General features: G+C 67.8%; 113 protein-coding genes and 1 riboswitch (1 of these 114 cut by a window edge). Of the genes, 58 read left to right on the top strand and 55 right to left on the bottom strand.

Going from position 1 to position 109,002, the window contains the following annotated elements:
• The first annotated feature begins 96 nt into the window (after positions 1–96).
• The 4 genes from rsmB to VF651_08250 are packed head-to-tail and all read left to right on the top strand — an operon-like array spanning position 97 to position 5,611.
• The gene (gene rsmB, locus VF651_08265) at positions 97–1,416 is read left to right on the top strand and encodes a 16S rRNA (cytosine(967)-C(5))-methyltransferase RsmB (protein HEX7965695.1); all 1,320 of its coding nucleotides are present in this window, start codon (positions 97–99) and stop codon (positions 1,414–1,416) included.
• A 9-nt stretch (positions 1,417–1,425) separates the two neighbouring features.
• On the top strand, positions 1,426–2,019 hold the full coding sequence (locus tag VF651_08260) for a DUF4390 domain-containing protein (GenBank protein ID HEX7965694.1): 594 nt from the start codon (positions 1,426–1,428) through the stop codon (positions 2,017–2,019).
• Entirely contained in the window at positions 2,016–4,241 is a 2,226-nt protein-coding gene (locus VF651_08255) for an ATP-binding protein (GenBank protein HEX7965693.1), read from the top strand. The genes VF651_08260 and VF651_08255 overlap by 4 nt, the downstream gene beginning before the upstream one ends.
• Entirely contained in the window at positions 4,238–5,611 is a 1,374-nt protein-coding gene (locus VF651_08250; protein ID HEX7965692.1) for a sigma-54 dependent transcriptional regulator, read from the top strand. Before VF651_08255 ends, VF651_08250 begins: the two co-directional genes overlap by 4 nt.
• A 547-nt stretch (positions 5,612–6,158) precedes the next feature.
• Here the strand turns inward: VF651_08250 and VF651_08245 are convergent.
• From VF651_08245 to VF651_08235, 3 genes are all read right to left on the bottom strand, one after another.
• A complete protein-coding gene (locus VF651_08245; protein HEX7965691.1) occupies positions 6,159–6,713 on the bottom strand; it encodes an SPOR domain-containing protein in 555 nt (184 codons plus the stop codon).
• A 3-nt stretch (positions 6,714–6,716) separates the two neighbouring features.
• Complete coding sequence (gene argS / locus VF651_08240) at positions 6,717–8,384, bottom strand: arginine--tRNA ligase (GenBank protein ID HEX7965690.1); 1,668 nt, start codon at positions 8,382–8,384, stop codon at positions 6,717–6,719.
• A 61-nt stretch (positions 8,385–8,445) separates the two neighbouring features.
• Entirely contained in the window at positions 8,446–10,659 is a 2,214-nt protein-coding gene (locus VF651_08235) for a primosomal protein N' (protein HEX7965689.1), read from the bottom strand.
• Between the two features lie 159 nt (positions 10,660–10,818).
• Between VF651_08235 and VF651_08230 the strand changes: the two genes are divergently transcribed.
• From VF651_08230 to VF651_08215, 4 genes are read left to right on the top strand one after another with little or no spacing between them, the layout of a single operon-like run.
• Entirely contained in the window at positions 10,819–11,418 is a 600-nt protein-coding gene (locus VF651_08230; protein HEX7965688.1) for an RNA polymerase sigma factor, read from the top strand.
• Positions 11,415–11,843 carry a hypothetical protein gene (locus VF651_08225; GenBank protein ID HEX7965687.1) on the top strand — a complete coding sequence of 143 codons (429 nt, stop codon included), beginning with the start codon at positions 11,415–11,417 and terminating at the stop codon, positions 11,841–11,843. The genes VF651_08230 and VF651_08225 overlap by 4 nt, the downstream gene beginning before the upstream one ends.
• Complete coding sequence (locus tag VF651_08220; protein HEX7965686.1) at positions 11,840–12,121, top strand: hypothetical protein; 282 nt, start codon at positions 11,840–11,842, stop codon at positions 12,119–12,121. The genes VF651_08225 and VF651_08220 overlap by 4 nt, the downstream gene beginning before the upstream one ends.
• On the top strand, positions 12,118–12,624 hold the full coding sequence (locus VF651_08215; GenBank protein ID HEX7965685.1) for a DUF3106 domain-containing protein: 507 nt from the start codon (positions 12,118–12,120) through the stop codon (positions 12,622–12,624). Before VF651_08220 ends, VF651_08215 begins: the two co-directional genes overlap by 4 nt.
• A 44-nt stretch (positions 12,625–12,668) precedes the next feature.
• On the opposite strand, the gene VF651_08210 is transcribed toward VF651_08215, so the two are convergent.
• The 3 genes from VF651_08210 to VF651_08200 are packed head-to-tail and all read right to left on the bottom strand — an operon-like array spanning position 12,669 to position 15,483.
• On the bottom strand, positions 12,669–14,063 hold the full coding sequence (locus VF651_08210) for an NAD(P)(+) transhydrogenase (Re/Si-specific) subunit beta (GenBank protein ID HEX7965684.1): 1,395 nt from the start codon (positions 14,061–14,063) through the stop codon (positions 12,669–12,671).
• Positions 14,060–14,356 carry an NAD(P) transhydrogenase subunit alpha gene (locus VF651_08205; protein ID HEX7965683.1) on the bottom strand — a complete coding sequence of 99 codons (297 nt, stop codon included), beginning with the start codon at positions 14,354–14,356 and terminating at the stop codon, positions 14,060–14,062. Before VF651_08205 ends, VF651_08210 begins: the two co-directional genes overlap by 4 nt.
• A gap of 2 nt (positions 14,357–14,358) precedes the next feature.
• On the bottom strand, positions 14,359–15,483 hold the full coding sequence (locus VF651_08200) for an NAD(P) transhydrogenase subunit alpha (GenBank protein HEX7965682.1): 1,125 nt from the start codon (positions 15,481–15,483) through the stop codon (positions 14,359–14,361).
• 162 nt (positions 15,484–15,645) lie between these two features.
• On the opposite strand from VF651_08200, the gene VF651_08195 reads away from it, so the two are divergent.
• The gene (locus VF651_08195; GenBank protein ID HEX7965681.1) at positions 15,646–16,248 is read left to right on the top strand and encodes an HNH endonuclease; all 603 of its coding nucleotides are present in this window, start codon (positions 15,646–15,648) and stop codon (positions 16,246–16,248) included.
• Between the two features lie 116 nt (positions 16,249–16,364).
• Here the strand turns inward: VF651_08195 and VF651_08190 are convergent, their stop codons facing one another.
• Entirely contained in the window at positions 16,365–17,249 is an 885-nt protein-coding gene (locus VF651_08190; protein HEX7965680.1) for a DUF4412 domain-containing protein, read from the bottom strand.
• Positions 17,250–17,385: 136 nt separating this feature from the next.
• Here VF651_08190 and VF651_08185 point away from each other — a divergent pair, with 136 nt between their 5' ends.
• On the top strand, positions 17,386–18,258 hold the full coding sequence (locus tag VF651_08185; GenBank protein ID HEX7965679.1) for a fructosamine kinase family protein: 873 nt from the start codon (positions 17,386–17,388) through the stop codon (positions 18,256–18,258).
• A gap of 6 nt (positions 18,259–18,264) precedes the next feature.
• Here VF651_08185 and VF651_08180 read toward each other — a convergent pair whose 3' ends face one another.
• From VF651_08180 to VF651_08145, 8 genes are all read right to left on the bottom strand, one after another.
• Positions 18,265–19,575, bottom strand: coding sequence for an ATP-binding protein (locus VF651_08180; protein HEX7965678.1), 1,311 nt, complete (start codon positions 19,573–19,575; stop codon positions 18,265–18,267).
• 141 nt (positions 19,576–19,716) lie between these two features.
• The gene (locus VF651_08175) at positions 19,717–21,060 is read right to left on the bottom strand and encodes a sigma-54 dependent transcriptional regulator (GenBank protein HEX7965677.1); all 1,344 of its coding nucleotides are present in this window, start codon (positions 21,058–21,060) and stop codon (positions 19,717–19,719) included.
• Positions 21,061–21,140: 80 nt separating this feature from the next.
• Positions 21,141–22,346 (bottom strand): FtsX-like permease family protein, encoded by a 1,206-nt coding sequence (locus VF651_08170; GenBank protein ID HEX7965676.1) that lies wholly within the window; start codon positions 22,344–22,346, stop codon positions 21,141–21,143.
• Positions 22,347–22,357: 11 nt separating this feature from the next.
• Entirely contained in the window at positions 22,358–23,668 is a 1,311-nt protein-coding gene (locus VF651_08165) for an ABC transporter permease (GenBank protein ID HEX7965675.1), read from the bottom strand.
• A gap of 10 nt (positions 23,669–23,678) precedes the next feature.
• Complete coding sequence (locus VF651_08160; GenBank protein HEX7965674.1) at positions 23,679–24,392, bottom strand: ABC transporter ATP-binding protein; 714 nt, start codon at positions 24,390–24,392, stop codon at positions 23,679–23,681.
• 15 nt (positions 24,393–24,407) lie between these two features.
• Positions 24,408–25,709: an efflux RND transporter periplasmic adaptor subunit gene (locus tag VF651_08155; protein ID HEX7965673.1), complete on the bottom strand. Its 1,302-nt coding sequence runs from the start codon at positions 25,707–25,709 to the stop codon at positions 24,408–24,410.
• Positions 25,710–25,959: 250 nt separating this feature from the next.
• Positions 25,960–27,168 (bottom strand): FtsX-like permease family protein, encoded by a 1,209-nt coding sequence (locus VF651_08150; protein HEX7965672.1) that lies wholly within the window; start codon positions 27,166–27,168, stop codon positions 25,960–25,962.
• 222 nt (positions 27,169–27,390) lie between these two features.
• Positions 27,391–30,705 (bottom strand): S41 family peptidase, encoded by a 3,315-nt coding sequence (locus VF651_08145; protein HEX7965671.1) that lies wholly within the window; start codon positions 30,703–30,705, stop codon positions 27,391–27,393.
• 270 nt (positions 30,706–30,975) lie between these two features.
• Between VF651_08145 and VF651_08140 the strand changes: the two genes are divergently transcribed.
• Both VF651_08140 and ltaE read left to right on the top strand, forming a co-directional pair.
• Entirely contained in the window at positions 30,976–31,542 is a 567-nt protein-coding gene (locus tag VF651_08140) for an OmpH family outer membrane protein (protein HEX7965670.1), read from the top strand.
• Between the two features lie 21 nt (positions 31,543–31,563).
• Positions 31,564–32,574 carry a low-specificity L-threonine aldolase gene (gene ltaE / locus VF651_08135; GenBank protein ID HEX7965669.1) on the top strand — a complete coding sequence of 337 codons (1,011 nt, stop codon included), beginning with the start codon at positions 31,564–31,566 and terminating at the stop codon, positions 32,572–32,574.
• On the opposite strand, the gene VF651_08130 is transcribed toward ltaE, so the two are convergent.
• Positions 32,571–33,389: a DUF817 domain-containing protein gene (locus tag VF651_08130; GenBank protein ID HEX7965668.1), complete on the bottom strand. Its 819-nt coding sequence runs from the start codon at positions 33,387–33,389 to the stop codon at positions 32,571–32,573. The genes ltaE and VF651_08130 overlap by 4 nt on opposite strands.
• A 51-nt stretch (positions 33,390–33,440) precedes the next feature.
• On the opposite strand from VF651_08130, the gene VF651_08125 reads away from it, so the two are divergent.
• From VF651_08125 to VF651_08095, 7 genes are all read left to right on the top strand, one after another.
• Positions 33,441–34,088, top strand: a complete 648-nt coding sequence (locus tag VF651_08125) for a fumarylacetoacetate hydrolase family protein (protein ID HEX7965667.1) — start codon at positions 33,441–33,443, stop codon at positions 34,086–34,088.
• Positions 34,073–34,276: an acetyltransferase gene (locus VF651_08120; protein HEX7965666.1), complete on the top strand. Its 204-nt coding sequence runs from the start codon at positions 34,073–34,075 to the stop codon at positions 34,274–34,276. Before VF651_08125 ends, VF651_08120 begins: the two co-directional genes overlap by 16 nt.
• A 72-nt stretch (positions 34,277–34,348) precedes the next feature.
• Positions 34,349–35,326 carry a deoxyhypusine synthase family protein gene (locus VF651_08115; protein HEX7965665.1) on the top strand — a complete coding sequence of 326 codons (978 nt, stop codon included), beginning with the start codon at positions 34,349–34,351 and terminating at the stop codon, positions 35,324–35,326.
• Between the two features lie 16 nt (positions 35,327–35,342).
• Positions 35,343–35,909, top strand: coding sequence for a cysteine hydrolase family protein (locus VF651_08110; GenBank protein ID HEX7965664.1), 567 nt, complete (start codon positions 35,343–35,345; stop codon positions 35,907–35,909).
• A 5-nt stretch (positions 35,910–35,914) separates the two neighbouring features.
• Positions 35,915–36,625, top strand: a complete 711-nt coding sequence (locus VF651_08105; protein ID HEX7965663.1) for an SIMPL domain-containing protein — start codon at positions 35,915–35,917, stop codon at positions 36,623–36,625.
• 43 nt (positions 36,626–36,668) lie between these two features.
• A complete protein-coding gene (locus tag VF651_08100) occupies positions 36,669–37,151 on the top strand; it encodes a protease complex subunit PrcB family protein (GenBank protein HEX7965662.1) in 483 nt (160 codons plus the stop codon).
• Positions 37,152–37,266: 115 nt separating this feature from the next.
• Positions 37,267–37,659 carry a hypothetical protein gene (locus VF651_08095; protein HEX7965661.1) on the top strand — a complete coding sequence of 131 codons (393 nt, stop codon included), beginning with the start codon at positions 37,267–37,269 and terminating at the stop codon, positions 37,657–37,659.
• 15 nt (positions 37,660–37,674) lie between these two features.
• Here VF651_08095 and VF651_08090 read toward each other — a convergent pair whose 3' ends face one another.
• Positions 37,675–38,112, bottom strand: a complete 438-nt coding sequence (locus VF651_08090) for a hypothetical protein (protein HEX7965660.1) — start codon at positions 38,110–38,112, stop codon at positions 37,675–37,677.
• 212 nt (positions 38,113–38,324) lie between these two features.
• Positions 38,325–38,885 carry a hypothetical protein gene (locus VF651_08085; protein ID HEX7965659.1) on the bottom strand — a complete coding sequence of 187 codons (561 nt, stop codon included), beginning with the start codon at positions 38,883–38,885 and terminating at the stop codon, positions 38,325–38,327.
• 114 nt (positions 38,886–38,999) lie between these two features.
• Between VF651_08085 and VF651_08080 the strand changes: the two genes are divergently transcribed.
• The 4 genes from VF651_08080 (at position 39,000) to VF651_08065 (ending at position 42,269) form a co-directional block, all read left to right on the top strand.
• Positions 39,000–40,460 (top strand): AlkA N-terminal domain-containing protein, encoded by a 1,461-nt coding sequence (locus VF651_08080; protein ID HEX7965658.1) that lies wholly within the window; start codon positions 39,000–39,002, stop codon positions 40,458–40,460.
• Positions 40,461–40,576: 116 nt separating this feature from the next.
• Positions 40,577–41,104 carry a methylated-DNA--[protein]-cysteine S-methyltransferase gene (locus VF651_08075; protein ID HEX7965657.1) on the top strand — a complete coding sequence of 176 codons (528 nt, stop codon included), beginning with the start codon at positions 40,577–40,579 and terminating at the stop codon, positions 41,102–41,104.
• Between the two features lie 72 nt (positions 41,105–41,176).
• Positions 41,177–42,037, top strand: a complete 861-nt coding sequence (locus VF651_08070) for a type II CAAX endopeptidase family protein (GenBank protein HEX7965656.1) — start codon at positions 41,177–41,179, stop codon at positions 42,035–42,037.
• Between the two features lie 79 nt (positions 42,038–42,116).
• On the top strand, positions 42,117–42,269 hold the full coding sequence (locus VF651_08065; GenBank protein HEX7965655.1) for a hypothetical protein: 153 nt from the start codon (positions 42,117–42,119) through the stop codon (positions 42,267–42,269).
• Here the strand turns inward: VF651_08065 and VF651_08060 are convergent.
• Positions 42,242–42,883, bottom strand: a complete 642-nt coding sequence (locus VF651_08060) for an FMN-binding negative transcriptional regulator (GenBank protein ID HEX7965654.1) — start codon at positions 42,881–42,883, stop codon at positions 42,242–42,244. The genes VF651_08065 and VF651_08060 overlap by 28 nt on opposite strands.
• 116 nt (positions 42,884–42,999) lie before the next feature.
• Between VF651_08060 and VF651_08055 the strand changes: the two genes are divergently transcribed.
• The 7 genes from VF651_08055 to VF651_08025 all read left to right on the top strand — a co-directional run bounded on the left by VF651_08055 (position 43,000) and on the right by VF651_08025 (position 47,050).
• A complete protein-coding gene (locus VF651_08055; protein ID HEX7965653.1) occupies positions 43,000–43,956 on the top strand; it encodes a D-2-hydroxyacid dehydrogenase in 957 nt (318 codons plus the stop codon).
• 61 nt (positions 43,957–44,017) lie between these two features.
• A complete protein-coding gene (locus tag VF651_08050; protein ID HEX7965652.1) occupies positions 44,018–44,389 on the top strand; it encodes a hypothetical protein in 372 nt (123 codons plus the stop codon).
• Between the two features lie 31 nt (positions 44,390–44,420).
• Positions 44,421–44,810, top strand: coding sequence for an MAPEG family protein (locus VF651_08045; protein ID HEX7965651.1), 390 nt, complete (start codon positions 44,421–44,423; stop codon positions 44,808–44,810).
• A gap of 91 nt (positions 44,811–44,901) precedes the next feature.
• Positions 44,902–45,429 (top strand): hypothetical protein, encoded by a 528-nt coding sequence (locus tag VF651_08040; GenBank protein ID HEX7965650.1) that lies wholly within the window; start codon positions 44,902–44,904, stop codon positions 45,427–45,429.
• 19 nt (positions 45,430–45,448) lie between these two features.
• Positions 45,449–46,288, top strand: coding sequence for a DMT family transporter (locus VF651_08035; GenBank protein ID HEX7965649.1), 840 nt, complete (start codon positions 45,449–45,451; stop codon positions 46,286–46,288).
• 16 nt (positions 46,289–46,304) lie between these two features.
• Positions 46,305–46,691 (top strand): DUF2784 domain-containing protein, encoded by a 387-nt coding sequence (locus VF651_08030; protein ID HEX7965648.1) that lies wholly within the window; start codon positions 46,305–46,307, stop codon positions 46,689–46,691.
• A complete protein-coding gene (locus VF651_08025; GenBank protein HEX7965647.1) occupies positions 46,688–47,050 on the top strand; it encodes a hypothetical protein in 363 nt (120 codons plus the stop codon). The genes VF651_08030 and VF651_08025 overlap by 4 nt, the downstream gene beginning before the upstream one ends.
• Before the next feature lies 1 nt (position 47,051).
• Here VF651_08025 and VF651_08020 read toward each other — a convergent pair whose 3' ends face one another.
• From VF651_08020 to VF651_08010, 3 genes are all read right to left on the bottom strand, one after another.
• A complete protein-coding gene (locus VF651_08020; GenBank protein ID HEX7965646.1) occupies positions 47,052–48,029 on the bottom strand; it encodes a hypothetical protein in 978 nt (325 codons plus the stop codon).
• A gap of 86 nt (positions 48,030–48,115) precedes the next feature.
• A complete protein-coding gene (locus VF651_08015; GenBank protein ID HEX7965645.1) occupies positions 48,116–50,605 on the bottom strand; it encodes an FtsX-like permease family protein in 2,490 nt (829 codons plus the stop codon).
• Positions 50,602–51,306 carry an ABC transporter ATP-binding protein gene (locus VF651_08010; GenBank protein ID HEX7965644.1) on the bottom strand — a complete coding sequence of 235 codons (705 nt, stop codon included), beginning with the start codon at positions 51,304–51,306 and terminating at the stop codon, positions 50,602–50,604. The genes VF651_08015 and VF651_08010 overlap by 4 nt, the downstream gene beginning before the upstream one ends.
• Between VF651_08010 and VF651_08005 the strand changes: the two genes are divergently transcribed.
• The 3 genes from VF651_08005 to VF651_07995 are packed head-to-tail and all read left to right on the top strand — an operon-like array spanning position 51,293 to position 54,174.
• On the top strand, positions 51,293–51,928 hold the full coding sequence (locus VF651_08005; protein HEX7965643.1) for an arylesterase: 636 nt from the start codon (positions 51,293–51,295) through the stop codon (positions 51,926–51,928). The two genes, VF651_08010 and VF651_08005, sit on opposite strands and share 14 nt — an antisense overlap.
• Before the next feature lie 54 nt (positions 51,929–51,982).
• Complete coding sequence (locus tag VF651_08000; protein HEX7965642.1) at positions 51,983–53,233, top strand: isoprenylcysteine carboxyl methyltransferase; 1,251 nt, start codon at positions 51,983–51,985, stop codon at positions 53,231–53,233.
• Positions 53,230–54,174, top strand: a complete 945-nt coding sequence (locus tag VF651_07995; GenBank protein HEX7965641.1) for a putative sulfate exporter family transporter — start codon at positions 53,230–53,232, stop codon at positions 54,172–54,174. The genes VF651_08000 and VF651_07995 overlap by 4 nt, the downstream gene beginning before the upstream one ends.
• Here the strand turns inward: VF651_07995 and VF651_07990 are convergent.
• Together VF651_07990 and VF651_07985 are read right to left on the bottom strand one after the other, a co-directional pair.
• Positions 54,163–54,594 carry an NUDIX domain-containing protein gene (locus VF651_07990; protein HEX7965640.1) on the bottom strand — a complete coding sequence of 144 codons (432 nt, stop codon included), beginning with the start codon at positions 54,592–54,594 and terminating at the stop codon, positions 54,163–54,165. The genes VF651_07995 and VF651_07990 overlap by 12 nt on opposite strands.
• Before the next feature lie 18 nt (positions 54,595–54,612).
• Positions 54,613–55,443 carry a diiron oxygenase gene (locus VF651_07985; protein ID HEX7965639.1) on the bottom strand — a complete coding sequence of 277 codons (831 nt, stop codon included), beginning with the start codon at positions 55,441–55,443 and terminating at the stop codon, positions 54,613–54,615.
• Between the two features lie 416 nt (positions 55,444–55,859).
• On the opposite strand from VF651_07985, the gene VF651_07980 reads away from it, so the two are divergent.
• Positions 55,860–56,561: a glutamine amidotransferase gene (locus tag VF651_07980; protein HEX7965638.1), complete on the top strand. Its 702-nt coding sequence runs from the start codon at positions 55,860–55,862 to the stop codon at positions 56,559–56,561.
• A 148-nt stretch (positions 56,562–56,709) separates the two neighbouring features.
• Here the strand turns inward: VF651_07980 and VF651_07975 are convergent, their stop codons facing one another.
• Positions 56,710–57,183 carry an OsmC family protein gene (locus VF651_07975; protein HEX7965637.1) on the bottom strand — a complete coding sequence of 158 codons (474 nt, stop codon included), beginning with the start codon at positions 57,181–57,183 and terminating at the stop codon, positions 56,710–56,712.
• Between the two features lie 8 nt (positions 57,184–57,191).
• Entirely contained in the window at positions 57,192–57,944 is a 753-nt protein-coding gene (locus tag VF651_07970) for an SDR family NAD(P)-dependent oxidoreductase (GenBank protein HEX7965636.1), read from the bottom strand.
• A gap of 73 nt (positions 57,945–58,017) precedes the next feature.
• On the opposite strand from VF651_07970, the gene VF651_07965 reads away from it, so the two are divergent.
• Complete coding sequence (locus VF651_07965) at positions 58,018–59,688, top strand: AMP-binding protein (protein ID HEX7965635.1); 1,671 nt, start codon at positions 58,018–58,020, stop codon at positions 59,686–59,688.
• Entirely contained in the window at positions 59,685–60,506 is an 822-nt protein-coding gene (gene murI, locus VF651_07960) for a glutamate racemase (protein HEX7965634.1), read from the top strand. The genes VF651_07965 and murI overlap by 4 nt, the downstream gene beginning before the upstream one ends.
• 47 nt (positions 60,507–60,553) lie before the next feature.
• On the opposite strand, the gene VF651_07955 is transcribed toward murI, so the two are convergent.
• Positions 60,554–62,152: an APC family permease gene (locus VF651_07955; protein HEX7965633.1), complete on the bottom strand. Its 1,599-nt coding sequence runs from the start codon at positions 62,150–62,152 to the stop codon at positions 60,554–60,556.
• Between the two features lie 119 nt (positions 62,153–62,271).
• On the opposite strand from VF651_07955, the gene VF651_07950 reads away from it, so the two are divergent.
• On the top strand, positions 62,272–63,300 hold the full coding sequence (locus VF651_07950; protein ID HEX7965632.1) for a DUF2891 domain-containing protein: 1,029 nt from the start codon (positions 62,272–62,274) through the stop codon (positions 63,298–63,300).
• Positions 63,297–63,998 (top strand): monofunctional biosynthetic peptidoglycan transglycosylase, encoded by a 702-nt coding sequence (mtgA, locus tag VF651_07945; GenBank protein ID HEX7965631.1) that lies wholly within the window; start codon positions 63,297–63,299, stop codon positions 63,996–63,998. The genes VF651_07950 and mtgA overlap by 4 nt, the downstream gene beginning before the upstream one ends.
• Here the strand turns inward: mtgA and VF651_07940 are convergent.
• From VF651_07940 to VF651_07925, 4 genes are all read right to left on the bottom strand, one after another.
• Complete coding sequence (locus tag VF651_07940; GenBank protein HEX7965630.1) at positions 63,995–64,867, bottom strand: SAM-dependent methyltransferase; 873 nt, start codon at positions 64,865–64,867, stop codon at positions 63,995–63,997. The two genes, mtgA and VF651_07940, sit on opposite strands and share 4 nt — an antisense overlap.
• A 148-nt stretch (positions 64,868–65,015) precedes the next feature.
• Positions 65,016–65,103: riboswitch (cyclic di-GMP riboswitch) on the bottom strand.
• Between the two features lie 30 nt (positions 65,104–65,133).
• Complete coding sequence (locus VF651_07935) at positions 65,134–65,961, bottom strand: SDR family oxidoreductase (protein ID HEX7965629.1); 828 nt, start codon at positions 65,959–65,961, stop codon at positions 65,134–65,136.
• A gap of 69 nt (positions 65,962–66,030) precedes the next feature.
• Positions 66,031–66,387, bottom strand: coding sequence for a cytochrome c (locus tag VF651_07930; protein HEX7965628.1), 357 nt, complete (start codon positions 66,385–66,387; stop codon positions 66,031–66,033).
• 11 nt (positions 66,388–66,398) lie between these two features.
• A complete protein-coding gene (locus VF651_07925; GenBank protein ID HEX7965627.1) occupies positions 66,399–66,734 on the bottom strand; it encodes a cytochrome c in 336 nt (111 codons plus the stop codon).
• Between the two features lie 185 nt (positions 66,735–66,919).
• Here VF651_07925 and msrB point away from each other — a divergent pair, with 185 nt between their 5' ends.
• From msrB to VF651_07910, 3 genes are read left to right on the top strand one after another with little or no spacing between them, the layout of a single operon-like run.
• Complete coding sequence (msrB, locus tag VF651_07920) at positions 66,920–67,318, top strand: peptide-methionine (R)-S-oxide reductase MsrB (GenBank protein ID HEX7965626.1); 399 nt, start codon at positions 66,920–66,922, stop codon at positions 67,316–67,318.
• Complete coding sequence (locus tag VF651_07915) at positions 67,315–68,031, top strand: alanyl-tRNA editing protein (GenBank protein ID HEX7965625.1); 717 nt, start codon at positions 67,315–67,317, stop codon at positions 68,029–68,031. The genes msrB and VF651_07915 overlap by 4 nt, the downstream gene beginning before the upstream one ends.
• 25 nt (positions 68,032–68,056) lie before the next feature.
• Entirely contained in the window at positions 68,057–68,398 is a 342-nt protein-coding gene (locus VF651_07910) for a DUF4870 domain-containing protein (GenBank protein HEX7965624.1), read from the top strand.
• 65 nt (positions 68,399–68,463) lie between these two features.
• Here the strand turns inward: VF651_07910 and rocD are convergent, their stop codons facing one another.
• On the bottom strand, positions 68,464–69,690 hold the full coding sequence (gene rocD / locus VF651_07905) for an ornithine--oxo-acid transaminase (protein HEX7965623.1): 1,227 nt from the start codon (positions 69,688–69,690) through the stop codon (positions 68,464–68,466).
• A gap of 86 nt (positions 69,691–69,776) precedes the next feature.
• Between rocD and VF651_07900 the strand changes: the two genes are divergently transcribed.
• The 3 genes from VF651_07900 to VF651_07890 all read left to right on the top strand — a co-directional run bounded on the left by VF651_07900 (position 69,777) and on the right by VF651_07890 (position 71,717).
• A complete protein-coding gene (locus VF651_07900) occupies positions 69,777–70,400 on the top strand; it encodes an alpha/beta fold hydrolase (GenBank protein ID HEX7965622.1) in 624 nt (207 codons plus the stop codon).
• A gap of 81 nt (positions 70,401–70,481) precedes the next feature.
• The gene (locus VF651_07895; GenBank protein ID HEX7965621.1) at positions 70,482–71,189 is read left to right on the top strand and encodes a hypothetical protein; all 708 of its coding nucleotides are present in this window, start codon (positions 70,482–70,484) and stop codon (positions 71,187–71,189) included.
• A gap of 63 nt (positions 71,190–71,252) precedes the next feature.
• The gene (locus VF651_07890; GenBank protein HEX7965620.1) at positions 71,253–71,717 is read left to right on the top strand and encodes a TerB family tellurite resistance protein; all 465 of its coding nucleotides are present in this window, start codon (positions 71,253–71,255) and stop codon (positions 71,715–71,717) included.
• A 90-nt stretch (positions 71,718–71,807) separates the two neighbouring features.
• Here VF651_07890 and VF651_07885 read toward each other — a convergent pair whose 3' ends face one another.
• The 5 genes from VF651_07885 to VF651_07865 all read right to left on the bottom strand — a co-directional run bounded on the left by VF651_07885 (position 71,808) and on the right by VF651_07865 (position 74,752).
• Positions 71,808–72,182: an HU family DNA-binding protein gene (locus VF651_07885; GenBank protein HEX7965619.1), complete on the bottom strand. Its 375-nt coding sequence runs from the start codon at positions 72,180–72,182 to the stop codon at positions 71,808–71,810.
• 114 nt (positions 72,183–72,296) lie between these two features.
• Positions 72,297–72,584 (bottom strand): DUF167 domain-containing protein, encoded by a 288-nt coding sequence (locus VF651_07880; GenBank protein HEX7965618.1) that lies wholly within the window; start codon positions 72,582–72,584, stop codon positions 72,297–72,299.
• Positions 72,581–73,153 carry a YggT family protein gene (locus VF651_07875; GenBank protein HEX7965617.1) on the bottom strand — a complete coding sequence of 191 codons (573 nt, stop codon included), beginning with the start codon at positions 73,151–73,153 and terminating at the stop codon, positions 72,581–72,583. Before VF651_07875 ends, VF651_07880 begins: the two co-directional genes overlap by 4 nt.
• Positions 73,150–73,986: a pyrroline-5-carboxylate reductase gene (gene proC, locus VF651_07870; GenBank protein ID HEX7965616.1), complete on the bottom strand. Its 837-nt coding sequence runs from the start codon at positions 73,984–73,986 to the stop codon at positions 73,150–73,152. The genes VF651_07875 and proC overlap by 4 nt, the downstream gene beginning before the upstream one ends.
• Positions 73,987–74,020: 34 nt before the next feature.
• A complete protein-coding gene (locus VF651_07865) occupies positions 74,021–74,752 on the bottom strand; it encodes a YggS family pyridoxal phosphate-dependent enzyme (protein ID HEX7965615.1) in 732 nt (243 codons plus the stop codon).
• A gap of 110 nt (positions 74,753–74,862) precedes the next feature.
• On the opposite strand from VF651_07865, the gene VF651_07860 reads away from it, so the two are divergent.
• The 4 genes from VF651_07860 (at position 74,863) to VF651_07845 (ending at position 80,562) form a co-directional block, all read left to right on the top strand.
• Entirely contained in the window at positions 74,863–75,906 is a 1,044-nt protein-coding gene (locus VF651_07860; GenBank protein ID HEX7965614.1) for a type IV pilus twitching motility protein PilT, read from the top strand.
• A 34-nt stretch (positions 75,907–75,940) separates the two neighbouring features.
• Positions 75,941–77,098: a PilT/PilU family type 4a pilus ATPase gene (locus VF651_07855; protein HEX7965613.1), complete on the top strand. Its 1,158-nt coding sequence runs from the start codon at positions 75,941–75,943 to the stop codon at positions 77,096–77,098.
• Positions 77,099–77,274: 176 nt separating this feature from the next.
• Positions 77,275–78,330, top strand: a complete 1,056-nt coding sequence (locus VF651_07850) for a PilT/PilU family type 4a pilus ATPase (protein ID HEX7965612.1) — start codon at positions 77,275–77,277, stop codon at positions 78,328–78,330.
• Between the two features lie 177 nt (positions 78,331–78,507).
• Positions 78,508–80,562, top strand: coding sequence for a S9 family peptidase (locus VF651_07845; GenBank protein ID HEX7965611.1), 2,055 nt, complete (start codon positions 78,508–78,510; stop codon positions 80,560–80,562).
• 66 nt (positions 80,563–80,628) lie between these two features.
• Here VF651_07845 and VF651_07840 read toward each other — a convergent pair whose 3' ends face one another.
• From VF651_07840 to gshB, 6 genes are all read right to left on the bottom strand, one after another.
• Positions 80,629–81,513, bottom strand: coding sequence for a dihydroorotate dehydrogenase electron transfer subunit (locus tag VF651_07840; GenBank protein HEX7965610.1), 885 nt, complete (start codon positions 81,511–81,513; stop codon positions 80,629–80,631).
• Between the two features lie 8 nt (positions 81,514–81,521).
• A complete protein-coding gene (locus VF651_07835) occupies positions 81,522–82,463 on the bottom strand; it encodes an aspartate carbamoyltransferase catalytic subunit (protein ID HEX7965609.1) in 942 nt (313 codons plus the stop codon).
• Positions 82,460–82,906 carry a Holliday junction resolvase RuvX gene (gene ruvX, locus VF651_07830; GenBank protein HEX7965608.1) on the bottom strand — a complete coding sequence of 149 codons (447 nt, stop codon included), beginning with the start codon at positions 82,904–82,906 and terminating at the stop codon, positions 82,460–82,462. Before ruvX ends, VF651_07835 begins: the two co-directional genes overlap by 4 nt.
• 65 nt (positions 82,907–82,971) lie before the next feature.
• Positions 82,972–83,532 (bottom strand): YqgE/AlgH family protein, encoded by a 561-nt coding sequence (locus tag VF651_07825; protein ID HEX7965607.1) that lies wholly within the window; start codon positions 83,530–83,532, stop codon positions 82,972–82,974.
• Between the two features lie 46 nt (positions 83,533–83,578).
• Complete coding sequence (locus VF651_07820) at positions 83,579–84,535, bottom strand: TonB family protein (GenBank protein HEX7965606.1); 957 nt, start codon at positions 84,533–84,535, stop codon at positions 83,579–83,581.
• Positions 84,535–85,506, bottom strand: coding sequence for a glutathione synthase (gene gshB / locus VF651_07815; protein HEX7965605.1), 972 nt, complete (start codon positions 85,504–85,506; stop codon positions 84,535–84,537). Before gshB ends, VF651_07820 begins: the two co-directional genes overlap by 1 nt.
• A gap of 245 nt (positions 85,507–85,751) precedes the next feature.
• Here gshB and pilG point away from each other — a divergent pair, with 245 nt between their 5' ends.
• From pilG to VF651_07785, 6 genes are all read left to right on the top strand, one after another.
• The gene (gene pilG / locus VF651_07810) at positions 85,752–86,156 is read left to right on the top strand and encodes a twitching motility response regulator PilG (GenBank protein ID HEX7965604.1); all 405 of its coding nucleotides are present in this window, start codon (positions 85,752–85,754) and stop codon (positions 86,154–86,156) included.
• Positions 86,157–86,210: 54 nt separating this feature from the next.
• The gene (locus tag VF651_07805) at positions 86,211–86,576 is read left to right on the top strand and encodes a response regulator (GenBank protein ID HEX7965603.1); all 366 of its coding nucleotides are present in this window, start codon (positions 86,211–86,213) and stop codon (positions 86,574–86,576) included.
• A 3-nt stretch (positions 86,577–86,579) separates the two neighbouring features.
• Complete coding sequence (locus VF651_07800) at positions 86,580–87,134, top strand: chemotaxis protein CheW (GenBank protein HEX7965602.1); 555 nt, start codon at positions 86,580–86,582, stop codon at positions 87,132–87,134.
• A gap of 86 nt (positions 87,135–87,220) precedes the next feature.
• Positions 87,221–89,290 carry a methyl-accepting chemotaxis protein gene (locus VF651_07795; protein HEX7965601.1) on the top strand — a complete coding sequence of 690 codons (2,070 nt, stop codon included), beginning with the start codon at positions 87,221–87,223 and terminating at the stop codon, positions 89,288–89,290.
• A 26-nt stretch (positions 89,291–89,316) separates the two neighbouring features.
• Positions 89,317–94,863, top strand: coding sequence for an Hpt domain-containing protein (locus tag VF651_07790; protein HEX7965600.1), 5,547 nt, complete (start codon positions 89,317–89,319; stop codon positions 94,861–94,863).
• Between the two features lie 3 nt (positions 94,864–94,866).
• The gene (locus tag VF651_07785; GenBank protein HEX7965599.1) at positions 94,867–95,403 is read left to right on the top strand and encodes a chemotaxis protein CheW; all 537 of its coding nucleotides are present in this window, start codon (positions 94,867–94,869) and stop codon (positions 95,401–95,403) included.
• On the opposite strand, the gene VF651_07780 is transcribed toward VF651_07785, so the two are convergent.
• Genes VF651_07780 through argE form a run of 3 tightly spaced genes read right to left on the bottom strand, consistent with a single transcriptional unit; the run spans position 95,400 to position 98,653 of the window.
• A complete protein-coding gene (locus VF651_07780) occupies positions 95,400–96,137 on the bottom strand; it encodes a 16S rRNA (uracil(1498)-N(3))-methyltransferase (protein HEX7965598.1) in 738 nt (245 codons plus the stop codon). The two genes, VF651_07785 and VF651_07780, sit on opposite strands and share 4 nt — an antisense overlap.
• Positions 96,138–97,490 (bottom strand): adenosylmethionine--8-amino-7-oxononanoate transaminase, encoded by a 1,353-nt coding sequence (locus tag VF651_07775; protein HEX7965597.1) that lies wholly within the window; start codon positions 97,488–97,490, stop codon positions 96,138–96,140. It abuts the gene before it with no gap.
• A complete protein-coding gene (argE, locus tag VF651_07770) occupies positions 97,487–98,653 on the bottom strand; it encodes an acetylornithine deacetylase (GenBank protein HEX7965596.1) in 1,167 nt (388 codons plus the stop codon). The genes VF651_07775 and argE overlap by 4 nt, the downstream gene beginning before the upstream one ends.
• Positions 98,654–98,741: 88 nt before the next feature.
• Here argE and ampD point away from each other — a divergent pair, with 88 nt between their 5' ends.
• From ampD to VF651_07755, 3 genes are all read left to right on the top strand, one after another.
• On the top strand, positions 98,742–99,329 hold the full coding sequence (gene ampD, locus VF651_07765) for a 1,6-anhydro-N-acetylmuramyl-L-alanine amidase AmpD (protein HEX7965595.1): 588 nt from the start codon (positions 98,742–98,744) through the stop codon (positions 99,327–99,329).
• A complete protein-coding gene (gene ampE / locus VF651_07760; GenBank protein HEX7965594.1) occupies positions 99,326–100,192 on the top strand; it encodes a regulatory signaling modulator protein AmpE in 867 nt (288 codons plus the stop codon). The genes ampD and ampE overlap by 4 nt, the downstream gene beginning before the upstream one ends.
• A gap of 121 nt (positions 100,193–100,313) precedes the next feature.
• A complete protein-coding gene (locus tag VF651_07755; GenBank protein ID HEX7965593.1) occupies positions 100,314–101,219 on the top strand; it encodes a cobalamin-binding protein in 906 nt (301 codons plus the stop codon).
• Between the two features lie 4 nt (positions 101,220–101,223).
• Here the strand turns inward: VF651_07755 and VF651_07750 are convergent, their stop codons facing one another.
• The 6 genes from VF651_07750 to VF651_07725 all read right to left on the bottom strand — a co-directional run bounded on the left by VF651_07750 (position 101,224) and on the right by VF651_07725 (position 106,750).
• Complete coding sequence (locus VF651_07750) at positions 101,224–101,778, bottom strand: cob(I)yrinic acid a,c-diamide adenosyltransferase (protein ID HEX7965592.1); 555 nt, start codon at positions 101,776–101,778, stop codon at positions 101,224–101,226.
• A 284-nt stretch (positions 101,779–102,062) separates the two neighbouring features.
• The gene (gene mutM, locus VF651_07745) at positions 102,063–102,878 is read right to left on the bottom strand and encodes a bifunctional DNA-formamidopyrimidine glycosylase/DNA-(apurinic or apyrimidinic site) lyase (GenBank protein ID HEX7965591.1); all 816 of its coding nucleotides are present in this window, start codon (positions 102,876–102,878) and stop codon (positions 102,063–102,065) included.
• A gap of 6 nt (positions 102,879–102,884) precedes the next feature.
• A complete protein-coding gene (locus VF651_07740; protein HEX7965590.1) occupies positions 102,885–103,736 on the bottom strand; it encodes a DUF4340 domain-containing protein in 852 nt (283 codons plus the stop codon).
• Positions 103,736–105,082, bottom strand: coding sequence for a GldG family protein (locus VF651_07735; GenBank protein HEX7965589.1), 1,347 nt, complete (start codon positions 105,080–105,082; stop codon positions 103,736–103,738). The genes VF651_07740 and VF651_07735 overlap by 1 nt, the downstream gene beginning before the upstream one ends.
• 7 nt (positions 105,083–105,089) lie before the next feature.
• Positions 105,090–105,827 (bottom strand): ABC transporter permease subunit, encoded by a 738-nt coding sequence (locus VF651_07730; protein ID HEX7965588.1) that lies wholly within the window; start codon positions 105,825–105,827, stop codon positions 105,090–105,092.
• Positions 105,824–106,750, bottom strand: coding sequence for an ATP-binding cassette domain-containing protein (locus tag VF651_07725; GenBank protein HEX7965587.1), 927 nt, complete (start codon positions 106,748–106,750; stop codon positions 105,824–105,826). The genes VF651_07730 and VF651_07725 overlap by 4 nt, the downstream gene beginning before the upstream one ends.
• Before the next feature lie 236 nt (positions 106,751–106,986).
• Here VF651_07725 and VF651_07720 point away from each other — a divergent pair, with 236 nt between their 5' ends.
• Positions 106,987–108,171 (top strand): fatty acid desaturase, encoded by a 1,185-nt coding sequence (locus VF651_07720; protein HEX7965586.1) that lies wholly within the window; start codon positions 106,987–106,989, stop codon positions 108,169–108,171.
• Between the two features lie 70 nt (positions 108,172–108,241).
• Here the strand turns inward: VF651_07720 and rpmG are convergent, their stop codons facing one another.
• The 3 genes from rpmG to radC form a co-directional block, all read right to left on the bottom strand.
• Positions 108,242–108,397: a 50S ribosomal protein L33 gene (rpmG, locus tag VF651_07715; protein ID HEX7965585.1), complete on the bottom strand. Its 156-nt coding sequence runs from the start codon at positions 108,395–108,397 to the stop codon at positions 108,242–108,244.
• Between the two features lie 11 nt (positions 108,398–108,408).
• Complete coding sequence (rpmB, locus tag VF651_07710; protein HEX7965584.1) at positions 108,409–108,645, bottom strand: 50S ribosomal protein L28; 237 nt, start codon at positions 108,643–108,645, stop codon at positions 108,409–108,411.
• 128 nt (positions 108,646–108,773) lie between these two features.
• Positions 108,774–109,002 carry the end of a DNA repair protein RadC gene (radC, locus tag VF651_07705; GenBank protein HEX7965583.1) on the bottom strand. Its footprint extends 446 nt past the window's final position, so 229 of the gene's 675 nt are visible here — the last part of the coding sequence; the start codon falls outside the window, past its right edge; its stop codon occupies positions 108,774–108,776.

Raw genomic sequence — 109,002 nt, 5'->3', positions numbered from 1 at the left:
GCTGCGCATCCTGGAACTGCAGCCCGCCGGCGGGCGCGTGCTCTCGGCGGCGGACTTCGCCAATGGCCGCGACCTCGCCGGCGCGCGGTTCGAGTGATGGCCGCGCCGCGCCGCGCCGCCGCCCCCCGCGTGCTCGCGGTGCAGACGCTGCTCGCGGTGCTCAAGGAGGGGCAGACCCTGACCCAGGCCGCCGACCGGGCTGCCGCGGACTGCGCGGATCCTCGCGATGCGGCGCTGGTGAAGGAGCTCTGCTACGGCACGCTGCGCTGGCAGCCGCGCCTCGAAGCCTGGCTCGCGCGGCTGGTGGAGCGCCCGCTCAAGCCCGCCGACCTGGATGTGAAGCTGCTCTTGCTGCTCGGCCTCTACCAGCTCGCCTACCTCCGTGTCCCGCCGCATGCCGCGGTGCAGCAGACGGTGGAAGCCTGCCGCGCGCTGGACAAACCCTGGGCCGTGGGGCTGCTCAACGCGGTGCTGCGCCGCTTCCAGCGCGAGAAGGATGCGCTGGAAACCGCGGTGGCTGACGATCCGGTGGCGCGCTTCGCGCATCCGGGATGGTTCATCGAGGAACTCAAGAAGGACTGGCCGGATCACTGGCAGGCGATGCTGGAGGCGGGCAACACGCGGCCGCCCTTCACGTTGCGGGTGAACCGCCGCCAGGGCAGCCGCGACGATTACCTGGAGGCCCTGGCCGCCGCCGGCATGGCCGCGCGGCCCTGCGCCCATTCCGCCGACGGCGTGGTCCTCGAGAACGCGGTAGACGTGGAGGCGCTGCCGGGTTTCACGGAAGGGAAGGTCTCGGTGCAGGACGAGGGTGCGCAGCTCGCGGTCGGACTATTGGATGTGACTGACGGTATGCGGGTGCTGGACGCCTGCGCCGCTCCCGGCGGCAAGACCTGCCACCTCCTGGAACGGCACACGCCCGCCGCGCTCACGGCGGTGGAGCTCGAGGCGCGCCGCGCTCAGCGCATCCGTGCGAACCTCACGCGCCTCGGGCTCGCGGCGGACCTCAAGGTGGCGGATGCCGCCGAGGTACAGACCTGGTGGGACGGGGCGCCCTACCAACGCATCCTGCTGGACGCGCCCTGCACCGCCAGCGGCGTGGTGCGCCGCCACCCGGACGTGAAGGCACGCCGTACCCCGGCGGAGGTGAGCACCGCCACCGCGCTGCAGGCGCGGCTCCTGGCCGCGCTATGGCCGCTGCTCGCGCCAGGCGGTAAGCTGCTGTACGTCACCTGTTCGGTGTTCCGGCGGGAGAACGCCGCCCAAGTCGCGGCTTTCCTCGCCGCTCACCCGGATGCCGCCGCCCTGCCACTGGACGCGGACTGGGGCGTCGCGAGCGGCGCGGGCCGGCAGGTGCTCACCGGTGAAGGCGGGATGGATGGCTTCTACTATGCCTGTCTCGAGAAGCGCGGCTGAGGCGGCGGCATGACGCACCCCACGGCCCTCAGGCGCTTCGCCGGTCTCGGCCTCGGGGCGCTGCTCGCGTTGGGCCTCGCCGGCGCCGCGCACGCTGAAGCCGGTGAGGAGCCGGGCTTCGTGATCCGCACCGCCTACACCGAGCTCGTGAACGGCGTGTACTACCTCAACGCCGACGTGGGCATGAACCTCTCCGACGATGCCGTGAACGCGCTCGAGAACGGCCTGCCGCTCACGGTGGAGCTGCAGATAGAGGTGATCAAGCACCGCACCTGGTGGACCAACCAGCAGGCCGCTTACCTCGAGCAGCGCTACCAGATCAGCTACCACGAACTCAGCCGCCGCTTCATCGTCACCAACCTCAACAGCGGCGGGCAGCAGAGCTACCCAACCTACCGGGAAGCCATCACCGACCTGGGGCAGGTGAGCGACCTGCCGGTGATCGACGCGAACCTGCTGGACCCGGAGGGCCGCTACAACATCCGCATGCGCGCGGTGCTGGACGTGAAGAGCTTCCCCGGTCCGCTGCAGCTCATCGCGTCCCTGTTCAAGGGCTGGGACCTGTCGAGCGACTGGTACCAGTGGGTGCTGGTGTCGCCATGAAGCGTTACGGCGTCTTCTTCCTGATGGGCTTCGGCATGATCGTCATGCTGGCCTCGCTCATCACGCTGGCCCGGAGCACCTCGAACTCCGCGAGCTTCGAGAGCATGCACGTGTGGCTGGTGTTCCTGAACGCGGGCGCCGCGGTCGCGCTCTTCATCGTCATCGGCTACAACCTCACGCGCCTCCTGCTGCAGCGCGCCCGCAACGTGGCAGGGTCGCGCCTCACGCTGCGCCTGGTCGGCACCTTCAGCCTGCTCGCGATCATGCCGGTGGTGCTGGTGTACTACTTCTCCTACCAGTTCATCAGCCGTGGCATCGACAGCTGGTTCGACGTGCGCATCGAGAGCGCGCTGGGCGATGCCATGGAGCTGTCGCGCACCGCGCTCGACATGCGCGTGCGCGACCTCTTGGTGCGCACCGAGCGCATGGCCCGCACCCTGGCGGTGACCGACACGCGCCAGGCCTCGTACCAACTCGACCAGCTGCGCCGCTTGAATGGCGCCAGCGAGCTCACGCTCCTCGGCGGCTTCAACAACCGCATCATCGCCACCAGTTCCTCGACTCCCGGCAGCCTGCTGCCGGACATGCCCGGCCCCGAGGTGCTGGTGCAGGTGCGCTCCGGCAACGAGTACGTGGGCCTGGACCCGGTGGGCGAGGGCGGGCTGCACATCCGCGCGGTGGTACCCGTGCCCGTGCCGGGCGGCGCATGGTGGAACCGCCAGAGCCTGCAGGCGCTCTACCCCGTGGGCGGCGAGCAGAGCGGGCTCGCGAACCGCGTGCAGCAGGCCTACTCGCACTATCGCGAGCTCACGGTGCTGCGCGGGCCGCTGAAGCTCATGTTCAACCTCACGCTGCTCCTGGTGCTGCTCTTGTCGGTGCTGATGGCGGTGTGGGGCGCGTTCGTGGCCGCCCGCACCCTGGTGGCGCCGATCCAGGATCTCGTCGAAGGCACCCGCGCCGTGGCGCGGGGCGACTTCACCACGCGCCTGCCGCTGCCCTCGCGCGACGAGGTGGGCTACCTGGTGTCGTCCTTCAACGAGATGACCCAGCGCCTGGCGGAAGCCCGCGAGGCCGCCCGCAAGAGCCGCGAGCAGGTGGAGAACGAGCGCAGCTACCTGGGCGCCGTGCTCACGCGGCTGTCCTCCGGCGTGATCTCGTTCAACGCCGCGCTGGTGCTCAAGACCGCGAACCCCGCCGCCAGCGCGATCCTGGAGACCGACCTGCACCAGCACATGGGCCGCTCGCTGGTGGGCCTGGGCCAGGAGGACACGCTGCTCGGCCAGTTCGTGGCCGCCTGCCGCCGTCACCTCGACGCAGACGACAAGGAGTGGCGCGAGGAGATGGTGCTGAACAGCCCGGGCGGCAGGCGCATCTTCATGGTGAGCTGCGCCATGCTGCCCTCCACAGGCGAGGTGCCGGCAGGCCGGGTGGTGGTGTTCGACGACCTGACGCTGCTCCTGGAGGCCCAGCGCGACGCCGCCTGGGGCGAGGTGGCACGCCGCCTGGCTCATGAGATCAAGAACCCGCTCACCCCCATCCAGCTCGCCGCCGAGCGCATGCGCCGGCGCTACCTGGCTGAGCTCAAGGGCGAGGACGCGGACGTGCTGGACCGCTCCACCAACACCATCGTGCAGCAGGTGGAGGCCATGAAGTCCATGGTCAACGCCTTCAGCGAGTACGCGCGCGCGCCGCTGCTGGAGATGTCCGCCTTCGACCTCAACGCGCTGGTGCGCGAGGTCACCGACCTCTACCGCACCCGTGACTGGCACATGCAGGTGGAACTGGAACTGGACCCGGCGCTGCCCCCGTTGCGCGCGGACCTCGGCAGGGTGCGCCAGATCCTGCACAACCTGCTCAAGAACGCGCACGAGGCGCTGGAGGGCCGCAAGGACGGCCGCGCGCGCATCGCCACCCACTACTTCCGGCGCGGTGCCGAGGAGATGGCCGAGATGACCGTGGAAGACAACGGGCCGGGCTTCGACCCCGGCATCCTGGGCAAGGCCTTCGAGCCCTACGTCACCAGCAAGCCCAAGGGCACGGGCCTGGGGCTCGCGATCGTGAAGAAGCTGGCCGAGGAGCACGGCGGGAGCATCCGCGTGCAGAACCGCGCCGAGGGCGGAGCGCAGATCGTGATCCGCCTGCCCATCAACGAACACACCCGCGGCCACGCGCTGCTGGGCAACGGAGAACGCCGCAGCGGCGGCAGGAGGGAGGCGAAATGAGAGCCTCGCAGATACTCGTGGTGGACGACGAGGCGGACATCCGCGGAATGGTCCAGGAGATCCTCACCGAGGAAGGCTACGAGGTGCGCACCGCCGGCAACGCCGCCGAGGCGCGCGCCGCGCGGGCCCATGCCGAGCCGGACCTGATGCTGCTCGACATCTGGATGCCGGACATGGACGGCATCAGCCTGCTGCGCGAATGGACCCGCGACGGGGCGCTCGCCTTCCCGGTGGTGATGATGTCCGGCCACGGCACAGTGGAGACCGCGGTGGAGGCCACCCGCCTCGGTGCCGTCGACTTCGTGGAGAAGCCGCTGTCGCTGGCGAAGCTCCTGCGCACCGTGGAACAGGCGGTGGAGAGCGGCAAGCAGAAGCGCAGCCGTCATGGCGGAGGCAGCCGGCCGGCGCTGGAGCCCGTCGGCAAGAGCCGCGCCATGCAGACCCTGCGCGACCAGCTGCGGCGGCTCGCACCGCACGAGGCCTCGGTGATGCTGGTGGGCGAGCCCGGCTCCGGCCGCGAGACCCTGGCGCGCTACCTGCACGCCATGGGACCGCGCGCCGCGGGGCCGTTCGTCTCCGTCTCGCTCGCCGGCCTGCAGCTGCGCGACGTGCTGGAGTCCCTGTGCGGGCGCGAGGGCGCCGAGTCGCCCGGCTGCTTCGAGCAGGCCCGCGGCGGCACCCTGTTCCTGGGCGACCTCTCGGACCTGCACGACGAGGCCCAGGCCGCGCTCACCGGGGTGCTGGAGCAGGGCGCGTTCACCCGCGTCGGCAGCCAGACCGCCCGCACCCTCGACGTGCGGCTCATCTCCGCCGCCGAGCCGCGCATCGAGTCGCAGCTCGACCAGGGGTTGTTCCGCCGCGACCTGCACAACCGCCTGGCGGCGGTGATAGTGCGGGTGCCGCCGGTGCGCGAGTACCGGGAGGACGTGCCGGACCTCCTGCGCTACTTCACGGACCACCTGGTGGACAGCCTGGACCTCAAGTACCGGCGCTTCAGCGTCGCGGCCCAGAACCGCCTGCGCAACTACCCCTGGCCCGGCAACCTCGGCGAGCTCTCGAACCTGGTGCAGCGGGTGCTGATGCTCGGAGGCGACGGCGAGGTGACGCTGGAGGAGGTGGAGCAGGCCATCGCGCCGCTCTCCACCGGCGACCACGAGGCGCTCATCAAGCAGGACATCCTGGCCATGCCGCTGCGCGAGGCGCGCGAGCACTTCGAGCGCGCTTACCTCGAGCAGCAGCTGCAGCTCTGCGGCGGCAAGGTGGGCAAGCTCGCGGAGCGCGTCGGAATGGAGCGCACGCACCTCTACCGCAAGCTCAACTCGCTGGGGATCGATTTCCGTCAGTTGGGCGGGGAAGACGGCGAAGGGTGATTCGCGGAATCGACATCCCTGTCCAAACCGTTCCGGCCCCTCCTGGGGCCGGGTTACTTTTGGCGCGCCAAAAGTAACCAAAAGCGCCCACCCGGAGCGCGGGCCGTGGAAGCCACGGCTTCCCTGCGCTTCTCGCTCGCTGCGCAGCTTCACACACGAGGCGTCCCTGCCTCGCGTGTGAAGGCGCCGCCGTCCTGGCGGCGCCCTTCGGCTTGGCTTGCTCGCTGCGATGCTCGGCGCGCGCTACGGGGCAAGAGGAAGAGACGCGAGTTCTTCCCACCCCCTTAGGTGCCGCCGAGCACCGCAGCGAACAAGGTCGGCCCGCAGGGACGAAGCCAGGGAGGGCGAGTCCGCGCGAAGGGCCAGGGAAGGCCCGTGAGCGCGGCCCCGCAGTGAGCAAGGAGCACAGGGTACCGCGAAGCGGCGGCACCTCGGGGGCGCCCTTTCTTTTCGCCCCTTTTCTTTGGGCGAGCAAAGAAAAGGGGCCCGTGTGCGCGGCGGAACGCGCCCTCTTGATCAAATCGCTGCCGAAGGCAGCACAATGGATTTATTGCTTGATGACGAGAGGCTCGATGTGGTCATCGGCCAATTTGGCGCGGATGGAGTTGAGCTCTTTCAGGTCCTTGATGGGCCCGATGCGCACCCGGTTCCAGGTGGACCCGTTGTTGACCTGCACTTGCTGGATGCTGGACTCGATGCCCTGCAGCGCCAGCGTCGCTTTCATCTTGTCCGCGTCGGCGTAGTTCGGGAACGAGCCCACCTGCAGGACGTAGCTGCCGGGCTGGCTCACGGGCGTCGCCGGGCTGCCTGACTTCACTTCCTTGTCCTGCCCCGGTATCACCACCTGGAAGGACGGCAGCATCTTGTAGAAGTCATAGTGGGGCGCGGTGGAGGCGGCAGGGGCCTTCACCACCGTCGCCGCGGCCGGCGGCTTGGCGCGCTTGCCGGCTTCCATCTCCGCCTTCCACAGCACCGGGCCGCCCTTGATGATCAGGATGGTGGCGACGATGCCCAGGAGGAACCAGCCCCAGCCCGGGAAGCCGCCGGACTTCTTCTTCGGCTTGTCCTTCGGCTTGGGCGAGTTTTTGTAGTCCTTGGCCATGGGCTACATGCTATCCGGAGCCGACACGCCCAACAACGCGAGGCCGTTGCGCAGCACCTGCCGGGTGGCGTGGGCGAGTGTCAGGCGCGCGTCCTTGAGGTCCGCATCGTCCACCAGGAACGGGCAGTTGTCATAGAAGCCGTGGAAGGCGGCGGCCAGCTCGCGCAGGTATTGGGCCATGAGGTGCGGCTCCAGGCTGCGGGCGGCGGTCTCCAGGAGCTCCGGGTAGCGCGAGAGCTCGGTCATGAGCGCCTGCTCGTGCACGCCGTCCAGGCGTGCGGCCTTGGCGAGGCCGTTCGACTGGTCGAACCCGATCTTCTTCTCCGCGCGCTGGCGTTCCACGCTCATGATCCGGGCGTGGGCGTACTGGATGTAGAAAACGGGGTTGTCGTTGCTCTTGGAGGTCGCCAGGTCCACGTCGAAGGTGAGCTGGGAGTCGGACTTGCGCGCGATCAGGAAGTAGCGCGTGGCGTCCTTGCTGGCCATGTCGATGAGGTCGCGCAGCGTCACGTAGCTGCCGGCGCGCTTGGAGAGCTTCACTTCCTCGCCGCCCTTCATCACCGTCACCATCTGGTGCAGCACGTACTCGGGCCAGCCCTTCGGGATGCCCATGTCCAGCGCCTGCAGGCCGATCTTCACGCGGGTGGTGGTGGAGTGGTGGTCGGCGCCGTGCTCGTCGATGACGCGGTGGAAGCCGCGCTGCCACTTCTGCACGTGGTATGCCACGTCCGGCAGGAAGTAGGTGTAGCTGCCGTCGGACTTGCGCATGACCCGATCCTTGTCGTCGCCGAAGTCCGTGGTCTTCAGCCAGAGCGCGCCGTCCTTCTCATAGGTGTGGCCGTGCTTGACCAGCTCCTGCGCCGTCTCCTCCACCTTGCCTCCGCTATAGAGGGAGGACTCGAGGAAGTACACGTCGAACTTCACGCCGAAGGCCTTCAGGTCCAGATCCTGCTCGCGGCGCAGGTAAGCCACCGCGAACTCGCGGATGGCGGCGAGGTCCTTCGGGTCCCCCTTCGCCACCACGTCCCGGTCGTCCGCGTGGGCCGTCTCTTTCGCCAGATATGCCTTCGCCACGTCCTTGATGTATTCGCCCCGGTAGCCGTCCTCCGGCCAGCCGGGCTGGTCGGGGTCCGTGCCCTGGCAGCGCGCCTGCACTGACTTCGCCAGGTTATCGATCTGGGCGCCAGCGTCGTTGTAGTAGAACTCGCGGCACACGGACCAGCCGGTGGCCTCCAGGAGACGCGCCACGCTGTCGCCCACGGCGCCGCCGCGGCCGTGGCCCACGTGCAGGGGGCCGGTCGGGTTCGCCGAGACGAACTCGATCATCACCTTGGCACCGCCGCCGGAATCGTTGGTGCCGTACTTCTCGCCTTGACCAAGGATCGTCTTCAGTTCCGCATGGTAGGCGGTGGGTGCCAGGAAGAAGTTGATGAAGCCGGGACCGGCGATCTCGGTCTTCGCCACGAGGTCGTTCTTCGGCAGTGCCTTGATGACCTCCTCGGCGAAGTCGCGGGGCTTCTTGCCGGCGGTCTTGGACAGCGCCAGCGCCACGTTGGTGGCGAAGTCGCCGTGCTTGCGGTCGCGGGTGCGCTCCACCAGCGGACCATTAGGCGCGGTCTGGCCCAGGGACTTCAGGGTGTCGCGGAGGAGGGCTTCGAGCGCGTGTTTCAAGGAGCTGCACCTATGAGTGAGGCGCAGATTTTACCGGACTGTCTAGCGTAGCTATACAGCTTCAATCGAGACTGATGGGATCCACGTCTACGGACCAGCGCACGCGCCGGGCGGGCTTGAGCTGGTCCAGTTCCGGCAACGCGGCCGCCAGGAGCTTCTGCAACGGTCCGCGCTGGCCGGCCTGCAGGAGCAGGTGGGCCCGGTAGCGGCCTGCCCGCCGTTCCATGGGCGCGGGAGCCGGTCCCAGCAACTGCACGCCGGGAGCGCGCCGCGCGGCAAACAGCTCCCGGGCGGCCTCCAGGAAGGCCGTGGGGGCGGCCTGGGCCGGGGCCTCGGCCCTGAGCAGTACGAAGGCGGCATAGGGCGGCAAGGCCGCCAGGCGCCGCTCGTCCAGCGCCGCCGCAGCGAAGCTGCCGTAGCCCTCCCGCACCAGGTGCTGCAGCAGGGGATGGTCCGGCTGGTGGGTCTGGATCAGCACTTCGCCTGTGCGTTCGGCGCGGCCCGCGCGGCCCGCCACCTGGATGATGAGCTGGGCCATGCGCTCGCTGGCGCGGAAGTCCGCGCTGAAGAGTCCCTGGTCTGCGTCCAGCACGCCCACCAGCGTCACGTTCGGGAAGTCGTGGCCCTTGGCCAGCATCTGCGTGCCTACCAGCAGCCGCCGTTCGCCGCGCTGCACTTCGTCCAGGATCTTCTCCATGCTGCCCTTGCGGCGGGTGCTGTCGCGGTCCACGCGTGTCACGCCCGCCTCCGGGAAGAGTTCCGTGAGCGCCTGCTCGATGCGCTCGGTGCCCTGGCCGAAGGCGCCGAAGGACTCGCTGCCGCAATGGCTGCATCGCCTGGGGACGGGCCGTTCTGCGCCGCAGTGGTGGCAGACGAGACGCCGGTCGCCGTGCAGCGTCATGCGCGCGTCGCAGCGCTTGCAGGCTTCCGGCGTGCCGCAGTCGTGGCACATGAGGGTGGGCGCGTAGCCGCGGCGGTTCAGGAACAGCAGCACCTGGCCGCCGGCGCCGAGATGGCGCTTCACCGCGTCCAGCAGGATGTCGGAGAGGCCTTCCACCAGGGGCCGGCTGCGGATGTCCAGCAGCCTCAGGCTGGGGTGGCGTGCGCTGCCGGCGCGCTCGGGAAGCTCGAGGCGCGTGTAGCGACCCTGGGCGGCGTTGTGCAGCGACTCCAGGGAAGGCGTGGCGGTGCCCAGGATCACGGGGATGGATGCGCGCTGCGCGCGCACCACCGCGAGGTCCCGGGCCGAGTAGCGGAAGCCCTCCTGCTGCTTGAAGGAGGCGTCGTGCTCCTCGTCCACCACGATGAGGCCGGGGGATCTCAGCGGCAGCCAGGCGGCGGAGCGGGTGCCTACGATCACCCGCGCGCGCCCGTCCCGGGCAGCAAGCCAGGTGGCCAGGCGCTCGCTGTCATTGAGGCCCGAGTGATAGGCCGCCACCTCACCGAAGCGGGCGCGGAAGCGCGCGAGGGTCTGGGGCGTGAGGTTGATCTCCGGCAAGAGCACCAGCGCCTGGCGTCCACCCGCCACCGCGGCGGCGATGGCCGCGAGATATACCTCGGTCTTGCCGCTGCCGGTGACACCGTCCAGCAGGAAGGCCTGATAGCCGCCGAGCGCGGCGATGACGGCGTCCGCCGCCGCCTGCTGGGCGGGGTTCAGCGGCGCGCCCTCCATCACCGGCAGCGGGATGTCCGCCTCCAGTGCCGCGGCATGGCGGGACGCATCCTCGATCCACCCGCGCTTGAGCATGGCCTTCACCGCGGCGGCGGCCTGGGGCAGCTCCTCCGTGAGGCGGGGCCCTTCGAGGCCATCCGGATGGCGCTGCAGCAGGGCATGGAGCGCGCGCTGCTTGGGCGCGCGCCTGAGTTCCGCGACATCGCCGGCGAGGCCCGCCTGGGTGAGCCGCCAGCGGGGTGCGGCGGGAAGCTCTGCCGGCTTGCCTTGGCGCAAGGCCACCGGCATGAGCGCCTGCATCACCTCGCCGATGGGGTGGCGGTAATAGTCTGCGGCCCAGCGGGCCAGCGCCAGCATCTCCGGCGGCAGCACCGCCGCCGCGTCCAGGAGCTTGCGTGCCGCCTTGAGCTTGCCCGCGGGCACCGCGCTGCTGGCGGTGGTCTCCAGGAGCACGCCCACCACCTCGCGCCGGCCGAACGGAAGCTTCAGGCGCACGCCTGGCTGGAGCTGGACGGCATCCGCGTCCGGCGGCGGCAGGTAGTCGAAGTCACGGTACAGCGGCGAGGGCACCGCTACCTTGAGATAGAGCGGCGCGCGCTTCATGGCGGCAGGTTATCCACAGAATTTGTGGATAAGTGTGTGGATGAAGGACGGGCGCATGCTATTCGCGCGCGCACGTCGAGCACATGTGTCGGTTTGACGAAAATTTGTCCGTCCGGCTGGGGCATAGGAGGGTCGCGCGGCCTGCGGCGAGGCCTCCGCATGATAACCTTTCGCCGAGGGCGCCAGGGCGCCCGGCACGCGAGACCCCACCTGGATACCGCCCAAGAACTCAACCGCTTCCTCGCCGACGTGGAGCGCCGCGCCTTCCGTATCGCCCAGCTCGGGCTGCGCAGCGTGGAGGATGCCCAGGACGCGGTACAGGACGCCATGTACCAGCTCGCCCGGCGTTACGCAGACCGCCCGGCGGCGGAGTGGACGCCCCTCTTCTATAAGATCCTGCAGAGCCGCATCCGTGACATCCAGCGCCGCCGCGCCGTGCGCAACCGGGTGCTGTCCTTCTTCGGCGGCCAGAAGGAGGACGGGGAAGACGAGATGCCGGATCCGATCGCCTCGGCGCCCGATCCGGCGGGGAGGGACCCCTCCGAGCAGGTGGCCCAAGGGGCGGCCATGACGGCGCTCGAAGAGGCCCTGGGAGAGCTCCCCACGCGTCAACGGGAAGCCTTCATGCTGCGTATATTGGAAGGCCTGGACGTCGAGCAGACGGCGAAGGCCATGGGCTGCTCCGAGGGCAGCGTCAAGACCCATCTGTCGCGGGCGGTACACAGCCTGCGGAAGACGCTGGGGGAACACTGGTCATGAACAAGCAGGATATGGACGACATCTTCACGCAGCGGGCCCGGGAGCGGTTCCTGGCGAGCACCGCCGGACTGGACCCGAAGGTGTTGGCGCGCCTGTCCGAGTCGCGCCGCCGGGCCGTGGACGCCGTCGGTGCGCACCGCAGCCCCGCCTGGGGCTGGCGCATCCCGGCGGGAGCCGTGGCGCTGGCCTTCGTGGCGGTGGTGGGTGGCGCCCTCTGGATGAGCGGCAGCGGGCCGGGCCCTTCGGCCCCGTTCAGCGCCGCCAACACCGACGCCCCCCTGATCGAGACCCAGGACAACCTGGACATGTACGCAGACCTGGATTTCTACCAGTGGATGGAGACCCAGGACCAGCCGGTGGCGGCGCCGGACTCCGACACCGTGGACGACGTGGATGATGAAGATGACGACGGGGTGGGCGGATGAAGCGCCTGCGTCTCGCGTCGCTGCTGTTGCCGCTGGCCCTCGGTGCCGGTGCCCTCCAGGCCAAGGATGAACCGCCGCTGCCGACGGACCCGCTGGTGCTGGACTTCATGGCCGACTGGCAGGACGACTCCGGCCAGTGGGTGGATCCCATGACCTTCGCCCGCATCGACCCCGCCAAGGTGCGCACCGAGGCGGAGCGCCGCCGCGACAAGCCCCGTCCGCCCGCCGCGGGCAGCGAGACGCCGCCCTCCGGCGCCGGACGCGCCGCCGTCCGATGAAGCACGCACCCGCCATCCTTCTGCTCGCCGGCCTGTGGGCCGGTGGCGCCGCCGCCGGCCCGGCGCCGGTCGCGGCCACGCATGCGGCGCCGGTCCCGTGGGAGGCGCTTACGCCCGCCGAGCAGCAGGTGCTGGGCTACGACAAGGACAAGTGGTCGAGCCTGCCGGCGGCGCGCCAGCACAAGCTCAAGACCGCCGCCGACCGCTGGGAGAAGATGAGCCCCCAGGAGCGGGAGCGCTTCCGCCAGCGCCTGCAGCGCTGGCAACAGCTCACGCCGGACGAGCGCGCGCGCCTGCGCCAGCGTTATGAGAACTTCCAGAAGCTGCCGCCGGACGAGCAGCAGCACATCCGCGCCATGTTCGACAAGTACCAGCGCATGACGCCCGAGCAGCGCCAGAAGCTGCGCGAACGCTGGAAGAACATGACGCCGGAGCAGCGCCAGCAGCTCAAGGACAAGATGCGATCGCACCCGCAGGCGCCCCAGAACCCGCCACCGAAATAAAAAACCCGCCTCTCAGCGGGTTTTTTCATCTACTCGCTTTCAGCTCAATCCAATGTCTTGATGCCGTGGATCAGCTTAGCGACGGCCTCCTGGCCGTCGCCGTAGAGCATGCGCGTGTTGTCCATGTAGAACAGCGCGTTCTCGATGCCCGAGAAGCCGCGGCCCTGGCCGCGCTTGATCACGATCACGTTCTTGGCCTTGTCCGCGTCCAGGATCGGCATGCCGTAGATGGGGCTGTCCTTGCGGTTGCGCGCGTCCGGGTTCACCACGTCGTTGGCGCCGATGATGAGCGCCACGTCCGCGGTGGGGAACTCGGCGTTGATCTCGTCCAGGTCCGCGATGATGTCGTAGGGCACGCCGGCCTCGGCCAGCAGCACGTTCATGTGCCCCGGCATGCGGCCCGCCACCGGGTGGATCGCGAACTTCACGGTCACGCCGCGGGACTGCAGCAGCTGTGTCAGCTCCCACACCTTGTGCTGGGCCTGGGCCACCGCCATGCCATAGCCGGGCACGATGATGACCTTGGCGCCGTAGGCCATCATCACGCCCGCGTCGGCGGCGTCGATGGGCTTGAGGCTGCCCGTCACCTCGCCGCCCGCGGCGGCAGTCTCGCCGAAGTTCGAGAACAGCACGTTGCCGATGGAGCGGTTCATGGCCTTGGCCATGAGCTGGGTGAGCAGGGTGCCGGCCGAGCCCACCACCGTGCCGGCGATGATCATGGCGGCGTTCTGCAGCACGAAACCCTCGAAACCCACCGCGAGGCCCGTGAAGGCGTTGTAGAGGGAGATCACCACCGGCATGTCGGCGCCGCCGATGGGCACCGTCATGAGCACGCCGAACAGCAGCGCCAGCACGAAGAACGCCACCACCGTGCCGGGGCCGTCGCTGTAGCCGAGCGCCAGCGCCGCGCCGTGGCCGAGCGCCAGCAGGAACACCAGGCCGTTCACGAGCTGCTGGCCCTTGAAGCGCAGCGAGCGGTTGATGAGGCCCTGCAGCTTGGCGAAGGCGATGAGGCTGCCGCTGAAGGACACCGCGCCGATGAGCGCGCCGGCCACCGCCAGCACCACCGCCGCGCGGGACAGGCCCGCCGGGTGCAGCAGCTCCGCGGCGGCGATGGCGGCGGCCGCGCCGCCACCCATGCCGTTGTAGAGCGCCACCATCTGCGGCATGGCGGTCATGGCCACGCGCTTGCCGCTCCACCAGGCGGCGATGCCGCCCACCAGGATGCCGGCCAGCATCAGCCCGAAGTTGTGCAGGCCCGGATACAGGAAGGTGATGAGCGTGGCGACGAGCATGCCCACGCCCGCCCACACGATGCCGCCCCGCGCGCCCTTGGGGGAGCTCATGCGCTTGAGGCCCAGGATGAACAGGAGCGCCGCCAGGAAGTAGGCGGCCTGGATCAGGTCGTCGGTGACCTGGGCGGAGAAGGGCAGCGTCATGGCTTGGCCTTCTTGCCGCTGTCCTTGAACATCTCCAGCATGCGCTCGGTGACGACGTAGCCGCCCACCGCGTTGCCGGCGGCGAGCGCCACGCCGAGGAAGCCGATCACCTGCTCCACCGGGCCCTCGGCGGCGCCCAAGGCCACCATGGCGCCCACCAGCACGATGCCGTGCACGAAGTTTGAACCGGACATGAGCGGCGTGTGCAGGATCACCGGCACCCGCGAGATGACCTCGTAGCCGGTGAAGCCGGCGAGCATGAAGATGTATAGGGCGATGAAGCCGTCGATCATGGTCAGGCTCCCTCGACTAACTTTCTGGTGGGTTCGTGCATGATCTTCCCGTCGTGAGTGACCACGCTCTTGGCGTAGACCTCGTCGTTCCAGTCGATGGCGAGCCTGCTGTCCTTGACGAGTGGCGTGAAGAAGTTGAGCAGGTTGCGGGCGTACATGTCGCTGGCGTGCTCCGCCAGGAGGCTCGGCAGATTCAAGGGACCCGAGACCAGCACGTGGCCATGCTTGAAGTCCTCGCCGGGGCGGGTCAGCTCGCAGTTGCCGCCAGTCTCGGCGGCGAGGTCGATGATCACCGCGCCGGGCTTCATGGCTTCCACCATGGCGCGGGTGACGATCTTCGGGGCGGGCCGGCCTGGGATCGCGGCGGTGGTGATCACCGCATCGGCCAAAGCCACGTGCTTGGCCAGCGCGTCCTGCTGCTTCTGCTTCTCCTCGGCGGTGAGCTCGCGGGCATAGCCGCCCGTGCCTTCCGCCGAGACGCCGGTGTCCACGAACTTCGCGCCGAGCGACTCCACCTGCTCGCGCGCGGCGGCGCGCACGTCGTAGCCCTCCACCATGGCGCCGAGGCGGCGCGCGGTGGCGATGGCCTGCAGGCCCGCGACGCCCGCGCCCACCACCAGCACCTTGGCGGGACGGATGGTGCCGGCGGCGGTGGTGAGCATGGGGAAGAAGCGGCCGAGCTTCTCCGCGGCCAGCAGCGCCGCCTTGTAGCCGGCAGCGGCGGCCTGGGAGGAGAGCGCGTCCATGGCTTGGGCGCGGGAGATGCGCGGCACCAGCTCCATGGCGAACGAAGTCACACGCGCATCACGCAGCGCCTTGATGCGGTCGGGGTCCTTGTGCGGGCTGAGGAACGACACCAGCACCGCGCCCGCGCGCAGGCGCGCAGCCTCGGCGGCGGAGGGCGGCGTCACACGGAACACGGCATCGGCCTGCGGGATCGCGTCCTGGGCCTTCGCGGTGCGGACGTCCGGGAACAGGCTGTCCGGGAACCCGGCGGCCTCGCCGGCGCCCGGTTCCAGCGTCACCTCCACTCCCAGGCCCTTGAGCTTGGCCGCCACCGGCGGACACAGGGCCACGCGGCGTTCCAGGCCAGCGTGTTCCAAGGGCACGAAAAGCTTGATGGCCATGGCTTATCCCGTCATTTGGGCCGGGGCCAGTGTAGCGTGCCCCGGTGCGTTTGCCACCCCGCGCGGCGGGCAGTTCCCAGGCTCGTCCTGGGCTTGGCGTTGCTTTTTAAGCCTATTACTGCAATATTTTGCCCAGCCTATTCAGGGCCTTGAGGATATAGGGTGTACGACCTTTCCCAAGAAGTGCTCCGCACCGATGCGGCAGGCCAGCCGCTGGAGTGGATCGACTATCAGGATGCCGTGAAGCTGTATCACCTGGACCAGGTGGCCTACAGCTACGGCAGCCCGCTGTATCGCCTGCACGGCGGCATCTGCGCCAAGAGCGGCCGGCGCAGCGTCATCGAAGTGAACTCCATCATCGCCACCTACGGCAACAGCGTCGCCTCGGCCAAGGCGCGCAAGCACTATGTGCCGCCGCTCAACAACCATACCCTGTTCAAGCGCGACGCCCACGTCTGCATGTACTGCGGCAAGCGCTTCGCCTCCGGCGAGCTCTCCCGCGAGCACGTCACGCCCCTGAGCCGCGGCGGGCGCGACACATGGACCAATGTGGTGGCGGCCTGCAAGCGCTGCAACAACCACAAGGCCGGGCGCACCCCGGAGGAGGCGCGCATGCAGCTGCTCGCCATCCCGTTCACCCCGAACCACGCCGAGTACATCTTCCTGAAGGGCCGGCGCATCCTCGCCGACCAGATGGAGTTCCTGCTGGCGCATTTCCCGCGGAGTAGCCCGCTGCATCGGCGCGTGAAGCAGCTGCTCGCATAAAGTAGAAACCCCGCCGAAGCGGGGTTTCTTTTTCCTTGGTCTTCGTTGCCGTCCCTGGCGCTGTTTCCAGCCCCGCCATCCCTGGCGGGGTTTCTGTTTTCATGGCACGGGGCGGGTCAATGGCCGCCGTGCTGCATCATCTCGTCCATGCTGGTGGCGGTGTAGCCCGCCGGCACCTCGAACTTCGCACTGTCCAGCTTCTCGGTGGTCACCGACTTGAAGGTGGTGGTCACGGTGCTGGACTTCATGGTGCGGGGGTCGAAGGCCTGGCGCGTGGTCTTGAGGGCGAAGCCCTTGCCCATCACCGCCGACATGGACTGGGCCATGGGGCCCATCTTGGCGGTGAGCTTCTGCATGCCGTCGCGCATCGCCTCCAGCGTCTTGTAGTCCGCCGCCGGGACGCCGAACGCGGTGGGCGGCTCGTCGCTCATGCACATGGTGGAGGTGGCGCGGCCGCCCACGCTCATCTGCATGTCCTTGCAGCGGTGGCCGGCGACGGTCTCGGTGGTGCCGAGGTCCTTCATCTCCACGTGCATGCCGCCCTGCATCGCGGCCATGGGGTTGCCCGCGGGGGCGCCGCCGCGTGCCGCCATCATCTTCTCCATCATGGCGCGCTGCTCCGGCGTCATGTTCGCCATGGCGGCCTGCATCTTCTGGTTGGCGTCGTCCATCTCGCCCTGGTGCGCCGCCATCTGCGCCTGGGCGGCCTGCATCTGCTGCTGGCTCTGGGCCTGCTGGGCGCCGATCTGGCCCGCCGCCTTGTCATCGAACACCAGGTACTGCTTCTTCTCCGGCATGAACACGCTCATGGTGTTGGCGGCGGAGTCGTACAGTGCGAAGCCCTGGTGGGCGCCGTCGGAGAACTCCATGCGCACCTTGCCGTCCTTCACGAACAGCTGGCTCACCGCCTGGCCGGCGTCGTTGACCGAGGTGATGTGCGTGTCGGCGAGCGCGGGGACCGCGGCGGCCAGGAGCGCGAGCAGGATGGATGTCCTCAACATACGATGCCTCCCAAATGGCTGTTTTGGATGACCGGCCCCCGGCCGGGCGTTCCATACTACTCCGCCCGGAGGCCGGCAGCCGGTACAGTATCCGACGCAGCGCCGCAGCCGGCGTTGACGCGAGGGCGCCAGACCCATGCAGGACATGACGTTGCAGGCCGCGGTGGAACGGCAGTTGGAGGTCTCTGGGCCGTGGCGCTGGCAGGCCTTGGGGGAGGGCGTGGGCGGTACCCGTTGGCGGGTGGAATCCTCCGCGGGCGCCTGGTTCGTGAAGGGCGGCGATGCGGACGTCCTCGCTGCGGAGGCGGACGGGCTCAAGGCTCTCGCCGCCTGCGGCGCCATGCGCGTACCGCGGTTGCACGCCGAGGGCAGCGTCGGGAAAGGCGAGGGCTACCTCGTCATGGAGTGGCTGGAGCTTTCCCGCGGCGCATCCGCCTCCGGTACGCGCCTGGGTGAGGCGCTGGCGCGCCAGCATCTCGCGCCGGCGCCGCGCTTCGGCTGGCCGCGCGCGAACTTCATCGGCGCCACGCCGCAGTTCAACCGCGAGGGCACGGATTGGGCCGCGTTCTTCCGGGAGCAGCGCCTGGGGTTCCAGCTCAGGCTCGCAGGCGAGGACGGCCACCGGGGCGCGCTGCAGGAAGAGGGCATGCGTCTCATGGAGGGATTGCCGCGGTTCTTCGCCGGCTATGCGCCGGCACCCGCGCTGCTGCACGGCGACCTCTGGAGCGGCAACTCGGGCGTGGTGCGCGAAGAAGGCCCCGTGGTGTTCGACCCGGCGGTGTACCGCGGCGACCGGGAGGCGGACCTCGCCATGACCGAGTTGTTCGGCGGCTTTCCGGAGAGTTTCTACGCCGCCTACCGGGCCCACGCCCCGCTGGACGCGGGCTACAAGGTGCGCCGCGACCTCTACAACCTCTACCACGTGCTGAACCACCTCAACCTGTTCGGCGGCGGCTATCTCGATCAGGCTTTGGGATTGGTGCGCAGGCTCAACGCGGAATTGCGCTGAGCCTGGTCAAGCTGGCAGCCATACGCTGACCAGCAGACCTCCCTCGCTGCGGTTCGTGAGGCTGAGCCTCCCGCCATGCGCTTCCACGATCTCGCGGCAGAGCGGCAGGCCAAGGCCGGTGCCCGACTGCTTGGTGGAATAGAAGGGCAACAGGGCCTGCTCCAGCACGTCCTCGCTCATGCCGGGGCCCGCATCCGCCACCTCCAGGCGCAGCCCCTGCGGGGCTTGGCGCACCGTGAGCGTCACCGCCTCCGGCGGCGAGCCGGACTCGTGGGCGTTCTTGAGCAGGTTGATGAGCACTTGCTGCATCTGGGTCGGGTCGAAGCGTGCGCCATCCTCCGGCAGGGATCCGGTGAGGGTGAAGGGCGCCAGGCCCTCCAGCGAGGCCACGAACGTCCGCCATGACACGGTCTCGGGCTTGGGCGCCGGCAGCTTGGCGAAGCGCCCGTAACCGTCGATGAAGTTCTTGAGGTGCAGGGCCCGCTCCTCGATGGTGGCGAACACGCTCTCGAGCTTCGCCGGGTCCGGCTGGCGTGCCAGGATGCGGCCGGAATGAGCCAGCGAGGTGATCGGCGCGAGCGAGTTGTTGAGCTCATGGCTCAAGACCCGTATCACTTTCTTCCAGATCGCCACCTCCTGCCGGTTCAGCTCGCGGGTGAGCTGCTTGAACAGGTACAGGCTGTGGCGCTGGGCATTGAGGGTGAAGCGCTCGCGGGAGAGATAGTAGATCTCGTCGTCCTCGCCCTCGCGGCGCACGCCGAACATGCCGTCGCGCCCGCTCTGCACCGCCTCGCGCAGAGCCTCGGGCGCGCCCTCCAGAACCTCGGCGAAGGCGCGCCCCTCGAAGCGGCGGCCTGCCTGGAACAGCTGGCGCGCGGACACGTTGCTGTACACCACCCGGTCGTTCGCGTTGGTGAGCACCAGCGCCCAGGGCGTGCTCTGGATCACGGTGTCCAGCAGGAGCTCCCGCTGGTACAGGTCGTGTCGCTCCGCCCGCAGCACGTCGCCGGCGGCGTTGTAGTGGCGCACCAGCGTGCCCAGCTCGTCGTCGCGTCCGGGGTTGAGGCTGATGCTGAAGTCGCCATCCTGGAAGCTCGCGACGCCGTCGTCCAGCGCAGTGAGGAGACGGTTCACGGGGCGCATGAAGCGGCGCACCGCGTACACCGCGAACGGCACAGCCAGTACCAGCGCGGCGCAGGCGCCACCCAGCGTCGAGCCGAGCAGGTCCACCGCCACGCCCGCCGCTAGCGCGGCGAACACCACCAGCAGCACCGCCAGGGACGCGAACTTGCCTTCCAGGGATCTGCGGAATCTCATCCGGCCAGTTTAACCGGATGGAACAGATTCGGAGGATGGATTTTCGCGGGCAGTAGAAAGGCAGCGCGATTTCTCGCTCCGCTATCTTGCTACGCGAGAAATACCGGCCTGCACATCCCTGTGCAGGCGTTCATAGCTTAGCTATGAACCCTTCTCTATCCCGAACTTCTCCATCCGCCGGTACAGGGCCTGGCGCGAGAGTCCCAGCTCCTGGGCGGCGGCAGCGATCACCCCGCCGTGACGCGCCAGCACTGCCTCGATGTCCGCGCGGGTGGGTTCCTGCGCCGGTTCCGCCGCAGCGGCGGCACGCGGGGCCGCGAGGCCGAGGGCGGCCACGCCAACCACCGCGCCCTCCGCCAGCAGTGCCGCGCGGCGCATGCAGTTCTGCAATTCCCGCACGTTGCCGGACCATGGGTGCTCCAGCAGCACCCGTTCAGCTTCCGGCGCGAGCGTGTGGGCCTCGCCCAGGAACGCGCGCGCCAGTGGCAGCACGTCTTCGCGCCGTTCCGCGAGCGGTGGTACATGCAGTTCGATGACGTTGAGCCGGTAGAACAGGTCTTCCCGGAAACGGCCCTCGGCGATGGCGTGGCGCAGGTCCGAGTTGGTGGCCGTGACGATACGCACCTTCGCCTTGCGCGTCTGGGTAGAGCCCAGGCGCTCGAACTCGCCGGTCTGCAGCACACGCAGGAGCTTCACCTGGCCTGCCAGCGGCAGGTTGCCGATCTCGTCCAGGAACAGGGTGCCGCCGTCGGCGGCCTCGAAGCGCCCGGCACGGGCCTTCTGCGCGCCGGTGTAGGCGCCGGCTTCGGCGCCGAACAGCTCGCTCTCGATGAGCTCAGCCGGCAGCGCGCCCATGTTCACCTTCACGTAGGGGCCGCCCTTGACCGAGGAATTGGCGTGGATGATGTCCGCCACCTTCTCCTTGCCGGCGCCGTTGGGGCCGGTGATGACCACCGGCACGTCGGCGTGGGCAACCTGGGTGGCGATGCCGACCAGCTGTTGCATGGCGGGGCTCTCGTACACGATGCGGCAGAGGTCGAACTTCGCCGCGAGCTTGTCCCGTGCCGCGCGCCGCTCCTCCGCCTGCAGGCGCTGGCTGCGCCTCAGTTCGCCGAGCTGGATCAGGTTGCGCACCGTGGTCACGAGCTTGGCATCGTCCCAGGGCTTCGCCAGGTAGTCCGCGGCGCCGGCCTTCACCAGTTCCACTGCGTCCTCGAGATGGGTCCAGCCGGTGAGCAGGATGATGGGCAGGTCCGGGTGGCGGCGGCGGATCTCGGCGAACAGCGCCGCGCCCTCGCGGCCCGAGGTGGTGTCGCCGCTGAAGTTCATGTCCTGCACCACGAGGTTGACGGACTCGCGCGCCAGCAGCGCGAGACCCGCCTCAGGCGTGAGCGCGCTCAGGGTGTCCAGGCCATGCAGCCCGAACAGCACCGACAGTGCCTCGCCGATGGCCTTGTTGTCGTCGATGACGAGGATCTTCCCCAAGTCCCACCTCTGCATAAAAAACCCGGCGAGCGTGGGCTCGCCGGGTTCCAGTTTAGACGCTCCGGAGTCTCAAGGCAGCGTCAAACATTCCGCGTGGCGATGGCCGGCGGGATCGCCGCGGCCTTCAGCGCCGGCCCCAGCACCGCCAGCAGGCCCAGCGCCCACAGCGACAGGATGCCCACCGGGATGTAGTACCAGGAGATCGGCGGCAGGTCATACAGGTTCACCAGCCAGTAGTTGAGCGCCACCGCGAACACGCTGCCCAGGGTCACGCCGATGCTGGTGATGAGCCAGTTCTCGGTCATGAAGTAGCGCACGATGTCCACGCGGCGGGCGCCCAGCGCGCGGCGCGTGCCGATCTGGCGGGTACGCTGGCGCACGCTGAAGCTGGCCAAGCCGACGATGCCGAGCGCGGTGATGCTGAGGATCAGCGCCGTCACCAGCGACAGCATCACGGTCATGGCGTGGTCGCCGGAGTTGGTGTTGTCGCGGTAGAAAGCGAGCGGCCGCACGCGGCGCAGGAAGTTGCCCACGTGCTGCTCGCCGAGCTTCTGCTCCGCGGCCTTCATCACCTCGTCCTGCTGGCCGGGCAGCGTGCGCACCAGGTAGCGCGTGTACTCGCTCTCCAGCACCGTCGGGAAGATGATCTGGCGCTCGAAACCCTCCCAATGGGGCCAGGTGCCCTCCAGGGTGTCCACGATGCCGACGATGGTGACGCCGGAGGTGCCCTCGTAGAAGTTCTTGCCCACGGCGTCCTGGCCGGGGAACACCTTCTCGGCGAAGGCACGGCTCACGATCGCGAGCTTGGGCGTGGTGTACTTGTCGCCGTCGACGTACTCCACCTCCTCATGGGTGAAGTTGCGGCCTTCCACCAGCTTCACGCCCAGCGCGTTCAGTGCGTGTTCGTCCATGTGGTACACGCCCATGCTGACCGAGGACTTGGGGTGCTCCTCGGCCACCGGCGTCGCGCTGTCGCTCCAGCCGCCGCCGCTGAGCGGGATGGACTGGGTATAGGTGGCGTCCACGACCCCCGGCAGGCTGCGCAACAGGTCGAGGTTGGCGCGGATCGCGTTGCCGGCGTTGTAGTCCGGCTTGTAGGCAGCCATGTTGACGATGAGGATGTTGTCGACGTCCATGCCGGGGTCGCGGGCCATCTTGGCCGTGCGGTCCTGGATGATGAACACCGCGTTGCACACGATGGCCAGCGTGAGCGCGATCTGCAGCGCGATCAGTATCGCGCCGGTCTTGTTGCGCAGCATGGCGCTGAGGATGGGACGGATCTCCATGTGCGGCTCCTTTACTGGACCTTGAGGTAGATGGCGGGCGGGATGCGCACCACGCGCCAGGCGGGATACAGGCCGGCCAGCATGCTCGAAGCCAGCGCCAGCAGCAGCGACAGCCCCACCATGCTCCAGTCGAGGCGCGCGATGTGCCCGCTGTCCGAGATCAGGTGGCGCACGCCGGCGAGGCCGCCCCAACCGAGCAGCACGCCCAAGAGGCCGCCGCTCACGCCGATCACGCCGGTCTCGACCAGGTACTGGCGGAACAGCGCCATCTTGCTGGCGCCGACGGCGCGGCGCAGGCCGATCTCGCCGGAGCGGCGCAGGAACTTGGCCAGGATCAGGCCGATGGTGTTGAGCATGCACACCGCGAGGAACATGAACGAGAGGCCCACCAGCGCCTTGCTGTCCTTGCTCACCACATGGTTGTAGGTGAGCCAGTCGGTGACGTCGCGCAGGTGGTTGTTGAGGGGGCGCTGGAAGCGGCCGAGCTTCTTCTGCTCGTTGACGTAGCCGTCCAGGAAATCATGGTAGGCGTCGCGGTCGGCCGTGGTGGGCAGCTCCACCCAGTACTGCAGCCACACGCACTCCGAGTTCAGGTGGCCCTCGAAGCTGTTGTCGGCCGGCGGCCCCCAGCAGCTGTTGTTGCCGTTGATGTGCAGCTGCATGGAGGAGACCAGGTTGAAGGGGACGAACACGTCCTCCGGGTCGCCGAACTGGTCGTTCTCCAGGTCGTAGAACTTGGGCACCGGCGCCCATTTCTTGAGCACGCCCACCACCCGGAAGCGGCGGTTATTGAGCACGATCTCCTTGCCCACGCTGTTGGCGCCGCCGAACAGCTTCTCGTTCTGCTCCTGGTTCAGCACCGCCACCTGTTCGGCGTTCTGGTCGGCCTCCTTGCTCCAGGGGCCGCCGTACTCGAACGGCACCTCGAACATGGAGAAGAAGTCGTTGTAGGTGACGCGCGCCACCACCAGGTCCGGCTTCGCGTCCGGCTTGTCGGACTGCAGCACCAGGGCCGAGGTGAAGCTCAGGTTCTGGTGCGGGGCCTTGGCGGCCTTCATCAGCGCCTGCCCGTCACGGTAGGTGACCTGGGTGGGCGGTTCGTTGGGCTCGTCGTAGGCGGCGTTCGGCGACCAGTTGTCGAGCTGCACCGCGTAGAGCCGGTCGCTCTTGTCGGGGATGGGGTTCCCCGACATGGAGTGGAACACGGCGAGGGTGGTGGTGGACATGCCGATGCCGATGGCCACGGCGCCGATCATGAGCGCGGTCAGAATCGGATCGCGCTTGAGGCTCAGCAGGGCGAGACGCAGGTTGTAGAGGAACATGGTTTTCTCCTCAGGCCTGGACGCCGGCTTCACGCTTGGCGCCGGAGGCGGGCACGGCCTTGAGGTCCATCACCTGGCCGTCCAGCACGTGCACGCTGCGGTGGGCGCGGCGCGCGAGTTCCGGGTCGTGAGTGACCATGACGATGGTGGTGCCGTTGGCGTTGATGCCCTCCAGGAGGTCCAGCACCTGGCGCGCCATCAGCGAGTCCAGGTTGCCGGTCGGCTCGTCCGCGAGCAGTATGCGCGGCTCGCCCGCCAGCGCACGCGCGATCGCCACGCGCTGCTGCTGGCCGCCGGAGAGCTGTGAGGGCAGGTGCTTCATGCGCGAGGCCAGCCCCACCACCTCCAGCGCCTGCTGGATGCGCCGTTCGCGCTCGGCGGCCTTGAAGCCGCGGTAGCGCAGCGGCACGTCCACGTTGTCGTGCACGTTGAGGTCCGGGATCAGGTTGAAGCTCTGGAAGATGAAGCCGATGCGCTCGTTGCGGATGCGCGAGCGGCCGTCGTCGTCCAGGTGGCTCACGTCCTCGCCGTCCAGCATGTAGGTGCCGTGGTCGAAGGACTCGAGCATGCCGGCGATGTTGAGGAAGGTGGTCTTGCCGGAGCCGGAGGGGCCCATCACCGCCACGAACTCGCCTTCCTTCACCTCCAGGTTGAAGTCGCGCAGGGCGTGGGTCTGCACCACGTCGGTGCGGTAGATCTTGCTGATGTTCTGCATGCTCAACATGGGGCTTACTCCTGGTTATTTCAGGTATACCGTGTTCGCGTTGTCGAATCCGCTGGTGTCGGAGATCACGAGGGTGTCGCCCTCCTTCACGCCGTCCAGGATCTCCACCTGGCCGATGCTGGCGGCGCCGGTGTGGATGGCGGTGCGGGTGGCGACGCCGTCATGCACCAGGTAGGCCACGTTGCCGCCGCCGGCGTCCAGGAACGGGCCGCGCTGCACCATCAGCACGCCATCGCGCGAGTCCATCACGATTCGCACCTGCACCTGCTGGTTCTGCTTCAGGCCCTTGGGCGGGTTGGCCGCGAAGCGCACCCGGCCGGTGACCAGGTTGTTCTGCACTTCGGGCGAGACCGCGGTGAGCTTGCCCTGGTAGCGGTTGCCGCCGTAGCTGATCTCGGTGGCCATGCCGAGCGCGAGGCCGTCGGTATAGGTCTCCGGGATCTGGATCTGGATCTCCATCTGGGTCAGGTCCACCACCGTCATGATCGGCTGGTTGGGCGTGACGTTGGTGCGCTGCTGCACCGCGATGTTGCCGACCATGCCGTCCACCGGCGAGCGCACCGTGAGGCCGTCGTAGCGGCGCTTGAGGTCGTTCACCAGGAGCTGCTCGCGTTTGACCTGCAGCTCCTTGGTCTTGACGTCGAAGTTCAGGCCTTCCTTGTCGAGCTCGGTGTTGGCCTTGGCGTTGTCGAAGTTGAGCTGGGCGGCGGCCAGGTCGTCCTTCGCCTTGGCATAGTCGTGCTCGCTGATCACCTTGTAGCCCCAGGCGGCCTCGGCGCGCTTCATCTCGCGGCGCGCCGCCTCCAGCGTCACGCCGGCCTGGTCCACGCTTTCCTGGCTCGCGAGCGCGGCCTTCTTGGAGTTGATGCGGGTGCGCTCCAGGTCAGTCTGCATGGAGAGCAGGGTGGACTGCTCCTGCTGGTAGCTGCTCGTGAGCTCGGGGCTGTCGATCTGCGCCAGCACCTGGCCCTTCTTGACCGCGTCGCCCGCCACCGCCTTGAGCGTGACGGTGCCGTTCACGTCGCTATAGAGCGTCGGGCTCACGGCGGCCACCACCTGCCCATCCACGGAGACGTCCCGCACGAACAGCCCGCGCGTGACCTGGGCGAGCCGCACCTGGTCCAGGGACACGGTGCGTTCGGCCTTGGCCCAGCGCATCAGCGCCGGCAGGGCCAGCGCCAGCAGCACCAGCGCGCCGATGCCAGCGCCGATATACCAGCGGCGGCGCTTGCGCTGCTGGGGGGTGTTGTCCACCGCGACGTCCTGGCCGGAGGTGTCGCGGATCTTCACGATCTTCTGCAGGTTGTTGGTGTTCATGCTGTGTACGTAGCAAGCCCCGTGCCAATGTCCTGTTCTTGTGCGCATGCCGCGCCGGACCTGGGGTCCTTCACGCCGGATGCGCTCCGCAGCGGTCCTTTTCCGCGTCCGCGGACACCGTCCCGTGTCCGCTCGAGTGTCCGCGCGGACACTCCTTAATACCCGTTCTCTTCTTCACGTACATTTGGATGCGCCGCCCCCGCAAAGGGTTGCAGTAGCGCCGGAAATAGTCCCGCCGCGGGGAGGGACTTCAGGTGTTGCGCGTGGCGATGGAGGGTGGGATGGCGGAGGCCTTCAGTGCCGGCCACAGCGTCGCGAGCGCGCTCAAGATCCACAGGCTGAGCGCGCCGAGGGGAAGGTAATACCAGGCGAGCGGCGGCAGGTCGTAGAGGCTCACCAGCCACAGGTTCAGCGCCACCGCGAAGGCGCTGCCGAGCGCGATGCCCATGGCGGTGATGAGCCAGGTCTCCAGCATGAAGTAACGCAGGATGTCGCGGCGGCGGGCGCCTAGCGCGCGGCGCGTGCCGATCTCGCGGGTGCGGCGGCGCACGTTGAAGCTGGTGAGGCCGGCCAGCCCCAGTGAGGTGATGGCGAGGATCAGCGCGGCGACGGTGCTGAGCATCGCCGCCATGGCCTGGTCGTCCTGGTAGCTGTTGTCCCGGTAGGAGTCCAGGGAACGCAGGCTGCGAACGAAGGCGCCGGTGTGCAGCGCGTCGAGCTTCTGCTGCGCCTCCGGCATCACCCGGTCCCGCTCGCCGGACCGCGTGCGCACCAGGAAACGGCAGTACATGCCGGTGAACACCGCCGGCATGAGCACGGTGCGCTCGAAGCCGGCCCAGTGGGGATGGAAGCCCTGCAGGCGCTCGACGACGCCGATGATGGTATGCGGCTGCAGGCTATCTTCGCTGTAGATCGTCCTGCCCAGGGCACCACCGCCGGGAAAGAGTTCGTCCGCGGCGGCCTGCGTCACGATCGCCACCGGCGGGATGCGGTAGCTGTCTGAATCGGCATAGCGCACCTCGGCGGCGTTGAAGCTGCGGCCGGCGATCAGCCTGAGGCCCAGGGTGTCCAGGCCATGCTCGTCCACATGCATCACGGCCGCCACCTGGGAAGGGGCGGCGAGGTCCGCGCGGGTGCGGAAGTCCCGGGTCCAACCTCCCAGGCTCAGGGGGAACTGGTGCACGGCCGAGGCGCTCACCACCCCCGGCAGGGAACGCAGGGTGTCGAGATACCGGTGGATGGCGTTGCCGGAGTCGTAATCCGGTGCGTAGCCGACCGTGGTGACGTAGAAGATGTCGTCCATGGCCAGGCCCGTGGGGCGGCCTATCATCGCCAGTCGGTCGTGGATGATGAACACGGCGTTGCAGGTGATGGCCAGTGTCAGCGCCACCTGCAGCACCGCCAGTGCCACGGCGGTCTTGTTGCGCTTCATGGTGCGCAGGATCGGCAGGATCTCCATGGCTCGCCCCCAGGTCCGTTTCCTGATTGATGCACGGGACGCCTGGAAGGTCGCAGACCCAAATGAACGCAAGCGGGCGCAGGAGCCGCCCTGGATTGCACGCGTAGCAGGATGCACAGTGCTCAACGTGGCTGACGCACCAGGGACGGTGGTGTCATGACGGCAAAAGAAACGGCGGCCTCGTGGCCGCCGTTCAGTGAAGAAATTTTCTTATTCAGTGATTCAATCATGCCCCTCGGGCGGGTAAGCCGGCAGCAGCGGCGGGACCGGCGGGAGCTTCAAGGGGTGCGCCTTGATCTTCTCCATGAGGTATTTCACCGCGGCGTCGAGTTGCGCGTCCTTGCCCTTCACCACGTCCCCCGGCAGGTTGTCCACCTGCATGTCAGGTTCCACGCCGTGGTTCTCCATCACCCACTGCGAGTCGAGCCCGTAGTTGGTGCCTTCCGGCACGGTGATGTAGCCGTTGTCGAGCAGCGGCCAGTTGCCGCGGATGCCGCGCACGCCGCCCCAGGTACGCATGCCGATGAGCGGCCCCAGGCCGTACTTGCGGAAATAGTACGGGAAGATGTCGCCGTCCGAGGCCGAGTACTCGTTGATGAGGCACACCTTGTAGCTGTTGGACAGCACCGGCGGGTCGGTGAACTGCGCCTGGTGGCGGTTGCTGGACATGCCGGCCAGGACGCGGCGCAGGCGCTCCAGCAGGATCTGGTCGATGAAGCCGCCGCCGTTGAAACGGTCGTCGATGATCAGGCCCTGCTTGTCCACCTGCGGGTAGAACTGGGCGATGAATTGCTTCATGCCGTTGGAGCCCATGTCGTCCAGGTAGATGTAGCCGATCTGGCCGCCGGAAGCCTCGTCCACCACCTCGCGGTTGTGCTGGATCCAGTCGTCCTGGCGCAGGTTCAGCTCGTCGTGGAGCGTCTTCACGGTCACATCATGCCGGCCCTTGCCTGCGGCGTCGTCCGCCACGCTCAGCGTCACGGTGCGGCCGCGCGTGCCCACGAACAGGCTGTAGATGTCGGTGGGGGCCTTGAGCTCGCGGCCGTCCACCGCCAGCACGAAGTCGCCCTCATGCACGCCGAGGCCCGGCTCCGTCAGCGGCGAGGCGAAGTCGCCGCGGGTGTTGTCGCCGGCATAGATCTTCTGGATGAACCAGCGGCCGGACTTCGCGTCCAGCCCGTAGTCCGCGCCCAGCACGCCCGTGGCGATGAGGCCCCGGTCATCGTTGAGGTCGCCGCCGCCCACGTAGGTGTGGGAGTTGGAGAGCTCGCCCTGGATCTCGCCGACGAGGTAGTTCAGGTCCTCGCGGTGGCCCAGCAGCGGCAGCAGCTTGGCGTAGCGGGCGTGGATCTCCTCCCAGTCCACCCCGTTCATCTTCGTGTTCACGAAGAAGTCGCGCTCCAGGCGCCAGGCCATGTGGTACATCTCGTCCCACTCGGCCTTCGGCTCGACGCGCATCTGCATCTGCGAGGTGTCCACGTCCTTGGGCTTGTCGTCGCCATCGGCGGGCTGGAGCTGGAACTTGCCCTCGCCGTTCACCAGCAGCAGCGTCTTGCCGTCCGCGGAGAGCGCATAGGCGCCCGCGTCGTCGCTGACGCTCTTGTCCTTGCGCTTCTCCATGTCGAAGCTGCGCAACGTGCTGTGCTCGCCCGCGAGCGGGCCATCGATGGTGAAGTTAGGCAACGTCAGGTAGTAGAGCTTGCCGGACACGGCGGTGAGGCCGGCGTAGTTGTCCGCCGGCACCGGCAGCGCGACCGCGCGGCGCATCAGGCCGTCGAGGTCGATGTGCAGCGGCTTGGCGCCGCCCTTGTCCTTCTTGTCACTGCCCTCGTCCTTGGCGGGGATGCCCTCATCCGAGCGCGGCGCGAAGGGGGAGGGCGCGTCCTTGTCCAGGGTGGCGGCGTAGATGCCGAACATCTTCAGCGTGGCGATGTTGAACTCGCTCTGGCTGAAGGTCGGGTTCTCGTGGCGCGCCGACAGGAAGTACAGGTACTTGCCGTCCGGGTCGAACACCGGGTTGAGGTCGGCGTCGAAGCGCGAGCTCACCAGCGTGGACTTGCCGGAGTCCAGGCTGTACAGCCAGATGCCGGGCTGCTGGTTCTCGCGCTGCTTGCGGTAGGCGATCCACTTGCCGTCCGGCGACCAGGCGTAGTCGTGCATCTCGAAGTAGGGGTCCTGGTCCACCTTCACGGCCTTGCGCGACTTCACGTCCAGCCACCACAGTCGCTGCTCGTTGTCGCTGAACATGAGCTTGGAACTGTCCGGCGACCAGGTGGGACGGTAGAAGTAGCCGGCCTTGAACGAGGTCAGCACCTGCTCGGCGCCGCCCTCGGAGGGCCGGATCGCGACCTGGTCCTCGCCCGAGGCGTCGGTCACGTAGGCGATCCATTTGCCGTCCGGCGACCAGGTCGGGTTCTCCTCCTTGGCGCCGGAGCTCTGCGTGAGGTCGCGGGTGTTGCCATGCTCGGCGGGCAGCGTGAACAGGTCTCCGCGCGCCTGCAGCAGCACGCGCTTGCCGTTCGGCGCCACGTCGAAGTTCGGGCCGCCGGCCGGATCGCTGCTCTGGATGTACTTGGAGGCGTCCACGTAGCGCGGGTTGGTCTGCATGCCATCGTCAGGCACGTCCACGCTGAGCTTGTGCAGCGCCTCGGAAGGCAGGTCCAGCACGTAGAGCGAGCCGCCCTGCTGGAACACGATGCCGTCCGACCCTAAGCTCGGCCAGTCCACGTCGTAGTCGGTGAAGTGGGTCACCTGGCGCATCTGCTTGCTGCCGGTGTCCATGGCCCACAGGTTGAAGCGGCCGCCGCGGTCGGAAGCCACGTAGATCGTCTTGCCGTACCACATCGGGTCCAGGTCCGCGCCCTTCGAGTCCACCGCCAGCTCGTCGGCGCCGGTGTCGAAGTGGTGGATCCAGGCGTTCTGGTGCATGCCGCCGGTGTAGCGCTTCCAGGTGCGGAAGTTGGTGAAGATGCGGTTATAGGCGATGGCCTTGCCGTCGGGACTCCAGCTGAACGCGCCGCCCTTGTCGAGCGGCATCAGCTTCTCCTCGCCGCCCTCCACCGGCACAGTGAAGTAGCGGCCGAACCAGCTGTTCATGGAGCTGCGGCGCGACAGGAACACCACGTTCTTCGAATCCGGCGTCCAGCCCAGCACCATGTTGTCGGGTCCCCAGCGTTCCGGCGCGCTGTCCACCACGTCGGAGTGGAAGGTGAGGCGGCGGGCTTCGCCGCCGCCGGCCGGGATCACGTACACGTCGGTGTTGGCCTGGTATTGGCCGGTGAACGCGATCCACTTGCCGTCCGGCGAGTAGCGCGGCATGAGGTCGTAGCCGGGCTCCGAGGTCAGGCGCTCGGCGCGGCCGCCCTTGCGGTCCACCCGCCACAGGTTGCCGTGGGCCTCGAACACGATGCTGTCCCCGTGGAGGGTGGGGAAGCGCGCCAGCGTGGTGCCGGCCTGGGCGTCGCTTAGGGCCATGAGCCCCAAGCCCAGGGCCGCGAGCCAGGCGGCTTGACGCAGGAAACGAGTGCGCCGTGACATGCATGAACTCCTTGAAGATTGAAGGGAGGTGACGGATCGGACGGCGTTCTTATATAGAGCCGTGAGGGTTGGGACCGGCGGCCCCCGCTTTAGGTTCCCGGCTCGAGGACGCACCCCGGGTCCTAGCCGGACCGGGCATCCTCCGCCGGGAGACCTGGGGCCGTCAAACCCAGTGGCCCGGGACCGTCAACGCAAGGTATCCTGATGCGGTTACAGACCGTAACCCCGGCCGCAGGGACCGGGGTCCCACCATCCAGGAGTATCAGCATCATGCGTCAAGGATTCCTCGCTGCCGCGACGTTCGCGGCCGGCCTGCTCGCGCTTTCCCCGGCCCATGCCGCCACGGCGCCGGCCCCCAAGATCGCCGTGCTCGACGTGCAAGCGGTGCTCAGCAACTCCCAGCGGGGCCAAGACGCCACCAAGGCGCTGCAGCAGAAGGCCACCGACCTGCGCACCCAGGCCAATGACCTGAACGACAAGCGCAAGGCGCTCAAGGACCAGCTCGACAAGGCCGACGGCAAGTCCTCGGACCATGACAAGCTGCTCAAGCAGTTCCAGGACGCGGACACCGCGTTCCAGAACTTCGTGCAGGAAGGCAACCAGCTGGTGGAACAGCGCCGCATCGAGCTGCTCAAGCCCATCCAGGAGGAGCTGCAGAAGGTCGTCACCCAGTTCGTGAAAGACCAGCACATCGACATCCTGCTCAACAAGGGCGCCGGTGCGCTCATGGCGGGCGATGCGTTCGACGTGACCAACAAGGTCACCGAGGCCATGAACAAGGACTGGGCCACCCAACAGGCTGCTTCCCCGGCTCCGGCCGCGTCCACCAAGCACTGACCTAGAGAAGCTTCGCGGCGCATGATCGACCTGCGCAGCGACACCGTCACCCGCCCCACCGCCGCCATGCGCCAGCGCATGGCGGCGGCGGAGGTCGGGGACGACGTGTTCGGCGACGACCCCACCGTCAACGCGCTGCAGGCGCGCATGGCGGAGCTGACCGGCCACGCGGCCGGCCTGTTCTTCCCTTCCGGCACCCAGTCAAACCTCGCCGCGCTCATGGCCCACTGCGGCCGGGGCGAGGAGTTCGTCATCGGCGCGCTCGGCCACAGCTTCAAGTACGAAGCCGGCGGCGCCGCGGTGCTGGGCAGCCTCTGGCCCCAGCCCCTGGACTACGAGCCGGACGCCACGCTGGACCTACATAAGGTCGCGGCGCTCATCAAGCCGGACGACGCCCACTTCGCGAAGACCCGCCTCCTGGTGCTGGAGAACACCCAGAACGGCCGGGTGCTGCCGCCGGCATATCTTCCGGAGGCCGCCGCCTTCGCCCGCAAGCATGGCCTCGCCCTGCACCTGGACGGCGCCCGCGTGTTCAACGCAGCGGTCAAGCTCAAGGTCCCCGTGAAGGAGATCGCCCGCCACTTCGACTCGGTGTCCCTGTGCCTGTCCAAAGGCCTCGGCGCGCCTGTCGGCTCGGTGCTGGTGGGTCCGAAGGATCTCATCGCGCGCGCCCACCGCATCCGCAAGATGCTGGGCGGCGGCATGCGCCAGGCGGGCGTGCTGGCGGCGGCTTGCCTGCACGCGGTGGAGCACCACGTGGAGCGCCTGGCGGAGGACCACGCGAACGCCCAGGCGCTGGCGGAAGGGCTCGCGGGCCTGCCGGGCCTGAAGCTCGACCCCAGGCTGGTGCAGACCAACATGGTGTTCGCGTCCATGGCCGAGCCCGCGAAGGTGGGCGCGCTGGCGGAGCACCTTCAGGCACAGGGCGTCGTGATACTGCCGAACCCTAATTTGAGGCTGGTGACTCATCTCGATGTGAGTCGTGACGACGTCACCAAGGTCATCGCCGCGTTCAAGAGCTTCTTCCGCTAGACCGTCTCCTCCGCTGCCATCGCAGCCGGCGCTTCAGCTTCCATTGCCTTGGGTCTGTGCACCAACGACACCAGCACGAAGCTGATCATCATCAGCAGCCACCAGGACACGAGTTTGGACGCGCTCACGAAGGACCAGCCGTGGCGCTGGTTCGGGTACACCCACACCGAGTAGAAGGTGGAGACGTTCTCCGCGAACCAGATGAACAGCGCCACCAGGAAGAAGCCCAGCATCAGGGGCATCTTGAGGTAGTGGTCCGTGACCCTGAAGTGCACCACCGTGCGTCCGTACAGCAGCAGCGCCGCAGCCAGCAGCACCCAGCGCAGGTCCGGGATGTAGTGGTGGGTGAAGAAGTTGAGGTAGATCGCCGAGCCCAGCGCCACCGTGAGCGGCAGCGGAGGGTAGTGGCTGAAGCGGAACTCGAATACCCGCCATACCCGCGCGAGGTAGCTGCCCACCGCGCTGTACATGAAGCCCGCGAACAAGGGCACGCCGGCGACGTGGATGAGCGAGGGGCCGGGATAGTTCCAGGAGCCGATACCGGGCGCAGTCTTGAAGAGTTCCATCCCCGTGGCCAGCAGGTGGAACGAGGCGATGACGACGAGCTCCCGCGGCTGTTCCAGCCGGGTCGCGAGCAGCAGGAACTGGAAGCCCACCGCCGCCAGGAACAGGAAGTCGTAGCGGTACAGGCCCGGGAACGGGTACCAGAAGGCGGTGAGCACGATCACGCCCAAGAGCCAGCCGCCGAACAGGCAGGCGTAGGCCTGCTTGAGGCCGAACACCAGGAACAGGTGCAGCGCCGTCTTAAGTCTCATCCGTCCTCCCGGCATAGAATATAACCGTACCACCGCAGCCGAGGTTCGCAGATGGCATTCGAAGGCCTGGATGACCTGCCCGACACCCGCCGCATCTTCTGCGTCGGCCGCAACTACGCCGACCATGCCCGCGAGATGGGCAGCATGCTTCCGCCGGAGCCGATGATCTTCATGAAGCCGGCCACGAGCCTCGTGCTGGAAGGGACGTCCCTGCACCTGCCGCGCGGGCGCGGCAGCGTGCACCACGAGATGGAACTGGTGCTCGCGCTCGGCCGCGAGGCGGAGGAGGTGGAGCCGGAGGCGGCGCTCTCGCTGCTGGCGGGCGTGACGCTCGGCCTCGATCTCACCCTGCGCGACGAGCAGGCGCGCCTCAAGCAGTCCGGCAGCCCCTGGGAACTGGCCAAGGCCTTCGACGGTAGCGCCGCCGTCGGCACCTTCGTGCCGGCGCCGCTCAAGTTCGACCCGCAGGCGGTGCAGATGTCCTGCCGCGTGAACGGCTCGCTGCGCCAGCACGGCAACACGGCGGACATGCTCTTCACCATCCCCGCGATCCTGGCCTTCCTGAGCCGCCGCTGGCGCCTCTTGCCGGGGGACCTCATCTACACCGGCACGCCCGCGGGCGTCGGCCCCCTGGCCTCGGGCGACCACATCGAGATCGAGGCGGCGGAGATAGGCCGCTTCGAATGGACCTGTCTCTGATGACCCCGGAACAGGGCAAGCGGCTGGCGGAGGCCGTGCGGGAGGCCTGCCTGAAAGCCGCCCGGGAGGGTTACGAGCAGGCGGCCATGAGCGGCCTCTGTCACGAGGGCGCGGTGGAGGCGTCGCTGGACGCGGTGCGCATGCTGGATATCGCCGCGCTCGTGGAGCAGGTCAAAAACCGCGTCTGAGGTCTCGCCCCTGGAAGGTCCGGGGGCTACAATTTGCCCCTTTCGACCGTCCATCCCGGGAGCCCAGGGGCCGTGACCAACACCAAAGCCGTCGCCGAATTCGTCCGTCACCATTACCGCCACTTCAACTCCGCCGCGCTCATAGACGCCGCGGACGGCTACATCAAGCTCATGAAGGATGGCGGCAAGATGATGGTGACCCTGGCGGGCGCCATGAGCACCGCCGAGCTCGGCCTCTCGCTCGCGGAGATGATCCGGCGCGACAAGGTGCAGATCATCACCTGCACCGGCGCGAACCTGGAGGAGGACATCTTCAACCTGGTGGCGCACGACCACTACGTGCGCGTGCCCAAGTACCGCGAGCTGTCCCCAGCCGACGAGCAGAAGCTCCTGGACCGGCACCTGAACCGCGTCACCGACACCTGCATCCCCGAGGGCGAGGCGATCCGCCGCATCGAGCACGCGATCCTGGCCGAGTGGCAGGCCGCGGACAAGAAGGGCGAGCGCTACTTCCCCCATGAGTTCTTCTATCGCCTGATCCGCTCCGGCGTGCTCAAGCAGCACTTCCAGATCGACCCCAAGGACTCATGGATGGTGGCGGCCTGCGAGAAGAACATCCCGATCATCGTCCCCGGCTGGGAGGACGCGACCCTCGGCAACATCTTCGCCGCCCACTGCATGAAGGGCGACATCAAGAACGTGCACACCGTGCGCACCGGCATCGAGTACATGATGTTCCTGGCGGACTGGTACCGGAAGAACTCCGGCGGTCCCGGCGTGGGCTTCTTCCAGATCGGCGGCGGCATCGCCGGCGACTTCCCGATCTGCGTGGTGCCGATGCTGGAGCAGGACATGGAGCAGGCCACGCCGCTGTGGGCCTACTTCTGCCAGATCAGCGACTCCACCACGAGCTACGGCTCGTACTCGGGTGCGGTGCCCAACGAGAAGATCACCTGGGGCAAGCTTGCGGCGGAGACGCCCAAGTTCATCGTCGAGTCCGACGCGACCATCGTCGCGCCGCTGATCTTCGCTTGTGTCCTAGAGGGTTGATCGCAGGCGCATCCCGATGCAGAAGATCCCGAAGAACGCGGCGCTGATCCTCATCGACATCCAGCAGGGATTCGACGACGCCAAGCATTGGGGTCCGCGCAACAACCCCGGCGCCGAGGCGCACGCGGCCGAGTTGCTGAAGGCCTGGCGCGCGAGCGGCCGGCCGCTGTTCCACGTGCAGCACCGTTCCACCAGCCCCCGCTCGCCGCTGCGGCCCGGCCAGCCGGGCTGCGAGCTGAAGCCCGAGGTGCGGCCCCTGGCGGACGAGCCCGTCATCGGCAAGCAGGTGAACAGCGCGTTCATCGGCACCGACCTCGAGGCGCGCCTGCGCGCACTGGACATAAGCACGCTGGTCATCGCCGGCCTCACCACCGCCCACTGCGTCTCCACCACCACGCGCATGGCGGGCAACCTCGGCTTCCGCGCCTTCCTCGCCGCCGACGCCTGCGCCACCCATGCCCAGACGGGCTATGATGGCCGCCCCTACGATGCCGAGACCGTGCACGCCCTGGCGCTCGCCAGCCTGCACGGCGAATTCGCCCAGGTGACCGACACCGCCGACATCCTGCGCTCACTGGAGTGACTCCCTTGAGATACGCGCTGCTCGCATCGCTGCTCGTCCTGTCCACGTCCGCGTTCGCGGACGGCCCGCCGCGCGACCCCTACATCCAGGTGAACGGCCACGGCGAACTCAAGGTCGCGCCGGACGTGGCCTACGTCTCCCTCAGCGTCGAGAAGACCGCCGCCGATGCGAAGGCCGCCCGCGCCGACGTGGAGGCCCGCACCGCGAAGGTGCTCGCCGTGGCCCGCAGGCTCGGCATCGCCGACAGGGACATCGAGGCGCCCGCCGTCACCGTCTACCCCGAGTACCAGTGCGTGACGAGCAGCCTCAGTAGCGGCTGCACCAACAAGCTCGTGGGCCAGCACGTGAGCCGCGCCGTCACGCTCACGCTGCGCGACCTCTCCCGCTACGGCGACCTGGCGGACGGACTGTTCGCCGCGGGCGTCACCGACTTGGGCGCCGTGGACCTGGACCGCAGCGATCGGCGCGTACTGGAGGAGAAGGCGCGTGCCCTCGCGGTGCAGGACGCCTACGGCAAGGCGGCCGGCCTGGCGAAGGCCGCCGGTGCGGACTTGGGCGCGGTCTTCAGCATCACCGAGCAGGGCGGCGGCTACAACGGCCCGCGTCCCGTGGCGATGGCCATGGCCAAGTCCAGCGACGAGGCCCAGCCCGAGTACCTGAACGGCAAGATCGACATCGCCGCCGACGTGGCGGTGTACTACCTCATCGGCAAGTGACCCTTGCCCATATCCAGAAGCAGGTTTTCCAACGGAGGATGATATGAAGAGACTGTTGATCATCGTCGCGGCGCTGGCCGCAGGGCTCGTGGGCTGCGCCAGCGGCGGCGGCACCGAGGTGAACGGCGCCACCATCCTGCAGACCGGTCCCCACAGCGCGGTCAAGGACCAGGGCACGCGCGAGGTGCACGACCAGGCGGCGCTCGATGCGCTCTGGAAGGAGACCTACGCGACCGCGTCCAGCCCGCCCGAGATGCCCACCGTCGACTTCACCAAGCAGACCGTGGTGGCCTACTTCCTCGGTGAGATGAAGCACGGCGGTTTCAAGCTCTCCATCAGCCGCGCCGAGCCCTCGCCGAGCGTGCCGAACAGCTTCGACGTGGACGTCACGGTCATCAAGCCGGGCGACAACTGCCATAACACCACCCAGGACATCACGCATCCCTACCTCATCGCGGTGGTGCCTGTGGCCGGCCAGCAGATCACGTTCGACACCCAATCGCGCCAGATGCCGCCTTGCACCTGATGCAAGCCGTGGCCTGAGCCAGGAAGAGGGCCGCGCGAGCGGCCCTCTTTTTTACGATAAATCGACGTTTCGGAGGGGGCTTCCGTGGGCGCCGTGGCGGCGCTAGGCTTTAGCCATGAAGAAGAAAACCGGCTCGAAGAAGAAGGCGCCGGCCAAGCGGCCGGCCGGCAAGACATCGCCCGCGCGCAAGCCCGCTGCCCGCAAGAAGAAGCCCGCGGCGAAGCGGCCGCCGAAGCGCAAGAAGACCATCCCGCGCGGCGGCACCCGCACCACGCCGCCGGCGCCGAAGCCGGAGCGCGCGCCCCGCCGCCAGCCGGTGCCGCCCGGCAGCGAACATGCGCCCATGCGCGAACCGCCCGCGTCGTCCCCGGAGCAGATCGCCGACGGCGACCAGCACGGCCCCATGCACATCCCATCCCACAAGCCGGTGCCGGCGTATGCGGGGATGCCGCAGAACAAGTGGGCGGGGAAACCTCCGCGCCACAACATCCCGATTCCTAAAAGATAAGTCGCTGGCTCCTAGCTATCTATTTCGGGTAGCAACATGCCTGAGATATTCTTCGAAGACTTTCTCGATGGATTTATGCAATTGAGGCAAGAGCCACCTCTCTTCGTCTCCGCCGCGCTTTAGCCAAGCATGAGCCAATTGATTGACGGTGCGTTCCTCAAATTCGTTATGAATGTATAGATTCATACCTGAGGCGCCCAGATGTGAGCCTCTTTCGGCATATTCATGTCCTTGAGAACACCTTAGCCCTTGCACCCATATATCTGGTTGCTCAAACTCCTCTAAAGGGGAGCCACATGCCGGACAATACTTGAAAGGATGGGGCCTATTTAGGTTGTAACCATCTCTCATTATTTCAACGATATTTCTTAATAGAATTCCAATTTGTTCATTTAAGTATGGGCGTACATGTTCATTTGTGAGCCAAAATAAAGCTGTATCAGTGCTATTCATGCCTTCTAAATCAGGCAATTTAAGTGCTCTCGCTTGATCCGTCTTGTCCGTGACTGAGGGGGAAGGAAGAATAGATTGTCGGTGTCCTGCCGGACAGGCGAGACAAATTGAGAAGGGATCTACCGATGGTCTTTTACTAGTTGGTTTTCCGCATTCCGTGCACCATGTGCCTCGTGAGAGTGAATCAGGAATGATGGCATGTACCATTAAATTCAGTTCTCAAGCGGCGCCTGGGCTGCGGGCCGCTTGCGCGGCACCATCTTGAACGAGGCCTCGAACGCCTCCAGCACCGCGCTGCCGCCGTCGTAGCCCTTCTTCCACAGCACCGCGCTCTGGAACGCAGTGTCGCCGTCCACGATCACGCGCGAACGGCCGGTCCACTGGTCGCCGATATGGAAGTCGAACACGATGGAGGGGAGCGGCTTCTTCCTGCCCTTCGGTCCCGGGAACGGATCAGGGTGGGACGAGTCCGCGGCGCCGCCGACCGCCTTCAGGAAGTTCTCCTGGTCGAGACGCATCTCCTCCACGGCGTCCACGTGCTGCCAGTAGTCCGTGGTGCTCATCAGCACCATGAAGTTGCCGTCCGCGGACTTCGCGAGCCACACCGTCGTGTCCACGTCCTTCTGGTGGGTCACCTGCGGCTCCGGCGTGGCCGGGAACTTCGCGCTGAAGCCCGCGTTGTCCGGCGCGAACGTGACCCAGCCCGTGTCCGCCGACAGCGCGAGCGGCGCCGCCAAGAGCAGCGCGGCCATGGAAGCGACTCTCAGATTCATTCCCGTCTCCCCGGTGTGTCGTGTCCTGGCCGCAGTATAAGCCGGCCGGCGAGCGCCAAGTCTAAGTCCGAAAACGGCTAGTCTTTTGCCGGCCGCGGCGTATAGTTCCCGCCCATGGACGCCACGCCCTCCCTGCACCTCGACTTCGCCGCCTGTGACCGGGCCCGCCTCGCGCAGGACCCGCGCTTCGATGGCCGCTTCTTCATCGGCGTGACGTCCACCGGTATCTACTGCCGCCCGATCTGCCCGGCGCCCACCGCGAAGCAGCGCAACGTGCGCTATTTCCCCACCGCCGCAGCCGCCGCGGAGGCGGGCTTCCGCCCCTGCCTGCGCTGCCGGCCGGAGGCGGCGCCCGGCACCCCGGCCTGGCTCGGCACCTCGGCGACGGTGCGCCGCGCGCTGCGCCTGATCCAGGAGGGCGCGCTCGACAACCAGAGCGTGGAGGAGCTCTCGGCACGCCTGGGGATAGGCCCGCGGCACCTGCACCGGTTGTTCGTGCAGCACGTGGGCGCCTCGCCGCTCGCGGTGGCCCAGACCCGGCGCCTGCACTTCGCGAAGCACCTGATAGATGACACCCGTCTCGCGATGACCGACATCGCGCTCGCGAGCGGCTTCGGCAGCCTGCGCCGTTTCAACGATGCGTTCCGCCAGACCTATGGCCGCGCGCCGCGGGACCTGCGGCGCGAGCGGCGTCCCGAAGCGGCGGGCGACGCGCTCCGGTTGCGCCTCGCCTACCGCCCGCCCTACGACTGGGCCGCGATCCGCGAGTTCCTCGCGTTGCGTGCGCTGCCCGGCGTGGAGCGGGTCGAGGACGGCAGCTATGCCCGCAGCGTGCAGGTCGGCGGCCGCACCGGCTGGATCGAGGTAAGGCCGGTGCCGAAGGCGGATGCGCTGGAGCTCGCGGTGCACGGCCTCGAGCCCGCCGCGCTGTTCGGCGTGGTCTCGAAGGTGCGCCAGGTGTTCGACCTCGCGGCGGACCCGAAGGACGTGCGCGAGGTGCTGAGGAAGGATGCGCTGCTGCAACCGCTGCTGCGCAAGCGTCCGGGCTTGCGCGTGCCGGGCGCCTGGGATCCCTTTGAAATTGCTGTGAGAGCCGTCTTGGGCCAGCAGGTGAGCGTGGCCGCGGCCCGCACCCTCGCGACGCGCATCGTCGCCGCCCACGGCGCGCCGCTCGCGGCACCTGCCGCGGGGCTGACGCATCTTTTCCCCACGCCGATGGCGCTGGCCGGAGCGGACCTCGCGGGCATCGGCCTCACGCGCGCCCGTGCCGCCACGCTCACTGCGCTCGCGGCGGCGGTGCGGGACGGCGCCGTGGCGTTCGACGCCGGCAGCGAGGAGGTGCGCGCTGCGCTGCGCGCGCTCCCCGGCATCGGCAGCTGGACCGCGGAGTACATCGCGATGCGTGCCTTGAGCGACCCGGACGCGTTCCCGGCGGAGGACCTGGTGCTTCGCCGCGTGGCCGGCGGCAGGAAGCCGCTCACCGCGAAGGGATTGCTCGAGCGCTCGGAAGCCTGGCGTCCCTGGCGCGCCTATGCCGTTCTGCATCTCTGGCGCGCCTCTTCGGAGGAAGCATGAATAGCGGGGAGCAGATCACCCTCATCCCAAGCCTTCCCGCAGAGGGCGAAGCGCTCACCCTGCGGGAGAAGGAAGAGGCGAGGGCATCTTGGGAGTCGATACTCTTGGAGAGCAGCATGAAATCCATCATCCGCGGTGAGAACCTCTACCATCACACCCTCGACACCCCCATCGGCGGCCTGCTGCTGGTGGGCGACGCGGACGCGCTGCACGGCGTGTACTTCCAGGATGGTAAGCGCGGCCCCTACAAGCCCGACGAGGCCTGGGAGCCTTCCGAGAAGCCGTTCCGGGAAGTGAAGCGCCAGCTCAAGGCCTACTTCGACGGCAAGCTCCGGGATTTCGACCTGCCGCTCGCACCGGCGGGCACCGAGTTCCAGCTCAAGGTCTGGCAGGCGCTGCGCACCATCCCCTACGGCAAGACCTGGTCTTACGGCGAGCTGGCCCGCAAGGTGCGCAAGCCGAACGCGAGCCGTGCAGTGGGCGCAGCGAACGGCCAGAACCCGATCCCGGTGATCGTCCCCTGCCACCGGGTCATCGGCGCCGACGGCTCGCTCACGGGTTTCGGCGGCGGCCTCCCCATCAAGCAGAAGCTGCTGGCTCTGGAAGGGGCGCTCCCGGGCCAGGTCCAGTCGAAGCTGTTCTGAGTTAAACTTTTCAGGCTCTCGTGCATCTAAGCCTAGGGGCCACTCCGGCCACGTTCGGATAGGGTGAGGTAGATGACACAGGGATCCATGAGCGCCGACTCGCGGCGCGCACTCATCGTGTTTTTCGCACTGGTGGTCGTGCTCAGCGGCTTCTTCGATTTCCTGACCATCCATTTCCACCAGGGCAGCTTCAAGATCATGTGGAGCGTGGGCATCGCCGCGCTGCTCACGGTCTGGTTCCTCAAGCGCGACTTCCGCAGCATGGGCTGGGCTTGGGGCGAGTGGCGCTGGCAGTGGCTGGCCTTCCTCATCCCCATGGGATATTGCCTGGTGGCCTACGGCATCATCTGGGCGGCGGGCTTCGGCGGCTTCTACGACACGGACTTCGTGGCCAAGACCCGCGAAGGCTTGGGTTTCACCGGCTGGAGCGACGGAGCGGTGATCGCCTGGTTCGCGCTCAGCACGGCGTTCTTCGGCATGCCCGGCAGCCTGTCTTCGGCGCTGGGTGAGGAGATAGGCTGGCGCGGCTTCCTGGTGCCGGAGCTGGCCAAGTCCATGCGCTTCTCGCGCCTGGCACTCATCACCGGCCTGATCTGGGGCGCCTGGCACCTGCCAATCATTCTGCTCGGCAACTACCACAACAACTCGCCGGCGGCGCTGCCGCTCTACGGGCAGTTGCTGATGTTCTTCACCGGCGTGGTGTCCATGGGCGTGATGCTGGCCTACCTGCGCCTCAAGTCCGGCAGCCTTTGGACCGGGGCGCTGGCCCATGCCAGCCACAACCTGGCGGTGCAGGCCATCTTCAATCCCTTGACCCTCCAGAACGCGGACTCGGCCAAGTACATAGATGAATTGGGGCTGGTGTTGCCCCTCACCATGGTGCCCGTGGGGGTGTACTTCTTCCTGAAGGGCCGCAAGGAGTTCGGCGGCTGATGCCGCAGGCCCGCCGCAACCTTTTGACGGGTTCGCGCATCTATCCGGTTGTACGCATGGAGCGTGCAAGGAGCCTGCTATGCGCAGCCGCCGCAGCGATGGATTGTGGATCGTCTTGCTGGGTCTCCTGGCCCTCACCGCCGCCTTGAGCGCGCTGCCCAAGCCGCGGGGCCATGCCGCCCTGGTGCTGGCGCAGGATGCGCCTCAGCGGAACGTGCCCTCGTCGGTATAAAGGCCGCGCATCAGCTCAAGCATCTCGCTGACACCGGGATCCCGGCTCTTCGCGAACTCCCGGAGCACGCCGGCGCGGTCGCCGTCGGAGCGGTTCTGGCTCAGCTTGAACTTGCCCTCGATGCGCTCGATCGGGAGTTCAAAGCCCACGATGTGGTTCACCAGCCGGTCCGTGTAGCTGCCGGCCTCACGGATGCTCCAGGGCCGCTCGATGTAAGCCTCGTGCTCGTCAGTGAGGCGGCCGATGAGCGCGAGCAGCGCCGCCGGCTCCTGCAGGGACCTGGGCGCACCATGGGCATGCACCGCCACGTAGTTCCAGGTGGGCACGTTCCTCGCCGGGTCCACGTACCAGCGCGGCGAGACGTAGGCGTCCGGTCCCTTGAACACCACCACCGAGGGCGCGCCCGCCAGGATCGCGGCGCAGTGCGGGTTCACTTTCGCGAGGTGCGCCTCCAGCGTGCCGTTCGCCCCCTTTGCGGCGTCCAGGTGGAAAGGCAGGTGGGTGAGATGGGTCTCGCCCGCGTGCACGGTCACGAGCAGCGCGAACGGGTGGCGGCGCATCAGCGCGTGCTGGGCCGCGAGGTCGCGGTTGTCGAAGTGGCTGGGCGTGTACATGGGACTCCCCGTTATATGAGCGCAGCGGCGGGAGGCTATGGCCGCGCGGCTCTCATGTATTATCCCCTGGCCATCCCGGCAGGGTAGGGCCAGATGGGGCAGCGAGGCCCGGCCAGATGAAGGGAGTGTTCCTCGACCTCGACACCGTGAGCCACCAGGGCGACGTGAAGCTGCGTCCCCTGCAGAAGGTGCTGTCGGTGCTGCGCGTGTTCGGCACCACGCCGGCAGACAAGGTGCTGGAGCACGCCGCCGATGCCGAGGTAGTCATAGTCAACAAGGTCAAGCTGCCGGCGGCTGCGATCAAGCAGCTGCCCGCGGCGCGGCTCATCTGCGTCGCCGCCACCGGCGTCAACAACATCGACCTCGCGGCCGCCTGGGACCGCAAGATCGGCGTGTGCAACGTGCCGGCCTATGCCGCCGCATCGGTGGCACAGCACGTGTTCGCGCTGCTCCTGGCTTTGAACCAGCACATCGCCGGCTACGAGGCATTGCTGCGGCAGGGCGCCTGGAAGCGCGCGCCGCAGTTCACGCTGCTCGACTATCCGATCCGCGAGCTCGCCGGCAAGCGCATGGGTATCCTCGGCTACGGCAGCATCGGCCAGGCGGTGGCGCGGGTGGCGGAGGCGTTCGGCATGGGGGTGTTCCTGGGCGCGCGCGGCCGCGAGGACACGCGCCCCGGCCGCCTGCCGCTGCACGAGCTCCTGCCGCTGGTGGACGTGCTCAGCATCCACCTTCCGCTCACCCCCGAGACCCGGGGGCTCATCGGGCCCAAGGAGCTGACCCTGCTCAAGCCCGAGGCGATCCTCATCAACACCGCCCGCGGCGGCATCGTGGATGAGACCGCGCTCGCCGCGGTGCTGAGAGCCGGGCGCCTGGCCGGTGCCGGCGTTGACGTGCTCTCGGAGGAGCCGCCGGTGCACGGCAATCCGCTCCTGGATCCCAGCATCCCGAACCTCATCGTCACGCCCCACGTGGCCTGGGCTGCCCGCGAGACCCGCCAGCGGGTGGTGGACGAGATGGCGCTCAACATCGCCGCGTTCCAGGCCGGTGAGCAGCGTAATAGAGTGACCTGAAGGCCGGTCTAAGGTCGGTCCGATGATAGATTGGGGACTTCATCCAGCCCGAGGGGTGGACATGCCGGGACCAGGGTTCCTCTATGAGTCGCGCCACACACAGCCCCTGAGCCGTGCCCGCTTCCTGCTGCGCCTGCTCCGGCACGCGCTGTTCGCCCAACTCGTGGTGCTGGTGTCCCTAGGCATCGGCATGTGGGGCTATGGGCGTTTCGAGGGCATGGCCTGGCGCGACGCATTCCTCAACAGCGCCATGCTGCTGGGCGGCATGGGCCCGGTGAAGACCGAGGGCCTCACCGACGCCGGCAAGCTGTTCGCGGGGCTGTACGCGCTGTACGCGGGACTCGTGCTCATCATCGTCATCGGCATCATGATGGCGCCGGTGATCCACCGGGTGCTGCACCTTTTCCATTGGAACGAGGACCGCGGGTCCTAGGTCTTTCCCATCCATCAACGAGGAGCGAACGATGACCACTGAATACCAGATGCTGGCGTGGACCATGATCCTGGGGCTGGTGCAGCTGATAGTGGCCGTGCTGGCCGCCATCAAGGTGCGCGGCCTGGGCTGGGCGTTCAGCCCGCGCGACGACGAGATGGCGCCGCTGCCGGGCGTGAGCGGCCGCCTGGACCGCGCGTTCTACAACCTGCTGGAGACCTTCCCATTCTTCGCTGCGGCGGTGCTGGCCGCGGGCGCCATGGGCGTACACAACGGGCTCACGGTGTGGGGCTCGATGCTGTACTTCAGCGCGCGGCTCGCCTACATCCCGCTCTATGCCGTGGGGCTGCCGGTGGTGCGCACCGGCATCTGGGGCGTGTCGGTGGCGGGGATCGTGCTGGTGCTGGCCGCCCTGCTCTGAACTCCGCCGCCTTCCCTGGGTGTACTACAATTCTAGTATTCGGGCCCGGCGGAGATGCCGGGCCTGTCTCATCATCACGGGGAGATCCAAGATGAAGAAGCTCACGCTGCTCATGCCGCTCCTGGCGCTCGCCGCCTGCACCCTGGCGCCGGAGCGCCAGTTCGAGAACGACCCGCAGGGCCTAGGGCTCTACGTGGCCGCCACGAACATCTACGTGAACACCAGCGTCGGCGTGAAGAGCGCCCAGACCGGCGAGATCACGCAGGTCAAGGTGGTGCACCTCTCAGGCCGTGACGAGGGCTACATGGTCGCCTCGCTGCCGCCGGGCCGCTATTACCTGGAGACCTACAGCCCCGATAACGCCCGCGTCATCCCGCTGGAGTCGCCGAACGCCTACTTCGAGGTGCAGAACAACTGCTTCAACTACGGCGGCATGTACACCTTCACCGAGGGCGAGGATGCCAACCATGTGGCGAACGCGAACCGCCTCGAGGACATCGCCAGCCTGCCGAAGAAGCTGCGCAAGGAGGCCCACGAGCGGGACATCTGCTCCGCCACCATGGGCCACGACAGCGAACGGCTGAGTGCGGCGGATGTGGCCGAGGTGATCCGCTTCTGATGGCGCGCGCCTGAACCCGATGCCGCGCCCGCGGCTGCTCCTGTTCACGGCGGCCGCCCTGGCGGCGTTCGCCGCGAACTCGCTGCTCTGCCGCCTGACGCTGCGCGGCGGCCACGCCGATCCCGCCGCCTTCACCTGCATCCGTGTGCTCTCCGGCGCCGCGGTCCTGTGGCTGATGCTGCGGCTGCAGGGCCGCGGGCGTCCGGCGGGGGATTGGACTGCGGCGCTGGCGCTGTTCGTCTACGCCATCGCCTTCTCCTTCGCCTACGTCAGCCTGGGCGTGGGAGCGGGCGCGCTCATCGCCTTCGGCGCCGTGCAGCTCAGCATGCTCGGCATCGGCTGGTGGAAGGGCGAGCGGCCAGGTCCCACGCAGCTCGCCGGCCTTATGCTCGCGCTGGCCGGCTTGGTCTACCTCGTGATGCCGGGCCTGGCGGCGCCGGATCCCCTGGGCGCCATGCTCATGGCTGTCGCCGGCGTGGCCTGGGGCGTGTACTCCCTGCTGGGCCGGGGCAGGGGCGATCCGGTGGCCGTGACGGCGGGCAACTTCCTGCGCGCCGTACCCTTCGCGCTGCTGTCCCTGCTGCCCTTCCTGCCGCGGCTGCAGGTGGATGCGCAAGGCTGGGCGTTGGCGCTCTGCTCCGGCGCGCTCACCTCAGGCCTCGGCTATGTCCTCTGGTACGCCGCGCTCAAGGGCCTCACCGCCGTCCGCGCCGCGGTGGTGCAGCTCAGTGTGCCGGTGATCGCGGCCTTCGGCGGGGTGCTGCTGCTCGCCGAGCCGCTCACGCCGCGCCTCGTGGCCGCTTCCTGCGCGATCCTCGGGGGCATCGCTCTCACGGTGCTCGCGCGCCGCCGCGCCTGAGTGGCACACTAGCGGGATGCCGTACCGCGTCCTCGCCGACCTGGTGGTGCTGCTGCATCTCGCCTACATGGCCTTCGCCATCTTCGGCGGCTTGCTGGTGCTGCGCTGGTGGCGGCTGGCCTGGCTGCACCTTCCGGCCGTGGCCTGGGCGGCGCTGGTGGAGATCTACGTGCGGTACTGCCCGCTCACGCCGCTGGAGAATCACTTGCGTGCGTTGGCAGGGGAGCGGACCTACGAAGGCGGCTTCATCGCTCACTACATCATGCCGTCCCTCTACCCGCCGGGCCTCAAGCCCTGGATGCAGGATGCCTTGGGCACGCTGCTGGTCGTCTGCTACGTCGCGATCTACGCTGTCGCCTGGCGGCTGCATCGAAGGCGCGAGCGGGAGGGGAGGTCCGGATGAGATGGCGGATGATCCGCATGGCGCTCGCGGCCCTACTGATGCTGGCCTTCAGCCTCCTCAGCGTCTGGGACCTGGAGAACCGCTGGGCCGACAGTGCGGGCTTCGGCCAGCTGTTCTCCAACTGGGTGCAGAGCGCCTGTGCGCTGCTGGGCCTCGCGGCCATCGCCGGCATCTTCATGCGGGCGCGTTGGCTCCGGCCGGTGCTGTGGGCCTGGGCGGGGACGCTGCTGCTCACGGGCGCCACCGCGCCCATGATCTGGGGCGGGCAGGGCATCGGTGCCTGCCTGATGGCGGCAGTAATCACGGGGGCGATCGCAGCAGCAGTGATGGCGCTCGCCGGGTGGCGGCGCCCGGCATGAATCAGCCGTGCATGTAGTCGAAGCAGTGCCGGTTCCAGTCGATCTTCTGGGCATCCTTCGGCACGGACGTCTTCGGCAATAGCATCAGGTCGGAGTAGTAGGTGCTGAGGGTGAAGCGCTTGCGATACTCGCCCAGGTATTTCTTCTTGTCGGAATCGCTGCCGCCCCAGGCCGCGTCCAGGAACCTCCAGGCCGGCTCCTGATTGCCGGTGTAGATGAGGTCCGTGGCGTAGTACCACATGCCCATGGGCTGCTCTTCCTGGTTGTGCCAGTCCCGGCTCTTCCTGAACAACGCCGCGCACTTCTCCACCTCGCCCGGCGCCGGGCGGTTCGCGCGCATCAGCGCCCGGTCGGGGCGGAAGCGGCCCCCTTGGTAGCTCAGGAACACCCGTCCTGCCGGCGAGCCGATGAATCTCGATGGGAAGTAGGAGAACGCGCTGTAGTCCGAGGTGTAGAGCACCAGGCTCTTGGTCCCCTTGCGCTTCACGAACGCGGATTCGTCCGCGTCCAGGAGCGGCAGGCTCTGGAGCTTCTTGAAGGTCTTCTTGCCGAGCTGGAACAGGTGGAAGGTGAAGCAGCAATGCCCGTCGCCGGACCACTCCGAGACCAGGAGGTCCGGCACGCCGTCTCCCGTGAGATCGGCGCCCGGCTTCGCTTTCACGCTGTCCGGCGCCTGGTTCTGCTCGTAGGGGTAGCCGATGGCGAAGCTCCAGCCCATCTGCCGGTACACGGGCTTGCCGTGCTTCAGGATCTCGAGGCCCGAGCGGTCCGCGAACACGGGCACCGCGCCGCAGTCCTTGGCGTCGTAGACGCGCACCTCGTAGTCCTCGAACTTCGCCTGGGATTCCACGAGGTGCGGGTAGGCGAAGATGCCCTTGGCGGGGTTCGATACGTCGCAGGATGCCGCCGCGGGCCGCGCCGCTAGGAGGGCCGCGGCCAGCGCGATGAACAACAGCAGTGTCCGGGTCGGTGCAGTCATGCGAATGTAAAGAGACGGAAGAAAGGGGCAGGTTCTTTAACTATGGGTGCAGCGTACTACGGCGCGCCCCGTTTTAACCGAGCGCGCTAACTGTCACGTAGCGTCTCCACCGGCGGCGCCTTGAGCACGCCGCGGGTGGCGAGGAGGCCGCTCAGCGCCACGATGAAGGTCCCCGCCAGGAGGCCCGCCGCCCACACCCGCCAGTCCGGCGCATAGGGCAGGCTGAAGATCCGCACCGCCAGGATCCAGGCCACCAGCGTCGCCGCCAGCGCCCCCAGCAGGCCGGCCGTGAACCCCAGGGCTGCGTACTCCGCGGCGGCGGCGGAGCTCACGCGCCGGCGCGAGGCGCCCAAGGCGCGTAGCACCGCCGCCTCGAAGCGCCGCTCGTCCCGGGTCGCCTGCACCGCCGCCAGGAGCACCACGATGCCGGCGCCGAGGGTGAACAGGAAGACATATTCCACCGCGAGGGAAGCCTCGTCCATGAGCCGGCGCACCTGCTGCATGATCGCGTCCACGTCGAACAGCGTGAGGGAAGGCAGCGCGCGGATCAGGTCCGCCAGCATGGCGGCCTTCTCCGCCGGCAGGTAGACGCTGGTGATCCAGGTGCCGGGGTGGTCCTCCAGGGCACCCGGAGAGAGCTCCACGAAGAAGTTCGGCTGGAACGAGTCCCAGCGCACCTTGCGGATGCTGGCCACGGTCACCGCCACCGGCGTGCCGGCCACGTCGAAGGTCAGCCGGTCGCCGGGCTTGAGCTTGAGGCTGGTGGCGAACTCCTCGGTCACGGAGGCGAGCGGCTGCTTCGCTTGGGTCCCCTCCCACCACTTGCCGGCGGTGAGCGTGTTCGCCGGCGGCGGGTCATAGGACCAGCTCAGGTTCTGCTCCCGCTGGGCGAAGCGGCGCGCATCCTCGGTCTCGAAGCGCATGCCCGTGACCGGCTTGCCGGCGATGTCCGAGAGGCGTGCCCGCACGAAGGGATAGAGGCGGGGCGCCGGCACGCCGCGGTCGGTGAAGAACTTCGTCACCGTGGCGCGCTCGTCCGGCTGGATGTTGATGATGAACTGGTTGGGCGCGTCGTCCGGAAGGCTGGTACGCCAGCTGCTCAGCAGGTCGGCCCGCACCAGCGCCAGCAGGAGCAGCACCATGAGGCCGATACCGAACGCCACCATCTGGATCACGGTATCGCGCCGGTGGCGGTTGAGGTTCGCGAGCCCATAGCGCCAGCCGGCACCGCCGCCTCTGCGCAGGCGTTTGAGCAGGAAAAGCATGCCGAAGGCGCCGAGGCCCAGCAGCAGCACCGTCAGGGCCAGGCCCAGCAGCACCGCGAGCGCGAGTCCGAGCGTCTTCACCTGCCAGAGGGTGATGCCGAAGCTCGCCGCCACCGCCGCGCCGTACACGGCGAAGCCGCGCACCGGCGGGGGCGCGAGGTCGCGCCTGAGCACCCGCGCCGGCGGCGTGTCGCCGAGGCGCATGAGCGGCGGCAGCGCGAAGCCGAGCAGCAGCACCAGTCCCATGCCCAGCGCCGCGAGCGCCGGCGTCACCGGCGCCGGCGGCATCTGGGCGGGCAGGAGGTCCCGCACCGCCGCCACCAGGCCGTACTGCGCGAGGTAACCCAGTGCCACGCCTGCGAGGCCGGCCGAGAGGCCCAGCCACAGGAGCTCCAAGAGCAGCACGCCCTGCACGCGGCGGCGCGTGAGCCCCAGGCACTTCAGCACTGCGGCGGTATCGGTGTAGCGCAGCGCGTAGCGGCGCGCCGCCAGCACCACCGCCACCGCGGAGATGAGCGCGCTCACCAGCGCCGCCAGCGCCAGGAAGCGTTGCGCCCGGTCTATGGCGTTGACGAGTTCGGGGCGGCCGTCGCGGGCGTCCTGCAGGCGCACGCCGGCGGGCAGAGCGGTACGCCAGCGCGCCTCCAGCGCTGCCACCGTGTCCTGATCGCCGGAGACGAGCAGCTTGTGCTCGACCCGGGAATAGGCGTTGACCAGGCCCGTGGCCGGCACGTCGGCCAGGTCCATCACCACCTTGGGTTCCAGCGCCGCGAAGCCGAAGCCGCCGTCCGGGAGGTAGGCGGTGGCGGCACCGACGCGCATCTTGATGTTGCCCACCGTGATCACGTCGCCGACCGCGAGACGCAGCGACCCCAGCACCCGCGGCTCGGCCCAGAGGACGCCGTGAGCAGGGATGTCCTCCGTCGTCCGCGCCGCGCCGAAGGCCTGCTGGCTGAGGCGCACCTTGCCGCGCAAGGGATAACCCGCGCTCACCGCATGCACTCCCACGAGCTGGGTGTCCTGGCCGTTGAGCAGCACGGTGTTGAAGTCCAGCACCGGCACGGTGAGCGCGCCGGCGGCGCGTGCCTCCTGTTCGAAACGGGGCGGCAGCGGTTCGCCGCTCGCCAGCACCAGGTCAGCCGCCAGGCTCTCGCCGGCCTGCTGTACCACCGCGGTGCGCACGCGCCCGGTGAAGAAGCCCACCGCCGAGACCGCGGCCAGGGCCAGCGCCAGCGCCGCCGCCATCACGCCGTACTCGCCGCTCTTCCAGCCGCGGCGGAACTGGCGCGCCGAGAGCCGCAGCAGGGTCATGCCGCCGGCTCCAGCCGTCCGGCATGCAGGCGCAACACCCGGTCGCAGCGCCCAGCCAGCTCCTGGTCATGGGTCACGAGCACAAGCGTGGTGGTGCGTTCGGCGTTGAGCTTGAACAAGAGGTCCACGATCACGTGGCCGGTGGCGGCGTCGAGGTTGCCGGTGGGCTCGTCGGCGAACAGGAGGTGAGGGCGGGTGGCGTAGGCGCGGGCGATGGCCACGCGCTGCTGTTCGCCGCCGGAGAGCTTCTGCGGGTAGTAGCGGGCGCGGGCGCCGAGGCCCACCGCGTCCAGCACCTCCCGCGCCGCCGCCTCCGCGCCGCTGCCGTCACCGAGCTCCAGCGGCAGCATCACGTTCTCCAGGGCCGTGAGCCCGGGCAGGAGGTGGAAGGACTGGAACACGAAACCGATCTCGTGCGCGCGCCGCTCCGCCCGCGCGTCCTCGTCCAGGCTGCTGAAGGGCTCACCGTCCAGCCACACCTCGCCGGAGCTCGGCACGTCCAGCCCGGCCAGCAGGCCAAGCAGCGTGGACTTGCCGGAACCGGAGGGCCCGACGATGGCGACGGATTCGCCGCGGCGTATCGCCAGGCTCACGTCGTCCAGAATGGTCAACACGCCGTCGGGACTGCTAACCTGCTTGCTGAGATGGGCGGCGAGCAGCAACGCGTCGCCGTTGGAGACCTTGGACATGTCGAGACGCATCCTTCTTCTTGTGATCCTGTGGCTCGCGCCGCTGGCGTCGCAGGCGCAGCCCGCGCACACGGTGCTGGTGATGGGCGACAGCCTGAGCGCCGCCTTCGGCATAGACACCAGCCAGGGCTGGGTGGCGCTGTTGGACGCGCGGCTCCAGGCCCAGGGTTATGACTATACCGTGGTCAACGCCAGCGTCTCGGGAGAGACCACCGCCGGCGGCCTCACCCGCCTCACCGAGGCACTGGCGCGCCACAAGCCGGGTATCGTGGTGGTGGAACTCGGCGCGAACGATGGCCTGCGCGGCACACCCATCAAGGCCATGCAGGATAACCTGGGGAAGATGGTGGCGCTTTCAAGGCAGGCCGGCGCGAAAGTCCTGCTGGTGGGCATGCTGTTGCCGCCCAACTACGGCGCCGCTTATACCCGCGACTTCCGCGCCGCCTACACGGCGGTGGCGAAGCAATACAAGACGCCGCTGGTGCCGTTCCTGCTGGATGGCGTGGCCCAGCACCGGGAGCTGATGCAGGCAGACGGGCTGCATCCCCTGGCCGGTGCCGAGCCCCATGTGCTGGACAACATCTGGCCCTACCTCGTGCCCATGCTGCAGAAGCCGGTCCGCAGCCACCAATGAAATGCGCCGCGCGAGCGGCTAGACTGGCGTCCTCTCCAGGCCACACCTGACGCCATGCAGACGCTCCCCAAGTCGGCGGTCCACGGCGCCGTCCCCCTGCTCGGTCTCGCGGCCTTCGCCGCCGGCGTGCTGGTGGTGCGTGCGCTCGCGCCCTGGGGCGAGGTGGCGTTGGCAGGGCTCCTGCTGGTGGGGGTGGTGGGTGCAGCGCTCGTGGGCGCCGAGTTCCTCGGACCGCGCTCGGACAACGGCTTGGATGCGGCGCGCCACGCGCCCTCCCTGGAGCGCACCGCGGTCAAGCTCCTGGGCTTCCTTGGCACGCTCGCGTTCCTGGCGCTCGGCTACCTGCTGTTTCCCGTGTACAGCGATCCCTTGTACGGCCCGTTCTTCGCGATGCTGCCCTGGCTGGTGCCGGCCTGGCTCGTGGCAGCGGTGCCTTATTTCTATCTCGTGGACCGCCGCATGCGCGAGCCCCACGACGGCTACTGGCAGATGGGGCAGCTGCTGCGCCTGCGCTGGCGCGAGGTGGACCGCGCGATCTTCGCGCAGCACGTGCTCGGCTGGCTGGTGAAGGGCTTCTTCCTGCCGCTGATGTTCGGCTACCTCGGCTTGGGCCTGGAGAAGATCCTGGACTACGGCGCCGGACTGCCGGGCGAGTCCCGGTCCTGGTATGTCCTCGCCAGCAACGGCATGTATTTCGTGGATGTGACGCTCGCCGCCGTGGGCTACCTCGCCACCCTGCGCATCGCCGGCAGCCACATCCGCAGCGCGGAACCCACGCTGCTCGGCTGGGCGGTGGCGCTGGCCTGTTACCAGCCGTTCTGGGGCATGCTCTCGGAGCGCTACCTCGCCTACCGCGGCGCGCATGACTGGCAGGATTGGGCGGCTGGCCTGCCGGCGCTCTATATAGGATGGGGCGGCGTGATCCTGCTGCTGACCGCGGTGTACCTGTGGGCCACGCTCGCGTTCGGCTGCCGGTTCTCGAACCTCACACACCGAGGCATCCTCACCAACGGGCCTTACCGCTTCAGCAAGCACCCGGCCTACCTCGCGAAGAACCTGTCCTGGTGGCTGGTCGCGGTGCCGTTCCTGGCGGAGGGCGGCGCCTGGGATGGCGCGCTGCGCTGCCTGATGCTGCTCGGGGTGAACGCCCTCTACTGGCTGCGCGCCCGCACCGAGGAGCGGCACCTCTCCCGGGACCCCGTCTACGTGCAGTACGCACTGTGGATGGAGGAGCACGGGCTCCTGCGTCCCGTGACGCGGTTGCCGGGCTTCGGGTTCCTGCGCTACCGCGTGCCCGCGACGTGACCCCGCGCCCGCTGGCCCTCGGCGTCTACGGCGCCGGCATCCTGTTCTGCCTCACGCCCTGGGCCTCGCCCGGCCTCGCGCTGGCGCTCGGCCTCGCGTTCGCGCTGCTGGCGGACAACCCCTACCGGGACAGCGGTTCCAAGTACGTACGCTGGCTGCTGCAAGGCTGCGTGGTGCTGCTGGGCTTCGGCGTGGACCTGGGCGCGGTGATCCGCGTCGGCAGCCAGGGCCTCCTGTTCGCCGCCGCCACCATCTTCGGCACCTTCGCCCTGGGGTACGCGCTCGCGCGGCTCTTGCGGATCAACCTCAAGACCTCGCTGCTCATCTCCGCCGGCACCGCCATCTGCGGCGGTTCCGCCATCGCCGCCGTGGGCGGCGCCGTGGATGCGGACAAGGGCGAGATGTCCGTCGCCATCGGCACCGTGTTCCTCCTGAACGCGGTCGCGCTCTACCTGTTCCCGCCCCTCGGCCATGCGCTGCACCTCTCGCAGGTCCAGTTCGGCACCTGGGCCGGCGTCGCGATCCACGACGTCTCTTCCGTGGCGGGCGCCGCCTCCGCTTATGGCGAGGAGGCCTTGCGGGTGGCCACGGTGGTGAAGCTCTCGCGCGTGCTGTGGATCGTGCCCGTGACCTTCGCGGCGGCCCTGCTGTTCCCGCGCGCAGGCGGTGCGGGTGCGCGGCGCTTGCCACTGCCGTGGTTCATCCTGGGATTCCTGGGGGCCTCGGCCCTGGGGAGTCTCTTGCCGGCTTTGCAGCCGGCGGTGCCATGGCTGGTGCGCGCGGCGCGCGCCGGTTTCGCGGTCACCCTGTTCTGCATCGGCGCCGGACTCTCCCGCGCGGCCTTGAAGCAGGTGGGCTACCGGCCGCTCCTGCAGGGCGTGTGCCTGTGGGCCTTCATCAGCGCGGCGGCGCTAGCGGCGGTGCTGCAGCTAGGCGCGTAAGCCGGGGGACATGCAGCCCTGCGCCCAGTCGATGATGTGTTTCACCCGCGGCGTGACCAGGGACAGGGCTTCGTCCAGGTCCACCCAGCGGTATTCCATGTGCTCATGGATGCCGGTCTGGGGGTTGGGCGTGAGCGCCACCTCTTCGCTATCGGTGCGGGCCAGGTAGTAGCGCGCCACCTTGCCCCGGGCATAGGGCGCGGTCTCGCGGTAGACGTCGCCCCAGGCGAAATCCAGGGAGGCGATGCCGGTCTCCTCCGCCACCTCGCGGCGCGCGGCTTCCAGCGGCGTCTCGCCCGCCTCCACCATGCCCTTGGGGAAGTCCCAGTGCTTGTAGGCGCGCAGCAGGAGATAGCGCGGCCCCTCCGCGGTGTCGCGGACCACCACCACGCCGGCCGACAAGCGTCGCTTCGCGTCCATGGGGGAAGCGTGCCGCCCTCAGGCGGCGTCGGCGGCCAGTTGCTTGCGGAACTGGGACAGGTCCCGCACTGACTCGAGCTTCACCTTCAGGATTAGGGAGAGGTTCTGCAGGATGCGGGCGATCACCTTCTCCTGCCAGCTGCGGTCGAAATGGATCTGCTCGTTGAGCCAGTGCTCCATCCAGCCCGGGTCCGGGACGTGGTCCTGCACCCGGTCCTTGGGATAGAGCGCCTTGTTCACGTGCAGGTTGGTGGGATGCAGCGCGTTGCCGGTGCGGATGCTCGCCATCAGCACACCCATCTTGGCGAAGGCCAGGCGCGCCGTGTCGCCCTGCTGTTCCACGGCGCGCTCCATGAAGCGGCGGTAGCAGCCGCCGTGGCGCGCCTCGTCCTGGGAGATGATGTCGTAGATGAACTTGATCAGGGGTTCCGTGTGCCACTGCGAGGCGCACTGGTACCAGTGGGTCAGGCGGATCTCGCCGCAGAAGTGCATCATCAGCGTCTCGAGCGGCGGGGCCGGGTCGAACTCGAAGCGCACCGCGTGCAGCTCCTCCTCGGTGGGCAGCAGGTCCGGGCGGAAGCGGCGCAGGTACTCCTGCAGCACCAACGAGTGCTTCTGCTCCTCGTAGAACCATATGGACATGAACGCCGAGAAGTCCGAGTCCCCGCGGTTGTCGCGCAGGAACATCTCGGTGGCGGGCAGCGCCGACCACTCCGTGATCGCGTTCATCTTGATGGTCTGGGCCTGCTCGTCGCTGAGGAGGCTGGGATCGAAGCGGTCCCAGGGGATATCCTTCTCCATGCTCCAGCGCAGTCTTTCCAGGGAACGGAACAGCTCGGGATAAAGCATCGATGTATCTCGCTTGTGCGGTGCCCTGCCGGTCATACGGACAGCCTCGGGCTGCCGGAGGCGGGAGCGATAGTCACATTCTATGCACTCGAGGGTATCCCTGCCGCATGGCAGCCTCGTGGCAGCCCGGCCCAGGGGAAAAACCCAATGGCGACAGGCGCTTAGCGCACGGGCTGCTAGAATGGCCGGGTGAAGAATCTGCTCGCCATCCGCCAAAAGCTGCTGCGCTCGGCAGGGCGCTGTGACGGCCAGGACGGCCTAACGTCGCGAGAGGGCAGGATGCCCGGGAGCGACGGGCGCGGGGACGCGCCTAGCCCCATTCGCTGCGCTTCCTGCTCCGCTCATGGCCCGGGGCATACATCCCTGTATGCCCGCGCGGCACATGTGCCGCACCCTTCGCTCGCGACGCTTTTGGTATGAAAAATCTTCTAGCTATACGTCATGTCCCATTCGAGGACCTGGGCTCCCTCGCGCCGGTGCTGGCAGAAAAGGGATATGCGATCCGCTACGTGGACGCGCCCACCGCCGACTTCCTGCTGCTCGCCAAGGGGCAGTGGGACCTCTTGGTGGTGCTGGGCGGACCCATCGGCGTGAACGACATGGAGGATTACCCCTTCATGGCCCCGGAGCTCAGGTTCATCGAGACTCGCCTCAAGGCCGCGCTGCCGACGCTCGGCATCTGCCTCGGCAGCCAGTTCCTGGCGAAGGCGCTGGGCGCCACGGTGCGGAAGGGCGAGCGCATGGAGATCGGCTGGAAGCCGCTTACCCTCACGGAAGCCGGGCAGAGCTCGGCCATCCGGCACTTCTTGGGTCCAGTGCTGCACTGGCACGGCGACCAGTTCGACCTGCCGAAGGATGCACTGGCGCTCGCCGCCACCGACCTCACGCCTTGCCAGGGCTTCAGCTGGGGCCGCGCGCTCGCGCTGCAGTTCCACCCCGAGGTGACGGCGCGGGGACTGGAGCAGTGGTACGCGGGGAACGTGGGCGAGATCCGCGAGCAGGGCCTGACGCCCGCGGGCCTGCGCCGTGACGCACAGCGCCATGCGCCCGCCATGGAGCGGCAAGCCGCGGCGATGCTCGAAGAATGGCTCAACTCGATCGGATTAGGCGCCTCTTAGCAATCTAGGCAAAAAGCTCCCCAAAGCGTCGCGAGCGAAGGCGGGGCTAGGCGCGCGAGGCGAGCAGGAGGGAGCGTACTCTTGGCGTACGTGACCGACTGCGAGTCCGAAGCGCAACAACGCCCCGGCGAGCGCAGCAGCTTTGGGGTCACAGTTTAAGAATCACGATTTGTGGTTCTATTCGAATGTCAGTTTTCAAGCTGTTGGCGATGAAGCAGTGGCCGTGGGCCAGATGCACCAGGTTCTCCACCGTGCCCGGGTCCGCCGGGCCGTCGATCACGATGCGGGGCCTGAGCATGATGCGCGCGATGCGCATGGGCTTGTCCTGCTCCGGCATCACGCCCTCGGCGTGGTCCTCGTACTCCACCACGTTGAGGCGCTTGCGTGCCGCCACCGCCAGGAACGACAGCATCTGGCAGGAGGCGGCCGCCATCACCAGGAGCTGCTCCGGGTTCAGGAGCTTGGGGTCGCCGCGGTAGTGGGGGTCGGAGGAGAGCATGAGCTCGCCCTCGGCAGGCGGGGCGGCAGCCTCATGCTCGCGCGTATAGGCCTCGTAGCCCTCGCCGGTGCTGCCCTTCCAGCGGCAGTCCACGGTATAGATGTGGTCGCGAGTCTCGGCCATGTTGCCTCCTAGCGGGTCAGGCGCCGCATCAGCGGGAAATACAGCGCGTAGGGAAGGGCGCGTAGCAGCTTCAATATCAGCACGAAGCGGGTGGGGAAGGCGATCTCGAACTTCCCGGCGCGGATGCCGCGATGCAGCGCCTCGGCCGCGTCGTCCACCTGCATCAGGAACGGCATCGGGAAGGCATTGTGCTCGGTGAGCGGCGTGGCCACGAAGCCCGGATTGCACACCGAGAGCGTGAGGCCGGCCCGGGCGAACATGCCCTTCATGGATTCGGCGAGGTTGATGAGCGCCGCCTTGGTGGGACCGTAGGCCGCCGCCAGCGGCAGGCCGCGGTAGCCCGCCACGCTCGCCACCAGCACCATGTGCCCGGCGCGGCGCGCGCGCATCGCCGGCAAGAGCGCGTCCATGCAGTTGACGACGCCCAGGAAGTTCACTTGCATGTGCTCGGCGAAGGTCTCGCCCTTGAAGGTGTCGAGCTTCACGGAGCGGTACATGCCGGCGTTGAGCACCGCCAGCGCCACGGCGCCGTGGGCGCCCTCGATGCCGGCCACGGCGCGGCGCACCGCCGCGAGGTCGGCCACGTCCAGCGGCCAGGGGAAGATGGCGCCTGGCGCCTGCTCCGCGGTCTCCGCCAGCGGCTCGGGGCGGCGTCCCGACACCACCACGCGCCAGCCGTCGGCGGCGAGCCGGAGCGCGAGCGCCCGGCCGATGCCAGAGCCGCCGCCGGTGATCCAGGCCAGTTTCTGTCCAGTCTCCATGTCCCGATATTGTAAGGCCCCGCCGGCTTGTCCCGCGCGGCCTGCGGTATGATTCGGCAAAAGCACGGATGGGGTGGACGTGGAAAAGCTCTGGCTCAAGCAGTATCCCGCCGGCACGCCCGCCGAGATCGACACCGGCCGCTACGCTTCGGTCAAGCAGATCATGGAGGAGTGCTGCCGGGACTTCGCCGCACTGCCCGCCTACGTGAACATGGGCGTGGCCATGAGCTACGGCGAGCTGGACCGCGAGAGCGCGAAGTTCGGTGCCTGGCTCCAGCAGGAGCGCGGCTTCAGGAAGGGCGACCGGGTCGCCATCATGATGCCGAACCTGCTGCAGTACCCGGTGGCGCTGTTCGGTGTGCTGCGGGCCGGCCTCACGGTGGTGAACGTCAATCCGCTCTACACCGCGCGCGAGCTGGAGCACCAGCTCCGCGACTCTGGCGCCCGCGGCATCGTGATCCTCGAGAACTTCGCCCATACCCTGCAGGACGTGAAGGGCTGCGACGCGCTCGACACCGTGGTCACCACCCAGATTGGCGACCTGTTCCCGCAGCCTAAGCGCGCGCTGGTGAACCTCGTGGTGAAGCGCGTCAAGAAGATGGTGCCGCCCTGGCAGCTCCCGGGCAGCGTGGGTTTCCGCGATGCCCTGGCGGCCGGCGCGCGCTACAAGCTCGAGCCCGTGGACCTCGGCCACGACGACGTGGCGTTCCTGCAGTACACCGGCGGCACCACCGGCGTGTCCAAGGGCGCGATCCTCAGCCACGGCAACATGACCGCGAACGTGCTGCAGGCCGCCGCCTGGCTCGGCAAGGGCCTCACGCCCGGCACCGAGATCGTGATCACCGCGCTGCCGCTGTACCACATCTTCTCGCTCACCGCGAACTGCATGGTGTTCATGACGCTGGGCGGCAAGAACATCCTCATCACCAACCCGCGCGACATGAAGGACTTCGTGAAGACGCTGGGCAAGTATCCCTTCAGCGTCATCACCGGCGTGAACACGCTGTTCAACGGGCTGCTGCACGCCCAGGGTTTCGCCGAGCTGGACTTCTCGCATCTGAAGCTGGCGCTGGGCGGCGGCATGGCGGTGCAGCGCGCGGTGGCCGAGCAATGGAAGAAAGTCACGGCCCGGCCCATCGTCGAGGCCTACGGCCTCACCGAGACCTCCCCGGCCGCCTGCATCAACCCGCTGGACCTCAAGGACTACAACGGCAGCATCGGCCTTCCCATCCCCTCCACCGAGCTCTCGATCCGCGACGATGACGGCCGCGAGCTGGGCGTGGGCGAGGTGGGCGAGCTGTGCTTCCGCGGGCCGCAGGTGACCCGCGGTTACTGGCAGCAGCCGGCCGAGACCGCCAAGGTGCTGTCGCCGGACGGCTGGCTGCGCACCGGCGACATGGGCCGGGTGGATGCGCGCGGCTTCGTCTACATCGTGGACCGCAAGAAGGACATGATCCTGGTGTCGGGCTTCAACGTGTACCCGAACGAGGTGGAGGACGTGGCCATGATGCACCCGGGCGTGCGCGAGTGCGCGGCCGTGGGCGTGCCCGACGAGCATTCCGGCGAGGTGGTGAAGCTGTTCGTGGTGCGCAAGGACCCGGCGCTCACCGCCGAGGAACTCATCGCCCACTGCCACAAGTACCTGACGGGCTACAAGGTCCCGAAGCACATCGAGTTCCGCGACGAGCTTCCGAAATCCAACGTCGGAAAGATCCTGCGTAGAGAACTGCGCGAGAAAGCTTGAGTCCCGCCGAACTTCCGATAGGCATCTTCGATTCCGGCGTGGGCGGCCTCACGGTGCTGAAGGCGCTGCGCGCCCGCCTGCCGGGCGAGCACCTGCTCTACCTCGGCGATACGGCGCGCCTGCCCTACGGCACCAAGGCGCCGGACACGGTGAACCGCTACGCGGTGCAGGCGGCGGGGCACCTGGTCGGACGCGGCATCAAGCTGCTGGTGGTGGCCTGCAACACCGCCTCCGCCGTGGCCATGCCAGCCCTCGCCGCCGGGTTCGCGCCGCTGCCGGTGGTGGGCGTGGTGGAAGCGGGGGCGGAGGCCGCCGTGGCGGCGTCCAGGACCGGGCACATCGCCGTGCTCGCCACCGAAGGCACGGTGCGGGGCGGTGCCTACGAGCGCGCGATCACGGCGCGCCGGCCGGATGCACAGGTGTATGCCCAGGCCTGCTCGCTGTTCGTGGCGCTGGCGGAGGAAGGCTGGGTGAAGGGCCCGCTGGTGGAATCAGTGGTGCGCGAGTACCTGCAGCCCTTGCTCGACGAGAAGCGCCGCGAGGGCCTGGACTGCCTGGTGCTGGGCTGCACCCACTTCCCGCTGCTCAAGGATGCCATCGCCGCGGTGGCGGGACCGGAAGTCGGCATCGTGGATTCCGCCGAGATCGCGGCGCGGGCCGTGGAGAAGCTGTTGGGCGAGGGAAAGATCGCCCGCGCTCAGGGCGAAGGCGGCGCGCGCTACCTCGCGACCGACGGCCCCGAGCGCTTCGCGCGGGTCGGCAGCCTGTTCCTGGGGCAGACGCTCAGAGCGCCTGACGTCGAGATCGTGGACCTCTAAAAGAAAACGCCCCGCCACTTGCGTGGCGGGGCGTGCCATCTTCTCTATCAATGCAGAGTCTGGTTGCTGGCCTCGAGATGCACCGTCTTCCAGCCGCTCTTCAGGCCCCACAGGAAGAACACCGCGCCGAAGACCGCCACCACCAGCAGGTCCCAGCCGAACGGCAGCAAGCCGATGCCGCCGAACTGGTCACTCCCGATGTACGAGAGTACGGCCACGCCCGGCAGGTAGATGACCAGCCACAGCGCGCCGCGCGCGTGCTGGCGGAAGTCCTTCCAGCCGCCCACGTACTCGTAGTAGCCCCATAACAGCAGCACCGGCGACAGCGTGCGGATCACCTGCCACGTGAGCGGCCACTTGGCCCAGTACAGCACCAGGGTGCCCAAGGTGAAGGCGATGCCGGCTACCCACTTCAGCGCCGGTACCTTCAGGGGCCGCGCGCGATCCGGGTCGATCTTGCGCAGTACCGCTACGCTCACCGGGCCGATGAGGTAGGAGAGCACGCAGGCCACGGAGGTCACGTCCGCGCCCTTGTCCCAGCCCTGGAACCAGAAGAAGAACAGGAACGCCACCGCCAGGTTCAGCCACATGGCCGGCCGCGGGATGCCATATACCGGGTGCACCGTACCGAAGATCTTGGGCAGGATGCCGTTCTTCTCCATGCCCCAGAGCATGCGCGAGCTGGAGGCGGTGTAGGTGGAGCCGGTGCCGCTGGGGCTCACGAACGCGTCCACGTAGAGCAGGATCGCCAGGAAGTTGATATTGGCCGCCAGCGCCAGCTGCGCGTAGGGCGAGCTGAACTGGACGCCGCTCCAGCCGGCCTGCTGCAGCATCTCGGAGGGCACCGCGCCCAGGAAGCCGATCTGCAGCAGCACATAGATGATGGCGCAGATAACGATGGAGCCGATCACGGCGATGGGCACGTCGCGGCTCGGGTTCTTGGACTCGCCCGCCAGGTTCACCGGGCTCTGGAAGCCGTTGAAGCTGAACACGATACCGGCGGTGGCCACCGCGGTGAGCACCGCGGCGATGTCAGTGACATGGGCGCCGCCGTGGGTGCCCACACTGAAGTTTTCCGCGTGGAAGCCCGAGGCGATCAGCAGTAGCGCCGTCAGCGCCGGGATCACCAGCTTGAAGGTGGTGATTATGGTGTTGCTGCGCGCGAACAGCTTCACGCTCCAGAAGTTGAGCAGGAAGTAGATCACCACCAGCACCGCGCCGATGGCGAGGCCGGTGTCGCTCACCTTGCCGTCCTGGAACAGGTTGTGGGCCCATGGGTTGGCCCAGTCCCATGGCCAGGAAGCCATGTACTGCACCGAGGCGAAGGCCTCCACCGGGATCACCGAGACCACCGAGATCCAGGCGGCCCAGGCTGCGATGGAGCCCACCAGGGAGCCATGGGTATAGAGGCCGAAGCGCACCATGCCGCCTGACTCCGGGAACATGGCGCCAAGCTCGGCGTAGGTGAGGGCGATCACCAGGATGATCACGGCGCCCAAGACCCAGGCCCAGACCGCGTCAGGGCCGGCCAGGCGCGCGGCCTTGGCGGCGCCGAAGAGCCATCCGGAACCGATGATGGAGCCGATGCCGGTCATGGTGAGGGCGACGAGGCCCACGTCCCGGCGCAGGGAGGATTTGTTCGACATGCGCTGTTTCCCTATCAGGTATGGATGCGAGGCCGGTCATCCGGCTCTGGCGGGGCCCATCATGGCAGCCCGGCGGGACTGTCGCCAAGGGGTACCGTCCCAGTAGACTCCGGGTCAGCATGAAAGATTCCACCCAGGACGTGGTTTTTCTCGAGCGCATGGCGCGCATGGCGCTCGCCAACCTCGGCCGCGAGTACCCCAACCACATCCAGCACCTGATGGATGGCGACCAGGACGCGGCCGCTCCACGCGAGCTGCACCCGGTGTTCTGCGGCGCCTACGACTGGCACTCGGCGGTGCACAACTACTGGCTGCTGGTGCGGCTGCTCCGGCTCCTGCCGGAGGGGCGCTTCGCCCCGGAGGCGCGGGCGTTCGTGGAGAGGCGGTTCAACCTCGCGGACGTGGCGCAGGAATGCCGCTACTTCGACGACCCGCGGCGCGCTTCCTGGGAACGGCCCTACGGCCTCGCCTGGCTGCTGCAGCTCAACGCAGAGCTGCATGAATGGAACACGCCTGAGGCACAGCGCTGGCGCTCGGTGCTGGCGCCACTGGAAGCGCTGGCGCGGGAGCGCTTGCGCACCTGGCTGCCCAAGCTCTTCTATCCCATCCGCAGCGGCGAACATTCCCAGAGCGCCTTCGCCCTGGGGTTGGCGCATGACTGGGCCCGCGTCATCGGCGACGTTCCGATGCAAGAGCTGGTGCGCGCCAAGGGCGTGGAGTTCCACCGCTTCGACGTGGGCGGCCCGCTCGCCTACGAGCCCTCGGGCCAGGATTTCCTCTCGCCGGTGCTGGCGGAAGCGGACCTGATGCGCCGCCTCGTGCCGCAAGTCGAGTATGTGCGCTGGCTGGCCAAGTTCCTGCCGAAGCTGCCGGCGGACGGCAGCCGGTGGCTCGAGCCCGCCGTGAGCCGCGATCCTTCCGATGGCAAGCTCGCGCACCTGGATGGGCTCAACCTGAGCCGCGCCTGGATGTTGCGCGGCATCGCCGCCGCGCTGCCTGCTGCCGATGCGCGCCGTGCCGCGCTGGAGTCGGCGGCGGCCGAGCACGCCGAACAGGGCCTCGCCGCCATCCGCGAGGAGGAATACGCAGGCAGCCACTGGTTGCCGAGCTTCGCGGTCTACCACCTCACCGGCCGGGGCCTGGCATGAGCCTCTGGCCGCGCCTGTGGCGGCGCGCCCTGGTGCTGGCCTGGCTATGGTTCCTGGCCACCGCCTGCGGCGTGGCGTTCCGCGGCGTGGTGGACCCGGCCACCAGCGCGTTCATGCAGCAGAAGCAGGTCGAGCTCCTGGCGAAGAAGTCCCGCGCCCGGGTGCAGTACCAATGGACTCCCTATTCGGCCATCGCGCCGGACATGCCGCTCGCGGTGGTGACCGCCGAGGACCAGCAGTTCCCCTTCCACGACGGCTTCGACTGGGACGCCATAGGAGCGGCCTTCGAGCACAACGCGAAGAGCCGCCACGTGCGCGGCGCCAGCACCATCAGCCAGCAAACCGCCAAGAACCTGTGGCTGTGGCCGGGCAGGAGCTACACCCGCAAGGCGGTGGAGGCCTGGTTCACGGTGATGATGGAGCTGGAGTGGCCGAAGCGGCGCATCCTCGAGGTCTACCTCAACGTGGCCCAGCTCGACGACTACACCTTCGGCGTGGGCGCCGCATCGCGGCGGCTCTATGGCGTGACGCCCGCGGCCCTGAGCCGCGAGCAGGCGGCGCTGCTCGCCGCCTCGCTGCCGGCGCCGGACCGTTTCGACGTGAACGATCCGTCGGCGCGCCTGCAGCGGCGCGAGGACTGGATATTGGAGCAGATGCAGGAGCTGGGATCAGGTTACCTGGCGAGTCTCGGACGCTAAGCCCGTTCCAGCACGCCGATGCCGCTCATGCGGCGCAGCTTCTCGCCCTGCTTGGGCGCCAGCAACCCCACCAGGAAGCCCACCACCTTGAGTGGCAGCGGGATATCGAAGCGCTTCAGGCGCCTCGCTTCATCCGCCACGGAGCGGTACTGCGACGGCCGCCAGCCCAGGGGGGCGAAGAAATCCAGGGACTCCGCCGGCGCGAACCGGAAACGCACCTCCTGGTTCTCGAGCAGCTGGCTCCGGTCGCCGGTCATGCCGCGCTTCGCCAGCATCTCGAGGAGCTGTGGCGAGGCGATGTCCAGCAGCCAACGCTTGAACGGCACCGGCTGGTGCAGGTCCGCCGCTAGCACCTTCACCTCCTCCGGGTCGAGGTACACCAGCAGGCCCTCGGTGATCACCAGCACCTTGTTCGCGGCCGCACCCACCTTCGCGAACAGCGCGCGCCGCGCCGCGGGGTCCGCGAGGTCCACGGCGTGGCGCTCCAGCCGGCAGAAGCACTTGGCTTCCTTCAGCTTGTCGCGCTTGTATTCGACCATGGGCGCCAAGTCCACCTCGATCCAGCGCAGCGTCGCCGGCAGCGCCAGGCGGTAAGGGCGGGTGTCGAGGCCGGCGGCCAGGTTCAGGACCGTGTCGAAGCCGTCCTCTTCCACCGCCTTCAGGATGAGCTCATCCAGGATCTGCGTGCGCACCACGATGGGCCAGCCGGGCATGCCCACCTGCTTCGCGATCTCCTCGCCGCGCTCGCCCGCGAGCTGGCGCGCGTAGGGATCGTAGAAGAGGGGATCGGGACGCTCGCTCTCCTGGGCGCGGTAGACCGCGACCCACAGGGCCGTGTCGGAGACGTTGCGGATGGCAGGTTCAGACATGGCCGCTCGCTCGTTTGTCAGGCGCGAGGGTAACAGGATGGATGGAGCGCCCCAAATAGAAAGGGGTGCAAACCTTCTGAGGGCGGGTCAGGGGTTCCGAAAGCCGGTCCAGGCAAGAGGGAGGGGCCTGGACACAGGGGTTGGCACATTCGGTAATCCCGCCATCTTAGGGTTTGCACCCCTTAGACCGGTGACTTTGCGCCCCCGCCTTTCGGACGGGTTTGCCATTTCGTGTACTTAACAGAGTGTAGCACCCTCGACAGGGTTTACAACATCCGGTTGTCGGGTGGATGGGTAGTGGCGATGCGCTTAAGGAACGCCACCAAACCCAGGCGCCGGCCCAGGGCGAGAGCTGCTTCCGGGGAGAGCGCCTTCAGGGCCATGAGCAGCCGCACCGGCTTGGGGTTGACCACCACCTCGATCTTGCGGCTCTTGAGCACCCCCAGCACGGCATGGGCGACATCTTTTGGATGCGAAGCACCCACGCTGCGGGGCGCTGCCGCTTGCTTGCGGGAGAACATGCCGGCCTCGTCCACGAAGCCCGGGCAGATCACCGAGACCGCGACGCCACTGTCCCGCAGTTCCGCCGCCAGCGAGATGCTCCATTCCGCCAGCCCGCCCTTGCTGCCTGAATATGCAGCGCCGTAGGGCATACCGGTGCGGCCGGCGAGGGAAGCGATGTTGACCACGTGGCCGCTCCGGCGCGCCAGCATCTCCGGCAGCGCCTCGCGGGCGAGCAGCATGGGCGCGAGCAGGTTGGTCTCCAGGATGCGCTGCAACACCGCCGGGTCCTGCTCGGCGTAGACGCCCAGCTCCTCGATGGCTGCGTTGTTGATGAGCACGTCCACCTGGCCGAACTCGTGCCGCGCCCGCTCCAGGAGCGCGCGCCGGTCCGAGGTGCGGGTCACGTCCGTGGGCTGGGTGAGCACGCGGGTGCCGCGAGGCAGGCCCGCGGCCACCTCGGCGAGCTTGTCGGCGGAACGGGCCGCCAGCAGCAGCGTCGCGCCCTCGTCCGCCAGCGCCGCCGCCATCACCGCTCCCAGTCCCTGGGAAGCGCCGGTGAGGACCACCACCTTGCTGCCGAGCATCGTCATGGCGACATCCTACTAAAAAGAAAAAGCCCCGCGTTAGCGAGGCTTTTCTTAAATCAGAGCAGGGCGCGCTCAGTGCTTGTGGCCGTCCGGGATGGTGTCCAGCGGGCCCGGCAAGCCGGAGAAGTACTCCGCCAGGTCCTTGATGTCCTGCTCCGAGAGCGGGGCCACCATGGCGTTCATGGGCGAACCCTTGCGCTGGTTGAGCTTGTACTCGTGCAGGGCCTGGATGATGTAGTCCTTGTACTGGCCCGCGAGGATCGGCGGCTGCGGATCCTGGCCCTTGTTGCTGATGCCGTTGGCGTTGTGGCAGGCGGCGCAGGTCTTGCCCGCGAGTTCCTTGCCGGAAGCGGCATCGCCGTGGGCGAGGGCCGCCGGAGCGGCAATGGAAAGTACCAGGGCGAGGGCGAGGGCGATGTGCTTGTTCATGGTGTCTCCCCTCACTGGCCGGCCGGGGTCGCATGCCCCAAGCTCTCGAAGTAGGCGGCGATGTCCTGCATCTGCTGGTCGCTCAGGGACGAGGCCTGGGCGTGCATGGTCTTGTGGGCGCGGTCGCCGGCCTTATATTCCTTGAGTGCCTGCACGATGTAGGCGGCATGCTGGCCCGCGAGCTTCGGCACGCGGTAGGTCGGGTAGTTGTTGGTGTAGTTCGGGATGCCGTGGCAGCCGATGCAGGTATAGGCAGTGACGCGGCCCTTGGCGGGGTCGCCATCGGCGTGGGCGGCCAGGCTCACCAGCATGGCGGCCAGCCCTAGAGCGAATGCGCGGGTCCGCATCGATTGTCTCCCTATGGACGTACTTTTGGAGGGTGCCTGGGCGGCCAAGCGGCCGTCCGAGGGCGCCTAGGGTATCAAAACCCGGCCCGTTCCTGTAGCCGTAGGGCGCGGGCGCATACTGGTAATAGCCCGGCGGCGGGGCGGGTCCTGGGTACGTGGGACTTCACATGCGAGAGGCGAGGCAGATGGACAAGATCAGGAAGAGCGACGCGGAGTGGCAGCAGGAGCTCACCCCCGAGCAGTACGCGGTGATGCGCAAGAAGGGCACCGAGCGGCCCTTCACCGGCAAGTACGTGGACAACCACGAGGCCGGGATGTACCGCTGCGCGAGCTGCGGCAATCCGCTGTTCAGCTCCGGCACCAAGTACGATTCCGGCTCCGGGTGGCCGAGCTTCACCGCGCCCGCCGGTCAGGCCAACGTGGAGATGCACCGGGACAGCAGCCACTTCATGGAGCGGACCGAGGTGGTGTGCGCGAAGTGCGACGCGCACCTCGGGCACGTGTTCCCGGACGGCCCGGGTCCGGAGGGCCTGCGCTACTGCATCAACTCCTGCTCCCTCGACTTCAAGAAAGGCGAGAAATGACCGAGCTCCTGTTCCGGGACGACGCCTATGCCGCCGGCTTCGAGGCCGTGGTGACCGGCGCCGTACCGGGACGGGTGGTCTTGGACCGCACGCTCTTCTATCCGGAGGGCGGCGGCCAACCCGGAGACACGGGCGTGCTCGTGCTCCCGGATGGGCGCGAGCTTAAGGTAGCGGACACCCGCAAGGGCGAGCAGGCTGGCGAAGTGGCCCATCTCCTCGGCGACGCGGCCGCCGAGATCCCGGCGGGCACGCGCCTCGCGGGCCGCATAGATTGGGAGCGGCGGCACCGGCTGATGCGCATGCATACCTGCCTGCACCTCCTGTCGGCGGTGATCGTGGCGCCGGTCACGGGCGGCGCCGTCGGGGACGGCTACGGCCGCCTGGACTTCGACCTGCCGCAGAGCCCTGACCAGGCCGAGGTGCAGGAGAAGCTGAACGCCCTCATCAAGCGGGATGCCCCGGTGTCCTTCCGCTGGATCACCGACGCGGAGCTGGACGCGCAGCCCGAGCTGGTCAAGACCCTGTCGGTGCAGCCGCCCCGGGGCGCCGGCAAGGTGCGCCTGGTGCAGGTGGAGGGCATCGACCTGCAGCCCTGCGGCGGCACCCACGTGCGCAATATCGGCGAGATCGGCGAGGTGCTCATCGCCAAGATCGAGAAGAAGGGTAAGCAGAACCGCCGGGTGAGGCTCGAATTCCCGGCTACAATCAGCTAGGCCTTCAACTTCGGGGAGTGGGGAAATGAGCTCTGACAACGGCCGTACCCTGGTCATCGTCGCTTACGTGCTGCACCTCGTCGGCGCGGTCAGCGGCATCCTCAGCATCGTGGCGCTGATCGTGAACTACGTGGTGCGTGACGACCACGGCGAGCTCATGGCCAGCCACCACAACTGGATGATCCGCACCTTCTGGATCACGGTGCTGGCCTACGTGGCCTGCTTCGTGCTGATCATCACCATCATCGGCATCCCGCTGGCCTGGCTGCTCGGCATCAGCGCCTGGCTCTGGTACATCTACCGGCACATCAAGGGCCTCATCGACCTCTCGTCCGACAAGCCCATGTCCGCGACAGCCTGGGTCTGAGCGGCGCGCTCCGAAAAGAAAAGGCCGGTCTAAAGACCGGCCTTTTTTTGTCTCTCAGTCCTGCTTCAGGATGCGGCCTTGAGGGCCATCTCCTTCAGCACAAGCGCGATGCGCTCCACCGCCCAGTCGATCTCCTCGCGGGTGATGACCAAGGGCGGCGCGAGGCGCACCACGGTCTCGTGGGTCTCCTTGCTGAGGATGCCCTGGGCCATGAGCCGCTCGCAGACCTCACGGGCGCGGGCCTGGCTCGGGTCGATCTCGATACCTACGAAAAGTCCCTTGCCGCGCAGGCCCTTGATGAGGGGGCTCTTCAAGCCCGAGAGCTTGTCCAAGAGATAGGTGCCGAGCTCGGCGGAGCACTCCGCGAGCTTCTCCTCCGCGATCACGTCCAGCGCCGCGAGTCCCACCGCCGCCGCCAGCGGGTTGCCGCCGAAGGTGCTGCCGTGGTCGCCCGGGTGGAACACTTCCATCACGTCCTTGCGCGCCAGGAACGCTGATACGGGCAACAAGCCGCCGCCGAGCGCCTTGCCCAGGATCAGGCCGTCCGGCTTCACGCCCTCGTGCTCGCAGGCCAGGAGCTTGCCGGTGCGGCCGAGGCCGGTCTGGATCTCGTCGGCGATGAACAGGACCTTGTGCTTCCTGCAGATCTCGGCAGCTTTCTTCAGGAATCCGGCGGGTGGCACCACGATGCCGGCCTCGCCCTGGATCGGCTCCACCAGGAACGCTGCGGTGTTGGGGGTGATGGCCTGCTCCAGCGCATCCGCGTCGCCGTAGGGGATGAGCTTCATGCCGCCGGGGAAGGGGCCGAAGCCGTCCTTGTACTGCGCGTCGCTCGACATGGAGACGATCGCGATGGTGCGGCCGTGGAAGTTGCCGGTGCAGGCGATGATCTCGGCCTTGTCCGCCGCCACGCCCTTCACCTTGTAGGCCCACTTGCGCGCGGCCTTGAGTGCGGTCTCCACCGCCTCGGCACCGGTGTTCATGGGTAGCGCCATGTCCATGCCGGTGAGGCCGCACAGGCGCTCCAGGAACGGCCCGAGCTTGTCGCTGTGGAAGGCGCGCGAGCAGATGGCGAGCTGCGCCGCCTGCTCCGTCAGCGCCTTGACGAGGCGCGGGTGCGCATGGCCGTGGCTCACGGCGGAGTAGGCGCTCATCATGTCCAGGTACTTGTTGCCCGCGTCGTCCCACACGTGCACGCCCTCACCGCGCGTGAGCACCACCGGCAGCGGGTGATAGTTGTGGGCGCAGTACTGGTCTTCGAGCGCGATGGTTTGATTGGGGGTCTTGTTCATGGGGGTTCTCGGTGCGATTCGCGGGACGAAACCGCTATTATACCGGGGGCCCGAACCCGTCTTAACCCCCTAAATCCCGTCAAATAATGAGTGAGAAGCGAAATACCGAGCCCGTGAGCTTCGCTGGGCCCGCCGGGCTCATCGAAGGCCTGCTCGACCATCCGCCGGGCGAGCCCATCGCGGTCGCGGTGGTCTGTCATCCGCATCCCTTGCAGGGCGGCGCGATGCAGAACAAGGTGGCTTATATGCTGGCGCGAGCGTTCAACGACATGGGCGCGGCAAGCCTGCGCTTCAACTTCCGCGGTGTCGGCAGGAGCGAGGGCGCGTTCGACCACGGCGTGGGGGAGACCGGCGACGCACTCGCGGCGGTCGATTGGCTCATGGCGCGGCATCCCGGCCTGCCGCTCTGGCTCGGCGGGTTCTCCTTCGGCTCCTACGTGGCGCTGCGCGCGCAGTCGCAGCGGCCGGTGGAGCGGCTGGTGACGGTGGCCCCGGCGGTGGAGCGCTTCGACACCGCCGCGATCGAAGTGCCCCAATGCCCTTGGCTGCTGGTGCAGGGCGACGCGGACGAGGTGGTGTCGCCGCAGGCTGTGCTGGCCTGGGCGCGCGCGTTGGTGCATCCACCCAAGCTCGCGGTGATGGCGGGTGCCGGGCACTTCTTCCACGGCCGTCTGAACGAACTCAGGGAACTCGTGGTCAATAGCTTCTGAAGGCGTCATCCCGGGCCCGGGCTGGGGCGTTTTGTTAGACTGGATTCAGGGTCTTTCCACGTATTCTCGAGGGGTATCTCTATGCGTCGCGTACTACTGGCTTGCGGTCTCCTGGCGTTCAGCGGCATCGCCGCCGCAGCCGACGACATCACCGTCGACGGCCTGGTGCAGACCGATTTCAACGACCTGTCCCAGGACCTGGGCGCTGTGACCAGCTACAAGCAGCTGCAGGGCTCCGCATCCGAGGGCATCGCTGGCTTCGACTTCTCCTTCAACGCCGGCGCCACCCAGGTGAGTCACGAAGCGGCGTGGAAGGCCGCCACCGGCAACGACGTCTCCACCGTGCCGTTCGCCAACGTCAGCGTGTCCAAGGGCCTGCCCTTCGGCTTCGACGTGGGCGGCGAATACAGCTTCGTGCCGGGCTCGAACGTGCACCTGTACGGCGTGCAGGCGCGCTACGCGCTGGTGGACGGCGGCGTGATCGCCCCGGCGGTGGGCCTGCGTGCGGCCTACACCCACCTCACGGGCGTGGACAACCTGTCCTTCAACACCAAGACCGTGGACGTCTCCGTGTCCAAGGGCTTCGGCCCCGTCACCCCCTACGTGGGCGTGGGCGAGGTGTGGACGGACAGCACGCCGGACGCCTCCACCGGACTCAAGTCCGCGAACTTCACGGACACCGAGTTCTTCGCGGGCCTGACCTTCAACCTGGGCGTGCACATGGCGCTGGAATACAACCACCTCGCCGGCAACACCACCTACAGCCTCAAGTTCGGCTTCGGTTTCTAAGAGTCACCCAGGCCCTCCGCCGGGATACCGGCGGAGGGCTTGTCTTCGCGGCGGACGGTTCCCATGTTCAGTTCCCTCGTCTCCTTCCTGGAACAGCGCTTCGGCCCCGGCGGCGGATCCGCACCGGTGCCGCGCGACGAGCTGCGCATCGCCGTGGCGGCGCTGCTGGTGGAGATGGTGCGGGCCGACTTCGACGAGGGCGGCGAGGAGCTCACGCGGGCACGTGCCCTGCTCACGCACCGCTACGGACTGGACGCACAGGATGCGGAACGGCTGCTGGATGCGGCGCGGCGCGAGGCGGACCACACCGTGTCGCTGTTCCGCTTCACCCACCTCGTGAACCAGCACCTCGAGATGCCGGACAAGCTCACCCTCATGTCCATGTTGTGGGAGGTAGCCTATGCGGACGGCAGTCTCGACAAGCACGAGGACGCGCTCATGCACAAGCTGGCGGACCTCATGTATGTGCCGCTGCGTGACCTGATGCGCCTGAAAGAAGCGGCGCGGGAAAAATCGCGAGAGAGATAGAGACTGTCCGGCGGGACACCGGAGTTCGGCGGGGCCATCCTTTAAGGGGGCCGGAGCCGCGCTCCCGGGCGCGGCTCCGGCCAGGATGGCTTACTTGACCATGTCCTTGAGGCCCTTGAGGGCCTGCACCTTGACCACGTTCCGGGCGGGCTTCGCCTTGAAGATGGTCTTCTCGCCCGTGAAGGGGTTGATGCCCTCACGTTCCTTGGTGGCGGGCTTGCGCACCACCTTGATCTTCATGAGGCCCGGGACGACGTAGAGGCCAGGGCCCTTCTTGCCCAGGCTCTTGCCGATGAGGCTCCCGAGGTTCTCGAAGATCGAGGCCACCTGCTTGCGGCTGAGGCCGGTCGCATGGGCGAGGTAGGCATAGGTCTCGGACTTGGTGAACGGCTTGTCAGCGTTGACGGCCGGGGCCTTGGCGGCCTTGGCGGCGACTTTCGCGACAGCCTTTTTCTTTGCAGCCATTTAGGTCTCCTGTAGATGGCTAATGCAGATGCACGCCGCGAAATCTAGCACACGGCAGACAGGAATGTTAGGTTTTTTCCGGGGAAAACGCGGTTTTTTTGACGAGGGATGCGTTTAGGCCTGTGAATATAGGGTTTCAGGCGATACCCGCGCGCCTGTCACCCGCACTTGCTTCAGCCTGCCGGCCTCGCCCCTGACGATTTCGACCCTTGTTTTGCTGGTCCGGAGGCGTTCCGCCAGGAAGGTGCGCAGGGCTTCGTTGGCCCGTCCCTCGATGGCCGGTGCCTTCAGTTTTATCCGGAGCACGCCACCCACGACACCGGCCAAGGCATCCGCCTTGGCGCCGGGCTGCACCTTCACGTCGAGGATGAGCGCGTCGCTGTCGACGCGGTAGAAGCTCACCAGCCGGCCAGGGGCCAGGCGAGCGGCAGGAAGTAGTTGCCGATGATCTGCAGCGCCAGCATCACCAGCAGCGGCGAGAAATCCAGGCCCTCCATGGGCGGCAGGATGCGCCGGGCAGGCCCGAGCAGCGGCGCATTCACCGGCCGCAGCACCCCGTCCATCGGGTTGCGGCCCTGGCCGAACCAGCTCATCACCGCCTCCATCAGCACCGTGAAGAAGTAGAGGTTCACCAGGATGTACACGAGCTTGCACAGGGCCCAGAACAGCACGTAGCCCCAGGCGGTCACGTAGGGCGTGCCCGCCACCGCCAGCACGATCTCCACGTTCGCGAGCTGCAGCACCAGCATCGCCACCAGCGCCGCCAGGTCGATCTTCCGCCAGGGCGGGATCACCCGGCGTAGCGGCAGCAGCAGCGGGTTGGTCAGGCGCATCACCACCCGCGCCAGCGGGTTGTAGAAGTCGGCCCGCACCTGCTGCATCAGGAAACGCAGCATCACCGCCGCGGTGTAGAGCCCCATGAGGGTGTTGATGAGGAACACCAGGGCGTGGATGGAGTTGGAGGCGATCATGCTTTCCCCTTGGCGGATTCCTGCGAGAGCTGCCGGCCGCGGTCGCGGGCGGCGGTGAGCGCCTTCAGCACCACGGCGCGCAGGTGCTCGTCCTCGAAGACCTGGAGCGCGGCGGCGGTGGTGCCCTTGGGCGATGTGACCTGCTGGCGCAACGCGGCCGGCGCCTCGCCGGATTCCAGCGCCATGCGCGCGGCGCCGAAGGCGGTCTGCAGCGTGAGCGCGCGGGCCGCGGCGGCCGGCAGGCCGAGTTCCAGGGCGGCGGCCTCCATGCATTCCATGAGCAGGAAGAAATAGGCTGGCCCACTGCCGGAGAGGGCGGTGACGGCGTCCATGAGGGATTCGTCTTCTATCCAGAGCGCGCTGCCCACCGCCTCCATCAGGGCCTGGGCCACGGCGCGCTGCTTCGCATCCACCCTGGGGTTCGCGTAGAGACCGGCCGCGCCGGCACCCAATAGCGCCGGAGTGTTGGGCATGACCCGCACGATGGCGGTGTTCCCGCCCAGCCAGCGGTCGAGGTCCGGGGTCGCGATGCCGGCGGCGATGGAGATCACCAGCGGCCGGCGCGCCTGCACCGCGGCGGCGAGGTTCTCTGCCACCTCGCGCATCACCTGGGGCTTCACCGCGAACACCACCGCGTCCGCGTCCTGCGCCGCGGCCGCGCCATCGTCGCTGATGCGCACCGGCGCGCGCTTCGCGAGCAGCGCGCGCTGTTCCGGGTTCGGCTCCGCGACGCTGATGCGTCCCGGCTTGCAGCCCTTCTCGACCAGGCCGCCGACGAGGCTGCGGGCCATGTTGCCGCCGCCGATGAACGTGATGCGCAGGTCGTCCAGCAAGGCGAAGCCTCCGATAGGTGACGTAATGATAACGTCAGGCGTGCTTGGGCGGGCGCGCGCCGAAGATCGCTGTTCCTACGCGAACGATCGTGGAACCCTCCATCACCGCCGCTTCCAGGTCCTCGGACATGCCCATGGACAGTGTGTCCAGCGTATGTCCCCGGCGGTTGAGGTCCGCCAGCAGCGTCCGCAGCGCACGATGCGGGACCCGCTGGACCTCCAGGTCCTGCTCCGGCGCCGGGATCGCCATCAGGCCCCGCAGTCTCAGGCGCGGCAGCGCCGCCACCGCGGCGGCGAGCTCCGCCAGGCGCTCCGGGTCCACGCCGCCCTTGCTGGACTCGCCCGACACGTTCACCTGCAGGCAGACCTGCAGCGGCGGCAGCGCCGCCGGCCGCTGCTCTGAGAGCCGCCGCGCGACGCTCTCCCGGTCCAGGGTATGCATCCATTGGTAGTGTTCGGCCACCTCGCGCGACTTGTTGGATTGCAGCGCGCCGATGAAGTGCCAGGCGACGGCACGGCCGGCGAACGCGGCGAGCTTGGGCAGGGATTCCTGCAGGTAGTTCTCGCCGAAGTCGGCCTGGCCGGCCGTCCACGCCGCCTCCAGGGCTGCCACGGGCTGCATCTTGCTCACCGCCAGCAGGCGGATGCCGGCGGGGTCGCGCCCCACACGCATGGCCGCGGCGGCGATGCGCGCGCGCACGGCGACGAGGTTCCGGGCTATGTCGTCCAGGTAGGGCTCCTTAATATCCGTCCGGCGGGCCGGCATGCATATGCACACAAAATGAGTCCGTTATACTCTAGCCCACGTCCCGGAGCCGCCGCCCCGGGGCCCCAGGGGATGGGATCCGCGCCTCACACTGTTTCTAGGGGAGAGACATGCCAGCCGACATCTCGCAACTGCTCGCCTTCGGCGTCAAGAACAAGGCCTCCGACCTGCATCTCTCCGCGGGCGTGCCTCCCATGATCCGTGTCGACGGCGACGTGCGGCGCATCAACATGCCGCCGCTCGAGCACAAGGACGTGCACGACATGGTGTACGACATCATGAACGACAAGCAGCGCAAGGACTACGAGGAGTTCCTCGAGTGCGACTTCTCGTTCGAGATCCCCAACCTCGCGCGCTTCCGCGTCAACGCCTTCAACCAGAACCGCGGCGCCGGCGCCGTGTTCCGCACCATCCCGTCCAAGATCCTCTCGCTCGAGGAGCTGAACGCGCCGAAGATCTTCGAGGAGATCGCCGACAACCCGCGCGGCATCGTGCTGGTGACAGGCCCGACGGGCTCCGGCAAGTCCACCACGCTCGCCGGCATGATCAACTACAAGAACGAGAGCGAGTTCGGCCACATCCTCACCATCGAGGATCCCATCGAGTTCGTGCACGAATCCAAGAAGTGCCTCATCAACCAGCGCGAAGTGCACCGCGATACCCTCGGTTTCAGCGAGGCGCTGCGCTCGGCCCTGCGAGAGGACCCGGACGTGATCCTGGTGGGCGAGATGCGCGACCTTGAGACCATCCGCCTGGCGCTGTCTGGTGCCGAGACCGGCCACCTGGTGTTCGGCACGCTGCACACGAGCTCCGCCGCCAAGACCATTGACCGCATCGTGGACGTGTTCCCGGCGGCCGAGAAGGACATGGTGCGGTCCATGATCTCCGAGTCGTTGCGCGCGGTGATCTCGCAGTCGTTGCTGAAGAAGATCGGCGGCGGCCGTGCCGCGGCCCACGAGATCATGATCGGCACCGGCGCCATCCGCAACCTCATCCGCGAGAACAAGATCGCGCAGATGTATTCGGCGATCCAGACCGGCCAGCAGCACGGCATGCAGACGCTCGACCAGTGCCTGCAGGACCTGGTGCGCAAGGGCATCGTCACCAAGGAAGAGGCGCGCAACAAGGCGACCCAGAAAGAACTCTTCACCTGAGCGTGTCCCGTCAGGGGGAGGCGCGGAGCTCGAGATGGAAAGAGACCAAGCGATAAAGTTCATGCAGGACCTGCTGCGCGCGATGATCCAGCGCAAGGGGTCCGACCTGTTCATCACCTCCGGCTTCCCGCCGGCCATGAAGGTGGACGGACAGATCACGCCGATCACGGACAAGCCGCTCACGGCGGACCAGAGCGCCATGCTGGTGCGCGCGATCATGAACGACCGCCAGACCAAGGAGTTCGACGCCAGCAAGGAATGCAACTTCGCGATCAACCCGCCGGGTATCGGCCGCTTCCGCGTCAACGCCTTCGTGCAGCAGGGCCGCGCCGGCGCGGTGCTGCGCACCATCACCACCGAGATCCCGGACTTCGACAAGATGGGCCTGCCGCCCGTCCTGAAGGAAGTGGTGATGTCCAAGCGCGGCCTGGTGATCATGGTGGGCGGCACGGGCTCCGGCAAGTCCACCTCGCTCGCGGCGATGCTGGGCTACCGCAACAAGAACACCAAGGGCCACATCATCACGATCGAGGACCCGATCGAGTACGTGCACCCGCACCTGGGCTGCCTCATCACGCAGCGCGAGGTGGGCGTGGACACGGACTCCTGGGAGATCGCACTCAAGAACACCCTGCGCCAGGCGCCGGACGTGATCCTGATCGGCGAGATCCGCGACCGCGAGACCATGGAGCACGCGGTGCAGTTCGCCGAGACCGGCCATCTCTGCCTCTCCACCCTGCATGCGAACAGCGCCAACCAGGCGCTGGACCGCATCGTGAACCTGTTCCCGGAGGAGCGCCGCCACCAGTTGCTGATGGACCTCTCCCTGAACATCAAGGGCATCATCTCCCAGCGCCTCATCAAGAAGCCGGACGGCAAGGGCCGAGTGGCCGCGCTGGAGATCCTGCTCAACTCGCCGCTGATCTCGGACCTGATTTTCAAGGGCGAGATCGCCCAGATCAAGGAGATCATGTCCAAGTCCACCCAGCTCGGCATGCAGACCTTCGACCAGGCCCTCTTCAACCACTACGAGGAGCGCAACATCAGCTACGAGGAGGCCATCCGCAACGCCGACTCGCAGAACGAGCTGCGCCTCAGGATCAAGCTGGAGAGCAAGCTGGACAAGCCGGCGGTGGACGAGGGCATCGACTCGATGCAGCTGGTCGACCCGGGCAAGGGCCATAAACTCTAAAAGCTACTGCGCTCGGCGGGGCGTTGTTGGGCTTCGGACTCGCAGTCGGTCATGCACACTAAGAGTGCACTCCCTCCTGCTCGCCTCGCCCGCCTAGCCCCGCCTTCGCTCGTGACGCTTTTAGTGAGAGACTTTTTGGGGTTTAGAGAACCAACGAATCACGGAATGGGACCGGAATGAACATCAGCCCCTATCTCAAGCTCATGGTGGAGAAGAAGGCCTCGGACCTGTACTTCACCACCAACGCGCCGGTGAAGATCAAGATCGAGGGCAAGCAGGTGCCCGTGGGCAAGACGCTGCTGACGCCGGAGATGGTCCGCGAGGCCGCCTACGGCATCATGAACGAGAAGCAGCGCAAGTCCTACGAGGTGAAGCACGAGTCCGACTTCGCCATCGCCGAGGAGGGCGTGGGCCGCTTCCGCGTCAACGTGTTCGTGCAGCGCGGCAATGTGGCCATGGTGCTGCGTTACATCCCTTCCGAGGTGCCGAAGTTCGAGAACTTGAACCTGCCGCCGGTGCTGAAGGACCTCATCCTGCACAAGCGCGGCCTGATGCTGATGGTGGGTTCCACCGGCTCCGGCAAGTCCACCACGCTCTCGGCGATGATCAACCACCGCAACGAGAGCCAGGCGGGGCACATCCTCACCATCGAGGACCCCATCGAGTTCAGCCACCCCAACATCCAGTCCATCGTGAACCAGCGCGAGGTGGGCCAGGACACCCTGTCCTACGCCAACGCGCTCAAGAGCTCGCTACGCGAGGCGCCGGACGTGATCCTGATCGGCGAGATCCGCGACCGCGAGACCATGGAGGCGGCGATCGAGCTGGCCGGCACGGGCCACCTCGCCATCTCCACGCTGCACGCGAACAACGCGCATCAGACCATGGACCGCATCATCAACATGTTCCCGCAGGAGCTGCACAAGCAGCTGTTCATGGACCTGTCCCTGAACCTGCGCGCGATCATCAGCCAGCGCCTGGTCATCGGCAAGGACGGCAAGCGCGTGGCGGCGGTGGAGGTGATGCTGAACACCCCGCACATCGCCGACCTCATCCTCAAGGGCCAGGTGGACGAGATCCGCGAGGCGATGGAGGAGAGTCCCGAGGGCGGCATGCAGTCCTTCGACGAGGCGCTGCACCGGCTCTACAAGGAAGGGCGCATCGAGCTCGAGGAGGCGCTCAAGAACGCCGACTCGCGCGCCAACCTCGAGGCCAAGATCAATTTTGGGTGAGGCGCGAAGCGCCGAACAGAATGCCAGGATGTCACGCCTGGATTTTCAGCGGAACGTGATGCGAGGCTGAAAGCGGCAGGGCCGCGGGCGTGCGGGCTGAGGCCCTCCGGCGAGATGCGTATCCGGAAAGACATTTTGCGCACCTATTATTACTAGATCATTCCTTGGGGGGGTTCCATGTCACGTCAGCTTTTTCTGAGCCTGGTGCTCAGCGCCTTCGCTTCTTTCGTTTATGCCGATGCGCCCGCGCCGATCCCGGTGCAGACCTTCTTCACCTATGCCAAGGTCTCCGGTGCCAAGATCTCGCCGGATGGCAAATACTTGGCCATGTCTGTCGCCAACGAGAAGACCGGACTCGAGAAGAACGTTCTGCTGGTACTGGGTACAGACGACATGAAACCCAAGGCCAACTTCTGGTTGAAGGGCGAGCAGTCCATCCTCAACTTCTGGTGGGCCAATGACACCCGCGTGTTGGTGGCCACCGCCACCCAGACTGGCAGCCTCGACCGTCCGCAGGCGGATGGCGACTTGTACGCCATCAACGTGGACGGCACCCAGAAGAGACAGTTGATGCCCTACATGCCCAGTACCGAGGGCGGACACATGCACAGCTCGGTCAGCAGCAATGTGTACTACGGCGGCCTGGTTTATTTGTCTCCGGACACGGATCCCAAGCACGTGCTGATCCAGGGGTACGTGGACGAGGGTTCACGCTACGAGCAGAAGCCCAAGGCCTTCCGCCTCGACATCTACACTGGGGAAATCCGCCAGGTGGCAGAGGGTAATGAGGCTCAGGGCCGACTCATGGCGGACAGCGCCGGCAACGTTCGTCTCACCTGGGGCGAGGACCAGAACGGCCACGCAGTAGCCTATTACAGACCCGATTCCGGCGGCGACTGGAAGGACATGAGCAGTCTTTTGTTCCAGGGAGAGGATCCGGCGCAGTCAGAATCCCATCCAGTGTCCTTCGCGAAGGACGGCAAGCATTTCTACTGGCTGGGCCGCAGCAAAGACAGCACATTGAGCCTGTATCTGGTAGATCCGGACACTATGACCCGTCAGCCTGTCTACGAGGATCCGCAATACGACATCACCGATGTTGTCGGCGGATTCTCCACGGGTAGCGAGACACCCAGCATCGTGGCGGTTGACACCATGCCAGGACTGCCGGCCGTACACGTCATCGAGGGCGACGACGTCAAGGTGCAGTACCTGGGTCAGTTATATGATGCCTTCCCGGGCCGGCAGGTGCTCATCACCAGTGGTACTCGCGACCACTCGCGGCTCGTGGTGGCCACGTACAGCGACAAGATCCCCGCGGAGTTTTATCTCTACGACACCAAATCTGGTCAGGTGAGGATGTTGTTCGCGGCCAAGCCCGAGATCGATGCGGACAAGATGGCCACCATGATGCCCATCAACGTCACCGCCCGCGATGGCATGGTGCTGCATGGGTATCTCACGCTGCCATCGGGCGGCGCCGGAAAAGGCCTGCCGCTCATCGTGAATCCCCATGGCGGCCCGCACGGCCCGCGTGACGAATGGGGCTTCAATCCCGAGGTGCAGCTATTCGCGAACCGCGGCTACGCGGTGCTGCAGCTCAACTTCCGCGGCTCCGGCGGCTACGGCCTGCGCTATCAGCAAGCCGGCTACCGGCACTGGTCCAGCACCATGCAGGACGATCTGGCGGACGGCGTAGCCTGGACCGTGAAGCAGGGCTATGCTGACCCGAAACGCGTCTGCATCTACGGCGCCAGCTACGGTGGCTATGCCGCCTTCGAGAACCCGATCCGCTATCCGGACCTCTACAAGTGCGCCGTGGGCTACGTGGGTGCCTATGATCTCACCATCCTCGGCGAGCACGGCGATATCTCGCATTTCGCTGGCGGTACGCACGCCATCGACATCTACCTGGGCGAGGACATGGAGCAGCGCAAACGCGAGTCCCCCGTTTACAATGCCGATAAGCTCAACATCCCGGTGCTCATCGCTTATGGCGGCGCGGATGTGCGTGTGGTGCCGGAGCATGCGGAGAACATGATGGCTGCCATGAAGAAGGCGGGTAAGTCCTACGAGGGGCCCATCTACTACCCCAACGAGGCCCACGGCTTCACCAAGCAGGAACACAACTTCGACCTCTACGAGCAGATGCTGGCATTCTTCGACAAGTACATCGGTCCCGATGCAGGCAAGGCCGGCACACCGGCCACCGCGCCGGCCGGCAAACCCTGAATAACTCCATTGCCGAAATGGAAAAGGCGCCGTCAGGCGCCTTTTCTTTTTAGATGCGGGGAAGGGTTAGACAGGGAATACCGAAGCTCCGTCGAACACCGGCCCGTCCACGCATACGCGTTTCATCGCCGGGCCGTCCGGCGTGCGCACTTCCACCGCGCAGCCGGCGCAGCCGCCCACCGCACAGGCCATGAACTCCTCCAGCGACACCTGGCTCGGCAGCTTGAACTCCTGCGCCAGGGCCGCGGCGGCCTTGAGCATGGGCGTGGGGCCGCAGGCGAAGATTTCCACCTCGGCCAGCGCCTTCGCGTCCAGGGTCTTGAGCCAGGCACGGGCCAGGTCGGTGATGAAGCCGTCGAAGCAACCGGCGTAACCCTGCTTGCTGGCGAGGCGGCTGGGGAAACCCCAGTCTTCCATCAGCGGCATGCAGCCGATCACGCCCTCGGGCATGCCGGGCACCAGGATGGTGGAGGGGCGGCTGGTGAAGGGGAAGGGCACTTCCGAGCCCATCAGCACTAGCGGGTTCCAATGGGCGCGCTTGTCGGTACGCATGGCGTCGGCGATGAACACCATGGGCGGGATGCCCACGCCGCCGCCCAGCAGCAGCGGGCGCGGCTTCTCAGGATGCAATACGAACGGCTTTCCGATGGGGCCCAGACAGCTCAACTTCTCGCCGGGGCGGCGCGCCGCCAAGAGCCGGCTGCCTTCCCCCACCACCTTGTATAGGCACTCCACCCAGCCGTCCTGGGGCGAGACCCGCATGATGGACATGGGCCGGCGCATGGGCAGCGCCGCGTCGCAGGAGAGGTGCACGAAGCTGCCGGGCAGCGCCCGGGCGGCGCACTGGGGTGCCTTGAGGCGCAGCACGTGCTGGGCGCCGGCGAAGTGCTCGTGCGCAAGGATCTCGGCATCCTCCACGAAGATGCTGCCGCGGTGTTCGGGGTGTTTCATCTCGGCCTTCAGGTGTAGAAGCCTTGCAGCACCGCCATGCGGATGGCGACGCCGTTGGTGACCTGCTCGCGGATCACCGACTGCGGGCCGTCCGCCACTTCCGGCGCGATCTCGATGCCGCGGTTCATGGGACCGGGGTGCATCACGATGGCGCCGGGTTTGGCGAGCTTGAGGCGCTTGGCATCTAGGCCGTAGCGCTTGAAGTAGACGGCGGCGCTCGGTACGGCGGCTTTCTGCATGCGCTCCTTCTGGATGCGCAGCATCATCACCACGTCGGCGCCGGCGATGGCCTTGTCCGCGTCGGTGAAGAGCTCGGCTTTCAATTCGCCCTTCTTGGGCAGCAGCGACTTGGGACCGGCCAGGCGTATGTCGCGGGTGCCGAGCGTGAGCAGGCCGCGCACGGTGGAGCGCGCCACGCGCGAGTGCTTGATGTCGCCGACGAGGGCGATGCTCAGGTTGGCGACGTCCTTCTTGTGGCGGCGGATGGTGAACACGTCCAGGAGGCCCTGGGTCGGGTGGGAGACGTGCGCCTCGCCGGCATTCAGCACGTGCACGTGCGGCGCAGCGTGCTGGGCCAGCAGCGCCGGCACCCCCTCATCCTTGTGGCGCACCACGAACACGTCCACGTTCATGGCCTCGAGGGTATAGAGCGTGTCCGCCAGCGACTCGCCCTTCACGGCGGAAGAGGCGGCGATGTCCAGGTTGATCACGTCGGCGCCCAGGCGCCGCGCCGCCAGCTCGAAAGAGGCACGGGTGCGGGTGCTGGGCTCGAAGAACAGGTTGGCGACGGTGCGGCCGGCGAGCCAGGTGTGGCGGCGCGGGGCCTCGCCCGGCGCGACGCGGAAGGTCTCGGCGCGGTCGAGCAGCGCCGTGAGCGTCTGACGGCCGACGCCCTCGAGGGTGAGGAGGTGCCGCAAGCGGCCCCGGGCGTCGAACTGTATGTCGCTCATGGACTGTCCCGGCCCCTCGTGGAGTTGAACCAGCTCTCGAGGATCACGCAGGCGGCGGCGCCGTCGATGTCCTCGCGAGTCACGCGACGCCGTCCCTGCTGGCGCCGTTCCTTCAGCTGTGCCTCCGCCTCGCGGGACGAAAGTCGCTCGTCCACGGTGTGCACCGGCAGCGGGAAGCGTTGTGCGAGCCCCTCGGCGAAGCGGCGCGCATGCGCCGTCATCTCCTGCTCGCTGAGGTCCATATTATAGGGCAGACCCACCACCAGGGCCGCGGGCCGCCATTCCGCCACCAGCCGGCCGATGGCCTCCCAGTCCGGTTCGCCGGCCCGGGGCGTCACCACGCCGAGGGGTGAGGCGCTGCCGGTCAGGGTCTGGCCCACGGCCACGCCGATGCGCCTCAGTCCGAAATCGAAGCCGAGGAAGGTCTGGGGAGGTTGGGTCATAAGAGCTATTGCAGCACAGAGGCGTGCTGCGCGCGAGCCGAACCGAGACGAGTCCGATCCCTTAGCTACGCATGGCCCGCGTCGCCCGAGAGCAACGCGAGATCCACCCCGAGCAGGCGCGCGGCCGCCTGCCATCGCAGTTCCACCGGGGTGTCGAAGATGATGCGGCTGTCGGCGGGGACCGAGAGCCAGGAGTTGCCCTTGATCTCCTCCTCGAGCTGGCCGGCGGTCCAGCCGGCATAGCCGAGCGCCACCATGCAGCGGCGCGGGCCGCCGCCGGCGGCGAGCGCCTCCAGCACGTCGCGCGAGGTGGTGACGCCGATGCTGTCGGTGACCTTGAGCGTCGCCTCCCAGTCGCCGTGGGGCTCGTGGATCACGAAGCCGCGCTCCGTCTGCACCGGGCCGCCGAGGTACACCGGGCTCGCCGCCGTGTCCGGGTCGTCGGTCTTAAGCGCGAGCTGCTTGAGCACGTCGTCCAGCACCACGTTCATGGGCCGGTTGATGATGATGCCGAGCGCGCCCTGCGCGCTGTGCTCGCAGATGAAAGTCACGCTCTCGCGGAAGTTCGGGTCTTCCATCGAGGGCATGGCCACCAGGAACTGATTGGTGAGGAAGTCTTGGGACATGGAACAAGTATCCGCGTCCCCTTCGGACCGTACAAGCGGGTATGACTTAATACCCGGAAGCCGCTGATTTTATTGAACTGTGACGGGCATCAAGCTTCCCGCCGTTGAAGCGCCACACGTACACGAAACGCAGCACCGCGGTGTCGCGGCGGATGGCGGCGGGGAAGGGCGCGAAGGGCGCCGCCAGCCTGACGATGCGCTGGGCCGAGTTGTCCAGCAGCGCCTGGCCCGAGGGTTGGTTCAGGTTGAGCTCCCGGATGCTGCCGTCGGCGTTCAGCGACACCTCCAGCGCCAGCGAGCCCGAGAGGTGACGGCTGCGGATCTCCGCCGGGAAGTTCAGGTTGCCGATGCGCTCCACCTTGCGGCGCCAGGCGTCGAGGTATGGAGCGAAGCGCGACTCGCGCGCGTTCACGGAGACGAACGCCACCCGCGGGTTGGGGTCGGTGGCCTGGGGCAGCTCCAGCCCGTCGTCGTTCGGCATCAGTGCGTCGTCGCCCGGCGTCAGCAGCCGCGCCACCAGGATGCGTGGCTCCAGGCTCATGGGCGCGGCGGCGGCCTTCGCGTTGGCGCTGTTGCCGGTCATGGCGCTGGTGGTGACGGCGGCATCGCGCTCCGAATCGTGGCTGCGGTCCTGGCCCTGCTTGCGGCTGGCGGTGCGCGTCGCGCCTGGATTGTCGGTGAGGTCCGGCGCCTCTGCGCGGCCGGCGTTGTTCAGCGCCGCCGGCATGGAGAGCGGGCTCTCCGGGCGCACCTGCTCGGTGGTGTTGCCCTCGCCGCGCTGGTTCGCCTGGGCCAGGTACTGGGCCTTGTCCGGGGGCGCCACGCTGCGGGTCTGCACCATGGTGACCTCGAGGGTCGGGCTGCCGCTCGGCCTGTCCGGCCGGAAGGTGATGCCGAGGATGAGGATGCCGTGCAGCAGCGCGGCGAAGAACAACGTGGTCACCAGCCGGTCGCGGGCCGTGACCGCCGGCGAGTCGAGCCGCGGGTTCGGCATCGCGGCCATCAGGCGCGCGCCGCGTGCTTGCGAGCCAGCACGTCCATGAAGCCGCCGGCGATGTCGAGCTTGTAGAGCTTGTCCAGTTCGCGCACGCAGGTGGGGCTCGTCACGTTGATCTCCGTGAGCCAGTCGCCGATGACATCGAGGCCCACGAACAGGAGGCCCTTCTCCCGCAGCGTCGGGCCCACCTGGGAGACGATCCAGCGGTCGCGTTCCGTGAGCGCCACGCCCACGCCCTTGCCGCCGGCGGCGAGGTTGCCGCGGGACTCGCCCGGCGCCGGCACCCGCGCCAAGGCATAGGGCACCGGCTCGCCGTCGATGACCAGGATGCGCTTGTCGCCGGCCTTGATCTCGGGGAGATACAGCTGCGCCATGGCGAGGCGCGTGCCGTAGTGCGTCAGGGTCTCCAGCACCACCGAGAGGTTGGCATCGCCCGCCTCGAGCACGAAGACCTGGCTGCCGCCCATGCCGTCCAGGGGTTTCACCACCACCTTGCGGTGTTCAGTGACGAAGGCGCGGATGCGCGCCATGTCGCGGCTCATGAGCGTGGGCGGGCAGCACTGGGGGAACCAGGCGGTGTAACCCTTCTCGTTGGCGTCACGCAGTGACTGGGGCTTGTTCACCACCCGCACTCCCGCGAACTCGGCCCGTTCCAGGATGTAGGTGGTGTAGATGTATTCGATGTCGAAGGGCGGATCCTTGCGCATCAGGACGAGGTCCATGGCCCCGGCCAGCGGTCCATCGTGTTCAGGACCGAACGTATGCCAGTCCTCAGGGTCATCTTTGACGGTGAGCTCCCGGTACCGGGCCCGGGCCTCCCCTTGGGCTAGATAGACGTCCTGCTGCTCCATGTAGAGCAGCTTCCAGCCCCGCTTCTGGGCTGCCAGCAGCATGGCCAGGGTGGTGTCCTTGGCGGGCTTGATGGCCCCGATGGGGTCCATCACGACGCCGAGGCTCAGGGGGTGGGTCTTTGCCATCGCGGGCGGCTCTTTTCGGGGTGGCGGCCTTCAAGGCCGCGGGGTGGTGAAATTTATTGCATTCAAGGGATTAAGTAAGGATATTATGCTTAAATCCCAAGTAAGGCAGCCAGTCGGGGCAGAACCGGGCCCCACCCCCATTCCCGAGCGTCCAAGGGCTGCAGGGCGCATCGTTTGGGCATAATATGTCAAGGCTGCTGCCCCGCGACTGCGCGGCGGCCGGGGGTTTATGCGCGGAGGTGACGGTGGCTAGTGAGAACACGGAGGGCGGTCTGCAGGGCCTCAAGGTCCTGGTGATCGACGACAGCAAGACCATCCGCAAGACGGCGGAGACGCTCCTCTCCAAGGAAGGCTGCGAGGTGGTGACCGCCGTGGACGGCTTCGAGGCGCTCTCCAAGATCGCCGACCACAAGCCCGACATCATCTTCGTGGACATCATGATGCCGCGCCTCGACGGCTACCAGACCTGCGCCCTCATCAAGCACAACAACAACTTCAAGGCGACCCCGGTGATCATGCTGTCCAGCAAGGACGGCCTGTTCGACCGCGCGCGCGGCCGCATCGTCGGCTCAGAGCAGTACCTGACCAAGCCTTTCACGAAGGACGAACTGGTGGGCGCCATCCACCGCCACGTGCGGAAGAGCGCCTGATTTCCATGCGTCCGGCGGGTCCGGGCGCAGCGCAACTAGAGAGGAAGAGTAGTCATGTCCACCGTGCTCATCATCGACGATTCGCCGACCGAGGTGCATGTCCTCAAGACCTGGCTGGAGAAGAACGGCTTCAGCACCATCACCGCCGAGAGCGGCGAGGAAGGCATCGACAAGGCCAAGGCCGAGAAGCCCGACGCCATCATCATGGACGTGGTGATGCCCGGCATGAGCGGCTTCCAGGCGACGCGCCAGCTCTCCAAGGATCCGGACACCTCCCGCATCCCGGTGGTCATGGTCACCACCAAGGACCAGGAGACGGACAAGATCTGGGGCATGCGCCAGGGCGCGGTCGCGTACCTGCCCAAGCCCGTCACCGAGAAGCAGCTCGTGGACAAGATCAAGGAAGTGATCGCGGGATAACCCATGGCGAGCGCACTCCTCGAACTCCGCGAACGACCCTTCGAGCTCCTGCAGGAGCTGGAGCGTCGCAGCCGCATCGCGGCCTCGGGCCGCGGCCAGGAGGCCGGCCACGAGGAGGAATGGGTGGGCGTCGGCTTCCGGGTGGGCAAGACCCGCCTGGTGGCGGCGCGGCAGGAGGTGCGTGAAGTACTGGTGTGGCCCGGCGTCACGCCGCTGCCGGGCGCCAAGCCCTGGATGCTGGGCCTCGCCAACGTGCGCGGCCAGTTGCTGCCGGTGACGGACCTCTCCGCGTTCTTCGGCGGCGAGCCCATCACGCTCAGCCGCACCTCGCGGGTGCTGATGGTGAACCACGGCGACATCCCCGCCGGCCTGCTGGTGGACGAGGTACGCGGCTTCCGCCGCTTCATCGCCTCGGAGAAGGCCGAGGTGATGCCGGAGACGCTGCCCGGCATGACGCCGTTCCTGGCGGGCGCCTACGGCAACGAGGACGACGTGTGGGGGATCCTGGGACTGCACGGCTTGGTGGAGAGCGCCGTGTTCATGCAGGCCTCGCGCTGATGGGGGAGGGCACGCGGCGTGAGCCGCCCGCGCTGCCGCTTGGGAGAGACGAGAAAGGCTCACATAAATAGCTAGGGTGAACTGACATGGCCGACAACGAGAAGCGATCCAATACACCGCTGTACCTGCTGCTGTTCCTGGCAGCCATCATGGTGGCCGCGGCGGTATACGACTTCGTGGTCGTGGCGCGCGACTCCACCCGCGACACCCAGTTCCTGAGACTCTCGGCGCAGCAGTCGCTGATCTCACAGAGCGTGGTGCGTTCGGCGGACGAAGCGGTCGCCGGCAACCAGGACGCGTTCACGCAGCTCTCCAACGGGCGTGACCAGTTCGACAACACCATCACCCTCATGGGCAACGGCGACCCCCAGACCCTGATGCCCGCCGCTACCGGCGAAGTGCTCTCCGAGCTTTCCGTGCTGCAGAACCAGTGGGGCCAGGTGCGGGCCGCGCTGCAGGTGATCCTCTCGGCCAAGGACCAGCTCACCAACGCCAACCAGGCCGCCAACGGCATCCGCCAGACCATGCCGGACCTGCTCGCCGCCTGGGACAAGTTCTCCGACGAGGCCAAGAACCGCAAGGCTTCGGCCGCGCTGATCTACTACGCCACCAAGCGCAGCTACTACGGCCAGGTGATCCTGCGCGACGTGAACCTGCTCACCACCGGCGGCAACCACGGCGACGTCTCCGGCATCCCGCAGGAGCTGAGCGACGCGGTGCAGAACCTCAACCGCATCAACCAGGCCATCTTCGAGGGCAGCCCCTCGCTCGGCCTCACCGCGGTGAACGACGCGGGCCTCCTGCCGCTGCAGACCCAGACCAACGTCCGCTTCCGCGCGGTCAACGACAACCTCAACACCCTGATGCCGCTGGTCGAGCTGCTCATCAACGTGCAGAAGGCCAACGCCACCATCCACGACATCAGCGACCAGCTGCTCAACAACGCCCAGGCCATCAACACCAGCTACGTGCGCGACGTGAACCGCCGCCTCACGCGGCCCTCGGTGGGCTACGGCCTCGGCCTCGTCGGCATCCTGCTGCTGGTGGGCATCCTCTACCTGTACGTGCTGGGCGGCGACGCCCGCCGCGCGGCGCAGATGCAGCTCGAGACCAACGAACGAAACCAGCAGGCGATTCTGCGGCTCCTGGACGAACTCGGCTCGCTGGCAGACGGCGACCTCACCGTGCAGGTGACCGTGACCGAGGACATCACGGGCGCGATCGCGGACTCGATCAACTACGCCCTCGAGGCCCTGCGCGGCCTGGTGGCCACCATCAACGACACCGCGGTGCAGGTGGACGCCGCCGCCCGCCAGACGCAGGCGACCACGACGCACCTCGCCGAGGCGTCCGTGAACCAGTCCAAGCAGATCAACACGGCATCCCAGTCGATCACCGAGATGGCGAAGTCCATTGAGCAGGTGTCCGCTAACGCCGAACGCTCGGCGAAGGTGGCCGCGCAGTCGGTGGAGATCGCGCACAAGGGCGGCCAGGCGGTGCGCCGCACCATCGACGGCATGAACTCGATCCGTGAAACGATTCAAGAGACCTCTAAGCGAATCAAGCGGCTGGGCGAATCCTCCCAGGAGATCGGCGACATCGTGGAACTCATCAACGACATCGCCGAACAGACGAACATCCTGGCACTCAACGCCGCGATCCAGGCGTCCATGGCCGGCGAAGCGGGCCGCGGTTTCGCGGTGGTGGCGGACGAAGTGCAACGCCTCGCAGAACGCTCCGCCAACGCGACGCGGCAGATCGAAGCGCTGGTGAAGACCATTCAGACCGACACCAACGAAGCGGTGATCTCGATGGAACAGTCGACTGCGGGCGTGGTGGGCGGAGCCCAGCTGGCCGAGAACGCAGGTTCGGCACTGGACGAGATCGAGAAGGTGGCCAACCACATCGCGACGCTGGTGCAGAGCATCTCCAACGCGGCGCGCCAGCAGGCGCAGACCGCCGGCGAGGTGTCCCGCACCATGAACGTGATTAGAGAGATCACCGCGCAGACCACCGAAGGCACCAACGCCACGGCGGTCAGCGTAGGCAAGCTCGCGGCCCTCGCGACCGAGATGAGAAAGTCGGTCGCCGGCTTCAAGCTGCCCAGCAACCGCAGCCAGGAGACCCTGGTGATGCGGCCCGAGCAGATGGCCTGAGATGACGGCGGAGACGTGACGCGCACATGAGCCAGGTCGCTTCAGACTCGCTGCTGTGGATCAAGAACGAGCTTGATCACACGCTCGTGCGCGCGCGTCAGGCCCTCGAGACCTACGTCGAGAAGGCCGACGACAAGGAATCCCTGACCCAGTGCCTCGAGCTCCTGCACCAGGTGCAGGGCACGCTGCGCATCGTCGAGGTGTACGGCGCGGCGATGCTGGCCGAGGAGATGGAGTCGGTGGTGCGCGGCTTCGAGACCGGCGAGGTGGCGCGCAACGACGCCGCCTTCGAGGTGCTCATGCGCGCCATGCTGCAGCTCCCGGACTACCTGGAGCGCGTCATCGGCGGCCGGCGCGACATGCCGCTGGCGCTGCTCTCGCTGCTCAACGACCTGCGCACCGTGCGCGGCCAGCCGCTGCTCTCGGAGAGCGCGCTGTTCGCCTACAACCTCGCCGGCCGCAGCACCGCCACCATGGCGCCGCAGGCGGCGCCCGCCAAGGCGGTGGACATCAAGAGCCTCGCCGGCAAGGTGCGGCCGAAGTTCCAGGCTGCGCTGCTCGGCTGGTACAAGGGTGACGACGCGGCCAAGCACCTCGCGGTGCTGGCCGACTGCGCCGAGAAGCTGGAGCAGGCCGCCACCACCCCGGCGGTGTTCGAGCTGTGGTGGATCGTCGGCGGCATCATCGAGGGCCTGCAGGAGGGCGGCATCCAGGCGGACGTGAGCCTGAAGCAGCTGCTCGGCCAGGTGGACCGCCAGATGAAGCGGCTCATGGAGCAAGGCGAGAGCCAGGCGGCCGAGGACCCGGTCCAGGACCTGGTCAACAACCTGCTCTACTACATCGGCCGCGCCGACACCGCCGGCAAGCGCATCCTCTCGATCAAGGAGTCCTTCAAGCTCGGCGAGCTGCTGCCGCAGGAATCCGAGGTGCAGGAGGCGCGCGACAGCCTGTCCGGGCCGAACGTGAACCTCATGCGCACGGTGTCCGGGGCCATCCGCGAGGACATCGGCCGCATCAAGGACACCCTCGACATCTTCGTGCGCATGGGCAAGTCGGACACCGCCGAGCTTAGCCCCCTGGACGAACTCATCAAGAAGGTGGGGGACACCCTCACGGTGCTGGGCTTGCCGGCCCTGAACCAGGAACTGGATGCCCAGCGCGGCAACCTCAAGAAGATCCTCGTCGAGAAGAAGGCGCCGGACGAGACGGCGCTCATGGACATCGCGAGCGGCATCGTCAAGGTCGAGAGCGGCCTGGACGAGGCCATGTCCGACCTCGTCACGCCGGACGGCAGCGGCAAGAGCACCAGCCCCAGCGCCGCCTCCTCCCAGGCGGAGATGCGCGAGGTGCAGGCCGCGGTCATCCGCGAATCCATCATCAACATGGCGCGCGTCAAGGAAGCCATCGTCGAGTTCGTGAACGACCCGGCGCGGCGCGACATGCTCAAGCCCCTGCCGGGCCACATCCGCGAGATCCAGGCCAGTTTCCGCTTCCTGGAGATGCCGCGGGTGGTGAGCCTGCTGGCCAGCCTGCGCCAGTACATCCTGAAGAAGCTGCTCGTCACCAAGGGCGCGCCGCCGCACAACGAGCTGGACCGCATGGCGGACGCCATCGTCAGCATGGAGTTCTACCTGGAGACGGTGCAGCAGGGGCGCGGCAACCCGCTCTCCATGCTGGACAACGCCGAGGCCTGCGTCTCGGCGCTCGGCTTCCCGGCCGACCAGGAGTACCCGGAGGACGAGGACATCGACATGACCGGTGTCGAGTCCGAGCCCGGCGAGACCATCACCATGGAGTCGGGCGCCATGGTCGAGGAGATCTCGCTCGAGACCCCGAGCGACGAGCCGACCCAGATCAAGGAAGTCCCGACCATCATGGTCTCGGAGCAGGACGCGCCGAAGGTCATGCCCGCCAAGCCCGCCGCCGCGAAGCCCGCGGCCAAGCCGGCGGCGCCTGCCATGCCGGCCGTGCCGGTGCTGGCGCAGGACGTGGATCCCGAGATCGTGGAGATCTTCCTGGAGGAAGCCCAGGAGGAGATGAACTCGCTACGCGAGACCTTCCCGCGCTGGCGCAGCAACCCGGGTGACCGGGAGGCCCTGACCACGCTGCGCCGTTCGTTCCATACGTTGAAAGGCAGCGGTCGCATGGTGGGCGCGCGCCTCATCGGCGAGTTCGCCTGGTCCTACGAGAACATGCTGAACCGCGTCATCGACCAGACGGTGCACCCGAGCGATGACATGTTCGCGCTCATCGACATGGGCATCGCCGCCCTGCCCGAGCTCGTCGAGCAGCTCGAGGTCGGCAGCGCACCCAAGGTGGACGTGGCGCCGATGATGGACGCCGCCGCCGCCTTCAGCCGCGGCGAACAGCCGCCGCTGCCGGGTAGCGCCGCCGCCGCGGCTGCGCCCCCCGAGGAGCCGACCATGATCCGCCCCGCCGGCGTGGGCCTGCCGGGGATGGAAGAGCCGACGGTCATCATGCCACGGGTCGAGGTGCTGCCGCCGGCGGTCGCCATGGACCCGGTGCTGTACGACATCTTCAAGCGCGAGGCCGAGAACCATCTCCTGGCCCTCGACGCGTTCCGCAACCAGATCCTCACCGACCGCAGCATCGGCGAGGACGTGGTGCGCGCCCTGCACACGCTGCACGGCAGCGCGGCGCTGGCCGGCGCGGCCAACATGGCCATGCTCATCGAGCCCATGCACCGCTACGTGGCGCACCTGCGCGAGCAGGACCTGATGCTGCCCTCCGAGCACGTCACGCTGGTGAAGGACGTGATCGCCTCCATGCGCGCCATGCTGGGCGCGCTGGGCAACGGCGAGGTGATCCCGCCGCCGAAGGGCCTGATGGAGCGGCTGAAGCACCTCAGGCCGGAGGGCACCACCACGCTCACCGGCATCGAGACCGGGATCATCACCGGCACCGAGGGCATCGCCGAGGAACTGGCGGGCGAGGACATCGTCATGTCCGGCCCGGCCGACGTGGCTGAAGAGAGCCCGGCGATGCCGACCCCGCCCAAGCAGAAGGGCGGCAAGAAGGGGACGACGGACACGTCTGCCCGCGCCGCCGGGGCGCCCAAGCCCGCGGCGCCGCCCAAGTTCGTGCAGCTCTCGGACCTCAAGGATTTCGATCCGGACCTCGCGGCCATCTTCTTCGAGGAGGCCAATGAGCTCCTGGAGTCCACCGACGCGAGCCTGCACCACTGGTCCCAGAACAAGACCGATGCCGACGTGGTCACCCAGCTGCAGCGCAACCTGCACACCCTCAAGGGCGGCGCGCGCATGGCGGGCCTCTCTCCCATGGGCGACCTCTCCCATGAGATGGAGACGGTGCTGACGGACGTGGTGGACGGCCGCATCGCCGCCTCCAGCGAGCTCTTCATCCTGCTCAACCGTTCCGTGGACCGCCTGCACCGCATGATGGAGCAGGCCTACGCGAACCAGCCCATCTTCGACGCCGGCGACCTGGTGCTGGACCTCAAGCGCGTGCACGGCCACACCGTGGACCAGGAGCTGGAGCCGGAGGCTCCGGAGGAGCGCTTCGAGTCGGTCACCATCAGGCCGCCGCCGCCGATCATCGACCACACCGAAGAGGCACCTGCGGCCGAGCCGGCCGCCCGGGCCGCCGCGCCCGAGGCCGCTCCCGAGGAGGACGGGCTTCCGGACACGGAAGCCGCCGCCGAAGCCGCCATGGGCGGCGAGGCCGAGCGCCGCACCGGTTCGCGCATCCAGTACGAGCTGGTGCGCGTGCGCGCGGATCTGCTCGAGAACGCGCTCAACTACGCGGGCGAGGTGGGCATCTACCGCTCGCGCCTGGAGCAGCAGGTCAGCACCATCAACTTCAACCTCGGCGAGCTCGAGCAGACGGTGGTGCGACTGCGCGACCAGCTGCGCAAGATGGAGATCGAGACCGAGACCCAGATTCGTTCCCAGTACGTGCAGGAAGCGGGCGAGAACGCCAACCCCGACTTCGACCCGCTGGAGCTGGACCAGTTCTCCACCATGCAGCAGCTGTCGCGCGCGCTGGCGGAGTCCGTGGGCGACCTCGCGAGCATCCAGGCGCTGCTCACCAACCAGGCGCGCGAGACCGAGACGCTGCTGCTGCAGCAGTCGCGCGTCACCACCGAGCTGCAGGACGGACTCATGCGCACGCGCATGGTGCCGTTCTCACGCCACGCCCAGCGCCTGCGCCGCGTGGTGCGCCAGACCGCGGACGAAGAGAAGAAGACCGTGGACCTCAGGTTCATCGGCGCAGAAGGCGAGATGGACCGCCAGGTGCTGGAACGCGTGCTGGCGCCCCTCGAGCACATGCTGCGCAACTCCGTGGTGCACGGCATCGAGGACGGCAAGAGCCGCAAGCAACACAAGAAGCCGGAGTCCGGCACCATCACCATCGCCCTGCACCGCGAGGGTTCGGAAGTGGTGATGGAGGTCATGGACGACGGCGCCGGCCTGAACCTCAAGGCCATCCGCAAGAAGGCCGAGGAACTCGGCATGGCCGCCAAGGACGTGCGCCTCAGCGACCGCGACGTCATGCAGTTCATCCTGGAGCCCGGCTTCTCCACCGCCCAGAAGGTGACCCAGTCCGCCGGCCGCGGCGTGGGCATGGACGTGGTGGCGAGCGAGATCAAGCAGCTCGGCGGCACGCTGCGCATGGATTCGACGGAAGGGCAGGGCGCCAAGTTCACCGTGCGCCTGCCGTTCACCCTCTCCATCACCCAGGCCTTGCTGGTGAAGGTGGCTGATCAGCCCTACGCGGTGCCGCTGCCCTCCATCGAGGCCATCGCGCGCATCCCGCGCATGCAGCTCGAGCAGCTCATGTCCACCGAGGACCCGGTGTACACCTACGGCGGCCGCCAGTACCGGCTGCAGCACCTCTCGGTGCTGCTCGGCATCGGCGCCCCGCAGTTCCCCGAGGAGCTCACCACCATCCCGCTGCTGCTGGTGCGCAGCGGCGACGCCAGCATCGCGCTCATCACCGAAGGCATGCAGGGTAGCCGCGAGGTCGTCGTGAAGTCCGTCGGTCCGCAGGTGGGCAGCATCCGCGGCCTGTCCGGCGCCACCATCCTGGGCGACGGCAGCATCCTCCTGATCCTGGACGTCTCTTCCCTGGCGCGCAGCGTGGCGCAGCCGGAAGCCGAACAGATCGTGGTGGAGGAACGCGAGGCCCCGCAGGAGGACCGCCGTGTCCTCGCCATGGTGGTGGACGACTCCATCACCGTGCGCCGCGTGACCCAGCGCCTCCTGGAGCGCTACAACATGCGCGTCATCACCGCGAAGGACGGCGTGGATGCCCTGGCGACGTTGCAGGAGACCGTCCCGGACGTCATGCTGCTGGACATCGAGATGCCGCGCATGGACGGCTACGAACTGGCGACCCACATGCGCAACGACGAGCGCTTCAAGGCCATCCCGATCATCATGATCACCTCGCGCACCGGCGAGAAGCACCGCAACCGCGCCATGGAGATCGGCGTGAACCGCTACCTGGGCAAGCCCTACCAGGAAGCCGAGCTCCTCGAGAACATCCAGGAGCTGGTGGGCAGCTTCAACCCGCAGCGCACCAGCTGGTGATGCATGGCTGAACAGCAGTTCGAAGAGGTCTACAGCCTGCTCATCCCCTTCGCCGGGGGCAAGATGATCCTGCCGCGCCTGTCCATCACCGAGGTCACCGGTTTCCTGCGCCCGAAGCCCGTGCGCGGCGCGCCGGAGTGGCTGCTCGGCATCATCACCTGGAACGGCCAGGAGATCCCGCTGGTGTCCTTCGAGGGCATGTGCGGCCGCAAGGTGCCGGAGCGGGCCAACCGCACCCGCATCGCCGTGGCCCACGCCATCGGCGAGCAGATCAACCCGCCGCTCTTCGCCATCCTGACCCAGGGTTATCCCTACCTGGTGCGCGTGAACCCGGCGGTGCTCTCGGTAGACCCTGAGAACGACTTCGGCGCCAACGACGGCCCGGTGCTGAACCGGGTGCGCATGGCCAACGAGCGGCCCTACATCCCGGACCTGGAAGCGATCGAGGCGAAGCTGCTGGAGGTCATGCCGGAGCGGCGCTTCACGGACACCGCCACTGGCTCCGGCACGGCCACCGAAATCCCGCTCCCACCGGCTTAATCCAGATCACCCCACGACGCCTGCAATAGGCTGAGCGCCACCAGCGCCGCCGTCTCGGTGCGCAATATGCGCGGCCCGAGCTTCAGCCCCTGGAATCCCACCCGCGCCGCCAGCGCGACCTCGCTCTCACTGAGACCTCCCTCCGGCCCCACCAGCAGCATGGCCTTGCCGTCGGCGGGGCGGGGCAGCTTGCCCGCCGTCACGCCTGCCTGCGGATCCAGCAGGAGCTTGAGATCCCCTTCCGGCTTCTCCGCCAGGAAGCGCGCCAGGCTCACCGGCATCGCCACCACGGGGACGCGCACCCGGCCGGACTGCTCGCAGGCGCTGGTCGCCACGCCCTGCCAGTGCTCGCGCTTCTTGGCGGCTCCCTTGTCGTCCAGCTTCACCACGCTGCGCTCCGTGAGCACCGGCACGATGGCGGCGATACCGAGTTCCACCGCCTTCTGGATGGTGTAGTCCATGCGCTCGCCCCGGGACACGCCCTGGGCCAAGGTCACCTGCAGGGGCGACTCCACCGCCGGCCCGTGCATGCCGGTGATCTTCACCAGCGCCTGCTTCCTGTCCGCCTGCTCCAGCAGCGCCGGGAACTCGAAGCCCGAGCCGTCGAACAGCGTGAGCTCCGCGCCGGGCTTCAGGCGCAGCACCGTGAGCACGTGTTTCGCGGCGGCAGCATCCAGTGCCACCCGCTCCTTGCCCATCAGGCGGCTGCCATGGAACACACGGATCGTGCGCATCTAGTCCGCCACCGCCAGTTCGATGCCTTCTGCCGCCGTGCGCACCATGAGGCCGATCTCCTCCGGCGTGATCACGTAGGGCGGCATGAAGTACACCACCGGTCCCACGGGCCTGAGCAGCACTCCTTTTTGCAGGCCGTGCCGGTACACCTTGAGGCCGCGCCGCTCCTTCCAGTCGTAGGGCCTGCGGTTCTTCTTGTCTTTCACGAGCTCGATGGCGAGGATCATGCCGTGCTGGCGCACCTCCGCCACGTGGGGATGGTCCGCGAGCGGCGCCGCGGCCTTGGCCATGTGGGCGGCGAGGGTGCGGTTCCTCGTGATGACGTCGTCTTCCTTGAAGATATCCAGGGTCGCGAGCGCCGCGCGGCAGCCCAGGGCGTTGCCGGTGTAGCTGTGGGAATGCAGGAACGCGTTCAGCTTGGTGTAGTCATCGTAGAAGGCGTCGTAGACCGCCTCGCGGGTAAGGACCACGCTCAAGGGCAGGTAGCCTCCCGTGAGGCCCTTGGAGAGGCACAGGAAGTCCGGCGTGATGTTTGCTTGTTCACAAGCGAACAGCGTGCCGGTACGGCCGAAGCCCACGGCGATCTCGTCGGCGATGAGGTGCACGCCGTGGCGATCGCAGGCCTCGCGCAGCAGCGTGAGGTATACCGGGTGGTACATGCGCATGTGGCCGGCGCACTGCACCAGGGGCTCCAGGATGACCGCCGCCACCTCGTCATGGTGCCGCTCCAGGGCCTGCTCCATGTGGGAAAACATCTTTCGCGTGTGGGACTCCCAGCTCTCGCCGGGCTCGCGGCTGAAGCAGTCCGGGCTCGGCACCGTGATCACGTCCATGAGCAGGGGCTTGTAGGTCTCTTTATAGAGCTCCACGTTGCCCACCGCGAGGGCGCCGAGGGTCTCGCCGTGGTAGCTGTTGCTCAAGGTGATGAAGCGCGTCTTCTTCGGCTTCCCCAGGTTCTTCCAGTAGTGGAAGCTCATCTTCACCGCCACTTCCACGGCCGATGAGCCGTTGTCGGCGTAGAAGCAGCGGGACAGGCCCGGCGGCACGAGCTGCACCAGCCGTTCAGAGAGTTCCACCACGGCGGTATGGCTGAATCCCGCCAGGATCACGTGCTCGAGCTCGGCCATCTGCCGGGCTAGGGCGGCGTTGATGCGCGGGTTCGCGTGGCCGAACAGGTTCACCCACCAGGAACTGATGGCGTCCAGGTAGCGCTTGCCCTCGAAGTCCTCCAGCCACACGCCCTGGCCGCGCCGGATCGGCACCGGCGGCAGGGACTCGTGGTCCTTCATCTGGGTGCAGGGGTGCCACAACACCGAGAGGTCGCGGCGTATGAAGGCGTCGTTCGCGCTCATGGTTCGGGGGTGACGCAGAACCTTTGGATGAAGCGTTCGAGCATCTGCAAGGTCGGTTCCACGTTCGCGATGGGCAGGCGCTCGTTGGGCTGGTGCGCCACGTCGATGTCGCCGGGACCGAGGATCACGGTCTGCATGCCGAGCTTCTGCAGGAAGGGACCTTCCGTCGCGAAGGCCACCGCCTCCGCCTTGTGGCCGGTGAGATTCTCCGCCGCCTGCACCAACGCCGAAGTACCAGGTGTTTCAAGGGGGTCGGTGCCCTTGAACAGGCTCCTGAACTCGATGCCGAAGCCGCTCCCGGCCAGCGTCTCCGTGAGCCGCGCGCGCGCCTCGGCCCGCACCGCTTCCACGGTCATGCCGGGCAGGATGCGGATGTCGAAGTGCAGCTCGCACTCCGGGCAGATGCGGTTCGGGTTGTCGCCGCCCTTGATGTGGCCGAGGTTGAGGGTCGGCGTCGGCACCTTGAAGTGGTGGTCGTGGTGCTTGTGCTGCAGTTCGCCGCGGTACTCGAGCAGGCCCGCGATGGCCTTGTGCATGCCCTCCAGCGCGTTCCTGCCGAGGCTGGGGTCGCTGGAGTGGCCGGAATGACCGATGATCTTCACCGCCTCCATGAGGATGCCCTTGTGCATGTGCACAGGCTTCATGGCGGTCGGCTCGCCGATGATGGCGTAGCGCGCCTTCGGCAGGTCGGCCTCGCTGAGCGCGCGGCCGCCGCACATGCTGCTCTCCTCGTCCGCCGTGGCGATCACGATGAGCGGCTGCTTGAGGTCATCGGCCTTATGGCGCGCACCGGCCTCCACCGCCATGGCGATGAAGCCCTTCATGTCGCTGATGCCGAGGCCATAGTACTGGCCGTCCCGCTCCGTGAGCTTGAAGGGGTCTGAATCCCAGCGTCCCTGGTCGTAGGGGACCGTATCCATGTGTCCCGCCAGCACCAGGCCGCCGGGCCCGCGCCCCAGCACGCCGATGACGTTGACCTTGCCGGGGTGCCCGGGGATCTCCTGCAGCCGCACCTGGAAGCCGGCGCTGTCCAGCCAGCCGGCGATGCGCTCGGCGGCGGTGCGGTTGGACATGTCGAACTCGGGGTTGACGCTGCTGACGGAGGGCGCCTGGATGAGGCCGGCGAGCATCTCCCGGAGGGCAGGGGTACGGTGCTGGGCCATGGGCTTTTGGGGTCCCCGGAAAGTCTGTATGCGCAGTCTTGCGCATTTGGGGGCCACGCGCCACCCCGGCTTGAGGGATACTTAAGGGATGCAGCACGAAGTGGACCTCGTCACGGGACTCCTGTCCGGCGCCGCGTACCGGCCCTCGCCCCATTGCGACGCGCGCCCGGCGGGCATGGCCGTGGACCTGCTGGTGATCCACGGCATCAGCCTTCCGCCGGGAGAGTTCGGCGGCCCCTGGATCGAGCAGTTGTTCCTCGGGCAGCTGCCGCCCGACGCGCATCCCTACTTCAAGGACATCGCGGGCCTGCGCGTGGCGCCGCACCTCCTCATCCGCCGCGGCGGCGAGGTGGTCCAGTTCGTGCCGTTCCACATGCGCGCCTGGCACGCCGGCGCCTCCCGCTTCCAGGACCGCGAAGCCTGCAACGACTTCTCCATCGGCATCGAGATCGAGGGGGACGACACCACGCCCTACGCGGGACCCCAGTACAGCTCCCTCGCCTGCGTCAGCGCCGCGCTGATGCGCGCCTATCCCGGCATCACCACGTCCCGCATCGTCGGCCATAGCGACATCGCACCCGGCCGCAAGACCGATCCCGGTCCCGCGTTCGACTGGATGCGCTACCGCGACATACTTGCAAGCCAGCCGCGCGCCGGGTCTACTACGCAGCCATGAGTTTCCTGGCCGTCCTCTTCGCCCTGCTGCTGGATCAGGCCGCGCGCCAGCTCGAGCGGTTGCGCGACGCGCGCTGGTTCAATGCCTATGCCGAGGCCTTCGCCGGCCTCGCCCGCAACGCCGATCCGGTGCGTGCCACCGCCGGCGCGCTGCTCATCGTGCTGGTGCCGGCGGTGGTGGCCTTGTTCCTGGGGGACCTGCTCTCCCACATCTGGGAAGGCTTCGGCTTCGTGTTCGCCGCTGCGGTGTTCTGGTTCTGCCTGGGTCCGAAGGACCTGCATGACCAAGTGGACGCTTATATAGAGGCTGCGCAAGCCGGGGACGAAGTCCGTGCCGAGCGCCTGGCGGCGGAGCTCCTGCAGACCGAGCCGCCGGCCGACGCCGCGGAGCGCACCCGCGCCGTGACCCAGTGTGTGTTCCGCGAGGCGAACGCGCGCCAGTTCGGCGTGCTGTTCTGGTTCGGGATCCTGGGCCCCGGCGGCGCGGTGCTGTACCGCTGCGCCGACCTCATGCAGCGCAGGCCGCTGCCGGACTTGAGCCCGGAGACCTATGCCGCGGCGGCGCGCCTCCTGGGTGTGCTGGACTGGATACCGGCTCACCTGACTGCGATCGGGTATGCCTTGGCAGGCAGCTTCGAGGACGCGGTCTCCGATCTCAAGGCCTACTACCACGCCTGCAGCTTGCGTTTCTTCCAGGTGAGCGGCGACGTGCTGGTGTTCACGGGCCTGGGCGCGGTGCGCGGCACCGTGGGGGAGGAGACCGGTCTCACCCGCCTCAAGTCCTCCCTCGGCCTGGTGCGGCGCACCCTGATCATCTGGGTTGTCGTGTACGCGCTTTTCTCGATCTTTCAGTGGTCTTGGTGAAACCTGTTTCTGGCCTACTGCGGCGGGCTGCGGCCGCGTTGCGCGCCGGCTCGACCGGCTCATGTACTGGCCCGTACACTCGCCGGCACTCGCCGCCGCGCGCCTTGCCTCGCTCCGCCTCATGACGGCCAGAAAACAGGTTTCAGGTTTTATCTTCTTCTGGCTATTCGCTGGCGCTCCCGGCGCGGCGCTGGCGGACATCCATCTCAAGGGTGCCGACGGCGTGGAAGTCACGCTGGCGGCGCCGGCCAAGCGCATCGTGGCCCTGGCGCCGGACATGGCGGAACTCACCTACGACGTGGGTGCCGGCGATGCCTTGGTGGGCACCGTGGAGTACAGCGACTGGCCGGCGGCGGCAAAGCAGCTGCCCCGGGTGGGCGATGCCTTCCACGTGGATGCCGAGAAGCTCCTGGCCCTCAAGCCGGATCTGGTGCTGGTGTGGCAGGGCGGCACGCCCCAGGTCCTCATCGACAAGCTGCGCAGCCTCAGGTTCACGGTGCTCGCCGTCGGCACTCACAGGCTGCCGGACATCGCTGCGAACCTGGAACTCCTGGGCCTCGCCACCGGCCATGCCGCCTCGGCCCAGCTTGCCGCCGAGGACTTCCGCACGCGCCTGGGCGCGTTGCGCAGCCGCTATGAGCACGCCGCGCCGCTCAAGGTGTTCTATGAGATCTCCGCCGAGCCCCTGTTCACCGTGGGCGGCACCCACAGCATCAGCGACCTCATCGTGATCTGCGGCGGGCGCAACGTGTTCGCGGACCTCTCTGACCTCGCGCCGGCCGTGAGCCTGGAGGCGGTGCTGGCCCGGGACCCGGAGGTGATCGCCACCGGCGATGGGGAGGGTGACGTGGCCCAGCGAATCAAGGAATGGCGGCGCTGGCCGAAGCTCGCCGCCGTGAAAGCGGATGCCTTCGTGGTGGTGAACGACGACTGGATCTCGCGCTCCACGCCGCGCCTGCTCGATGCAGGCAAGCAGCTCTGCGAATCATTGCAAAAGATCAGGGATACGCGCGCAGCCGCGCACTAAGGCTTCAGTCTTTGTTCTTCTCATGATTCCACAGCACCTCGGTACCTCTATCGTGCCGTGCGATCACCCGCGCCAGCACGAACAAGAGGTCCGAGAGGCGGTTGAGATACTGGAGCGCCAGGGGGTTCACCTGCGCGTGCCGGTGCAGCGTGTAGGTGCGCCGCTCGGCGCGCCGGCACACGGTGCGGGCCAGGTGACAGGCGGCCGCGGCGGGGCTGCCGCCCGGCAGGATGAATTCCTTGAGCGGCGGCAGGGGCGCGTTGAAGCCGTCCAGCTCGTTCTCCAGGCGCGCCACCTGCTCGGCGGTGATGGCGGTGTAACCCGGGATGCAGAGCTCTCCCCCCAGGTCCAGGAGTTCATGCTGCACCCGCGTGAGGCAGGCGCGGATGTCCACGTGCACGTCCTCCGCCAGCAGCATGCCGATGACGCTGTTGAGTTCGTCCACGGTGCCGTAGGCCTCGACCCGGGCGTCGTCTTTCGGCACGCGCGTGCCGTCGCCGAGACCGGTGGTACCGTCGTCGCCGGTGCGGGTGTAGATCTTGGAGAGGCGGTTGCCCATATGAAGATTGTAACGCGGCATCCCTGCCGAAATCCCATTCCGCCGCCTCCTGGCGGCGGGTTACTTTTGGCGCGCCAAAAGTAACCAAAAGCGCTCACCCGGAGCGCGGGGTGCGGAAGCCGCACCTTCCCTGCGCGCCTTGCTCGCTGCGCAGCTTCACACACGGGGCTTCCTGCCCCGCGTGTGAAGGCATCGGCATCCCTGCCGACGCCCCTGCGGGCTTCACTTGCTCGCGGCGGTGCTCGGCTCGCGCTACGGGGTAAGAGAAGAGGCGCAGGTCCGATCTATCTCTGACAATCCGGACACCAGTAAGTCATCCGCTGCCCGGTGGCCTTCGCGGCGATGGTCCCGCCGCAGCGGTAGCAGCGTTCACCGGCGCGGTCATAGACCCTGAGGCGCTGGCTGAAGTAGCCGGGCTCGCCGTCCTCCCGGGCGAAGTCCCGCAGCGTGGTGCCGCCGGCCTTGATGGAGGCGGTGAGCACCTTCTTGATGCCGCGGGCCAGCGCGGCGTATTCCTTGCGGCTCACGCGGCCGGCGGCGCGCTGCGGCTTGATGGCCGCCAGGAACAGGCTCTCGCTGGCGTAGATGTTGCCCACGCCCACCACCACGTGGCTGTCCATGATGAACTGCTTCACCGCCACCTTGCGGCCGCGGGAGGCCTCGAACAGGTACTCGCCGTCGAGCTCGTCGCCTAGGGGCTCGGGCCCCAGGCCCCTCAACAGCTTGTGCTTCCCGGGGTCGTCGCGGGTCCACAGCAGTGCGCCGAAGCGGCGCGGGTCGCGCAGGCGCAGCGCCTTGCCCGTGTCCATCACGAGGTCCACATGGTCGTGCTTCAGGGGCGGCGTGTCCCGGGACGTGATCCGCAGGCTCCCGGACATGCCTAGGTGCAGCAGCGCAGTGCCGGCGCGGGTCTTGAGCAGGAGGTACTTGCCGCGCCGCGCCACGTCTTCGATGCGCTGGCCTGGCAGCTCCTTGAGCAGTGCCGCCGGCACCGGCCAGCGCAGGCGCCGGTCCCGCACCACCACCGCGGTGACCCGATGGCCGACCAGGTGCGGCGCGATGCCGCGCCGGGCAGTCTCGACTTCAGGAAGCTCAGGCATGTGGGTTCAAGGTTCAGTGCCGGGGGCGAGCAGCGCGTCGTTGCGGCTGATGTCCACCTGGTACTCGAGCTTAAGGTCGGGCCGGGCCAGGATCAGGTAGTCCGGATCGTCCAGGATGAGAAAACGCAGCGGTTCCTTCGCGCCGGCGAGGCTTAAGGCCACCTCGCCCAGGCGCTTCCCCTTGCCGATGGGCGCCATGCCCATGGCGTAGGCATCTTGCCAGGCATCTACCAGCGTCTGGATGGTCTCTGGCGTCGCACCCTTGTTTGCCGGTGCGAGCTGCCAGATGCCTTTCGAGTCCTGAGTGAGGGTGGCATGGGGCAGCTGTAGCGCCGTGATGCGCGCGCCCTCCGGCACCAGCCGCTTGTCCAGCCACCAGTAGGTGTCATGGGCGATGCGGTAGAACACGTAGTCGTCCACGAGGCGCACCTTGCCGCCGTGCAGTACGTAGCGCTGCTTGCTCACGGGCTGAAGCAGGCCGAACGCATACTCCTTGCCATCGAGCCAGAGCCGGGCCAGCGGCTTATCCAGGCCGTACTTGGCGAGCTCGGTGCCGGCGGCGGGGAACCCCCGCTCCAGCGGCGCCGCCAAGCTGTCTAGTAAGCCCTGCATGAGTGCCGCATCAGCGGGGAAATCCAGCGGCGCCCGCATGCGCCAGGCTTCGCCCTTGCGCACCAGGTGGATCTCCGGCTTGCCGGCGAGGGCGATGCGCACGTCCGAGAGCGCAGTCGCGTCTGCCGCCACCGGGGGCGCCTGTACCGGCGCCTTCAGGCCGGGCCGGAAATAGGCGAAGGCGCCCAGCAGCGCCGCCAGGGCCAGCAGGGCGAGGTTCAGGCGGCTGCGTGGATTGAGCGCCATCAGCGGCGGCGCCGGCGCAGCCACACGCCGAGGCCGGCGGAGAGGAACAGCACCGGCAGCAGGAACAGGAACACGAGTCCGATCACGCCCTGCGCGGTGGGCGTGAGGCCCAGCGTCAGGTCCGGCGCCGGCCGCGGATTGATGTCGATGAACGCGTCGTCGTGGCTCGCCCAGTTGAACATGTCGAGCCCGAGGTCGAGGTTGCCGGCGGTGCCGACATATTGGTTGGAGAGGAAGTCGCCATCGCCGGTGACCATCACCCGCTGTTCATGGTCGCCCACCATGCGCGTGAGCGCGAGGCCGATGGTGAGGGGGCCGAGCGTATCGGCCTTGGGATCATAGGCCACCGAACCCGCGAGCTTGCCGGTCTCGAGCCAGCTGCGCGGCAGGCTCTCAAGGAACGGGTCCTCCTCCCAGCCCTTGGCCTTGTCCACGCTGACCGAGGTCACGTCCGGGAACGCGGTGATGGTGGAGAGGCCGTGGGCCACGGCGCTCTCCGCCGGGTACTTGGGCACCATGATCACCTTGGGATCGTCGATGCCGAAGAGCTGCGTGTCCGGATCCACCAGCGTGCCGGCGCCGAAGCGCAGGCCCAGGTCCGAGGCCAGGGGCTCGAACCCATAGAGCGGACCCGGGTCACCGAGCCAGAGCAGGTTGCCGCCGCGCTTCACGTAGTCGCGGATCATGCGCACCATGCCCGGCAGCACCTGGGCTTGGGGGCCGGCGATCACCAGCACCGAGGTGTTCTGCGGCACGCCGGGGTTCGCCGCGAGGTTCAGGCTCTGCACCTTGAAGCCCTTGGCCTCAAGCTGCTTGCCGAAGTCGCCCAGGTCGAAGTTGTGCTCGCCCGTGGGGCTGCGCTCGCCGTCGCCGCTGAGGAAGACTACGTAGCGCTCCGAGGAGCGCGCCAGCCGCTGCAGTGCGTCGCCCATCTCGGCTTCCGTCACCTGCTCCAGCTTCTCGCTGCGCCCGGCGTACTGCAGCACCACTTGGCCGTCGCGGGTGATTCCGGCGCGGCGCGCCGCCTCCGGCTCCCGGTCCGGGTCCACGAAGGTGAGCGCCACGTCCGGCTTCACCGTCTCGTAGTTGCGGATGAAGCGCTTCAGCGCGTCGCGGAACGGCGATTCGGTGCGGGCATAGGCGGTGACGGTGAGCGGCTCCTTGAGGGCCGCGAGCAGCTTCACGCTCGCCGGCGAGAGGGAGTTGCGGTGGCCGTAGGTCCAGTCCGCCCGGTACACGTACTGGTTGCTGAGCCAGGCCAGGAGTCCCGCCACCACCAGTACCAGCAGCGTGGAGAGCAGGTTCTGGGCCAGGACCCGGCGGCGGGAGTGCGAGGTGACCTGCATGCGCGCCTCAGCCCTGCAGCCGCGCTGATTCCAGGCGCCGGATGCCGAGCGCCAGGAACGTGCCGATGAAGATGAGGTAGAACGCCACGTCGGCGCTGTCGAAGCTGCCGCGCAGCATCGAGGTGTAGTGGTCGGTGAGGGAGAAGTAGTGGAGCAGCGCGCTGAAGCGCGGGCTGCCGTGCCCGATCCAGTCGATGAACCACAGGAACAGCAGCAGGCCGAAGCCCGAAACCGCCGCCACCACCGGCTGGCGCGTGAGGGTGGACATGTAGAGGCCGGCGGCGGCGAAGGCCCCCAGGAGCAGCATGAGCCCGAGGGCGCCGGAGGCGAGCTTGCCGTAGTCGAGCTGCGTGCCGGCGGCGAGCGAGAGCGGCATGGCCGCCAGCACCGCCACCATCAGCGCCAGGAATGCGGTCAGGCCCAGGTACTTGCCGAGCACGATCTCGCTGATGCGCACCGGCGCCGAGAGCAGCAGCGTCAGGCTGCCGCTGCGCCGCTCCTCGCTGATGAGGCGCATGGACAGGAGCGGCACCACCATCAGCATGATGATGCTGGCGAGGCTGAACAGGCCAGCGCCCACCTGGTCGGTGACGCCGGCAATGCCGCTGGGGTCGCCGCGGAAGGTCTCCACCGCCACCGCGAACAGCCAGGCCTGGATGAACTCGATCACCGCCAGCAGCACCCAGGCCAGGGGCGAGAGGAACAGGTTGCGCAGCTCGCGCCAGGCGATGGTGAAGGCCATCATGGCGTGACTCCCGCGTCGTCGGCGGTGGTGAGTTCCACGAACACCTGCTCCAGGGATTTGTACTCCGGGGTGAGGCCGCGCAGGCCCCACTTGCCGCGCACCGCGAGGGCCGCCACCGCCTCGGCGGGATCGGTGCCGGCGGCGAAGCCCAGCCGCGCACGATGGGCGTCGAGCTTCTCCACCGATTCCACGCCCTCGATGGCGCGCAGTTCCTTGAGCGCGGGCAGCTCGCGGCAGTCCAGCACCAGGCTCAGGGGCTGCTGCTGAGCCGCGAGCGCGGCCACGCTGTCGCTGTACACGGTGCGGCCCCTGTGGATGATCTGCACGCGGCTGCACACCGCCTGCACCTCCGGCAGGATGTGGGTGGAGAGGATCACGCCGTGCTCCTTGCCGAGTTCGGCGATGAGCGCGCGCACTTCGCGGATCTGGATCGGGTCGAGGCCCACCGTGGGCTCGTCCAGGATCACCACCGCCGGCGCATGGATGATCGCCTGGGCCACGCCCACCCGCTGCTGGTAGCCCTTGGAGAGGTTGCCGATGAGCCTCCGGCCCGTGTCCTTGAGCCCGCAGCGCTCCCGGGCATTGTCCCGGGCGGCGCGCCGCCGCGGCTTGGGCAGCCGGTGCAGGGCCGCGCAGTAATCCAGGTATTCGTCCACCGTGAGGTCCGGGTAGAGCGGCGGCAATTCCGGCAGGTAGCCGAGCTCAGCCTTGGCCCGGAGCGGTTCGTCCAGGAGGTCGATGCCGTTTATGAGAACCCGTCCGCGGCTGGGGGCGAGGTTCCCCGATAGCATCTGCAGGGTGCTGGTCTTGCCGGCGCCGTTGGGGCCCAGGAGCCCCAGGATCTCGCCCCGTGCCAGCTCGAACGAGAGCCCTTGTACGGCGTGGCGCAGCCCATATGAACGGTGGAGGTCTTCCACCTTCACCAGCGGTGCTGCAAGCGCGCGAGAGGTCCCGGTAGGCATGCTGGCGAAAAAGTATCCAGGGCGACGGGTTGTTCAAGCTTCCGTTGGCGCAATTTTGCGCAATCGTGAAGCGGGGGAAGGGCCTTTTTACGGGCTTAATGCCCGGTTTGCAAGGCATCAGGGTTGCCCCGATGGACTGCGCTAACCCCATGCCCTATAGTCAACATAATCAGTTATTAGCTAGGTAGGTCAGTCACTTGCACATCTTCCTCCATGGTCTCCTCGGGCTCCCGGTCTGGGCTTACGTCCTGGTCGCGGCCCTGATGATCCATTTCACCATCCTCAGCGTCACTCTCTACCTGCATCGCACCGCGACCCATCGGGGTCTCGATATGCACCCGCTGGTGAGCCATGTGATGCGCGCCTGGCTGTGGCTCTCCACCGGCATGCTCACCAAGGAGTGGGTGGCGGTGCACCGCAAGCACCATGCCCTGTGCGAGACCGCCGAAGACCCCCATAGCCCCAAGTTCAAGGGCCTGGCCAAGGTCGTGCTGGAAGGCGCCGAGCTCTACCGCGAGGAAGCCCAGAACCCCGAGACCCTCGAGAAATACGGTCGCGGCACGCCCGCCGACTGGATCGAGCGCAAGGTCTATACCGCCCACGGCAAGCTCGGCGTGGCCATCATGTTGGTGGTCGACGTCGCCCTGTTCGGCATCCCCGGCCTCACCATCTGGGCCCTGCAGATGATCGCCATCCCGTTCCTCGCCGCCGGCGTGGTGAACGGTATCGGCCACCATTCGGGCTATCGCAACTTCGAGTGCAAGGACGCGGCCACCAACGTGATGCCCTGGGGCATCATCCTGGGCGGCGAAGAGCTGCACAACAACCATCATGCCTTCCCGAGCTCGGCCAAGTTCGCGCTGCGCCCCTGGGAGTTCGACCTCGGCTGGATGTACATCCGCGCCCTCAAGGCCCTGGGACTCGTGAAGGTCCGCCGCGTGGCCCCGACGCCGGTCATCAGCAAGGCCGCCAACGTGGACCTGCATACCGTGCAGGCCATCATCCAGAACCGCCTGCATGTGCTGCGGCATTACGGCCGCAACGTCATCGTCCCGGCCTACAAGGCCGAGAAGCAAGGCGCCTGTGCCATGCGCACCAAGCTCCTGGCCGGCACCCGCCGTCTGATGATCCGTGAGCGTGGTCTCCTGAACGCGGTGGAGCAGCGGCGCCTGCGCCTGGCGCTGGCCCGCAGCCAGGCCCTGGACACGGTGTACGGCTTCCGCATGAAGCTGGAGAAGCTGTGGGAGAACAACGCCCAGAGCAACGACACGCTGCTGCAGCACTTCAAGGACTGGTGCCATGAGGCGGAGCAGAGCGGCATCGCCTCCCTGCAGGAGTTCGCCGCGCACCTGCGCAGCTACACGCTGCCGCAAGCGGCCTAAGCCTCAAGTAAACGCAGAAACAAAAACCCCGCCGAGAGGCGGGGTTTTTCTTTTCCGGTACCGGAAGCGCTTACTTGATCTTGGCTTCCTTGTACTTCACGTGCTTGCGCGCCACCGGGTCGAACTTCATCGTCTCCAGCTTGTCCGGATGGAGGCGGCGGTTCTTGGTGGTGGTGTAGTAGTGGCCGGTGTCGGCGCTCGAGACGAGTTTGATCTTCTCACGCATGGCTTGTTACCTCAGACCTTGTCGCCGCGGGCGCGGATCTGCTCGACCACGGCCTCGACGCCCAGTTTGTCGATGGTGCGCATGCCCTTGGTGGACACGCGCAGGCTCACGAAGCGCTTCTCGCTGTCCAGCCAGAAGCGGTGGGTGTGCAGGTTCGGCAGCCAACGACGACGCGTCTTGTTGTTGGCGTGCGAGACGTTGTTACCGGTGGTGGGGGCTTTGCCCGTGACCTGGCAGACTCTCGACATGACGGAAATCCTCTTGGAAACGCTTCGCCCGGGCAGGGGGCGAAAGGGCGGCTATTTTAGCAGCCGGCGCCCATTTAGCAAGCAAATTTAGGGGCTTAGATGCGGGGTCGCGCCTCTAAATAGGCCGTTCAGAGCCAGCCCCTTTCCGCGAAGGATGCCACCTCCCCATCCCCCACCACGAAGTGGTCCAGCACCCGGATGTCCACCAGCGCCAGGGCGTCCTGCAGGCGGCGGGTGAGGCGCCGGTCCGCGTCGCTGGGCTCCGCCACCCCCGAGGGGTGGTTGTGGGCGAAGATCAGCGCCGCCGCGTTGTGCTTTAGGGCTGCCCGCACCACTTCCCGGGGATGCACGCTAGTG

It is taken from the genome of Gammaproteobacteria bacterium (assembly GCA_036383255.1).
In the GTDB taxonomy this organism is placed as follows: domain Bacteria; phylum Pseudomonadota; class Gammaproteobacteria; order Natronospirales; family REEB76; genus DASUBN01.
This window is presented reverse-complemented; position numbering and strand designations above follow the sequence as displayed.

Bases quoted from the DNA above. Each gene is read 5' to 3' on its own strand.
- VF651_07735 (HEX7965589.1), bottom strand. From the start codon at position 105,082: ATGCAGGTCACCTCGCACTCCCGCCGCCGGGTCCTGGCCCAGAACCTG.
- VF651_07900 (HEX7965622.1), top strand. From the start codon at position 69,777: ATGAGTGAGAAGCGAAATACCGAGCCCGTGAGCTTCGCTGGGCCCGCC.
- VF651_07740 (HEX7965590.1), bottom strand. From the start codon at position 103,736: ATGGCGCTCAATCCACGCAGCCGCCTGAACCTCGCCCTGCTGGCCCTG.
- VF651_07875 (HEX7965617.1), bottom strand. From the start codon at position 73,153: ATGATCGCCTCCAACTCCATCCACGCCCTGGTGTTCCTCATCAACACC.
- mutM (HEX7965591.1), bottom strand. From the start codon at position 102,878: ATGCCTGAGCTTCCTGAAGTCGAGACTGCCCGGCGCGGCATCGCGCCG.
- VF651_08000 (HEX7965642.1), top strand. From the start codon at position 51,983: ATGCAGACGCTCCCCAAGTCGGCGGTCCACGGCGCCGTCCCCCTGCTC.
- VF651_08255 (HEX7965693.1), top strand. From the start codon at position 2,016: ATGAAGCGTTACGGCGTCTTCTTCCTGATGGGCTTCGGCATGATCGTC.
- VF651_08035 (HEX7965649.1), top strand. From the start codon at position 45,449: ATGCCGCGCCCGCGGCTGCTCCTGTTCACGGCGGCCGCCCTGGCGGCG.
- VF651_07930 (HEX7965628.1), bottom strand. From the start codon at position 66,387: ATGAACAAGCACATCGCCCTCGCCCTCGCCCTGGTACTTTCCATTGCC.
- VF651_07910 (HEX7965624.1), top strand. From the start codon at position 68,057: ATGAGCTCTGACAACGGCCGTACCCTGGTCATCGTCGCTTACGTGCTG.
- VF651_07890 (HEX7965620.1), top strand. From the start codon at position 71,253: ATGTTCAGTTCCCTCGTCTCCTTCCTGGAACAGCGCTTCGGCCCCGGC.
- rsmB (HEX7965695.1), top strand. From the start codon at position 97: ATGGCCGCGCCGCGCCGCGCCGCCGCCCCCCGCGTGCTCGCGGTGCAG.
- rocD (HEX7965623.1), bottom strand. From the start codon at position 69,690: ATGAACAAGACCCCCAATCAAACCATCGCGCTCGAAGACCAGTACTGC.
- VF651_08070 (HEX7965656.1), top strand. From the start codon at position 41,177: ATGACACAGGGATCCATGAGCGCCGACTCGCGGCGCGCACTCATCGTG.
- VF651_07915 (HEX7965625.1), top strand. From the start codon at position 67,315: ATGACCGAGCTCCTGTTCCGGGACGACGCCTATGCCGCCGGCTTCGAG.
- ampD (HEX7965595.1), top strand. From the start codon at position 98,742: ATGCAGCACGAAGTGGACCTCGTCACGGGACTCCTGTCCGGCGCCGCG.
- VF651_08005 (HEX7965643.1), top strand. From the start codon at position 51,293: ATGTCGAGACGCATCCTTCTTCTTGTGATCCTGTGGCTCGCGCCGCTG.
- mtgA (HEX7965631.1), top strand. From the start codon at position 63,297: ATGAGCCTCTGGCCGCGCCTGTGGCGGCGCGCCCTGGTGCTGGCCTGG.
- VF651_08030 (HEX7965648.1), top strand. From the start codon at position 46,305: ATGCCGTACCGCGTCCTCGCCGACCTGGTGGTGCTGCTGCATCTCGCC.
- VF651_08050 (HEX7965652.1), top strand. From the start codon at position 44,018: ATGCCGGGACCAGGGTTCCTCTATGAGTCGCGCCACACACAGCCCCTG.
- VF651_08235 (HEX7965689.1), bottom strand. From the start codon at position 10,659: ATGAAGCGCGCGCCGCTCTATCTCAAGGTAGCGGTGCCCTCGCCGCTG.
- VF651_07970 (HEX7965636.1), bottom strand. From the start codon at position 57,944: ATGGAGACTGGACAGAAACTGGCCTGGATCACCGGCGGCGGCTCTGGC.
- rpmG (HEX7965585.1), bottom strand. From the start codon at position 108,397: ATGCGTGAGAAGATCAAACTCGTCTCGAGCGCCGACACCGGCCACTAC.
- VF651_08080 (HEX7965658.1), top strand. From the start codon at position 39,000: ATGGACGCCACGCCCTCCCTGCACCTCGACTTCGCCGCCTGTGACCGG.
- VF651_07860 (HEX7965614.1), top strand. From the start codon at position 74,863: ATGCCAGCCGACATCTCGCAACTGCTCGCCTTCGGCGTCAAGAACAAG.
- VF651_07800 (HEX7965602.1), top strand. From the start codon at position 86,580: ATGGCGAGCGCACTCCTCGAACTCCGCGAACGACCCTTCGAGCTCCTG.
- VF651_08090 (HEX7965660.1), bottom strand. From the start codon at position 38,112: ATGAATAGCACTGATACAGCTTTATTTTGGCTCACAAATGAACATGTA.
- VF651_08110 (HEX7965664.1), top strand. From the start codon at position 35,343: ATGCAGAAGATCCCGAAGAACGCGGCGCTGATCCTCATCGACATCCAG.
- VF651_08220 (HEX7965686.1), top strand. From the start codon at position 11,840: ATGAAGCGCCTGCGTCTCGCGTCGCTGCTGTTGCCGCTGGCCCTCGGT.
- VF651_08190 (HEX7965680.1), bottom strand. From the start codon at position 17,249: ATGTTGAGGACATCCATCCTGCTCGCGCTCCTGGCCGCCGCGGTCCCC.
- VF651_08205 (HEX7965683.1), bottom strand. From the start codon at position 14,356: ATGATCGACGGCTTCATCGCCCTATACATCTTCATGCTCGCCGGCTTC.
- VF651_07865 (HEX7965615.1), bottom strand. From the start codon at position 74,752: ATGCCGGCCCGCCGGACGGATATTAAGGAGCCCTACCTGGACGACATA.
- ruvX (HEX7965608.1), bottom strand. From the start codon at position 82,906: ATGACCCAACCTCCCCAGACCTTCCTCGGCTTCGATTTCGGACTGAGG.
- VF651_07885 (HEX7965619.1), bottom strand. From the start codon at position 72,182: ATGGCTGCAAAGAAAAAGGCTGTCGCGAAAGTCGCCGCCAAGGCCGCC.
- VF651_08010 (HEX7965644.1), bottom strand. From the start codon at position 51,306: ATGCGTCTCGACATGTCCAAGGTCTCCAACGGCGACGCGTTGCTGCTC.
- VF651_08160 (HEX7965674.1), bottom strand. From the start codon at position 24,392: ATGTTGAGCATGCAGAACATCAGCAAGATCTACCGCACCGACGTGGTG.
- VF651_07855 (HEX7965613.1), top strand. From the start codon at position 75,941: ATGGAAAGAGACCAAGCGATAAAGTTCATGCAGGACCTGCTGCGCGCG.
- VF651_07935 (HEX7965629.1), bottom strand. From the start codon at position 65,961: ATGACGATGCTCGGCAGCAAGGTGGTGGTCCTCACCGGCGCTTCCCAG.
- VF651_07785 (HEX7965599.1), top strand. From the start codon at position 94,867: ATGGCTGAACAGCAGTTCGAAGAGGTCTACAGCCTGCTCATCCCCTTC.
- VF651_08015 (HEX7965645.1), bottom strand. From the start codon at position 50,605: ATGACCCTGCTGCGGCTCTCGGCGCGCCAGTTCCGCCGCGGCTGGAAG.
- VF651_08125 (HEX7965667.1), top strand. From the start codon at position 33,441: ATGGCATTCGAAGGCCTGGATGACCTGCCCGACACCCGCCGCATCTTC.
- VF651_07950 (HEX7965632.1), top strand. From the start codon at position 62,272: ATGAAAGATTCCACCCAGGACGTGGTTTTTCTCGAGCGCATGGCGCGC.
- VF651_08180 (HEX7965678.1), bottom strand. From the start codon at position 19,575: ATGAGATTCCGCAGATCCCTGGAAGGCAAGTTCGCGTCCCTGGCGGTG.
- VF651_07840 (HEX7965610.1), bottom strand. From the start codon at position 81,513: ATGAAACACCCCGAACACCGCGGCAGCATCTTCGTGGAGGATGCCGAG.
- VF651_07925 (HEX7965627.1), bottom strand. From the start codon at position 66,734: ATGCGGACCCGCGCATTCGCTCTAGGGCTGGCCGCCATGCTGGTGAGC.
- VF651_07990 (HEX7965640.1), bottom strand. From the start codon at position 54,594: ATGGACGCGAAGCGACGCTTGTCGGCCGGCGTGGTGGTGGTCCGCGAC.
- VF651_08055 (HEX7965653.1), top strand. From the start codon at position 43,000: ATGAAGGGAGTGTTCCTCGACCTCGACACCGTGAGCCACCAGGGCGAC.
- VF651_08060 (HEX7965654.1), bottom strand. From the start codon at position 42,883: ATGTACACGCCCAGCCACTTCGACAACCGCGACCTCGCGGCCCAGCAC.
- VF651_08130 (HEX7965668.1), bottom strand. From the start codon at position 33,389: ATGAGACTTAAGACGGCGCTGCACCTGTTCCTGGTGTTCGGCCTCAAG.
- ampE (HEX7965594.1), top strand. From the start codon at position 99,326: ATGAGTTTCCTGGCCGTCCTCTTCGCCCTGCTGCTGGATCAGGCCGCG.
- VF651_08150 (HEX7965672.1), bottom strand. From the start codon at position 27,168: ATGGAGATCCTGCCGATCCTGCGCACCATGAAGCGCAACAAGACCGCC.
- VF651_07750 (HEX7965592.1), bottom strand. From the start codon at position 101,778: ATGGGCAACCGCCTCTCCAAGATCTACACCCGCACCGGCGACGACGGT.
- VF651_08230 (HEX7965688.1), top strand. From the start codon at position 10,819: ATGATAACCTTTCGCCGAGGGCGCCAGGGCGCCCGGCACGCGAGACCC.
- VF651_08185 (HEX7965679.1), top strand. From the start codon at position 17,386: ATGCAGGACATGACGTTGCAGGCCGCGGTGGAACGGCAGTTGGAGGTC.
- VF651_07790 (HEX7965600.1), top strand. From the start codon at position 89,317: ATGAGCCAGGTCGCTTCAGACTCGCTGCTGTGGATCAAGAACGAGCTT.
- VF651_07730 (HEX7965588.1), bottom strand. From the start codon at position 105,827: ATGATGGCCTTCACCATCGCCTGGCGCGAGCTGCGCAACCTGTTCCTC.
- VF651_07780 (HEX7965598.1), bottom strand. From the start codon at position 96,137: ATGCGCACGATCCGTGTGTTCCATGGCAGCCGCCTGATGGGCAAGGAG.
- VF651_07895 (HEX7965621.1), top strand. From the start codon at position 70,482: ATGCGTCGCGTACTACTGGCTTGCGGTCTCCTGGCGTTCAGCGGCATC.
- VF651_08165 (HEX7965675.1), bottom strand. From the start codon at position 23,668: ATGTTCCTCTACAACCTGCGTCTCGCCCTGCTGAGCCTCAAGCGCGAT.
- VF651_07795 (HEX7965601.1), top strand. From the start codon at position 87,221: ATGGCCGACAACGAGAAGCGATCCAATACACCGCTGTACCTGCTGCTG.
- VF651_08100 (HEX7965662.1), top strand. From the start codon at position 36,669: ATGAAGAGACTGTTGATCATCGTCGCGGCGCTGGCCGCAGGGCTCGTG.
- VF651_07940 (HEX7965630.1), bottom strand. From the start codon at position 64,867: ATGTCTGAACCTGCCATCCGCAACGTCTCCGACACGGCCCTGTGGGTC.
- VF651_08145 (HEX7965671.1), bottom strand. From the start codon at position 30,705: ATGTCACGGCGCACTCGTTTCCTGCGTCAAGCCGCCTGGCTCGCGGCC.
- VF651_08170 (HEX7965676.1), bottom strand. From the start codon at position 22,346: ATGGAGATCCGTCCCATCCTCAGCGCCATGCTGCGCAACAAGACCGGC.
- VF651_07775 (HEX7965597.1), bottom strand. From the start codon at position 97,490: ATGAGCGCGAACGACGCCTTCATACGCCGCGACCTCTCGGTGTTGTGG.
- VF651_07980 (HEX7965638.1), top strand. From the start codon at position 55,860: ATGAAAAATCTTCTAGCTATACGTCATGTCCCATTCGAGGACCTGGGC.
- VF651_07955 (HEX7965633.1), bottom strand. From the start codon at position 62,152: ATGTCGAACAAATCCTCCCTGCGCCGGGACGTGGGCCTCGTCGCCCTC.
- VF651_08200 (HEX7965682.1), bottom strand. From the start codon at position 15,483: ATGGCCATCAAGCTTTTCGTGCCCTTGGAACACGCTGGCCTGGAACGC.
- VF651_08210 (HEX7965684.1), bottom strand. From the start codon at position 14,063: ATGACGCTGCCCTTCTCCGCCCAGGTCACCGACGACCTGATCCAGGCC.
- VF651_08025 (HEX7965647.1), top strand. From the start codon at position 46,688: ATGAGATGGCGGATGATCCGCATGGCGCTCGCGGCCCTACTGATGCTG.
- VF651_08225 (HEX7965687.1), top strand. From the start codon at position 11,415: ATGAACAAGCAGGATATGGACGACATCTTCACGCAGCGGGCCCGGGAG.
- msrB (HEX7965626.1), top strand. From the start codon at position 66,920: ATGGACAAGATCAGGAAGAGCGACGCGGAGTGGCAGCAGGAGCTCACC.
- VF651_08120 (HEX7965666.1), top strand. From the start codon at position 34,073: ATGGACCTGTCTCTGATGACCCCGGAACAGGGCAAGCGGCTGGCGGAG.
- VF651_07835 (HEX7965609.1), bottom strand. From the start codon at position 82,463: ATGAGCGACATACAGTTCGACGCCCGGGGCCGCTTGCGGCACCTCCTC.
- VF651_08065 (HEX7965655.1), top strand. From the start codon at position 42,117: ATGCGCAGCCGCCGCAGCGATGGATTGTGGATCGTCTTGCTGGGTCTC.
- VF651_08260 (HEX7965694.1), top strand. From the start codon at position 1,426: ATGACGCACCCCACGGCCCTCAGGCGCTTCGCCGGTCTCGGCCTCGGG.
- VF651_07975 (HEX7965637.1), bottom strand. From the start codon at position 57,183: ATGGCCGAGACTCGCGACCACATCTATACCGTGGACTGCCGCTGGAAG.
- argE (HEX7965596.1), bottom strand. From the start codon at position 98,653: ATGGCCCAGCACCGTACCCCTGCCCTCCGGGAGATGCTCGCCGGCCTC.
- VF651_07850 (HEX7965612.1), top strand. From the start codon at position 77,275: ATGAACATCAGCCCCTATCTCAAGCTCATGGTGGAGAAGAAGGCCTCG.
- VF651_07755 (HEX7965593.1), top strand. From the start codon at position 100,314: ATGACGGCCAGAAAACAGGTTTCAGGTTTTATCTTCTTCTGGCTATTC.
- VF651_08215 (HEX7965685.1), top strand. From the start codon at position 12,118: ATGAAGCACGCACCCGCCATCCTTCTGCTCGCCGGCCTGTGGGCCGGT.
- VF651_07805 (HEX7965603.1), top strand. From the start codon at position 86,211: ATGTCCACCGTGCTCATCATCGACGATTCGCCGACCGAGGTGCATGTC.
- VF651_08085 (HEX7965659.1), bottom strand. From the start codon at position 38,885: ATGAATCTGAGAGTCGCTTCCATGGCCGCGCTGCTCTTGGCGGCGCCG.
- VF651_08040 (HEX7965650.1), top strand. From the start codon at position 44,902: ATGAAGAAGCTCACGCTGCTCATGCCGCTCCTGGCGCTCGCCGCCTGC.
- VF651_08250 (HEX7965692.1), top strand. From the start codon at position 4,238: ATGAGAGCCTCGCAGATACTCGTGGTGGACGACGAGGCGGACATCCGC.
- VF651_08045 (HEX7965651.1), top strand. From the start codon at position 44,421: ATGACCACTGAATACCAGATGCTGGCGTGGACCATGATCCTGGGGCTG.
- VF651_07820 (HEX7965606.1), bottom strand. From the start codon at position 84,535: ATGGCCGCGATGCCGAACCCGCGGCTCGACTCGCCGGCGGTCACGGCC.
- VF651_07825 (HEX7965607.1), bottom strand. From the start codon at position 83,532: ATGTCCCAAGACTTCCTCACCAATCAGTTCCTGGTGGCCATGCCCTCG.
- gshB (HEX7965605.1), bottom strand. From the start codon at position 85,506: ATGGCAAAGACCCACCCCCTGAGCCTCGGCGTCGTGATGGACCCCATC.
- VF651_08075 (HEX7965657.1), top strand. From the start codon at position 40,577: ATGAAATCCATCATCCGCGGTGAGAACCTCTACCATCACACCCTCGAC.
- VF651_07845 (HEX7965611.1), top strand. From the start codon at position 78,508: ATGTCACGTCAGCTTTTTCTGAGCCTGGTGCTCAGCGCCTTCGCTTCT.
- VF651_08020 (HEX7965646.1), bottom strand. From the start codon at position 48,029: ATGACTGCACCGACCCGGACACTGCTGTTGTTCATCGCGCTGGCCGCG.
- VF651_07985 (HEX7965639.1), bottom strand. From the start codon at position 55,443: ATGCTTTATCCCGAGCTGTTCCGTTCCCTGGAAAGACTGCGCTGGAGC.
- ltaE (HEX7965669.1), top strand. From the start codon at position 31,564: ATGATCGACCTGCGCAGCGACACCGTCACCCGCCCCACCGCCGCCATG.
- VF651_08155 (HEX7965673.1), bottom strand. From the start codon at position 25,709: ATGAACACCAACAACCTGCAGAAGATCGTGAAGATCCGCGACACCTCC.
- rpmB (HEX7965584.1), bottom strand. From the start codon at position 108,645: ATGTCGAGAGTCTGCCAGGTCACGGGCAAAGCCCCCACCACCGGTAAC.
- VF651_08245 (HEX7965691.1), bottom strand. From the start codon at position 6,713: ATGGCCAAGGACTACAAAAACTCGCCCAAGCCGAAGGACAAGCCGAAG.
- VF651_08095 (HEX7965661.1), top strand. From the start codon at position 37,267: ATGAAGAAGAAAACCGGCTCGAAGAAGAAGGCGCCGGCCAAGCGGCCG.
- VF651_08140 (HEX7965670.1), top strand. From the start codon at position 30,976: ATGCGTCAAGGATTCCTCGCTGCCGCGACGTTCGCGGCCGGCCTGCTC.